Raw genomic sequence first — 114,716 nt, 5'->3', positions numbered from 1 at the left:
CAGGGGTGCTGGGTCCCCAGCGCGAGGGTGAGCTCCAGCACGCACTGCGGGTCGTCGAGACGCTTGCCGAAGAGCTCACGCAGCTGCTGCATCCGGTAGCGCACCGTCTGCGGGTGGACGAACAGCTCCGCGGCGATCTTCTCCCGCCGGCCGTGGTGCAGCAGCCAGGAGCGCAGCGTCTCGAGCAGCTTCTCCCGCGGCCCGGGGCCGAGGTCGTCGAGGGGGGCGAGGACCTGCGCCCGCAGGTCGGCCAGCGCCTCGCCGTCCGCCCGCAGGACCAGCTCGGCCAGCCGCTGCTCGGTGTCCACCGGGGCGTCGCAGTCCGGCCGCAGCCCCAGCTGCAGCGCCCGCAGGGCGCGGGAGTAGGAGGAGCGCGCCTCCTGCCAGGGCCGCGCCGGCCCGACGACGGCCTCCCGCCCGCGGAGGGCCTTGAGCAGCCCGGCGCGGGTGAACCCCTCGGCGTCCGGGACCAGGAGCACCGCACGCTCGGTCTCCGGCTCGGCACCGGGCAGGTCCTCGCCCGCCTGCAGGGTGCGCGCGTCGAGCACCGCCACCGCGCCGCGGGCGCGGGCCTCGGGGAGCAGCACCGCGGTGAGGGTCCGCGGCGGAGCCCAGTCGGCGCGCTCGGCCGCGACCACCAGGTCGTAGGGCGGGGCGCCGGTCAGCAGCAGCTCGGCCAGCCGCTCCAGGTGGCGGCGGCGGACCCGGCCGCTGGTGGCCAGGTGGTCGGCGTGGCCCGCGACGCTGGAGGCCGACAGCTGGTCGATGTAGGCGAAGACCAGCTCGGCGAAGCGGGCCAGCGAGTCCGACGGCATGCCCGCGGCCACCGCCGTCTCGCTCATGTGCCGCCACGCCACGCGGGCTCCTACTCGATAGGCGGCCAGCAGCGCGTCCATGGTGCGGCCGCTCTTCGCCTCCCCGCGGCCGAGCGCGTAGGCGCCCTCCAGGGCGGGGCCGATCGGCCGGCTGGGGTCCGCGCCGCCGTGCGCCGTCGCGAGCTCGAGGAACCCGCCGAGCGCCAGCTGGACCGCATTCTCGATCGCCCTGCCCATGTCGCCCTGGAACGCCTCGGCGTAGCTGGGCACCTCGACGACGATCGCGGCCACCGTCCGCTCGGCCACCGAGGGCAGTTCCGCACGCATGGCCGCGGCCACCTCGCGGGTGAAGGTCTCACTCTCTGCTGCCACGTCCACCTCGCTGCCCCCGCTCAGTTGTTCACAGGGGACAGTATCCGGTCCGATGTTCACGTCGTGAGCACAGGTAATTGCACGCATGGCTGGGAACGATCGGTTGCATGACCGCGACCGTCCCGCGCCCCACCCCGGCCCGGCCGGCCCTGGCCGCCCTGCGTGCCCGCGCCCTCCGTCTCGCCGAGCTGGTGACGACGCCGCTGTTGCCCGACGACTACCTCGACATGGTCAACCCGCTGCGGGCGGGCACCGACCTGCGCGGACGCATCGAGGCGGTGCAGCGCGAGACGCGCGACGCGGCCACCCTGGTCATCCGCCCGGGCGCGGACTGGCGCGGCCACGTGCCCGGTCAGTGGGTGCGGATCGGGGTCGACGTCGACGGCGTCCGCCAGTGGCGGGCCTACTCGCTGACCTCGCACCTGGGCCGCGCCGACGGCTGCATCAGCATCACCGTCAAGGCGATCCCCGACGGTCGGGTCAGCAACCACCTGGTGCGCCGGGTGACCCCGGGCACGATCGTGCAGCTCGACCAGGCCGCCGGCGAGTTCGTCGTCCCGCGGGAGCCGGAGAAGGTCCTGTTCGTCACCGCCGGTTCGGGCATCACCCCGGTCATGGGCATCCTGCGCAACCGCCCGGACCTCACCGACGTCGTCCTCGTGCACTCGGCCCCGACGCCGGACGACGTCGTCTTCGGGCCCGAGCTGCGCGCCATGGCCGCCGAGGGCCGGCTCCGGCTGGTGGAGCGGCACACGGACACCGAGGGCCTGCTCGACGCCGCCGGGATCGAGGCGCTGGTCCCCGACCTGGCCGAGCGGGCCACCTGGGCCTGTGGCCCCGTCGGGATGCTCGAGGCGTTGGAGGAGCACTGGACCGCTGCCGGCCTCGCCGCCCGGCTGTTCACCGAGCGCTTCCGGCCGGCCGTGGTCGTCGCCGGCGAGGGCGGCACGGTGTCCTTCACCAAGGCCGGCACGACCCTCGAGGCCGACGGCGCGACGCCGATCCTGGACGCCGCCGAGGAGGCCGGCGTCCTCATGCCCAGCGGCTGCCGCATGGGCATCTGCTTCGGCTGCGTGCTGCCCCTGCGCGAGGGCGCCGTCCGTGACCTGCGCACCGGCGAGGTCACCACGGCCGCCCCCGGGGACGGCGTCGTCGTCCAGACCTGCATCAGCGCCGCCGCCGGCGCCTGCTCCATCGACCACTGACCCCGTTCCCAAGAGCTCCCGGAGGACCCCGCATGACCGTCCTGCAGAAGAAGGCCGTCAACCCCATCGGCCACCTGACCGCCGACGACATCGAGCTGATCGGCAAGGAGCTCGACGAGATCCGCCAGGAGGTCATCGACTCCCGGGGCGAGGCCGACGCCGCCTACATCCGCAGGGTCATCGACGTCCACCGCAAGATCGAGCTGGGCAGCCGCGCCGTGCTGCTGGCCTCGGGGTTCCCGCCGGCCTGGATCATCGGGACGATCGGCCTCTCGGTGGCCAAGATCCTCGACAACATGGAGATCGGGCACAACATCCTGCACGGCCAGTGGGACTGGATGCGGGACCCGAAGATCCACTCCACGACGTGGGAGTGGGACATGGCCAGCCCGGCCGAGCAGTGGAAGCACTCGCACAACGAGCTGCACCACACGTACACGAACGTGATCGGCAAGGACAACGACCTCGGCTACGGCATCATGCGCGTCGACGAGGACCAGAAGTGGGTGCCGATGTACCTCGGGCAGCCGCTGTGGAGCTTCGTCAACGCCTGCTTCTTCGAGTACGGCATCGCGGCCTACGACCTCGAGCTCGGGGCCGTCATCGCGAAGAAGCAGACCAAGGACCCCGAGTTCCGCGCCCGGGCCAGGGCGGTGCTGCGCAAGATCGGCCGGCAGGCACGCAAGGACTACCTCGTGCACCCGCTCCTGTCCGGGCCCAACTTCCTGGCGACCCTGACGGCCAACTTCGTGGCCAACCTGGTGCGCAACCTGTGGTCGAACTCCGTCATCCTCTGCGGGCACTTCCCCGAGGGCGTGGAGACCTTCGAGAAGAGGTCCATCGACGGGGAGACCCGCGGCGAGTGGTACCTGCGGCAGATGCTCGGCTCGGCGAACATCTCCGGGTCCAAGGCCATGCACATCATGACCGGCAACCTGTCGCACCAGATCGAGCACCACCTCTTCCCCGACCTGCCGAGCAACCGGTACGCCGAGATCGCCCCGAAGGTGCGCGACCTGTTCGACCGCTACGGGCTCAACTACCACGCCGCGCCGCTGCCGAAGCAGGTCGCGTCGGCCTGGCACAAGATCATCCGGCTGTCGCTGCCGAACGGCTGGCTGGACCAGACCACCTGGCGGAACCTCTCGACGCAGCTGGCCAAGCTCTACAAGATGAGCACCGGCGGGCCGAAGACCCGCCGTCGCCTCCTGGCCGAGTGCGAGACGGCGGCGCGGGCGGCCGCCTGACCGGCGACACACCACCGCGGAGGGCGGGGGAGGCAGCAGCGGCTGCCCCCCGCCCTCCGTCGTCTCCGTCTGACACGCGGTCACCGGCACCGGGCGCCGGGCGCTCAGTGCCCCGCGCCGGGACTCCCGCCCCTGGCCGCCCGGTGGCACCACCGGTGGCATGTCCTCCTCACCACCGCACCGACGGGAGGACCACCATGGACGGCTACGTGCTGGAAGCCCGGTTGGCCGGCACGATCCCGATCGGCATCGTGCCCGAAGGACTGCGCCTGGACGTCGCGGTCGAGGGCACCATCACCGAGGGACCCATGGCCGGCGGCCGGGTGAGTGGTGTCGACCACCTGGTGATCCGCCGGGACGGCGTCGCCGTCCTGGACGTCCACGAGACGATCAGATTGCCCAGCGGCAGTGCGGTGTCCCTCCAGGTCCGCGGCTTCGCAACGCCGCCCTTCGCGATGCCACCGCTGGAGACGCTGGCAGCCCCCGACTTCGCGTGGCCTGACGTCGAGGTGCCCATCCACGGCGCAGTGACCATGCAAGCCGCTGAGCCGACGCTGGCCGCGGTCAACCACACGGTGTACGGCATGAACGGGACGGTGAACTTGGCCCGCGGCGAGGTCCGGGCCAGCGCCCGCAGCCTCGCCGCCGTGCCCGTGGGCTGACCCGACGTCGGCCGCGGGGCCGGTGTCCCCCGCCGTGCAGCGAGGGACACGCGAGAGGCCCGGAGCGGGACGCTCCGGGCCTCTCGGGGTGCTGGGGTCTGCCGTTCAGTTCGCCATGTCCACGAAGCGGCTGTAGTGGCCCTGGAAGGCGACGGTGACGTTCGCGGTCGGGCCGTTGCGGTGCTTGACCAGCATGATGTCGGCCTCGCCGGCCCGCGGGCTCTCCTTCTCGTACATGTCCTCGCGGTGGATCATCATGACCATGTCGGCGTCCTGCTCGATCGAGCCCGACTCGCGGAGATCGGACAGCATCGGCTTCTTGTCCTGACGCTGCTCGGAGCCACGGTTGAGCTGCGACATGGCGATGACCGGGACCTCGAGCTCCTTGGCCAGCAGCTTCAGCGCCCGGGAGAACTCCGAGACCTCCTGCTGGCGGCTCTCGACCTTCTTGCCCGACGTCATCAGCTGCAGGTAGTCGATGACGACGAGCTTGAGGTCGTTGCGCTGCTTGAGCCGCCGCGCCTTCGCCCGGATCTCCATCATCGTCATGTTCGGCGAGTCGTCGATGTAGAGCGGGGCGTCGGCGATCTCGCCCATCCGGCGGGCCAGCTTGGACCAGTCCTCGTCGGACAGCGTGCCGGCGCGCATGTGGTGCAACGGCACCTTCGCCTCCGCCGACAGCAGTCGCATGGTGATCTCGTGCTTGCTCATCTCGAGCGAGAATATGACCGCCGGCAGGTGGTGCTTCACCGTGGCCGACCGCGCGATGTCCAGTCCCAACGTCGACTTGCCCACACCAGGTCGAGCCGCGATGACCACCATCTGACCGGCCTGCAGACCGTTGGTGAGCTCGTCGAGGTCGCGGATGCCGGTGGGCACGCCGCGGGCGGTGCCTCCGCGGGAGGCGATGGCGTCCAGCTCGTCCATCGTCGGCTGCAGGACGTCCTCGAGGCGCGAGTAGTCCTCGCTCATCCGCTTCTCGGTGACCTCGTAGATCTCCTGCTGGGCCCGGTCGACGATGTCGTCCACGTCGCCCTTGCCGCCCGCGGCGCCGTAGCCCAGCTGGACCACGCGGGTGCCGGCCTCGACCAGCCGCCGCAGCGTCGCCTGCTCGGCCACGATCGCGGCGTAGTAGCCGGCGTTGGCGGCCGTCGGGGTCGACTGGATCAGCGTGTGCAGGTAGACCGCGCCGCCCATCTTCGACAGCTGGTCGGTGCGGTTGAGCTCGGCGGCGACCGTGATCGCGTCGGCCGGCTCACCCCGCCCGTACAGGTCGAGGATGCAGTCGTAGATCACCTGGTGCGCCGGCCGGTAGAAGTCGTTGCCGTGCAGCACCTCGACGACGTCGGCGATCGCGTCCTTGCTCAGCAGCATGCCGCCGAGCACCGACTGCTCCGCCGCGACGTCCTGGGGAGGCTGCCGGTCGTACTCCGGCGGCGTCGGGGACGGTCGGCTGAAGTCGTCGGCCACCGCCACGGTGGGTTCCTCCATCCACTCACCGGCGCACCCGCGAACAGACCCCGGCCGATCGACCGGGGCCTGGTGGGGGAAGCACCAGAAACGACGTACGCCTGACTCGAACGTGTGTTCGGGTCGTTGCTACCCCGGAGCACCGACAGTTCGGCCGTCCGGAGGCGCTGGAGAGGACGGTAGGAAGGGCGGACGGACCCGTCCAACACCGGTGTGCACCCCGTTCTGCACAACTTGTGGACAAGTCGGTGGACACAGACGTGTCGACATGTGGAGACAGCAGGGGACGGCCGTGGGGCTCGCCCCGTATCCCGCAGCTGACCTGCGCAGGGACGACCCACCGGGTGTGGACGGGAAAAACCCTGGTGAAATCCGGGTGTCGTCCCCCGGCGTGTCGCCGTCCCCGCTCAGGAACCCCACGAGTCACACGTCTGCGAGCACCCTCCGAGGCGGCCGGGAGGTCCACCATGGCGCGCGACACCGACCGTCGCGGCCCGCGCCGGCGGCCGTCGAGGGGAGGTCTCGTGGCAGTCACGCGCACACCCGTCAACCCCTGGCCCTGGTCGATCGCCTTCGGCTTCGACCAGGCCGCGCTCGTGGAGGGCGCGCGCCGCGTGCTCGTGTGCTCCGGTCAGGCCGCCGTGTCCGCCGACGGCGTGCCGCAGCACCCCGGGGACCTCGCTGCCCAGGTGGACCTGACCCTCGACAACATCGAGGCGGTGCTCCGGGACGGCGGCATGACGCTCGCCCACGTCCTCCGGATCAACGTCTTCACGACCGACGTCGACGGCATGATGGGTGCCTGGCCCGCCATCGCCGAGCGGTTCGCAGCAGCCGGCACGCGGCCGACGTCGACCCTCGTCGGGGTCACCCGGCTGGCCTTCCCGGAGCTGATGGTCGAGATCGAGGCCACCGCGGTCGACTGAGGCGGCCGACTGCGCCCCTGGAACGCCGCGAGGGGCGCCGGACCGGGGTCCGGCGCCCCTCGCGGGCTGCAGCGGCTGGGAGCCGCCCCCGTTCAGCCGGGGACGACCTCGATGGCCAGCTGGGTGGTCACCTCGGGGTGCACCCGCACGGTGACGGTGTGCTGACCCGTGGTCTTGATGCTGCTGGGCAGCTCCACCCGGCGACGGTCCAGCTCCGGGCCGCCGGCGGCGGTCACGGCGTTCACGACGTCGGCGGTGGTGACCCGGCCGAACAGCCGGCCGCCGTCACCGGCGCGGGCCGGCACGCGGACGGTCAGCCCGTTCAGGCGCCCGGCCACGGCCTGGGCCTCCTCGAGCGAGCGCACCTCGCGGACGGCGCGCGCCCGGCGGAGGGACTCGACCTGCTTCTCGGCACCGCGGGTGGCGACGATGGCCAGGCCGCGGGGCAGGAGGTAGTTGCGGGCGTACCCGCCCTTGACCTCCACGGTGTCACCGGAGGACCCGAGACCGGTGACCTCCTGCGTCAGGATCAGCTTCTGGGTGCTCATGGTCAGCGCGCCGTCGAGGTGTAGGGGAGCAGGGCCATCTCACGGCTGTTCTTGACGGCCGTGGCGACGTCCCGCTGGTGCTGGCTGCAGTTGCCGCTCACGCGGCGGGCACGGATCTTGCCGCGGTCGGAGATGAACTTCCGCAGCAGGGTCGTGTCCTTGTAGTCGATGTAGGTCGCCTTGTCCTTGCAGAACTGGCAGACCTTCTTCTTGGGCTTGCGAACGGGGGGCTTGGCCACCGGGGTTCTCCAGTTGCGAAGAGGTTCGGAGAGGGGGAACGGTGGGCCCCGTCCCGAGGCTCACCCCGAGCGTGCGAGGGGTGAGGAGGACGGGGCCCTCTTTCAGAAGGGCGGTTCGTCGGACGGCGGGGCCGGGGTCGACCACGGGTCGCTGGACCCGCCGCCGAAGCCGCCACCGCCACCACCGCCGCCGAAGCCGCCACCGCCCTCACCGCGGGAGGCCTTGGTGACCTTCGCGGTGGCGTAGCGGAGCGACGGGCCGACCTCGTCGACCTCGAGCTCGACGACGGTGCGCTTCTCGCCTTCCTTGGTCTCGAACGACCGCTGCTTGAGCCGGCCGGAGACGATCACCCGCGAACCGCGGGTCAGCGACTCGGCGACGTTCTCCGCCGCCTGCCGCCACACGTTGCAGCGCAGGAAGAGCGCCTCGCCGTCCTTCCACTCCTGCGACTGACGGTCGAAGGTCCGCGGCGTGGAGGCCACGGTGAAGTTGGCGACCGCGGCACCGGAGGGCGTGAAGCGCAGCTCCGGGTCCGACGTCAGGTTGCCGATGACGGTGATGACGGTCTCGCCGGCCATGGTCAGTGGACCTCGGGCCGCATCAGCTTGGTGCGCAGGACCGACTCGTTCAGGTTGAGCTGCCGGTCGAGCTCGGCGACCGCGGCGGGGTCGGCCTGGATGTCGATGACGGCGTAGATGCCCTCGATCTGCTTCTTGATCTCGTAGGCCAGCCGGCGGCGGCCCCAGATCTCGGTCTTGAAGGTGCCACCGGCGTTGGTGACGACGCTCAGGAACCGGTCGAGCGAGGGCGCGATGGTGCGCTCCTCGAGATCGGGGTCGAGGATGACCATCAGTTCGTAGTGACGCACGGAGAACCCCACCTCCTCTGGTCTGGGCGGCTGCAGTCGGTCTGCAGCAGGAGGGTCGTACACGCGTCGCGCGCCCCGACCGGTGACGGCCACCGGAGGAACGCGCTCCGCCCAGGCTACCAGTGCGGCGGCGAGGGCCGTCCGCGTCGTCCACAGGCCCGGGACCGTCGGCAGGGCGAACTAGGGTCGGCGGTGTGGGAGCTCACCCGATCGGCGTACACGTCGGCCCCGGCCTGACCGAGGACAACGAACTCGACGCCGGCGGCCCGCTGGCCCGGGCCGCGGAGATGGACGCCGACGGCGTACAGGTCTTCCTGGCCGACCCGCAGGGGTGGACCGCCCCCAAGCCGCGCCCCGATGCCGCCGACCTGCTCGCGAGCGACGTCGTTGTCGTCGTCCACGCGCCCTACGTGCTCAACGTGGCGACGACGAACAACCGCATCCGCATCCCCAGCCGCAAGCTGCTGGACAAGCACGCGCAGGCGGCCGCGGCGATCGGCGCGCTGGGGATGGTGGTGCACGGCGGACACGTGCGCGCCAAGGACGACCCGGCCGTCGGCGTCGACAACTGGCGCAAGACCTTCGCGCGGCAGGCCGAGGACGGCGGGTTCCCGCTCCCGCTGCTCATCGAGAACACGGCCGGCGGCGGCAACGCCATGGCCCGCGACCTCGACGCCATCGCCCGGCTGTGGGAGGCGGTCGGCGGGTTCGGCGCCGGCTTCGTCCTCGACACCTGCCACGCCTGGGCCGCCGGCTGGGACCTCGCGACGGCGGTGGACGACGTCCGGGCCATCACCGGCCGCATCGACCTGGTGCACCTGAACAACAGCCGGGACCCGGCTGGTTCCAGCCGCGACCGGCACGCGCCGCTGACCTCCGGCGAGATCCCGTTCGGGCTGCTGGCCGACGTCGCCCGCGCGGCCGACTGCCCGATCGTCCTCGAGACCCCGGGCGACGCCGCCGAGCACGCCGCCGAGATCAACGCCCTCAGGGCGGCCCTCGCCGGCTGATCGCCAAGGGCAGCAACCGGTGCACGCGTCCCGGCACCCCGAGACGCAGGGGCTGGTTCCTATGCCTCCCTGAGGCTCGAGGTCCGGCGCAGGCCACCGGCGGCCCACCGCACCCGGTCAGGGGCGTGGTCGAGCACGCCGCCGGCGGGGTCGTCGACGCCCGGCCAACCGGTCCGGACGACGTCCCCGTCGGGGTGCCGGACGTCGCGGACGACGAGCGCCATCAGGACGACGACGGCCGCGTCGCGGATGGTGACGGCGAGGAAGAACCACTCCACCTCGACGCCGCGGTTGTCGGTGCCGAGGTACCAGAGCATCCGCGGCACCCACAGCAGCGCCTCGGTGGACTGCCACAGCAGCAGCGCGCGCCACCGGGGCCGGGCCAGCACCGCCAGCGGCAGCAGCCACAGCGAGAACTGCGGGCTCCACACCTTGTTGAGCAGCAGGAAGCCGGCCAGCAGCAGGAAGGCCACCTGGCCCACGCGGGGCCGCACCGGTGCGGCGAGGGTCAACCAGGCCACGCCGGCCACGAACGCGAGGAGCGCGACGGCGACGACGGCGTTGAGCAGGCCCGGCGGGTCCCCCTCGGCCGGCACGCCGCCGAACAGCCGGCCGCCGGTGACGGTGATCGCGATGTTCCACAGCGTGTCCGGGTCGGCCGGCCGCTCGCTGTTGAGCCGGAAGAACCGTGACCAGTTCTCCGGCGCCAGGACGGCGACCGGCACGTCGACCAGCAGCCAGGCGGCGACGGCCGCGGCCGCGGTCCCCAGCCAGGTGCGCAGCCGGCCCGCGCGCAGGCAGAGCAGGAACAGCGCGCCGAGCAGCACGAGCGGGTAGAGCTTCGCCGCGACGCCGAGGCCGAGCAGTGCGCCGGCCAGCACCGGACGCCGCCGCGCCCACGCCCACAGCCCCAGGCTGGCCAGCGCCACGGCGAGCAGGTCCCAGTTGGTGAAGGCGTGCACGAACAGCAGCGGCGAGAGGCCGACCATGGCCGCGTCCCACGGCCGCCGTCCCGACGTACCGAGGACGGCGCGGGTCACCAGCAGCGCGCACAGCGAGAGCAGCAGGCAGGTGGCGACGTAGTACGACTGCACGGCCGGGACGTCGGGCAGCACGCCCACGGCGGCGGCCAGCGCGTCGTAGACCCGGCCCAGTCCGGCGGCGACGGCCATGAGGGCGCCGGTGAGCACCGGGTACTCGACGGCGGAGTCGAGATAGGGCACCTCGCCGCGGTCCAGCCCGTGCAGGCCGAACAGCGGGACGGTGTCCGAGTAGCAGAAGTGCGTGTACTGCACCGAACCGGCCCAGTTGCCGTCGGAGCAGGGGGCCTGCTTGACCCAGGCCAGCGCGAGCACGGCGGTGGTGAACAGCAGGCAGACCCGCAGCGGCGTCCAGAACAGCGCCCGGCCGGTGACCGCGTGGCGGCCCCACGGGCCGCCCACGGCCTCGCTGGCCTGGACCGCCACCGGGTCGGTCCAGGTCGGGACGACGCGGTCGGGGAGGCCCGGGTCGGTCGCCGCGACCCCCGGAGACGCCGAGGGCCCGCCCGCCGGCTGGGGAGCCGGATCGGACGGGCCCGTCGGTGTGCTGGTCACACGGTCAGTCTGCCCCGCGAGGGTCAGGCGGCCGGTTGCAGCGCCCCATCCGGCACGGCGGCCTGACCGCCCGCGGTGTCGCCGCCGGAGCCGTTCCCGCTGTCGGAGGTCTCCTCGCCGTCCCCGGCGTCCTCGTCGGGCGTGGTCTCGTCGGTGGGAGCCTCCTCGTCGGTGCTCTCGTCGCCGTTGCCGTTCCCGGCGTCCTCGTTCCCGTTGCCGTTCCCGTTCCCGTTGCCGTTGCCGTTCTCCTCGGCGTCGTCCTCGGTCTCGGTCGGCTCGGCCGGCTCGGACGACCGCGTCGGCGCCGAGGTGGTCCGCTGGGGGGTGGACTGGGTCGTCGGCGCGGGCACACCGACGCCGGTGTCGCCGCGGATGATCGCCCGGTCGGGCAGGTCCTCCTCCGGCGTGCCGTCCAGCACGGTGTTCATGAACTCCTGCCAGATCGCCCCGGGCAGGCCCGAGCCGTAGATGATCTGGCCGCTCGCGTTGACGATCGGGTCGCTGGGCGAGTCGTTGCCCATCCACACCGCGGTCGAGATGGACGGCGTGTACCCGACCATCCAGGCGTCGGAGTTGTCCTCGCCCTGGCCCTGCGTACCGGTCTTGCTGGCCACCTCGCGGCCGTCGTCGAGCGCGCGCCGCGAGTAGGAGGCCACGCCCTTGAGCGCGTAGCTGACGTCGTTGGCGATGTCGGCCGGGATGGCCTGGTCACCGGTGTCGCCGTTGTAGTCCAGCAGGACGGCGCCCTGGTTGTCGGTCACGCGGGTCACGAAGAACGGGTCGTGCTCGACGCCGCCGTTGGCGAAGGTGGCGAAGCCGTGCGCCTGGTCGATCGGGCGCAGCTCGTACTCGCCGATGCCGATCGCCGACCCGGTGAAGCCGTCGGCGTTGGCCAGCGTGGTGTTGTCCTTGAGCGGGCCGCCCTGCCACGTCTCGGGCAGCCCGGTCGCGGCCAGCGCGGTCTCCCGGACCTCGTCCGGGCCCACCTCGTAGGCCAGCCCGTAGAACGTGGTGTTCAGCGAGCGGGTCATGGCCTCGACCAGGGTGCAGGCCCCGCAGGAGGCGCCGCCGGAGTTGCGCACCAGCGCGTCGCGGTCGGGGAACTTCTGCGGCGAGCTGCCGTCGCGGCGGGCGTTGACGCTGATGCCCTGCTCGAGGGCGGTGGCCAGCGTGTAGGGCTTCATCGACGAGCCGGGCTGCCGCTGGGCCTGCGCGTAGTCGGTGCCCGTGCCGTTGCGCCCGCCGAAGTAGGCCTTCACCGCACCGGTGTGCGGGTCGACCGACACCAGCGCCTGGCGCAGCCCCTCGGGCTCCCCGGCCATCACGGTGTCGACGGCGCCGATCGCGGCGTCCTGGTAGCGCTTGTCGATCGTCGTGGTGATCCGCAGACCGCCGGCGCGGATCTGCTGCTCGGTGTAGCCCTTGGCCTCGAGCTCGGCCATCGCGCGCTGCACGACCAGGCCCTCGGGGCCCTCCGGGATGCCCAGGGACGAGCCACCCTTGGGCTGCACCGGCGGGTAGACCGAGGCGTCCCGCTCGGCCTGGGTCAGCCAGTCCTCGTCGACCATCGCGTCGAGCACCAGGCCCCAGCGGTCCTGCGCGACCTCGGGGTTCGTCTCGGGGTCGTAGTTGTTGGGGCTGCGGATCAGCACCGCGAGGACGGCGCCCTGCTGCGGGGTGAGCTCGGCGGCGGGCACCCCGAAGTAGGTGTTCGCGGCGGACTCGATGCCGTAGGCGCCGCGCCCGAAGTAGATGGTGTTCAGGTAGTTCTCGAGGATCTCGTCCTTGTCGTAGTTGTTGTCCAACTTGATGGCGAGGAAGAGCTCCTGGAACTTGCGGCTGAACGTCTGCTCCTGGGTCAGGAACGCGTTCTTGACGTACTGCTGGGTGATCGTCGACCCGCCCTGCGTCGAGCCGCCCGTGAGGTTGTTCCACGCGGCCCGGACGATGCCGGTGAACGAGATGCCTGGGTCGGAGTAGAAGCTGCGGTTCTCCGCGGCGAGGATCGCGTTGCGGGCCGGCTCGGAGACCTGGTCGAGGGCGACGTTGGTGCGGTTGCCGCCCTCGACGCCCAGCCGGGCCATCTCCGTGGTGCCGTCGGCGTAGTAGACAACGGTGGTCTGCGCGTTCTGCACCGAGCTCGGGTCGGGGACCTCGGTGGTGGCGTACACGACACCGACGAAGACGCCGAGCAGCACGAGCAGCCCGGCGATGGTGGCGGTGACGATCTTCAGCCAGCGGCGGCGCTTCTGCTTCTTGGTGCGCACCGCCTTGCCCTTGGCGGCCGGCCTCGCGCCACGGGCGGGGGCGCCGGCGGGCGACGCCGTCGTCCGGCCTCCGCGGCCGGCCGGCGGACGCCGGTTGCCGCCGTTGCCGCCGCCGGTGCGGCCGGGCGGCAGTCGGCGGTCGGCGCCGCCGGGCGGACCGACCGGGGAGGTCTCGTCGTGGGGAGGCACGAAGGGGCCCCTCTCTTGACTCGTCGGTGGACACGGGACACACGCGTCCCGCACCAGGGTGTCGTCTTCAGCTGTGGAATCGGGGGAGGACCCGCGACAGCGACGTCCCACAGCGCTCTGTTGAGACGGAAGGGTCCACCGGGGCGTCTTGTTCCCCGGCGCGGCGACTACTCCGTCGCCGCCCGCCGGCGGGTGCGGCGCGGCGAGCGCCCCGGCTCGGGCTCGGCGCCCAGCAGGTACGAGCAGTCCAGGTGGTTCCAGCCGCAGCTGCGGCACACCTGGACGGCGTAGACGCTGAACTCCTCCTGCGCGGCGTCCATGCGGGCGAGTTCGACCTGTGTCTTGGCCTGACCCGCAGTCGGCCCCAGGTGCTCGCCGTAGACGTAGCTGACCAGCGTGAGACGGTCCTTGCGGCACACGGGGCAGGGGACGTCGGTCGCCTCGCCGTGGTACCTGGCCGCGCGGGTGAGGTAGGGACTGGCGTCGCAGACCTCGAAGAGCCCCGTGCGTCCGGCGTACACGTCGGCGAGGACGGCTCGCCGCTGCAGCGAGTAGTCCACGACGGATCGACGTCCGGGCACGGCGCCAATGTACGCACCGGGGCCGACGTCCGACGTCCCCGCGCGCGCTGGCCGGCGGCCGGGGCGTGCTCTCCGGTTGTCGATCGCATCACGACCGGATGTATCGTCCCGATACATCGGAACGTGGGGCGAAGGGGAGGCGACGTGCTCGAGTTCGCCATCCTGGGCCTGTTGCACCAGCACCCCATGCACGGCTACGAGCTGCGCAAACAGCTCGCACAGGTGCTCGGGGGGCTGCGCAGCATCTCCTACGGGTCGTTGTACCCCGCGCTCAAGCGGCTGCACGCCGCCGGGTACGTCACCACCGAGGATCCGGAGCCCCGTGCACTGCTGCCGGCGGACGCACCGCCGCTCACCGGCCGGCGCGGGAAGGTCGTCTACACGATCACGGCGGAGGGGAAGGAGCGCTTCCACGAGCTGGTCAGCCAGTCCGGCCCGGAGGCGTACGACGACGGCGGGCTCTTCGGCGTCCGCCTGGCCTTCTTCCGGCACACCGCCGCGGACGTGCGGCTGCGGATCCTCGAGGGCCGCCGCCGCACGGTGGAGCGCCAGCGGGAGGGCCTGCGCTCGTCGCTGGCCCGGACCCGCGAGCGCCTCGACCGCTACACGCTCGAGCTCCAGCGCCACGGCCTGGAGTCGGTGGACAGAGAGGTCCGCTGGCTCGCCGAGCTGATCGACAAGGAGCGCACCGACGACGCCCGACGCCGAGCAGCCGGCGGCGACGACGGGGGCACCGATCCCCCGGACGGCCCGGTGCCTCCCCGGCCCGAATGACCCGGCGGGAGCTCCGGCCCCCGTCCCCCGTAGGGACCGCCTGCGGTCCGCCCATCCACGACCGCACCCCGGTCACAGAACGAGGAGAGCTCCATGGGATCTGTCAAGGTCGCCATCGTCGGCGTGGGCAACTGCGCCGCGTCGCTGGTGCAGGGCGTGCACTACTACCGCGACGCCGACGAGACCACGTCGGTGCCGGGCCTGATGCACGTGCGCTTCGGCGAGTACCACGTGTCCGACGTGGAGTTCGTCGCGGCGTTCGACGTCGACGCCAAGAAGGTCGGCCGCGACCTCTCCGAGGCCATCGTCGCCAGCGAGAACAACACCATCAAGATCTGCGACGTCCCGCCGCTGGGCGTCCCGGTGCAGCGCGGCACCACCCTCGACGGCCTCGGCCGGTACTACCGGGAGACCATCGAGGAGTCCGACGAGCAGCCGGTGGACGTCGTCGCGGCGCTGCGCGAGTCCGGCGCCGACGTGCTGGTCTGCTACCTGCCGGTCGGCTCGCAGCAGGCCGCCGAGTTCTACGCCCAGTGCGCCCTGGACGCCGGCGTGGCGTTCGTCAACGCGCTCCCGGTGTTCATCGCCGGCACGAAGGAGTGGGCGGACAAGTTCACCGCGGCGGGCGTGCCGATCGTCGGCGACGACATCAAGAGCCAGGTCGGCGCCACCATCACCCACCGCGTGCTGGCCAAGCTCTTCGAGGACCGCGGCGTGCAGCTCGACCGCACGATGCAGCTCAACGTCGGCGGCAACATGGACTTCAAGAACATGCTCGAGCGCGAGCGGCTGGAGTCCAAGAAGATCTCCAAGACCCAGTCGGTCACCAGCCAGGTCGACCGCGACATGGGTGCCGGCAACGTGCACATCGGCCCGTCGGACCACGTGCCGTGGCTGACCGACCGCAAGTGGGCCTACGTGCGCCTGGAGGGCCGCGCGTTCGGTGACGTCCCGCTGAACCTGGAGTACAAGCTCGAGGTCTGGGACTCCCCGAACTCGGCCGGCATCATCATCGACGCCGTCCGCGCCGCGAAGATCGCCAAGGACCGCGGCATCGGCGGCCCGATCCTCTCGGCGTCCTCGTACTTCATGAAGAGCCCGCCGGTGCAGTACAGCGACAGCGAGGCCCGTGACGCCGTCGAGGCGTTCATCCGGGGCGACGTGGAGCGCTGAGGAAGGACCCCCTGCCCCCGCCCCTCGCGAGCTCCCGGCGGGCCCTGCAGGGGCCGCCGACAGGGCCCGTCCCCGCTCCGGGGCGGGCCCTGTCGCGTTCCAGGGGCGGGCCTGTCGCGTTCCGCGTGGAACACCGGCGCGACCTGCGCCCCTGCCTACGCTGAGCCGCATGCCCCCGCGCCGCCGCCCGCTCGTCCCGGTGCTGGGGCTGGTGCTGGTGCTGGCGCTGGTCACCGGGTGCTCGACGGACGTCGCCGAGCGGCGGGCCGGCGACCCGGTGACGGCCGCGGAGGCCGACGTCCTGGCCGGGCTGCTCGCGCGCAACGGCGAGGAGGGCGGCGCGGACTTCGTGGTGACCGCCCCCTACGGCGAGGACACCGTCCTCACCCTCACCGGCGAGGTCGACTTCCCCGCGCAGGTGGGCCGGGCGCAGGCGGTCACCACGTACGGCGGCGGGCGGCCCGACACGGCCCGGACGCTGTTCTTCACGTCCGAGACGCTGTGGTTCGGGGACGTCCCCGGGCTCGCCGGGTACCTGAACCGAGCCGGGCTGCCGGACGCCTCCTACGTGAGCCGGCCGCTGGCGACGGGGGAGGAGTCCCCGCTCACCGACGTCCTGGTCCGGCTGGTGCTCAACCTCGCCGCCGAGGAGCCGGACGACGCCGGCGCCTTCCGCGGCGGGGACTACTCCTGGCAGGGGCAGCGCTCGGTCGACCGTGAGCTCACCGACGTCTACGCCTCGGACTCCGGCTGGTCGGTGGCGGTGGACAGCTCCAGCGAGCTGCTCGCGCAGTTCGTCACCCGGCTGCCGGGACACGACTTCGACGTGACGGTGACGCTGTCCGACCACGGCGAGCGGGCGATCACGCCGCCGGAGGAGTCGGAGACCGTCGACGGGGAGGAGCACCCGGAGGTCGCGGCGGCCGTCGGGCTCTGAGAGAGGACCCCGCTCTCCCCACCGCTCGCGAGCTCGCGGCGGTGCCCTGGACGGGGCCGCCGGCCCCTCGCCAGCTCGCGGCGAGCCCCTGGGCGGGGCCGACCTGGACGTGCGGGAGGGGCGGCCTCTTCCCCAGACCGCCCCTCCCGGTGCCTTTCCTACCAGATCGGCGAGGTCCGCGCTGCCCGGATCGACCGGATCGTGACCTTCAGTTGACCGACGGGTCGGCGGGCGCGGTGGACAGCACCGCCAGGCGCCCCGTCTGCCGGCCCATGACCCGGCGCCACAGCTCCGGACCGGCCAGCGGGCTCAGCACGTCGTCCGGACGGCCCGGGACACACGCCCAGGCGCCCTCGGCGATCTCCCCGGCCAACTGGCCCGGCGACCAGCCGGCGTAGCCGGCGAAGACGCGGAGCCCGTGGACCTGCCCGTCGAGCACGCCGGGGTCGGCGTCGAGGTCGACCAGGTGCACGTCCCCGGCGACCCGACGCAGCCCGCAGTCGTCACCCGGCGTCCGGCAGACGGCCAGGCACAGGGCGGTGTCGGTCTCGCAGGGCCCGCCCACGTGGAACACGCCGGGCTCGACGGCGAGGTCGCACCAGCCGGGGAGCACGTCGCGGATCTCGACCTGGCTCGGCCGGCCCAGGACCACGCCGAGCGTGCCGGTGGAGCCGTGGTCGAGCACGAAGACGACCGTGCCCGCGAAGGTCGGGTCGGTCAGGTTCGGCATCGCCACGAGCAGAGAGCCCGGGCGGACGTCCTCGAGGCTGCCGATGGACATGGCGGGCACCGCTTCCGGACGACGTCGCCCCGTCGCCGGGCGGCCGGGCGGCCCGGACTCGGGTTCGGACGGAGGCGGGGGACTCATCGCGTCCAGTGTGCCCCAGCCGACGGCCGTGCGGAGCACGGAGGGAACCCGCTGGGGAAGGGACGTTGGACCTCGGCCCGTCGTCCACCCTGAGGCAGGGGACGGCCACCGTAGGGTGACGGCGTGCGGCAGGCGGGGACGACCGTGCGCCACCTCCTGGGACGCGCCGACTTCCGCCGGCTCCTCGCCACGCGGCTCGCCTCGCAGGCCGGGGACGGCGTGCTGCAGGCCGCGCTCGCCGGTACGGTCCTGTTCAACCCGCAGCGGGCGGCCGATCCCCTCGACGTGGCGGCCGGGTTCGCCGTCCTGCTGCTGCCCTACTCCCTCGTCGGCCCGTTCGCCGGCGTCCTCCTCGACCGGTGGAGCCGCCGGCAGGTGCTGCTGTGGTGCGGCGTCCTGCGGGCCGGCCTGGTCGCCGTCCTGGCCGCGCTGGTGGCGGGCGGGGTGGCCGGGGGGCCGTACCTGCTGACCGGGCTGGTGGTGTTCTCCGTCAACCGGTTCGTCCTCTCCGCGCTGTCCGCGGCGCTGCCGCACACCACCGACCCGCCGTCGCTGGTGCCTGCCAACGCGCTGACGACGACGGCCGGGGCGGTGGCCACGGTCGTCGGCGGGGCGGTCGCGGTGGCGCTGCTCTCGCTCGGCACCGCCGGGAACGGGGCCTACGCGGTCATGACGGCCGGCGCAGCCGCCCCCTACCTGCTGTCGACCGTCGCGGTGGCCGGCGTCGGAGGCGGCTCCCTGGGGCCGGACGGCGGGCACCGGCTCACGCTCGGCGAGGTCGGTGCGGGGATGGTCGCCGGCGCCCGGCACGTGTGGGCGATCCGCCCGGCGGCCACCGCGCTCGCGGTCGTCACCGTGCACCGGCTGTGCCTGGGCCTGGTCACGCTGACCACGCTGCTGATGTTCCGCAACACCCTCGGCCCGTGGGGGCCGGTGCCGGGCGGGCTGGCCGGCCTCGGGGTGGTGGTGTCCGCGGGCGCGGGCGGCTCCCTGCTGGCCGCCGTCGTGACCCCGCCCGCGGTGCGTCGCCTGGGCCGAGCGCGCTGGGTGACCCTCGTGCTGGCCGTGCTCGGGCCGGCGACGGTCGCCCTCGGCCTGCCGTTCGCGACGCCGACGGTGGTCCTGACCGGCTTCGCCCTCGGGTTCGGCGGCCAGGCGGTGAAGATCTGCGTGGACAGCACGCTGCAGGAGACGGTCGAGGACGACGTCCGCGGCCGGGTGTTCTCGGTCTACGACATGCTGGTCAACGTCAGCTACGTGGTGGCGCTGCTGGTCGCGGCGTTCCTGCTGCCCGCGTCGGGGATGTCGCCGGCGCTGGTCCTCGCGATCGGCGCCCTCTACGCCCTGACCGCCGTCCTCGCCCACACCTCCCTCCAGCGGTAGCGGAGTGCCCCGAGCGAGGTTTCCTGCGTTCTCACCCTCCACTCAGCCCACGAGCGGGGCGAGCTCGAGGCCGCAGGCGAGTGGTTCGGCCCGGACTCGCCGGACCGGGAACCGGAACAGGGTGACCCTGACCGACTGCAGCGCGTTCTGCCGCCGCAGGTCGGCTCCCCAGTCCGCCGCGGACCGGTGGTAGGCCGCGCCGTCGGCCTCCGCTGCGACTCTCTGTCGACGCCAGTACGCGTCCACGAAGTCGGTCCCCTGGGGCGTCTCGATCGCGGCGCCCCACCACGAAGCCGCGCGACCGCAAGTGCCGGCCGCGGGGTGTGGTGACCTCGACCACTCCGCCCTCGGGCGGGCCGACGTAGTCCCCTCGCACGCCGGCCACCCGTCGGGCGGACGACGGTTCTCCGACGCGCGCCCCCCACGCCAGCAGTGCTGCGATGGGACAGGACGGCGTGATCACCGGCGAACAGGAGAGCGGCGTGCCACCGCTCCCTCCGCGTCAAACAAGGGCCCGGAGTGGCTCACGAACACGCCGGGCAGTGGCTCCTGCCATCGCCCCGAGGCCACCGCCGTCCGCAGCCGGTACGCGCTGGTGCCCTGGGTGAGAAGCAGGCGGCGAGGAGCCACCGGCTGACCGCGGTGGTCGATGGGCGGGAGATGCACCCGCGCAGGCTGACCCGAGAGGGGCCGCCCTCGCGGGCGCCGTCCACAGCGGAGGCCGACAGGCGAGGTTTCCTGCGCTCTCACACTCCGCTACGAGCGGGCGGCCCACCAGGCGCGGAGCTCGGCCTCGGCCTCCTCGGGGTCCAGCGGGCCGCGCTCCAGCCGCAGGTCCTTGAGGTACTTCCACGCCTCGCCGACCTCCCGGCCCGGCGGGATGCCCAGGATCGCCATGATCGCGTTGCCGTCGAGGTCGGGCCGCACCCGGGCGAGGTCCTCCGCCGCCGACAGCTCGGCGATCCGCTGCTCCAGCGAGTCGTAGGTGGCCGACAGCGCCCCGGCCCGGCGCTTGTTGCGGGTCGTGCAGTCCGAGCGGACGAGCTTGTGCAGCCGCGACAGCAGGTCCCCGGCGTCGGTGACGTACCGGCGGACGGCGGAGTCGGTCCACTCGCCGCGGCCGTAGCCGTGGAACCGCAGGTGCAGGAAGGTCAGCCGGCTGACCGCCTCCACCACGTCCTTCGGGTAGCGCAGCTTGGTCAGCCGCTTGCGCACCAGCTTCGCGCCGACCACCTCGTGGTGGTGGAAGGACACCCGGCCGCGCGGCTCGTGCCGCCGGGTGGCCGGCTTGCCGATGTCGTGCAGCAGCGCGGCCAGCCGGAGCACGAGGTCCGGCGACCCGGTGTCCGAGTCAGCCCTCTCCAGCGCGATCGCCCGGTCGAGCACGGCCAGCGAGTGGGCGTAGACGTCCTTGTGCTGGTGGTGCTCGTCGATCTCCATCCGCAGTGCGGACAGCTCGGGGAGGACGACGTCGGCCAGCCCGGTGGACACGAACAGCTCCAGCGCCGCCCGGGGACGGTCCTGCAGCAGGGTCTTGGACAGCTCCGCCTGCACCCGCTCCGGCGTGATCCGGGCCAGCTCGCCGGACATCGCCGTCATCGCCCGGACCACGTCGTCGGACGGCGTGAGCTCCAGCTGGGCGACGAAGCGGACCGCGCGCAGCATCCGCAGGGGGTCGTCGGCGAAGGAGTCAGCCGCGGTGCCGGGCGTGCGCAGCCGCTTGGCCAGCAGGTCGCCGAGGCCGCCGTAGGGGTCGGTGACGGTGCGGTCAGGGCCCAGCGAGACGGCCATCGCGTTGACGGTGAAGTCGCGACGGGCCAGGTCGTCGACGAGCGAGTCGCCCCAGGCCACCTCGGGGTTGCGCGACTCGCGGTCGTAGCGGTCGGCGCGGAAGGTGGTGATCTCCAGCCGGACGCCGCCGACCTCGGCCCCGACCGTGCCGAAGGCGATGCCGGTGTTCCACGTGGAACTGGCGAACCCGCGCAGCAGCCGCAGGACCTCGACCGGCCGGGCGTCGGTGGTCAGGTCCAGGTCGCCGGGCACGCGCGGCGCGCCCGCGCCGGCGGCCAGCAGCGCGTCCCGAACCGACCCGCCGACGAGGTGGATCTCGAACCCCGCCTCGGAGAAGCGCTCCCCGAGCCGGCTCAGGACGGGGGAGACGTCGACCAGCTCCCGCACGGTCTTCTGGACGGCGGGGGGAACGGCGTCGTCACCAGGACTCGAGCGCGGACCGGACACGACGATCCAGGGTAGTGGCGTGCCGAACCGAGCCCGGTGCGGCTCCGCGCTCCGGCCGAACCGACCCTGGTGCGGCTCCGCGCTCCGGCCGCTCCTCGCTCGTTCGCCGCTGCGATGCTCCCGGAGCTGTCGTCACTCGCGCGCTACCCTCCAGACATGGCTGGGACGGGCGGGCGTGGGCGACCCGGCCGCCGGTTGCGGCGGGTCGACGAGACCTCCGCCGGGGGCCTGGTCGTGGCAGACGACCCCATCACGGGGCCGCGCGCCGCCCTCATCGGCCGCACCGACCGGCGCGGACGGCTGTTGTGGTCGCTGCCCAAGGGGCACATCGAGGAGGGCGAGACCCCGGAGGACACCGCCGTCCGGGAGGTCGCCGAGGAGACCGGCATCATCGGTGAGGTCGTCGCCCCGCTGGGGATCATCGACTTCTGGTTCGTCGCCGACGGCCGCCGCGTGCACAAGACCGTCCACCACTTCCTGCTCCGCGCCATCGGAGGGGCCCTGTCCGACGCCGACATCGAGGTGACCGAGGTCGCCTGGGTGCCCCTCGACGAGCTGAGCGAGCGGCTCGCCTACGCCGACGAGCGGGCCCTGGTGGAACGGGCGCCCGCGCTCCTCGCCGACAGCGCGTGAGCGACCGGGGCGCCTCCCGCACGGGCCACGACACCGGATGGACGGACGCCGGCGGGGAGCTGTCGTGACCCGGACGGCTGCCGGGAGCGCCGGCGGCCGGTCCGGCGCCGACGGCCGTGCGCCGACCCGCGCCCGCCGCCGGACGACGGTGTGCGCGGCCCTCGCCGGCCTGCTCACCGCCCCGCTCCTCGGGTTGGCCGCCCCGACCGCCGCGGCCGACCCCGGCGACCCGGAGCCCGCGGCCGAGGACGACGTCAGCGACCCCGACCGCCCGGTGCAGGTGGAGGTCACCCGGTTCGAGCCGCGCACCCTCACGCCCGGGGCCACGGTCACCGTCGCGGGCACCCTCACCAACACCGGCACCGAGACGCTGACCGACCTCGACGTGCGGCTGCAGCGCGGCGAGCTGCTCGACACCCGGGCGGAGCTGCAGGCCATCGACACCGATGCCGACCCGACGTCCGCCGTCACCACGCCGTTCCAGGAGGTGCCGGGCGAGCTGGAGCCGGGGGAGTCCCTGTCGTTCGCGCTCACGACCGACACCGGCGAGCTGCGCATCGACCGCGACGGCGTCTACCCGGTGCTGCTCAACCTCAACGGCGCGACCGCCGACGGGGAGCGCCGCCGCGTCGGCGAGCTGTCGACCTTCCTCGTGCAGCCCCCCGCGCAGCCGGCCGCCCCGACCGGCGTCGCCTGGCTGTGGCCCCTGGTGGAGCGCACCCACCGCGACGCCGCCGGCGGGTTCACCGACGACGACCTGGCCGAGGAGGTGGCCTCCGGTGGCCGCCTGGACCGGGCACTGGCCGCCGTCGAGCGCCTGCCCGAGGCCCCCGCCGCCGAGGGCGGCGAGCCCGCGCCGGTGGTCCGGGTGACCCTCGCGATCGACCCCGCGCTGGTGGAGGAGCTCGAGCTCATGGCCGACGGCCCCTACGACGTCGCCGGGCAGGAGGACGCCGGGGAGGGCACGGAGGACGCCGCCGCGTTCCTCGACCGGCTGCGCGCGGTCGCCGCCGACCACCCGGTGGTCGCGCTGCCCTACGGGGACGTCGACGCCGACGCGCTCGCCTCGATCGGCCTGTCCGACGTCGTGACCCGCAGCCTCCCCGGCACGCCCGACGGGACGGCCCAGGACGATCCCGACGCGCCCACCCCCGTCGCGGAGGCCACCGCGCCCCCCGAGCCGGCCGACGAGGAGCCCACCGCCGGCGCCGGCGCGGAGATCCTCCGCGACGCCCTCGGGGTCGAACCGCGCACCGACCTGGCCTGGGCGGTCGGCGGCTCGCTGCGCGCCGACACCCTCGACACGCTCCGCGCCGGCGGTGTCGACGAGGTGGTGCTGGCCCCCGGAGGCCTGTCGGAGGGTTCCGCGGCCCTCGGCCTGGACGGCGACGCGGCCGCCGCCCGGACGACGGTGCCGACGGAGGACGGCGACCTCGACGCGCTGGTCGCCGACAGCTCGCTCGGCGGGCTGGTCGGCGCGGCGGCGAGCTCGCCGGACGGCACGCGCCTGGCCGAGCAGCGCTACCTCGCCGAGCTGGCCCTGCTGGCTCTCGGCAGCGGGGGAGCTCCGGCCGCGGGGGGTGCTCCGCCCGCGGGGCAGACCGTGCTGGTCGCGCCGCCCCGCGAGGTCGACGTCGACCCGGCGGGGATGAGCGCGATCATGGCCGCGGCGGCCCAGTACCCGTGGCTGCGCCCGGCGACGGTGGCCCAGCTGGACCAGGGGCCCACCGCATCGACCGGAGAGCTGGTCCCGCCGGCCGGGCCGGGCGGCCTGGCCGGAGGCGGGCTGGCCGACGTCACCGCCGCGGTCGGCGTGCGCGACGACCTCGCCGGCGCCGTCGTCGAGGACGCCGGCACGGCCCTGGCGCCGTACGACGCCGCGGTGTCCCGGACCACCTCCGCCGCCTGGCGGGACGACCCCGAGGCGTTCGCCGCGGCCGCCGCCGACCTGCGGGCGACCCTGTCCGGGCTGCGCGACCAGGTCACGCTGCTCTCCCCGGCCGACGGCACGTACAGCCTCGCCTCCAGCGACGCCCCGCTGGTGCTCACCGTGCGCAACGACCTGCCCTTCGCCGTCCGCGTCCTGTTGGACGTGCAGACCCGCGGCAGCGCGCTGAGCGTCAGCGACGTCGGGGCGCAGGTCCTCGCCCCGGAGCAGCGGACGACGCTGCAGGTGCCCACCGAGGTGCGGCAGTCCGGCCGGTTCGGCGTCGTCGCCACCCTCACCACCCCGGACGGCGGGTCGCTCGGCGAGCCGGTGGAGCTGCAGGTGAAGAGCACCGCCTACGGGTCGATCTCGCTGATCACCACGATCGGCGCGGCGACCCTGCTCGGGCTGCTCTTCCTGCGCCGCCTGGTGCTGTTCGTGCTGCGCCGCCGCCGCGGGGCGCCCGAGGAGGCGGGTGCGCCCGTGCCGCTGCCGCCGACGCGGAGCCCGGTGTGACCGGCGACCGCCCCGTCGACGAGCGGCAGCGCCGGATCCCCCTGCCGCCGGTGCCGCCGCCCGGCCGGCCCTCCTCCGCCCCTCCGGACGCCACCCCTCCGGACGTCGCCGCCCCTCCGGACGCCACCGCCCCGCCGCCTGCTGCTGCCCCGCCACCGGTGCCCGGTCCCGGGACGGCGTCCGGCCTGCCGCTGCCCCCACCGGCCTACCCGCGGGTGCCCGCGACACCGGACCGGGTGAACGGGGAGCGCGCGCGGGAGCACAGCCGGTCGGCGGCTCCGCTGCCGCCGGTGCCCCCCGCGGAGCGCACCCGGTCGCGGCCCGAGGAGCGCGTCCGGTCGCAGCCCGCGGAGCGAGGCCGGCCCCTGCCCCCGGTGCCGCCGCCGCGTCCCCGCGCCCGCTTCGTCCCCGGCCCCGACGACACCCAGCTCATCCCGGTGCTGCCGGCGGTGCCCCGCCGGGTCGACGAGACCGACGAGGAGGTCGAGGCCCGCGAGGGCGCGCCCGGCGCCAGCCGCGGCATCCTGCGCGCCGCCGGCACGATGGCGGTGGCGACGCTGGTCTCCCGCGTCACCGGCCTGCTGCGCACGATGGTCCTGGCCGCGGCGCTGGGCGTGGGCCTGGTCAACGACGCCTACAACACCGCCAACACGCTGCCCAACATCGTCTACGAGCTGCTGCTGGGCGGCGTCCTGACCTCGGTCGTCGTGCCGCTGCTGGTGCACGCCCAGGAGCGGGACTCCGACGACGGCGTCCGCTACGCGCAGCGGCTGTCGACCGTGGCGCTGGTCGGCCTGGTCGGGGTGACGGTGGTGGCGATCGCCGTCGCGCCGTGGCTGACCTCGCTCTACGGCATCCAGGGCGACCCCGACCAGGTCCGGCTGGCCACGTGGCTGGCGCGCATCCTGCTGCTGGAGATCGTCTTCTACGGCCTCGGCGCGCTCGCCCAGGCCATCCTCAACACCCGCGGGGTGTTCGGCCCGCCGGCGTGGGCCCCGGTGCTCAACAACGTGGTGGTGATCGCCACCGGCCTGCTGTTCATCGCCGTCAGCGGGCCCGGCGACCTCACCCCGGCCACCGTCACCGACGGCCAGGTGTGGCTGCTCGGCATCGGCACCACGCTCGGCATCGCGCTGCAGGCGATCGTGCTGCTGCCGCTACTGCGCCGGGCCGGCGTCCCGCTGCGCCCGCGGTGGAACCTGCGGCAGATCGGCCTGCGCGAGATGGGCGCCCTGGGGCTGTGGGTCCTCGCGTACGTGGCGGTCAGCCAGGTCGGCGTCGTCGTCGCCACCCGCATCGCCAACCAGGCGACCCGCGAGGGCGGCCTCGGCTCGAGCGCCTTCGCGATCGCCAGCCTGCTCTTCCAGATGCCCTACGGGATCATCGGCGTCGCCCTGCTCACCGCGCTGCTGCCGCGGATGAGCCGGGCCGCCGCCCGCGCCGACGTCCCCGGCGTGGTGCAGGACCTCTCCCTCGGCACCCGCCTCTCCGCCCTGGGGCTGCTGCCGGTGGCCGCCGCGCTCACCGTGCTGGGCCCCGCGCTGGCCACCGTGGCCTTCGCCCGGGGGAACACCAGCGTCGAGGACGCCCGCGCCATCGGCGTCGCCCTCGCCGTCGGCGCGTTCGGGCTGCTGCCGATGGCGGTGACCCTGCTGCAGCTGCGGGTGTTCTACGCGATGAAGGACGCGCGGACGCCGACGCTGCTGCAGCTCGGCATGGTCGCCGTCCGGGTGCCGCTGCTCCTGCTGGTCCCGGTCGTCTTGAGCCCGCAGCACGTGGTGGCCGGGCTGATGCTGGTCACCAGCGTCACCTACCTGGCCGGCTGGGTGCTCGGCCACGTGGTGCTCAGCCGGCGGCTGGGACGCCTGCGGGCGACCGGCACCCTGTCGACGGTCCTCCGGGTCGCCGCCGCGTCGGTGCTGGCGGCGCTGATCGGCTGGGGCGTCGTCCGCGTGACCGACGACGCTCTGGGGACGTCGGTCGGGGGCTCGCTCGGCACCCTGCTGATCGGTACCGTGGTGATCGGCGTCGCGGCTCTGGTTGGGATCGTGCTCGCCCGAGTTCCCGAGACCCGTGCGCCCCTGGCAGCCGTCAGGGCCCGGCTGGGGCGCGGGTGAACAGCGCGGCGACGCCTCCGCCGGGGCACCCGAGCCGCCGGCCCGGAGCGAACAGGGGGTCGGCCGCGTCGATGACGTCCACGGCCACCGGCCTCCCTGACCGCTACCGCCCCCTCGACGAGGTCGGCGCCCCCGAGAGCACCGCGACCGGTGTCATCCGCTGCTGGCGCGCCAAGGACCGCATCCTCAACCGCGACGTCGCCATCCGGGTGCACACCCCCGGCGGTGCGGCGGCCCGCGAGTGGATCACCCGGGCGCTGACCGCCGGTGGCCTGGCGACCCCCGCCCTGGCGATGGTCTACGACGCCGCCGAGGGCAGCGGGCAGGGCAACGACAGCACCGCCTACGTCGTCAACGAGTGGATCGAGGGCCAGACGATCGGGGAGCGGCTCGCCGAGGGCCCCATGCCCGACCGGGAGGTCCGCACCGTGCTGCGGCGGCTGGCCGAGGGGGTCGCCGAGGCGCACCGGGTCGGGCTGGCCGTCGGCGGGATCACCCCCGACACCGTCGTCCTGCGGCCCAACGGGCTGGTCGGCCTGCGGTCGGTGCCCGCCGCGAGCGGCACCATGCAGGGCGACATCGCCGCCCTCGGTGAGCTGCTCGAGTACTGCCTCACCGGGCGCCGCTCCGCCGACACCGTCGTCCCCGGCCGGACCCCGGCGATGGCCTCCGACCTCGCCGCGCTGGTCCGCCGCGCCCGGTCCAGCCAGCCCGGCGCCGGGCTGTCCAGCGTCGCGGCGATGGCCGCGCTCCTGGCCGAGCGGCCGCGCGGCACGCACCCGTCGGAGCCGGTACGCGGACCGGACGAGACCGACAGCGGCTGGCTGCGCCGGCTGCGCGAGCGCCGGGAGGACGACGTCGCCGTCGACCCGGCGCCGACGATGGACGCCTCCCGCTCCGGCGCCCGCCGGCTCGACCCCCAGGGCCGCCCGCCGGTGCCGGCCGCCCGTGCGGACGACGCCGACGAGGACCTGCTGCCGCTGTCGGCCGGCTTCGGGGTGGACGAGGACGAGCCCGCGGACGAGGACCTGGCCGACGACTACCCGGCCGAGGACGAGCCGCGCCCCGGGCGCCGCCGGCTGCTGATCGCCGGCCTGGTCGCCGCCACCCTCGCGATCGTGGTCGGGCTGGCCTGGTGGTTCGGCTCCAGCGTGCTCTCGGTCGCCGGCTCCGTGGGCGGGCCCGGCAGCCCCGCGGCGTCCTCCACCACCGCCGCTCCGCCCGCCGCGGCCGAGCCGCCGGCCGGGGACACCGCGGGGGCCACGATCACCGCGGCCACGGTCTTCGACCCGTTCGGGGACGGCGAGCCGGAGAACACCAACGAGATCCCGCTCTCCTACGACGACGACCCGGCCACCTCCTGGTCGACGCTGGAGTACCGGGGCTCGCCCGCCTTCGGCAACCTGAAGGACGGCGTCGGCGTCGTCTACGACCTCGGCTCGGACCAGGCGCTGGCCGGGGTCACGCTGACCACGAACACCCCCGGCGCGACGGTCGAGGTCCGCACCGGCGGCTCGCCCGACGGCTCGCTCGACGACTTCGCGGTGCAGGCCTCCGGGGAGCTGGAGGCCACCACCGACCTCACCTTCGACGAGCCCGCGACGGCCCGCTACGTGCTCGTCTGGATCACCGGCCTGGTGCCCTCCGGCGACGGCTTCTCCGCCGACGTCGCCGAGGTGGAGCTGCGCGCCGCGGGCTGAGCGCCCCCTTCCGCCCCAGGGAATGCGGGCCTGCTGGGCGGGGAATGCGGCCCCTACCATCCTCGTTGTGCCGCCCGTGACGACAGACCACCCGACCCCAGGACCCGCCGTGACCACCGAGGGGAACTCCGCGATCCCGCCGGCCGAGCACGACGGCATCCGCGACCTGATCATCATCGGGTCGGGGCCGGCGGGGTACACCGCCGCCATCTACGCCGCCCGCGCCAACCTCCACCCGCTGGTGTTCGAGGGCTCCCAGTTCGGCGGCGCGCTGATGACCACCACCGAGGTGGAGAACTTCCCCGGCTTCGCCGAGGGCATCCAGGGCCCCCAGCTCATGGACGACATGCGCACCCAGGCCGAGCGCTTCGGCGCGGAGCTGGTCGCCCGGGACGTCACCGAGGTCGACCTCACCGCCGAGCCGAAGATCGTCAAGGTCGGTGACGAGGTGCACCGCGCCCACGCGGTGATCGTCGCGACCGGGTCGAAGTACCGGTACCTGGGCCTGGACAACGAGGCCCGGCTGCTCGGCCGCGGCGTCTCGGCCTGCGCCACCTGCGACGGCTTCTTCTTCCGCGACCAGGACATCATCGTGGTCGGCGGCGGCGACTCGGCGATGGAGGAAGCCACCTTCCTCACCCGCTTCGCCAAGACCGTGACCGTCGTCCACCGCCGCAACGAGCTGCGCGCCTCCAAGATCATGCAGAAGCGCGCCCAGGACAACGACAAGATCCGCTGGCAGCTGGGCAAGACGGTCAGCGACGTGCTCGGCGAGAACACCGTCTCCGGCGTCCAGCTCACCGACGTCGAGACCGGCGCCACCGAGGAGGTGCCCGTCACCGGCGTGTTCGTCGCCATCGGCCACGACCCGCGCAGCGAGCTGTTCGCCGGCCAGCTGAAGCTGGACGACGAGGGCTACATCCAGGTGGAGCACCCGACCACCCGGACGAACATCGACGGCGTCTTCGCCTGCGGTGACGTGGTCGACCACATCTACCGCCAGGCGATCACCTCGGCCGGCACCGGCGCCTCGGCGGCCATCGACGCCGAGCGCTACCTGGCCGAGAGGTTCCACGAGCGCTGAGGAAGGCCCCGTGCAGGGGGGCCGCCCCGACTGGGCATAGACCAGGCATCGGGCCGGTTGTCCCTGCCGGGCCCAGTTCCGAGCCATGAAAGACGAGGAGAACGACCATGGCAGGCAACACCAAGACGGTCACCGACGCCAGCTTCGCCGACGACGTGCTGGGCAGCGACAAGCCCGTGCTCGTCGACTTCTGGGCGGAGTGGTGCGGCCCGTGCAAGATGGTCGCTCCGGTCCTCGAGGAGATCGCCGCGGAGCACGGCGACAAGCTGACGATCGCCAAGCTCAACATCGACGAGAACCCGCAGATCGCGCGTGACTACCAGGTCATGTCGATCCCGACGATGACGGTCTTCCAGGGCGGCAAGCCGGTGAAGAGCATCATCGGGGCGAAGCCCAAGGGCGCGATCCTCTCCGACCTCGCCGACTACCTCTGAGGGAGGACCCCCTGCCCCCACCGCTCGCCAGCTCGCGGTGGGCCCCTGCAGGGGGCCACTGAGCAGGGCCTCCCCGGCTGCACGCCGGGGAGGCCCTCGCGCGTTCGGAGGCCGCGCGCATCCGATGTGCGCCCCGGCTGGGCCGGGTCGGCGCGCGGGGACCACAATCGACCCACGATGGGAACCGACAGCCGCATGCACCCCCTGGGGCCGGGGGACCGCGGCCCCGCCGTGGCCGACGTGCACGCCGCCCTGCGCGCGCTGGGGCTGCTGCCCGCCGGCAACGGGGGCGCCGAGGAGGAGCCGCTGGAGCAGGCGGTCTACGACCCCTCCACCGAGCTCGCCGTCCGCCACTTCCAGCAGGTCCGCGGGCTCACCGTCGACGGCCGGGTGGGGGAGGAGACCTACCGGGCGCTGTCCGAGGCCCGCTGGTCCCTGGGCGACCGGCTGCTGCACCACGACCCCGAGCGGCCCATGCGTGGCGACGACGTCACCAACCTGCAGGACCGGCTGCACGAGCTCGGCTACGACGCCGGAGCGGTGGACGGCGTGTTCGGCGCCGAGACCGAGGCGGGGCTGCGCGCCTTCCAGCGGGACTACGGCCTGACCTCCGACGGCACCTGCGGGCCGGCCACCCTCCGGGCGCTGCGCCAGCTGGGCCGCAAGGTCACCGGCGGCCGACCCCAGCTGCTCCGGCAGAGTGCGAGCTTCGTGGAGAGCGGTCCGCACCTCATCGGGCGGCGGATCGTCGTCGACCCCGGCCACGGTGGGACCGATCCCGGCATCACCTCGGGGGAGACGACCGAGGCGGACCTGGTGCTCGACCTCGCCTCGCGGATCGAGGGGCAGCTTGCCGCCGCCGGCGCCACCGTGTACCTCACCCGCGGCCGCGAGCAGAACCCCAGCGACGCCGAGCGGACCGGTTTCGCCAACGACGCCCGCGCCGACCTCTTCCTCTCCCTGCACCTCGACGCGCACCCCTCCGAGCACGCCCGCGGGGTCGCCAGCTACCACTACGGCACCGGGTCGGGAGCGTCGTCCACGGTCGGCGAGCAGTTCGCCAACCTGGCCCGCCGGGAGATCGTCGCGCGCACGGGCATGCTCGACCTGGGCACGCACCCCAAGACCTGGGACCTGCTGCGCACGACCCGGATGCCGGCGGTGCGCATCGACTGCGGCTACCTCTCCCACCCGGTCGACCGGCTGCTGCTGCTCGACGCCCGGCTGCGCAGCACCGTCGCCAGCGCCGTGGTGGCCGCCGTCCAGCGGCTGTTCCTGCCCGCCGAGGCCGACCCGCCCACCGGCACCTTCGTGCTCCCCGGGCGGGTGTGAACAAGCCGCGGAGACACGGGAGCCGCCCTGCGAGGCGTCCTGACGAGCGGGGACCCGGAGGGTTCCCCGAGGAGGGACGGGAAGGGCTCAGCGCAGCAGGGGACGGCACTCGGCCGCGATGTCGTCCGGAGGACGACAGGGGGAATGGTCCGTCTCGCCGTGTCCCCGACAGCGGCGGCTCGAGGGCTCCCTACACTCGACAGGTGGCCTCCCTCACGCCCGGTACGTCCCCGGGCCCCGGTGTGAACCCCCACCCGGCGCCGCGCCACCCGCGGCTGGACCCGCTGGCGGACCGGTACGCAGCACGGACGCACGGGATGAAGACCTCCGAGATCCGTGCGCTGTTCTCCGTCGTCAGCCGGCCCGAGGTCGTGTCGCTGGCCGGCGGGATGCCCGCGGTCACCGCACTGCCGCTGGACGCCGTCGGCTCGATGATCGGCGAGCTCGTCTCGGGGATGGGCGCGCAGACGCTGCAGTACGGCTCCGGCCAGGGCGACCCGCGGCTGCGGGAGCGGATCTGCGACGTCATGGCGCTGGAGGGCATCACCGACGCCTCGCCCAGCGAGGTCGTGGTGACCGTGGGCTCCCAGCAGGGGCTGGACCTGGTCACCCGCGTGTTCTGCGACCCCGGCGACGTGGTCCTCGCCGAGGGCCCGTCCTACGTGGGTGCGCTGGGCGTCTTCGAGGCGTCCGAGGCGCGGGTCCGGCACGTCCCGATGGACGACGACGGGCTGATCCCCGAGGCGCTGGAGCAGGCGCTCATCGAGTGCCGGGCCAACGGCGATCGGGTGAAGTTCCTCTACACCGTGCCGAACTACCACAACCCGGCCGGGGTCACGCTCTCCGAGCCGCGCCGCCAGGCGGTCATCGACATCGCCGAGCGCTATGACCTGCTGGTCATCGAGGACAACCCCTACGGCCTGCTCGGCTTCGACCGCGACCCGATGCGGGCGCTGCGCGCGCGCAACGACCGCCGCGTCATCTACCTCGGCTCGTTCTCGAAGACGTTCTCGCCGGGCCTGCGGGTCGGCTGGGTGCTCGCCCCGCTCGCCGTCCGGGAGAAGCTGGTGCTGGCCACCGAGGCGCAGGTGCTCTGCCCGCCCTCGCTGACGCAGTACGCCGTCGCCCGGTACCTCGACACCCAGCCGTGGCGCGAGCAGATCAAGCACTTCGTCGAGCTCTACCGCGAGCGGCGGGACGCCACGCTGGAGTCCCTCGAGCAGCTCATGCCCGCGGGCACCACCTGGACGAAGCCGGACGGCGGGTTCTACGTGTGGCTGAAGCTGCCGCACGGCCTGGACGCCAAGCTCATGCAGCCGCGCGCGGTCAACGCGCACGTGGCCTACGTGCCCGGCATCGGGTTCTACGCCGACGGCTCGGGCCGGGAGTACATGCGGCTGTCCTACTGCTACCCCGAGCCCGACCAGATCCGGGAGGGGGTGCGCCGGCTGGCCCGGGTCGTCGAGGCCGAGCTGGACCTGCACTCCACCTTCTCCGGCGTGGACACCGGCTCGTTCACGGCGCTGGGCGGGCCACGGGTCCCCGGCGTCGACCCGTTCGTCGGCCCCGCCAACAGCGACCGTTACGAGGACCGTTCATGACGGAGACCGCACCCGCAGCCGCAGCCGAGTCCGCCGCGCCGAACCACCCGCTGCGCGCCGTCGTCCTCGCCGGCGGGCTCAACTTCGAGCGCGAGGTCAGCCTCTCCTCGGGCACCCAGGTGTGGGAGGAGCTCACCCGCGCCGGCGTCGACGCCGAGGTGCGCGACGCCGACGCCGACCTGCTGCCCGGCTTGGCGGCCGCGCCGGCCGACGCGGTGTTCATCGCGCTGCACGGGGCCACCGGTGAGGACGGCGCGCTGCGGGCCGTCCTCGACCTGGCCGGCGTCCCCTACGTCGGCTCCCCGGCGGCCGCCTGCCGGCTGGCGTGGGACAAGCCGGCGGCCAAGTCCGTCGTCCGCTCCGCGGGCGTCACGACGCCGGACTGGGTCGCGCTGCCGCACAGCACCTTCCGGGAGCTGGGCGCCGGCGCCGTCCTGGACCTCATCGTCGCCCGGCTCGGCCTGCCGCTCATGGTTAAGCCGGCCTCCGGCGGGTCCGCCCTGGGCGCCCAGAAGATCAGCCGGGTCGAGGAGCTGCCCGCCGCGATGGTCAGCTGCTTCGCCTACGGCGACACCGTGCTCGTGGAGCGGTTCGTCGAGGGCGTGGAGCTCGCGCTGTCCGTCGTCGACCTGGGCGAGGGTCCCGAGGCGCTGCCGGCGGTGGAGATCGCCCCGGAGTCCGGCGTGTTCGACTACACCTCCCGCTACACCCCGGGCCTCACCGAGTACCACTCCCCGGCGCGGGTGCCCGACGAGGTGGCGGCGAAGGCGGCGGCACTCGCCGTCCAGGTGCACCGCGTCCTCGGCCTGCGGGACCTCTCCCGCACCGACGCGATCGTCAGCCCGGACGGCGAGGTGCACTTCCTCGAGGTGAACGTCTCTCCGGGGCTCACCGAGACGTCGATGTTCCCGATGGCCGTCGAGGCGGCCGGGTACTCGCTGGGCGACGTCCTCGCCCGGCTGCTGGCCCGCCGGGCGACCAGCGAACGCTGAGCCGACGAAGGCCGGGTTCCGTCTGTGACGGAACCCGGCCTTCGTCGGCCGAGCTTGGCGCCCGGCCCCCTGCAGGGTCCCGCCGCGAGCCTGCGAGTGGTGGAGGGCAGGGGGTCCTTCGTCAGTCCTCGGATCGGCGACCGGTGATGTCCGGGGCCATCTGGCTGATGATCCGCTGGAGGTCGTCGACCGAGCCGAACTCGACGACGATGCGGCCCTTGGCCCGGCCGATCTGGATCTTCACCTTGGTCTCGAAGGCGTCCGACAGCCGGCCGGCGAGGTCCTCGACGCCGGGGGCGGAGATCCGCCGCGTGCGCCGCTTCGCGGTGGGCTGCTCGGCGGCGGCGAGAGCGACCGCCTCCTCGGTGGCCCGGACCGACATCCCCTCGGCGACGATCCGGGTGGCGAGGGCGTCCTGGGCATCGGCGTCGGCCAGGCCGAGCAGCGCGCGGGCGTGCCCGGCCGAGATGACCCCGGCGGCGACGCGGGTCTGCACCTTCACCGGCAGCTTGAGCAGCCGGATGGTGTTCGTGACCTGCGAGCGGCTGCGGCCGATCCGCTGGGCCAGCTCCTCGTGGGTGGCGCCGAACTCCTCCAGCAACTGCTGGTAGGCCGCCGCCTCCTCGAGCGGGTTCAGCTGGACGCGGTGGATGTTCTCCAGCAGGGCGTCGCGCAGCAGGGCGTCGTCCGTGGTGTCGCGGACGATGGCCGGGACGGTGTCGAGCTCGGCGGCGCGGGCGGCCCGCAGCCGCCGCTCGCCCATGATGAGCTCGTAGCTGCCCTCGCCGCGCTCGCGCACGACGATCGGCTGCAGCAGGCCGAACTCCCGCACCGAGTGGGTGAGCTCCTCCAGCGCCTCGTCGTCGAAGACCTGGCGGGGCTGCTTCGGGTTGGGGACGACGTCGCCGACGGCGACCTCCCGCAGCTGCGCGCCCGGGACGCCAACCGCGGCCTCCTCCACCTGCCGGGCGACCGAGGCGGCCGCCTCCGCCGCCGGGGGCAGCAGGTGCACCGGGGGAGGGGCCGGGGCCTCCACCGGTGCTGCCGGCGCGGTGGCACCCTCCGGCCGCTCCGCGCCGTCCCCGGTCTCCGGCAGCGTCGGCTGCTCGACCGGCGGGGCGGTGGGGATCAGCGCCGCGAGCCCCCGGCCGAGGCCACCACGCTTGGTCATGCTCGCTCCTCAGGGGACGGGGGGACGGGCACGGTGGCCGCGTCGGTGTCGGGGAAGGCCAGGGACGTCACCGGCGGGGGAGCGGCGGTCGTGCCCGGCCCCGTCCGCGAGGCCAGCGGCGGCAGGGACACGCCCCGCTCGGCGAGCTCGCGGGCGGCCTCGACGTAGCTGGTCGAGCCGCGCGAGCCGGGGTCGTAGGTGAGCACCGACTGCCCGTACCCCGGCGCCTCCGACACCCGCACGTTGCGGGGGATGACCGCGTCGAGCACCAGGTCGCCGAAGTGGTTGCGGACCTCCTCGGCCACCTGGTCGGCGAGCTTCGTACGGGCGTCGTACATCGTCAGCAGGATCGTCCGGACGGCGATGCTCGGGTTGAGGTGCTGGCGGACCAGGTCGATGTTGTTGAGCAGCTGGCCCAGCCCCTCCAGCGCGTAGTACTCGCACTGGATGGGGATGAGCACCTCGTCGCCGGCCACGAGGGCGTTGAGGGTGAGCAGCCCCAACGACGGCGGGCAGTCGATGAGCACGTACCACGGCCGCTGCTCGGGCGGGAGCGCCTGGAGGTGGGCCTCGATCGCCCGGCGCAGCCGGTACTCGCGGGCCACCACGGAGACCAGCTCGATCTCGGCGCCGGCCAGGTCGATGGTCGCCGGCACGCAGTGCAGCAGCGGGCTGGCCGTCGTCGGGTGGACGACCTCCGACAGCGAGCTGTCACTGACCAGGGCGTCGTAGACCGACGGCGTCCCCACCGTGTGCTCGACCCCGAGGGCGGTGCTCGTGTTGCCCTGCGGGTCCAGGTCGATGACCAGCGTCCGCAGGCCGTAGAGGGACAGGGCCACGCCGAGGTTCACCGCGCTGGTGGTCTTGCCGACGCCACCCTTCTGGTTGGCGATGGTGATGACCCGGATCCGACCCGGGACGGGGAACGGCTCCTGGTTGGCCGCGTGCAGCACCCGGGTGGCGCGCAGTGCCTCCATCGCGATCGGGCTGTCGAAGTCCGCTCCGGCGCCGGCCGCCTGGTCGGCGGCGAGACTGGAGCGCAGCCGCTGGCCGGGGTCGGTCATCGCAGGTCCTTCCTGCCGAGCCGTTTCACGTGGAACGGGTTCGGGAAGTGGTACGGGTTCCACGTGGAACAGGGCTCACCGTGCCCCACGCGTCATCACCACCACGGTAGTGGCAGCCTCACCGAGCTCTGCGCCGACAGCCCGGACGTGGACGTCGCGCATCCCCGCGGACTCGAGCTCGGGCACCAGCCCCGGCACCTCCTCGACCGCGCGGGCGCCCACGAGCGCGACGAGCTGGGCGCCGGGCCGCATCAGGCCGCGGCACCAGGCGACCAGCCGGGGCAGCGCAGCGACCGCCCGGGCGGTGACGACGTCGACCGGGCCGACGGCCGCCCGCACCGAGCGCTCCTCGGCCCGGCCGCGGACCACCCGCCACGGGACGCCGAGCTCGGCGACGACCTCCTCCAGGAACTCGACCCGCCGGGCCATCGGCTCGACGAGGGTCAGGGCGATGTCCGGCCGGGCGAGCGCCAGTGGCACCCCGGGCAGCCCGGCTCCGCTGCCGACGTCCACCACCCGGGCCCCCGCCGGAACGGCCTCGGCCACTGCCGCACTGTTGAGCACGTGCCGTTCCCACAGGCGGGCCACCTCGCGCGGCCCGATCAGGCCGCGCACGACGCCGTCGGTGGCCAGCCGGGCGACGTAGCGCTCGGCGTCGGGCAGCGCGTCCCCGAAGACGGTGCGCGCGGTCGGTGGGGCCGGCGGGACGGGAGGGGCTCCGGCGTCGGGAGTGACCGGCCCGCACGCGTGACCTCCTCGCCGGCGCTCGTCGGTCACGCGCGCGGCACTGCCGTGTTCTCGGGGTGAGCTCGCAAGCTCGCTCACCTGTCGGGGAGGACGACGACCCGGCGGTTGGGCTCCTCGCCCTCCGACTCGCTGCGCACCCCGGACATCCCGGCGACGACGTCGTGGACGACCTTGCGCTCGAACGGGTTCATCGCGACCAGCCGCTCCGGCTGCCGGCTCTGCGCCACCCGCCGGGCCGCTTCGGCCGCCAGCGAGGTGAGGTCGGCCCGGCGCTTGGCCCGGTAGCCGCCGATGTCGAGCATCAGCCGACTGCGGACCCCGGTGGACTGGGCCACCGCCAGGCGGGTCAGCTCCTGCAGGGCCTCCAGCACCGAGCCGTCCGACCCGACGAGGTCGCGCAGGTCGCCGCCGACGATGGCGACCGAGGCCCGGTCGCCCTCGACGTCGAGGTCGATGTCGCCGTCGACGTCCAGGATGTCGAGCAGCCGCTCGAGGTAGTCGCCGGCCACGTCGCCCTCGCGGACGAGCAGGTCGTCCTCGCCGTCCCCGTCCTCGTCCTCGGCGTCGTCGTCACCCTCGACGTCCTCGTCGTCCGCGGGCTCGACGACCGCGTCCGCGCCGTCGGCGTCCGGGTCCGGCAGGTCGGGCTGGGCCGGTCCGCCGGCCGCGTCGGGCACGGGGCTGAGGACGGCGCCGGAGGTGGCCTCCGCCGTGGCAGCGGTCTCGGCCGTGTCGGTGGGGTGCTGCGGGGCGCTCATCGCGTTTCCTCCCAGTCGGTGCGGGCGTCCGGGATTCCCCGGTGGTCGATGGCCGGCGGGCGTCCGCTGCGGACGCCGGCGGTGTCAGCGGCGCTTGCGCTTCCCCCGGTTGGCCGGGCCCTGGCTGCCGCCGCGCGCGCCACCGCCGCGGGGCCGGTTCCCGCCGGGGCCCTTGGCGCCCGGCGGCTGGCCGTTCGACCCGGCGGCGGTGGCTCCCGGGGGCTGCACGCCGTCGGCTGGGCCGGTGCCCCCGGCCGGGGTGGTGCCCCCAGCCGGGGTGGTGTCGCCGGTGGGGTTGGTCGCGTCGACGGTCGACTCGGGCGCCGCGGGGCGACCGGGCTTGGGCCGGACCGGCTTGGCGCCGGGCTTGGGCGCGAGGGTCTTCGGGTCGATCGCCGGCTTGTCGGCCGCGGCCTTGGCCTTGGCGGCCGCGGACCCGGGCGGGGGCATCTTGCGCAGGATGAAGAACTGCTGCCCCAGCGTCCACAGGTTGTTGGTGAACCAGTAGAGGAGGACGCCGATGGGGAAGAAGAAGCCGGTGACGAAGAGGCTGATCGGCATGCCGTAGAGCAGCAGCTTCTGCACGGTGGCGGCCTGGCCCTCCACCGGGCCCGAGCGCTTCATCGTCTGCTTCTGGGTGACGTACGTCGTCGTGCACATGATCACGATGAGCACGAAGGCGACGATCCGGATGCTCGTGTAGCTGACCCCCGGCAGCGCGAGGATCGCCTCCTCCTTGGCCCCGGTCATGTTGAACGAGGAGGAGATGGGCGCCCCGAAGAACGGCGCGCGCGCCGCCTCGTCGGTGAGCTCGTCGCTCCAGCCGTAGAGGCCGGGCGCATTGGGGGCCAGCCGGCGCAGCACGTGGAAGAGGGCGAGGAAGACCGGGATCTGCGGCAGGATCGGCAGGCAGCCGGCCAGCGGGTTGACCCCGCGCTCCTTCTGCAGCGCCATCATCGCCTGGCTGAAGCCCTGCTTGTCGCTGCCGTACTGCTTCCGCAGCCGCTGGATCTCCGGCTGGATGTCCTGCATCGCCCGCTGCGACTTGACCTGCTTGACGAACAGCGGGAACAGGATCAGCCGGACGGTGACGACCAGGAAGACGATCGACAGCGCCCAGGCCAGGCCGGACAGGCCCGTCCCGGCGGCCGGGTCACCGAGGACCCAGTCCCACAGCGAGTGCCACTGGGCCATGACCCAGGAGATGGCGGTGTACAGCCAGTCAAGCAACGCCAGCCTCCTGCTGCGCGGCCCGGCGGGGTGCCGGAGGGTGAGCTCGGTCGGTCTCGGGTGGTGTCCTGCGCGGCGGCACCGGGTCGAAGCCACCGGGGTGCCAGGGCGCGCACTTGAGCAGACGGCGCAGCGCCAGCCAGGATCCCCGGCCCGCGCCGTGCACCGCGATCGCCTCGGCGGCGTAGGCGCTGCAGGTCGGGGCGAAGCGGCAGCGCGGCGGCAGCGCCGGGCTGATCGCCCGCTGGTAGAAGCCCACCACGGCCAGCAGCGCACGCCCGACCCGCCCGCGCGCGGCGGGATCGGCGATGCCCGGAGCGGTGGTCACGAGGCGCGCGCCCGCACACCGAGCACGCGGTCCAGGCCCGCGGCCAGGTCGCGGCCCAGCTCCGCCGAGGTGGCGGTCGCGGCCTCGGGCCGGGCGCGCACGACCAGGTCGGCCGACGGCGGGAGCCGGTGCAGCTGGTCCATGACCACCGCTCGCAGCCGCCGGGTTACACGGTGCCGGACCACGGAGTTGCCCACGGCCTTGCCGACCACGAAGCCGGCCCGTGGACCGCCGTCCCTCCCGGTGTTGCCGGGGGTCGGGGTCACGGGCCGTTCGGGGAGGTAGTGGAGCACCATGGTCGGCCGTCCGGCGCGCCTGCCGGACCGGACGACCGCGGTGAACTCCGGACGCCGGCGCAGGCGTGCCTGCGCGGGCAGCACCTCAGGCGGAGAGCTTCTCGCGCCCCTTGCGCCGACGGCCGGCGATGATCGCCCGGCCCGCGCGGGTGCGCATCCGCAGCCGGAAGCCGTGGGTCTTGGACCGGCGGCGGTTGTTCGGCTGGAACGTGCGCTTGCTCACGAGGTACTCCCACTACACGACGTCGACGGTGCGCACCCACCGGTGGGCGGGCACGCGCGGAGGGACGGGTGGAACTCGGCGGTACCGGCTCCCCGTCCACAGACTCCCGCCAGCATAGCCGAGGATCCGTGCCCGCCGGAGGGTCCGGTCGGACGCCGATCGGCCAGGGTCCACCAGGACCGGCCGCGGAGGGCAGCGACGCGCCGGGACCGGGGGGCGCTCCGCGCGGCGGCGTCGTTGCCGGGCTGTGGACGAGGCTGTTAGCGTCGCCGTCGCTCCACACCGGACACCCGCGTCCGGCGCAGGGGCCGCCCCGCTCGGTCGACCGACCACCCCGCCCTCCGAACCACCCCCAGAACGACCTCCCGACCAGCGATGACGCCTCTGCCCCGTTCACCCGATCGGGTGTCGGGCCTGTGTGTCGCCGGTCGTGCACAGCCTGTGGACACTGGTGTGGACAGAGTGTGTCCGGATGTCCACAGCGGGGGACTGACCGGGGGACGACGGACCCCGGCAGCGGCGGTCCCGGGAGGGGCGAGGCACACACGGCTTGGGGAGGACACGGTCATGGCCGATGCCACGGTGGACCTGGCGACGGTCTGGGACCAGATCCGCGAGCGGCTGGCGACGAGCCTGTCCCCGCAGCAGAACGCGATGCTGAACCTCACCCGCCCCGTGGGTGTGTTCGAGGACACCGCGGTGCTGTCGGCGCCGAACGAGTTCACCCAGACCGTGCTCGAGTCCCGGATGCGCCGCGTGCTCGCCGAGGCGCTGTCCGAGCACCTGGGCCGCGACATCCGGGTCGCCGTCCAGGTGGAGGACAGCCCGGCCGAGCCCGAGCCGCCGCGCCCGGAGGTCCCGACGCGGCGTCCGTGGGCGGCGGTCGAGGCGCACCGCGCCGAGGAGGACCGCGAGACCCGGGACCGCGCCGACGACGGGCGCAGCGCGTTCGGCGTGCGCGCCGACGTCACCTCGCCGCTGACCTGGGAGCGCGACGCCGCCGAACGGCAGGCCGTCGCCGAGCCCCCGGCCGGAGGCGTCGAGGAGGAGTGGGCGCCCACCGACTGGAGTCCGCCGGCCCGCCGCGCGGCCGCCCGGGGCGGGCGCGCGCCGCGCGACTGGGGTGGCGACGACGGCGCCGCCGTCCTGCCCTTCGACCTGGACACCGGCGCACCGGAGGAGGAGCCGGGGGCGCCCTCCGGTCGCGGCCGCCGGGGGGAGAGCCGGACCCCGGCCGCGCGCGGAGGGGACGCGGTCCCGCTGTTCGGTGACCGGCGCGCGCCGACCGGCACCCAGGACCCGAGCCTGAACCCGAAGTACGTCTTCGACAGTTTCGTCATCGGCAACAGCAACCGGTTCGCCCACGCCGCGGCGGTCGCGGTGGCCGAGGCGCCGGCCCGCGCCTACAACCCGCTGTTCATCTACGGCGACTCGGGGCTGGGCAAGACCCACCTGCTGCACGCGATCGGCCACTACGCGGCGCGGATGTTCCCCAACGTGCGGGTGCGGTACGTGAGCACCGAGGAGTTCACCAACGAGTTCATCAACCTGGTGCACTCCGGTCGGGCCGAGGACTTCCGCCGGCGCTACCGGGACATCGACTTCCTGCTCATCGACGACATCCAGTTCCTGGAGCGCGCCGAGCGGACGCAGGAGGAGTTCTTCCACACCTTCAACACGCTGCACAACGCCAGCAAGCAGATCGTCATCACCTCCGACCGGGCGCCGAAGAAGCTGACGACGCTGGAGGACCGGCTGCGCACCCGCTTCGAGTGGGGGCTGATCACCGACGTCCAGGCGCCGGACCTGGAGACCCGCATCGCGATCCTGCGGAAGAAGGCCTACGGCGAGCGGCTGCAGGTACCCGACGCGGTGCTGGAGTTCATCGCCAGCAAGGTGCAGACCAACATCCGCGAGCTCGAGGGCGCGCTCATCCGGGTCACCGCGTTCGCGTCGCTGAACAAGCAGCAGGTGGACCTGCCGCTGGCCGAGCTGGTGCTCAAGGACCTGATCAGCGACGAGCAGGGCCCGCAGATCACCGCGGCGATCATCATGGCCGCCACCGCCGAGTACTTCTCCGTGACGATGGAGGAGCTGCAGGGCTCCAACCGCAGCCGCACGCTGGTCAACGCCCGGCAGATCGCGATGTACCTGTGCCGGGAGCTCACCGAGCTGTCCCTGCCGCGGATCGGTGCCTCCTTCGGCGGCAAGGACCACACCACGGTCATGCACGCGGTCAAGAAGATCACCAACCTGATGAGCGAGCGCCGGGCCACCTACACCCAGGTCACCGAGCTCACCGCCCGCATCAAGAGCCGCGCCCGGTCCTGACGCGGTGACGCTGCGGCCCTCCGGACCGCACCGCGGGGTCGTCGTCGTCCTCCGGACGCCACCGCTGCCAACGGCCGTCCTGCACTGGCTCCGAGCCGCTGCCCACGTCCCCGCCGCCTCGTCCCGCACCCTCCGCCAGGACGGCACGTCCCCACTCCTCATCCCCGTGGGGCGACTTGTCCACAGACCTGTGGGTCGTCGTGTGTGCGTCGTCCCCCCGGGAATGGTGACCTGCGGGTCCCCCGTACCGGTGACCTCGGTCGACTCGTCGACGAGTTGTCCCCAGGAATGTGCACAGGCTGGGGAGATCTCACGCCGTCCGCTCACACGGGGTCACGACCTGCGCAGTCGGAGGCCGGATCCCCGAGGCCGTGTGATTCGCGCCCTCAGCTCGCTGACCTGCAGTTTCCCTCGTCGTCGCAGGTGAGAGGCCGTCCCGTCGCCGGCCCCGGCCGCCGGGGCTGGGTACGGAGTGGGGACGGAGACGGGACGGACCGGGGGACAGGACGTGGACGGACGGCGACCGGTGTGCACGACCGTCGAGATGTCCACGTGTCGACAACAGCCGGCGCTCGCCCACCCACAGCGGGCCAACATGTCGACTTCGGGGCTGACCTGCGGAAAGGGCCTCGATCCCCAGGTTCCACACCAGTGATGACGAAGATGAGGGAGATAGATCGAGGCATTCTCGAACCACATTCGGGGTGGGGAAGTTGCGGCTCGAGGGGCGGGAGCGGTCCGTCGGAGGGACAGCGGTTACCCCTCTGTCCCCGGTAGAAGGCACGATGAGGGCCGCAGTAGGAGGAGTACGGAAGCTGGGGTGGATCAGGTCATGAAGTTCCGGGTGGCACGTGAGGTGCTCGCCGATGCCGTCGCCTGGACGGCGCGCAGCCTGCCGCCCCGGCCGTCGGTGCCGGTCCTGGCCGGGATCCTGCTGGAGGTGGACGGCAGTCAGCTGTCGGTCTCCGGCTTCGACTACGAGGTCTCCGCCCGGGCGGAGGTCGACGTGCAGGCCACCGAGAGCGGTCGCACGCTGGTGCCGGGCCGGCTGCTGGCGGAGATCACCCGCGCCCTGCCGCCGCACCCGGTCGACATCACCGCCGAGGGCCCGCGGCTGTCGATCACCTGCGGCAACGCGCGGTTCAGCCTGCCCACGCTGCCGGTGGAGGACTACCCGTCCCTGCCGGCCATGCCGTCGTCGGCGGGTGTGGTCGACAGCGACGTCTTCGCCGAGGCGGTCGGGCAGGTGGCGGTGGCCGCCGGCCGCGACGACACGCTGCCGATGCTCACCGGCGTCCGGCTGGAGATCGAGGACGACCTGGTCACCCTCGCCGCGACCGACCGCTACCGGCTGGCGGTGCGCGAGTTCGCCTGGCGGCCGGAGACCCCGGGCCTGTCGGCGGCGGTGCTGGTGCCCGCGCGCACGCTGGCCGACGCCGCCCGGACGCTGACCAGCGGCCCGGAGATCACGATCTCGCTCTCCTCCGGCGGCTCCGGCGAGGGCATCCTCGGCCTGTCGGGCAAGGACCGGCAGACCACGACCCGCCTGCTCGACGCGGAGTTCGTCAAGTACCGGGCGATCATGCCCAACGAGTCGCACGCCAACGCGACGCTGCCGGTCGGGTTGTTCACCGACGCCGCCAAGCGCGTGGCCCTGGTCGCCGAGCGCGGCACGCCGCTGCGCTGCGAGTTCACCCCGGGTCAGGTCACCCTGCGCGCCGGCGGCACCGACGACGAGGGGCAGGCCGAGGAGCGCTGCGACGTCGAGTTCGAGGGGGAGCCGCTGACCATCGGCTTCAACCCGACGTTCCTGCTCGACGGCCTGGCCTCGGTGCACACCACCCGGGCGCGGATGGACTTCACCAGCCCGCTCAAGCCCGCCGTCCTCTCCGGCGTCGAGGAGCCGGCGGCCGACGACGAGGGGGAGGCCCGCCCGGCCGAGCGGCCGGGGAGTTACCGCTACCTGATCATGCCGGTGCGCCTGCCGGGCTGAGACGGGGACCCTCCTGCCCCACCGCTCGTGAGCTCGCGGCGGGCCCCGCAGGAGGGCCACCGGGGTCGACGCGCGGCGGGTGCGCCGGACGACCACGATGGGACCGAGGACCCCCGAGGAGAGGACGTCGTCGTGCAGCTGGGGCTGATCGGGTTGGGCAAGATGGGCGGCAACATGCGGGAGCGGCTGCGCCGCGCCGGGCACGACGTCGTCGGTTTCGACCACCACCCGGAGCGGCGGGACGTCGACAGCCTGCCCGCGCTGGTCGAGACGCTGCAGGCGCCGCGGGTCGTGTGGGTCATGGTGCCGGCCGGCGAGCCCACGCGGGCGACGGTCAAGGAGCTCGCCGAGCTGCTCAGCCCCGGTGACGTGATCGTCGACGGTGGCAACTCGAAGTACACCGACGACCAGATCCACGACGTGATGTGCCGCGAGAAGGGCATCGGCTACATCGACGCCGGCGTCTCCGGCGGGGTCTGGGGCCTGGAGAACGGCTACGCGCTGATGGTCGGCGGCACGAAGGACGACGTCGCCAAGGTGCAGCCGGTCTTCGACGCGCTCAAGCCCCCGGCGCCCAAGGACGAGTCGGGCCAGGAGCTGCCCGGCGCCGGGTTCGTGCACGCCGGGCCGGTGGGCGCGGGCCACTTCTCGAAGATGGTCCACAACGGCATCGAGTACGCGATGATGCAGGCCTACGGCGAGGGCTACGAGCTGCTGGCCGCCGTCGACCTCATCGAGGACGTGCCCGGCGTCGTGAAGTCCTGGACGCAGGGCACGGTCATCCGCTCCTGGCTGCTGGACCTGCTGGTCCGCGCGCTGGAGGAGGACCCGGGGCTGGAGGAGATCACCGGCTACGCCGAGGACTCCGGCGAGGGCCGGTGGACCGTCGAGCAGGCCATCGAGAACGCCGTCCCCATGCCGGCGATCGCCGCCTCGCTGTTCGCCCGGTTCTCCTCCCGGCAGACCGACTCGCCGACGATGAAGGCCGTCGCCGCGCTGCGGCAGCAGTTCGGCGGCCACGCGGTCCACGCCGTCCGGGCGCAGGAGGCCGAGCGCCCCGCGTGATCACGCTCCTCTCGACCTCTCGGAGGGGCAGAAGTGGCCATTTCTGCCCCTCGGGGGCCTGACAGGTGTACGTCCGGCACCTGCAGCTCGGCTCGTTCCGCAACTGGGACCGGGTGGACCTGGCCCTCCGGCCGGGTCCGACGGTGTTCGTCGGCCGCAACGGCGAGGGCAAGACCAACCTGGTCGAGGCCGTCGGCTACCTCGCCACGATGAGCAGCCACCGCGTCACCGGCGACGCCGCCCTCGTGCGGCAGGGCGCGGCGCACGCGGTGGTCCGCGCGGCGCTCCGCCGGGACGACCGCGAGCTGCTCGTCGAGATCGAGGTCAACCCCGGCCGGTCGAACCGGGTGCGGGTCAACCGGGCACCGCTGCCCCGCCCCCGGGAACTCCTCGGCCTGGTGAAGAGCGTGCTCTTCGCCCCCGAGGACCTCGTCCTGGTCCGCGGCGACCCCGCCGAGCGGCGGCGGTTCCTCGACGACCTCCTGGTCAGCCGCACGCCGCGGCTGGCCGGGGTGCGCAGCGACTACGACCGGGTGCTCAGGCAGCGCAACGCCCTGCTCAAGACCGCCCGGCTGGCCCGTGGCGACGCGCTGGCCACCCTCGACGTCTGGGACGGCCACCTGGTCGACCTCGGCGGGCAGCTGCTCGCGGCCCGGCTGCGGCTGGTCGCCGATCTCGCCCCGCACGTCGCCCGCGCCTACGCGAGGGTCGCCGGCCCGGACGCTGCCGTCGCCGCGCTGGGCTACGCGAGCACGGTGCCGCTGGCCGGCGACGGGACCGCGCTCGCCCCGGAGGCCCGGCTCCCGGACGTCGCGGAGCTGAGCACGGCGCTGCGCGAACGCGTCGCCGAGCGCCGCGCCGAGGAGGTCGACCGGGGGATGACGCTGGTCGGTCCGCACCGCGACGACCTGGTGATCTCCCTCGGCGCGCTGCCGGCCAAGGGCTTCGCCAGTCACGGGGAGTCCTGGTCGTTGGCGCTGGCGCTCAAGCTGGGCTGCTTCGCGCTGCTCCGGGCCGACGGCGACGAGCCGATCCTCGTGCTGGACGACGTCTTCGCCACCCTGGACGCCGAGCGGCGCGCGGCACTGGCGACGGTGGCCCGGTCCGCGGAGCAGACGCTGATCACCGCGGCCGTGCTCGACGACGTTCCCGCCGAGCTGCGCCGCACCGTCGTCCAGGTCGCCGGCGGCCAAGCGGTTCCACTGGCGAGCCCGGGTGCCGAGGATGGGGGCGTGGACGGCGCGGTGCTCGAGGAGGGCGCGGTGACGTCGGACGGCGGTGCGGCATGACCCGGACCACGTCGGTGACGTCGGAGGAGCCGCCCCGGCGCTCGACTCCCGACGACCCGCCCGCCCGCCCGACGAGGCGGTGCCTCTCGGCGGCGGTCGCCGAGACGATCGTGGTGGCGGCCGTCGGCGGCGTGGCCTTCCTCCACGCGCGGACGGCGTTCCACTTCCTGAACGACGATCTCTGGCAGTTCGCCGTCGTCCGCGAGGAGGGACTCAGCTGGGAGCTGCTCGGCTTCAACCTGTTCGGCCACTTCGCCCCGGTGAACCGGTTCGCCCACCTGGCCCTGCTGGAGTGGGGTGACGCAGACCTGACCCTCGGGGCGGCGGTCGCGGCGGGCCTGGTGTCCCTGCTGGCGCTGACCGTGCTGTGGGTCTGCCACGAGCTGCGGCTGCCCCCTGTCCGGCGCGTCCTCGTCGTGGCCCTGACCGGCTTCTCCATCGCGGTGCTCGACTCGGCGATCTGGATGGACACCGCTGTGCACATCCTGCTGGCCCTGATCGCGACCTACGCCGTCCTCGCCGCGCACCTGCGCGCGCTGAACCGGCGGTCGGGCCGCTGGCACGCCGGGAGCGTGCTGCTGTTCGCGCTGGGACTCCTGGTCCAGGAGCGGCCCGCGTTCGCGTTGCCGCTCATCGTGCTGACCGACCTCCTGCTGGTCACAGCGGGCAGACCGTGGCGGCAGCGGCTGCGCGTCCTCGGTGAGGCCGCCGTGCCGCTCGCCGCCATGACCGCCATCGCCGCGGTCGCGGCCGTGCTGCTGCGCACCTTCTACGCGTGGGGGGACACGACGCCGTCCCTGACGACGGTCGGCCGGGTCCTGTCAGGGGTCGGCACCGGCGTCCTGTTCCCGGCGCTCGCCGGACACGCCCCGGAGCAGCTGCCTTCCGCCACAGCGCAGCTGGTCGTCGCCGGCCTGCTCGCCGCGGCCGCCGTCCTGCTCGTCGCGCGCCGCCGGACCAACGCGAGCCCGCTGCTGTACCTGGTGCTCGCCTTCCTCCTGTACTACGGCTTCCTGGTGTTCAGCCCCATCCTGTTCGACGCCAACGCCGAGTGGACCGCGCTCCGTCTGCACAACGTGGCCTACGTCGTCGTCCCCACGCTGCTGGCCATGGCGCACCTGCAGTTCGGTCGCACCCGACCGGCCGGCGAGGTGTCCGCGACGGGCCGGCCTGCGACTCCGCGGCGGGCGGTCGTCCCCGCGGTGCTCACCGTCGCCGCCGTCGTCGCCACCGGGGCTGTGCACGCCGACCGGAAGTGGGCCGGCCCACGCCAGGCGCACGCCTACCTGCAGGAGGTGCTCGACGGGCGAGGGCAGTGGACCCGCCCCGACGTCACCGTCCTGCCCCTGCGCGCCCCTGCGTCGGTGGCCACGGTCTGGGCCGCCGACCGCGGCCGGCACGAGGCCTTGTTGCCGTTGTTCGAGCCAGGCTGGGAGCCGCAACCGCCCCGCGGTCGGTTCGTCGTCCTCGACGACCGGGGCCGGGTGCGGCCGGTGTCACTCCGCGAGGAGGCCCGCGTCATCCGGCCGGACGGCGCGGCATGCCTGTCCACCTCGGCGGGGGCGGACTCCTTCACGTACTCGCTGCCCGCTCCGGTCGAGGGACCGACGCTGTTCGCACTCGTCCACTACGACCTCGTCGGCGGCGCGGCGACCACCATCGCCGCCGCCGGGGACGGGGACGACCACTGGACGCCCACGCCCTGGCCGGTGGAGCTGACCGCCGGCGAGTCGATCGCCGTGCTGCCGCTGGAGGGCCGGTCGGTCAGTGCTGTCGCCCTGTGGCACCTGTCGCACGACGTCGCCATCTGCGCCCGAGAACTGCGCGTCGTCCGGCCGGTCTACCGCGAGGGGACGGCGTGTGAGGCGATCGGCCAGTACGGCGCCCCGGCTGGACCAGTGTCCTGCCGGAGAGTCGAGCGCGTTCCCACCGGTGCGGACGCCGGTGCGACGGAAGGTGGGCCGTCCGGCGACGGGCGGACCGGCGGAGGTGGACGGTGAACGAGGAGAGGCCGGCGCGGCCCAGCGACATCGCGCGGGCGGCACTCGAGGCGGCCCGCGCGGCCTCGGCGGCCCGCCCCCGGCCCACCCGACGGCGGATCGCCGGGCCGCGCCGCAGCTGGACCGGCCCCCGGCCCGGGGACGACGACCCGCAGCCGCTGGGCCGGCTGGTCGACTCGCTGGTGCAGTCGCAGGACTGGACCGAGCACACCAGGGTCGGTGCGGTCTTCGGCCGCTGGTCGGCGCTCGTCGGGCCGGAGATCGCCGCGCACTGCACGCCGCAGACCCTCACCGAGGGCGAGCTGCTCGTCGTCGCCGAGTCGACGGCCTGGGCCACCCAGCTGCGGCTGCTCGCGCCGACGATCCTCGGCAAGCTGCGCGCCTCGGTCGGCGGGGACGTCGTGACCCGCCTGCGCGTTGTCGGACCGACGGCCCCCAGCTGGAAGAAGGGCCCGCGGTCGGTGCGCGGGGCGCGGGGGCCCCGGGACACGTACGGATAGGAGCCCCGCCACCGCCGGGCCGCTCCGGGAGGACGATGCAGCGATGACCAGCCCCCGTGACCGCGACCGCGACGGCTTCGAGGACCGCCCGGAGGAGGGCAGCGGCTGGCGCGAGCCCACCCACCTCGGCGGGGGCGACCCGGCCGGGTCCCAGCCGCCGCGCGAGGAGCCCGCGCCCTGGCAGCCCCCCGGCTGGGACCTGCCACCGGCGCAGCCCGAGCGGCCGACCCGGCCCGATTGGGACCACCCCGAGCACCCGGCGTCGCCGCAGGCGGAGCACCAGCCCACCCAGCCCCATCCGACCTGGCAGCCGCCGTCCGGGGAGCCCGCGGGCTGGCAGCCGCCGCCCGGTGCGCCGCCGGCCGAGGCACCGCCGGCCCGCGGCGGGCTGTTCGGCGGCCGCCGTCCCCGCACCCCCGGCGAGGTCGAGCGGGTCTTCGCCTACCAGGGAGACCCGGTCGGCGCGCAGGGCTGGGCCCTCCAGCACGGCTGGGACATCTCCGACGGCACCGGCCCCGAGGACGCCGTCCTCGCCGAGCTGGTGCGCACCGCGCCGGTCCGCGCCACGAAGGACCACCGGCCGGCCGGCGTCATGCGCGGGCGCTACGGCTCGCTCGAGCTGGTCGCCTTCGACGTCCTGTACGTGTCAGGGCGCACCGTCGTCCCCGAGTACGCGATCACCGCGGCGCCGGTGCTGGCCGCCGTCCCGGCGCTGCGGCTGTCCCCGGCCCGGTTCTGGAAGCACCGCACCGGCGGGCTGGTCCAGGTGCCCAGCGGCGACCCGGAGTTCGACGCCCGGTGGGTGCTGCTCGCCGCCGAGGACGGGCCGGCGACCCGGCGGCTGGTCGAGGACGCCACCGTGCGCGGCCTGCTGCTGAACACCGACGACGGCGACGAGTTCTGGACCGCCGCGGGGGCCAGCAGGGGTGGGATGGCGGGTGGCTACGTAGCGGCGATCCGGCCCGACGGCCAGCGCCCCGAGCTCATCGAGCACCACGCCCGCCTGCTCACCGCGATCGTCGGCGCCCTCGCCGTCGTCCTGTGAGCGCGCCGGCCGGCCCGCCCGCACCGGCGGTCGGCCTGCGCGAACTGCTCCCGCTGCTGCGCCCGCACCGCGGCCCGCTGGTCGGCGCCGCGGCGCTCTCCCTGGTCGCGGCGGCGGGCGCGCTGGCCCAGCCGGCCCTGGTCGCCGGCGTCATCGCGGCCGTCAGTGCGGGGCGGGCGCTGTGGCCGCCGGTGCTGGTGCTGCTCGCCGTGCTGGTGGCGGCCTCGGCGCTGAGCGCGTTCCAGCAGTTCCTGCTGCAGCGCACCGGGGAGGGCGTGGTGCTCTCCACCCGCCGGACGCTGGCCGACCGGCTGCTGCGGCTCCCCATCGCCGAGTACGACCGGCGGCGGACCGGCGACCTGATGTCCCGGATGGGCGCGGACACCACGCTGCTGCGGGCCACGGTGACCGCCGGCGTGGTCGACATCGCCGGTTCGGTCGTCGTCGGCGTGGGTGCCCTCGTGGCGATGGCGCTGGTCGACGGCTGGCTGCTGCTGGTCACGGTGGTCGCGGTCGCCCTCGGCGTCGCCGTCGTCGCCTCGGTCGCCCGCCGGGTGCGGCGGCTGTCGCAGCAGGCGCAGGAGGAGGTCGGCGCGATGTCCGCCGCCGTGGAGCGGGCGCTGTCGGCGGTCCGCACCATCCGCGCCAGCGGTGCCACCGAGCGCGAGGTCGAGGTCGTCGGCGCGAGCGCGGGCCGCGCCTACGCGGCCGGCGTGCGGGTGGCACGGCTCGAGGCGCTGGTCTCCCCGGCCGGGTCCATCGCCGTGCAGGGCGCGTTCCTCGCCGTCCTCGGCCTGGGCGGGTACCGCGTGGCCACCGGCTCGATCGCCGTCGCCGACCTCGTCGCCTTCATCCTGTACCTGTTCCTGCTGGTCATGCCGCTGGGTCAGGCCATCGGTGCGTGGACGCAGCTCCAGACCGGCCTCGGCGCGCTGGCCCGCATCCAGGAGGTGCTCGCCCTCCCGCCCGAGGTGGACGCCCGGCCCGAGCGCGCCGCCGCGACGCGCGCCGTCCCGGTGTCACCCCCGGGGCCCGGCGTCCCGCTGCTCGAGCTGGACGACGTGACCTTCGCCTACCCGGACGGCACCGAGGTGCTGCGCGGGGTGTCCCTGGCCGTGCCCGCCGGCTCGCGGGTCGCGCTGGTCGGCCCGTCCGGTGCGGGGAAGTCCACGGTGCTCGCGCTGGTCGAGGGGTTCTACCCGCTGACCGGCGGGGCGATCCGGTGGGCCGGCACCGACGTCCGGGACCTGCCGCGGGCCGGGCTGCGCAGGCGGCTGGGCTACGTCGAGCAGGAGGCGCCGGTGCTCGCGGGGTCCGTGCGCGACAACCTGCTGCTGGCCGCACCCGGGGCCACCGACCCGGAGCTGTGGGCCGTGCTGGCCGACGTCGGGCTGACCGACGTGGTGCAGCGCTCGTCGCGCGGGCTGGACGTGCCGGTCGGCGACGAGGGGGTGCTCCTCTCCGGCGGGGAGCGCCAGCGCCTGGCCATCGCCCGCTCGCTGCTGGCCCGCCCCGCGCTGCTGCTGCTCGACGAGCCCACCGCCAGCCTCGACGCCCGCAACGAGCAGCTGCTGCGGCGCACGCTGGGCGCGGCCGCGGCCGACCGGACGCTCCTGGTGGTCGCCCACCGGTTGTCGACGGTGCTCGACAGCGACCAGATCGTGGTGCTCGACGGCGGCCGGGCGGTCGCCCGCGGCACCCACGGCGAGCTCGTGGAGACCAGCCCGCTCTACCGCGAGCTCGCCGCCGCCCAGCTGTTGGTGTAGCCCACCTCCGGCGCTCGGGGTGAGCCGCCCTGCGGGGCGGTGCGAGGAGTGGGGGCCGGAGGCTCCCGCGATCGAGTGCCGGGCGGGGCTCCACGCCGCGAGGGACGGCACCTGGCCGCGAGTTCACCCGGGAGTCCGACGGTGTCATCGCGGGGTCGGCCGGGAGTCGGACGGATCAGGCCGCCCGGGTGCGTTGCTCGCCGGCTGCGGCCGCCGTCCCCTTCCCCGCGGCGCGGCAGATGTTGCGCACCATCCCCCCGAAGATCGGGCCGTGGAAGGGCACCAGCACCCGCCAGTACAGGTGGCCGAACAGCCCGTGCGGCCGGAACGTGGCCTTCTGCCGCAGCCGGGTCCGGCCGTCCTCCTGTTCCACGTGGAACTCCAGCCAGGCCAGCCCCGGCACCCGCATCTCAGCGCGCAGCCGCAGCAGCCGGCCCTCGTCGAGCTCCTCGACCCGCCAGAAGTCCAGGGCGTCGCCGACGTAGAGGTCCCGCGGGGACCGCCGGCCGCGCCGCAAGCCGACCCCGCCGACCGCCCGGTCCAGCCAGCCGCGCACCTCCCAGGCCAGCGGGAACGAGTACCAGCCGGTCTCCCCGCCGATGCCCTCGACCACCCGCCACAGGTCGGCCGGCGCGGCGTCGGTCCCGCGGGTCCGCTCGTCGACGTAGAGGCTGCCGCCGGCCCAGTCGGGGTCGGTGGGCAGCGGGTCGGACGGCGCCCCGGGCACCGACGCGGAGGCCCATCGGGTGGCGACGGCGGAGTCGCGGGTGCGCTGGATCGCCAGCCGCACCGCGTCGTCGAACCCGAGCAGCCCCTCCGGCGGGTCGGGCAGGTACCGGGCGATGTCGTGCTCGCCGCAGACGACGGTGTTGCGCAGCGACTCCACCAGCGGGCGGGCGATCCCGGCCGGCACCGGCGTGACCAGCCCGACCCAGTGGCTCGACAGCGAGGGCGTGAAGAACGGCACCGGCAGGATCCGGCGCCGGGGGAGACCGGCCACGACCGCGAAGCGCTGCATCATCTGCGCGTAGTCCATGACGTCGGGACCGCCGATGTCGAAGCAGCGGGAGACGTCGGGCGGCAGCGTCGCGCAGCCCACCAGGTAGCGCAGGACGTCGCGGATGGCGATCGGCTGGATGCGGCTGTGCACCCACCGCGGCGTCACCATGACCGGCAGCCGCTCGGTCAGGTACCGGAGCATCTCGAACGACGCCGACCCCGAGCCGAGGACGACGGCCGCCCGCAGGACGACGGTCGGGACGCCGGAGCCCAGCAGGATCTCCGCCACCTCCGCGCGGGAGCGCAGGTGCGGCGAGAGCTCCTCGTTGCGCGGCTCGAGCCCGCCGAGGTAGACCAGCCGGCCGACACCGGCCCCGCGCGCGGCGTCGGCCATCACCCGGGCGGTCCGCCGGTCGGTCTCCTCGAAGCGCGGGCCGCTGCCGAGGGCGTGGATCAGGTAGTAGACGACGTCGACGCCGGCACAGGCGGCCGCGACCGCCTCGGCGTCCCCGGCGTCGGCCCGGGCCATCTCCACCCGCCCGGCCCACGGGTGGTCGCGCAGCCGCTCCGGCGAGCGGGTCATCACCCGCACCCGGTGGCCGGCGGCGAGCAGCTCGGGCACCAGCCGGCCCCCGATGTAGCCGGTGGCACCGGTCACGAGACAGGTCTTCGGGACGGCGGCGGGTTCGGCCATGCCCCAGTCTCCGGCCGCCGGGGCCTGCCCGCTCGGGTCGCGCGCGTTCCGTGCAGCCAGCACGATCGGCGTGCAGGGGCAGTGCAGTCGTTCGTGGCCCTCCTGCAGGGGCCCGCCGCGAGCGTGCGCGCGGCGGGGGCAGGAGGGCCCTCCCAGTCGAGCAGGAGGCCCTCATGGCCGACGCCACCGAGGCACCGGAACGGACCGAGGACGGGCAGCCCACCCTCAGGCGGGTCATGGGCCCCGGGCTGCTGCTGCTGTTCATCGTCGGCGACATCCTCGGCACCGGCATCTACGCACTGACCGGGCAGGTCGCCGCGCAGGTCGGCGGGGTCGTGTGGCTGCCGTTCCTCGTCGCGTTCCTGGTCGCGCTGGTCACCGCCTTCAGCTACCTGGAGCTGGTCACCAAGTACCCGCAGGCCGCGGGGGCGGCGCTGTACACGCACAAGGCGTTCGGCATCCACTTCGTCACGTTCCTGGTCGCCTTCGCCGTGATGAGCTCCGGGATCACCTCGGCATCCACCGCCGCCCGGGCGTTCAGCGCCAACGCGGCGAGCGTCTTCGGGCTCGGCATCGAGGACGGCATCGGGATCACCCTGATCGGCCTCGGCTTCATGGCACTGGTCGCGCTGGTCAACCACCGGGGCGTGGGCGAGAGCGTCAAGGCCAACGTGGTGCTGACCTGCGTGGAGCTGTCCGGCCTGCTCATCGTCATCGGGGTCGGCGCCTGGGCGCTGGGCCTGGGGGAGGGGGACTTCTCCCGGGTGACCGAGTTCGACACCGGCGACCGTTCGGTCGTCGGCGGGGTGATCGCGGCGACCGGCCTGGCGTTCTTCGCGATGGTCGGGTTCGAGGACTCGGTCAACATGGCGGAGGAGTGCAAGCACCCGCGGCGGATCTTCCCGAAGGTGCTGCTCGCCGGCCTCTGCCTGACCGGGCTCATCTACGTGCTGGTGTCGATCTCGGCCATCGCGCTGGTGCCGGCCGGCGACCTCAGCGAGGGCGACACCCCGCTGCTGCAGGTGGTCCAGGCCGGCGCCCCCGGCTTCCCGATCGGCATCTTCGGCGTCATCACCATGTTCGCCGTCGCCAACTCGGCGCTGATCAACATGCTCATGGCCAGCCGGCTGGTCTACGGGATGAGCCGCCAGCACGTGCTGCCGCCGCTGCTGGGCAGGGTGCACGCCCGGCGCCGCACCCCCACCACCGCGATCCTGTTCACCACCGCGCTGGCCTTCGGCCTGATCACCTTCGTCGGCGCGGTGCCCGCCCTCGGCGGGACGACGGCGCTGCTGCTGCTGGTCGTCTTCACGGTCGTCAACGTCGCCGTCCTGGTCCTGCGCAAGGACCGGGTGGACGAAGACCACTTCCGCACCCCGACCGTGCTGCCCGTCATCGGTGCCCTGGCCTGCGGTTTCCTCGCCACGCCGTGGGCCGGCCGGCCTCCCGAGCAGTACCGGATCGCCGGGGTGCTGCTGGTCATCGGCGTCGTGCTGTGGGGCGTCACGGTGCTCATCAACCGCCGGACCGGCCCCGCCGTCCCGCCCCTGGACCCCGACCGGTTCACCAAGGGGGGCCCCGTCAACTGAAGGAGGACCCCGTCCTCCCCGCCCCTCGCGAGCTCGCGACGGTGCCTCGGACAGGCCGCCAGACGCGCGAGCGACGGCGTGTCGACCCGGGGGGCACCATCGGGGGTGGCGGAGGAGTCGCGAGTGGCGCAGATCCCTCCTCAGGGCGTGGACGGCGGCATTCCTGTCGTACCACCCGGTATCCTGGAGAGCAGGAACCCCCAGCAACCGGCTGAGTGCCTCTCCACGCCGTCCTGCCCCCCGCCGCTCGCGGGGGAGCCGTGCGCCGGTTGCGCGACAGAAGGGCCCCACGTGGTCGCTCGACCTCAGACTGACAACGCGTACTCCGGCAGCTCCATCACCGTCCTCGAGGGTCTCGAGGCCGTCCGCAAGCGTCCCGGCATGTACATCGGGTCGACCGGTGAGCGGGGCCTGCACCACATGGTGTGGGAGGTCGTCGACAACTCGGTCGACGAGGCCCTGGCCGGCCACTGCGACACCGTGAGGGTCACCCTGCTGGCCGACGGCGGCGTCCGGGTCGAGGACAACGGCCGCGGCATCCCGGTCGACGTGCACCCGGTGGAGAAGCGGCCCACCGTCGAGGTGGTCATGACCATCCTGCACGCGGGCGGCAAGTTCGACGGCAAGAGCTACGCGGTCTCCGGCGGTCTGCACGGCGTCGGCGTCACCGTCGTCAACGCGCTGTCCACCGCGCTCGACGTGCGCATCTGGCGGGACGGCACCGAGTGGCACCAGCGCTACGACATGGCCAAGCCCGGCCCGTTGGAGGAGGTCGGCCCGACCACCAAGCAGGGCACCCAGATCACCTTCTGGGCCGACGACTCCATCTTCGAGACGACGACCTACTCGTTCGACACGATCAGCCGCCGGCTGCAGGAGATGGCCTTCCTCAACAAGGGCCTGACCATCGTGCTGCGGGACGAGCGGCCCGGGCACGGCAAGGCCGAGACCGGCATGGGCGAGGAGGTCACCCTCGCCGAGGCCGCGCCGGAGCCTGGTGCCGAGGCGGCGGCGTTCGAGGCCACCGAGATCACCTACCGGTACGACGGCGGCCTCGAGGACTACGTCAAGCACATCAACGCCAAGAAGACGGCGATCCACCGCTCGATCATCAGCTTCGGTGCCGAGGGCGTCGGCAAGAACGAGATGCGGATGAGCGTCGACGTCGCGATGCAGTGGTCCGACGCCTACTCCGAGTCGGTCTACTCCTTCGCCAACACGATCAACACGCACGAGGGCGGCACCCACGAGGAGGGCTTCCGCACCGCGCTCACCTCGATCGTCAACCGGTACGCCGAGGAGAAGAAGCTCTTCAAGCCCAAGGACGAGAAGCTCACCGGCGAGGACATCCGCGAGGGCCTGGCCGCGATCGTCTCGGTGAAGATCGGCGACCCGCAGTTCGAGGGCCAGACGAAGACCAAGCTCGGCAACACCGAGGTCAAGGGCTTCGTCCAGAAGATCTGCAACGAGCAGATCGCGCACTGGTTCGAGGCGAACCCGACCGAGGCCAAGACGATCATCAACAAGGCCTCGTCGGCCGCCCGTGCCCGCCGTGCGGCGCAGGACGCCCGCAAGCTGGCCCGCAAGAACCTGCTGAGCAACAACTCGCTGCCGGGCAAGCTGGCCGACTGCCGCTCGACCGACCCGCGCAACTCCGAGATCTACATCGTCGAGGGTGACTCCGCCGGCGGTTCGGCCAAGTCCGGCCGCGACTCGATGTTCCAGGCGATCCTGCCGATCCGCGGCAAGATCATCAACGTCGAGAAGGCGCGCATCGACCGGGTCCTCAAGAACAACGAGGTCCAGTCGATGATCACCGCGTTCGGCACCGGCATCCACGACGAGTTCGACCTGTCGAAGCTGCGGTACCACAAGATCGTGCTGATGGCCGACGCCGACGTCGACGGCCAGCACATCCGCACGCTGCTGCTGACCCTGCTGTTCCGCTTCATGCGGCCGCTGGTCGAGGCCGGCCACGTGTACCTCGCGCAGCCGCCGCTGTACAAGATCAAGTGGGGCGGCAAGCACGGCGACGAGTACGCCTACTCCGACCGCGAGCGGGACGCGCTGGTCGCGGCCGGCAAGCAGGAGGGCCGGAAGGTCCGCGAGGAGATGATCCAGCGGTTCAAGGGGCTCGGCGAGATGAACGCCACCGAGCTGTGGGAGACCACCATGAACCCGGAGACCCGCATCCTGCTGCAGGTCACCCTCGAGGACGCCGCCACCGCCGACGAGCTGTTCAGCGTGCTGATGGGCGAGGACGTCGAGGCCCGCCGCAGCTTCATCACCCGCAACGCCAAGGACGTCCGCTTCCTCGATGTGTGAGAGAGGCCCCGTGCAGAGGCTCACCGCGAGCGAGCGGTGAGCCTCTGCACGGGGTCACCCCTTCGCCGTCGCCACCTCCGCACCAAGCCATGAGGACCTGAACCGTGACCGAGACCCCTGCCCGCGACCGCGTCGAGCCGGTCGACCTCCAGCAGGAGATGCAGCGCAGCTACATCGACTACGCGATGTCGGTGATCGTCGGCCGCGCGCTCCCCGAGGTCCGTGACGGCCTCAAGCCCGTGCACCGCCGCGTGCTGTTCGCCATGTACGACCAGGGCTTCCGCCCCGACCGCGGGTACGTCAAGTGCGCCCGCGTCGTCGGCGAGGTCATGGGTAACTACCACCCGCACGGCGACTCGGCGATCTACGACGCCCTCGTGCGGCTGGCCCAGCCGTGGTCGATGCGCTACCCGCTCATCGACGGCCAGGGCAACTTCGGCTCCCCGGGCAACGACCCGGCCGCGGCCATGCGCTACACCGAGGCCCGGCTGACCCCGCTGGCCATGGAGATGATGGCGGGGATCGACGAGGAGACCGTCGACTTCCAGCCCAACTACGACGGCCGCAACCAGGAGCCGCTGGTCCTGCCGTCGCGCATCCCCAACCTGCTGATCAACGGCTCGGCCGGCATCGCCGTCGGCATGGCCACCAACATGCCGCCGCACAACCTCCGTGAGGTCGCCGACGCGGTGTTCTGGATGCTCGAGCACCCGGACGCCGAGCACGAGGAGGCCCTCAACGCCTGCATGGAGCGGATCAAGGGCCCCGACTTCCCGACCCACGGCCTGATCGTCGGCCGCGAGGGCATCGAGGAGGCCTACCGCACCGGCCGCGGTTCGGTGCGCATGCGCGCGGTCGTCACCGTCGAGGAGGACGCCAGGGGCCGGGTGCAGCTCGTCGTCACCGAGCTGCCCTACCAGGTCAACCCCGACAACCTGGCCGAGGCGATCGCCGAGGCGGTCAAGGACGGCCGGCTCCAGGGCATCAGCGAGATCGCCGACGAGTCCAGCGACCGCGTCGGCCGCCGCCTGGTCATCACCCTGCGCCGCGACGCCGTCGCCAAGGTCGTGCTGAACAACCTCTACAAGCACACCCAGCTGCAGACGTCGTTCGGCTGCAACATGCTCTCGATCGTCGACGGCGTCCCGCGGACGCTGCGGCTCGACGAGCTGGTCCGGCTGTGGGTCACCCACCAGGTCGACGTCATCCAGCGGCGCACCCGCTACCGGCTGCGCAAGGCCGAGGAGCGCGCGCACATCCTGCGCGGCTACGCCAAGGCCCTCGACCAGCTCGACGCGGTCATCGCGCTCATCCGCAACAGCCCCTCGGCCGACACCGCGCGCACCGGCCTCATGGAGCTGCTGGACGTCGACGAGATCCAGGCGACGGCGATCCTCGACCTGCAGCTGCGCCGGCTGGCCGCCCTCGAGCGCCAGCGGATCATGGACGAGCTGGCCGAGATCGAGGCCCGCATCGCCGACCTGCAGGCCATCCTCGACTCGCCCGAGCGGCAGCGGCAGATCATCCACGACGAGCTCACCGAGATCGTGGAGAAGTACGGCGACGACCGGCGCACGAAGTTCGTGGCCAACGACGGCGACGTCTCCATGGAGGACCTCATCGCCGAGGAGGAGGTCGTCGTCACCATCACCCGCACCGGCTACGCCAAGCGGACCAAGAGCGACCTCTACCGGTCGCAGCGCCGCGGCGGCAAGGGCGTCATGGGCGCGGCGCTGAAGCAAGACGACATCGTCGACCACTTCTTCGTGGGCTCCACCCACGACTGGATCCTGTTCTTCACCAACAAGGGCCGGGTCTACCGGGCCAAGGCCTACGAGCTGCCCGAGGCCAACCGCACCGCCCGCGGCGCGCACGTCGCCAACATCCTGGCCTTCCAGCCGGACGAGCGGATCGCCCAGGTCATGCAGATCAAGGACTACGGCGTCGCGCCGTACCTGGTGCTGGCCACCTCGCGCGGCCAGGTGAAGAAGACCCGGCTGACCGACTTCGACTCGCCGCGCAGCGGCGGCGTCATCGCGATCAACCTCCGCGAGAGCGACGAGCTGGTCGGCGCCGCGCTGATCGACCCGGAGCAGGACCTGCTGCTGGTCACCCGCAAGGCGATGTCGATCCGGTTCAAGGCGGACGACGCGACGCTGCGGCCGATGGGGCGCGCCACCGAGGGTGTGCGCGGCATCTCCCTCGCCGACGACGACGCCCTGCTGTCGATGATCGTCGTCGAGGAGGGACTCGACGTCCTCGTCGCCACCGAGCGGGGCTTCGCCAAGCGCACCGGGATCGAGAACTACCCGCCGCAGGGCCGGGGCGGCAAGGGCGTCCTCACCGCCGACCCGAAGGCCCGCAAGGGGTCGCTGGTGGGTGCCCTGTCGGTGCGGCTCGGCGACGAGCTGTACGCGATCACCTCCGGCGGTGGCGTCATCCGCACGCCGGTCAACGGCGTCCGGCACAACAAGGACCGCGCCACCATGGGTGTCAAGCTCATGAACTTGCCGGAAGACGTCTCGATCGTGGCGATCGCGCGTACGACGGACAACGACGAGCCCTCCGCCTAGTCTGGGAGCGATGACGGAGGAGGCGCGGCGGCCGGACCCCCGGGAACGGGCGCCGCGCCCCGTCCGGTGTCACCACCACACATCAGATCGGCGCCCGGGCGCCCCCGGCGGCGTGCCGGGCCACCCGGGTACGAGGCAGCGGCGAGGGCCGCTGGGGGACGGGAGACTCGCATGAGCGACCGGACGCAGGGTTCGGTGCGCACCGGGTCCCGGCCCGGGGACACCTCCTCGGCCAAGGGGACGGCGACCGGTCCGCAGGCCGACGCGCAGGCGCCGGTGACGGCGACTCAGGCCATCCCCGACACGGCTCCCCCGCCGGCGCCGCCAGCCACGACCGACGACGGGACGGCGCCGGTCGCGCCGGGCCCGTTGTCGAGCGGCGCGGGCGCCTCGGCGGTGACCTCGGCACCGGCCGCGAGCACCGCGGTCGTCCCCGCTCCGGAGAGCACCCCGGCGGGAGTGGGCGCCGGCCCGGCCGAGGCCGCCCCCGCGGCCAAGAGCAGCAGCAAGCAGAAGGGCAACCGCGGTCCGCGCCGGGCCCGCCTGCAGCTTCGGCACGTCGACACCTGGTCGGCCCTGAAGATCTCGCTGGTGCTGTCCATCGCGATGTTCTTCATCTGGATGGTGGCCGTCGGCGTCCTCTACGGCGTGCTGTCCGGCCTCGGCGTCTTCGAGACCCTCAACGACCTCTTCGGCCAGCTCGGCACCGCCTCCGGCGGCGAGGGCGGCGGCGAGGTCATCACGCCGGGCATCGTGTTCGGCGGCGCGGCGGTCATCGGCGCGATCAACATCGTGCTGATGACGGCGCTGTGCACCGTCGCCACGTTCATCTACAACATGTGCTCGGACCTGGTCGGTGGCCTCGAGGTCACCCTCTCCGAACGGGACTAGGACCCCCCGAGAACAGCCTCGGGCAGCTCAGGTAAGCTGTTCGAGTCCACGGGCCTGTAGCTCAGGCGGTTAGAGCGCATCCCTGATAAGGATGAGGCCGGAGGTTCAAGTCCTCCCAGGCCCACCCGTGTGCCGGCGCCCCGGGCGCCGTCGGAACGGCCCTCCGGGGCCGCTCCGCCCCCTCCTCCCCGGAGGCGGGAACCCCCCTCGAGGAGGTACACCGCGTGCTGAAGAAGCTGGCGCTGGCCGCCGCCGCGGCCGGGGCGGTCGCCCTGGTCCGCAAGCGCTCGGCCGGCCGGGCCGAGGCCGACCTCTGGGCCGAGGCCACCCGCGGGGCCCGGTCGGGGAGCGCACCCGCCGGCTGACCCCGCCGGGGTCCGCCCCGGGATCCGGGGACGTAGCTCAATTGGCAGAGCACCGCCTTTGCAAGGCGGGGGTTAGGGGTTCGATTCCCCTCGTCTCCACTCCGCGTACGCGATCTCGGCCGCTGTCGAGCGGCCGCGACACCAGACTGGCCCGGTGCGCAGCGCGGGCGGCCTCCTGCCTCCCCTCCCGGGCGTGCGGACCCGCGTGCCCGTCGGCACGATCAGCGCCCTCGTCGGATGGACCGTCGGCACCGTCGCGTACCGGTCCGGGGACGCACGCCTGTGGCTCGCCGTCCGGCGGGACCCCGAGGCGCTGGCGGCCGGCCAGTGGTGGCGGCTGATCTCCCCGGTCCTCGTGCAGCCGGACCCTGGCCGGTGGTCCTCGGCGTCGGCCTGCTGACCGCCGTCGTCGGCACGGTGGCCGAGCGCGTCTCCGGCACGCGCCGGTGGGTGCTGCCGTGGGTGGCCGGCGCGCTGGCGGGCCACCTGGCCGGCGAGGCCTGGCAGCCCTACGACGGCGGCATCTCGGTCGCTTCCGCGGTCCGCTCGGCGGCCTGGCGGTCTGGGCGGCGGTGTGCCGGTGGCGCGCCCGGGGCCGGTGCCCCCGCCGTTGGTGGTGCTGCCCGTCGCCGTCGGAGCCGGTGGTGTGCTGCTGACGGTGCTCGGGGACATCCACGGCCCCGCTGTCCTGGCCGGGGTCGGCGCGATGGTGGTGTGGCGGTCCGCCGCCCGGCCCGGGTCGACCCGCTGACGCGTCCAGGGACCTCGGTCCCTGGACGGTCCCCGCCCTCAGGGCCACTGTCGGCGCCGCTCGTGGCCCACCGGCCGGGCGGGCCAGGGTTCGCGACGAGGAGCAGCAGCCATGGCGCGGAAGACGATCGACTGCCGGACGGTGCCCAGCGACGCCAACTGCACCGTCCAGATCTCCGGCGAGGAGGACGAGGTCCTCGAGCTCGCCGTCGCCCACGCGGTCAGCGCGCACGCCCACACCGACGACGCCGAGCTGCGGGAGGGGATCCGCGCGGCCATGCGCGACGAGGAGGCCGTGCTGGTGGAGGAGGGCTCCTTCGTCCAGCTCATCGAGTTCCGCGCCGGAGACCTGGACGAGTTCCGCAGACTCGGCCAGGAGTGGCGGGAACGGATGGGCCGGGAGACGACCGCCCGGTGGATCGTGGTCACGCAGGACCGGGACCGGCTCGACACCTACGTCCAGATGGTCGGCTTCCCCGACCACGCGTCGGCGATGCGCAACTCCGAGCACCCCGTGACGGCCGAGATCTCGAAGCGGATGCAGGAGATCACCGAGGGGGACGCGTCCTTCCGCAACCTGGACGTCGTCGAGCGCATGCGCATGTAGGAGGACCCCCTCGCCCCGCCACCCGCACGCCCGCGGCGGGACCCTGCACGGGGGCCGCGGTCCGCTCCCGTTCCTCGCAGGGAGCGGACCAGTGGGAGAGTGGACGGCGTGACCGAAGCGACCCCCGCACGCCGTGCCGTGCTGCACACCAACCACGGCGACATCACCGTCGACCTGTTCCCCGACCACGCGCCCAAGACGGTCGCGAACTTCGCCGACCTGGCCGAGGGCCGCCGGGAGTGGACCCACCCGCAGACCCGCGAGAAGACCACCGACCGGCTCTACGACGGCACGGTCTTCCACCGGATCATCGACGGCTTCATGATCCAGGGCGGCGACCCGCTGGGTCAGGGCATCGGCGGCCCCGGCTACCAGTTCGGCGACGAGATCCACCCCGAGCTGGCGTTCACCAAGCCCTACCTGCTCGCCATGGCCAACGCCGGCCCCGGGACCAACGGCTCGCAGTTCTTCATCACCGTCGCCCCCACCACCTGGCTGACCGGCAAGCACACGATCTTCGGCGAGGTGGCGGACCAGTCCAGCCGCGACGTCGTGGACCGGATCGCCAAGGTGCGCACCGCCCGCGGTGACCGGCCGGTGGAGGACGTCGTCCTGCAGTCGGTCGAGGTGCAGCGCAGCTGACCACCAGCCCCGACGACGGGGGCGCCGGTCCCGGCCAGCCGCAGCCGGCGCCCCCGACGACCACGTGCTACCGGCACCCGGACCGGCCCACCCGCATCACCTGCACCCGCTGTGAGCGGCCGATCTGTCCGGAGTGCATGACCCCCGCCTCGGTGGGGTTCCAGTGCCCCGAGTGCGTCCGCGCGGGCAACGCCACGGTGCGCCGTCCCCGCCAGGCGCCGCTGCTGCGCCGGGCCGGCCGCCGGTTCGGCGCAGTCACGGTGGCCCTCATCGCGCTCAACGTCGCGATGTTCGTCGTCACCGCGGTGTCCGCGGGGCTCGCCGGGGCCAACCCGCTGGACAACCAGCTCTCGCCGCTGTTCGTCCAGCTGGCGCAGATCCCCGTCCTCGTCGAGCTCGGTGAGGACTGGCGGTTGATCACCGCGGCGTTCCTGCACATCGGCATCGCGCACCTGGCGCTCAACATGCTCGCGTTGCTGGTCTTCGGCTCCGAGCTCGAGCGCCAGCTGGGCCGCTGGCGCTACCTGGCCGTCTACCTCGTCTCGCTGCTCGGCGGCGCGGTGGCGCTGCAGCTGTTCGGCGAGCCCGGGCGTCCGGTCGCGGGCGCGTCCGCGGCCATCTACGGCCTGCTGGGCGGTCTGGCGGTCCTGATGATCGCCCGCCGGGAGGACCTGCGCGGCCTGCTCACGCTCCTGGCGATCAACGTCGTCATCAGCTTCCTGCCCGGCGTCTCGCTGCTCGGGCACCTCGGCGGCCTGGTGGCCGGGTTCGTCGCCACCGGGATCGTCGTGCTGGCCCGCCGCCGCACCGAGCTCCAGGTGCTGGGGCTGATGCTGCTGGTCGCCGCCCTGGTCGTGGTCGCGCTCACCGTGCCGACGCTCGTCGTCCTGGGTTAGTCACAGGGCCCCGTCCTCCTCACCGCTCGCAGGCTCGCGGCGAGCCTCCGGACGGGGCCGCAGCGCGGTCAGGGCCCGGGCGACCTGCTCAGGGTCGGTCCCCAGGTCGCGGCGGCCGAGCAGGATCAGGACGCCGTCGTCGGCCGGTCCGGGGGCCGTGTCGAGCTCGAGCAGCCGCGAGCGGACGCCCAGCCGCCGCGTCTCGCGCACTCGCACCCGCAGCCTGCTCCACGGCAGCTGCCGCCGGCCGCTCAGCGTCCGGACGGCGACGCCCGACGGCCCGGCGGTCACCCGGGGCCGCAGCAGCAGGTCGCGCGCGGCCAGGGCGAGCAGCAGCAGCGCGGCGCCGCCGACCAGGACCCGGCCCGGGGCGTCGAGCACGGCGGTGACCAGGGCCAGGACGACGCTCCCGGCGGCGAGCGCGGCCGTCTCCCCCCGTCGCGCCGACCACTCCACGCCGCCAGCCTCCCAGTAGAAGGACCCGACAAGGACCTCGCTGCCCCCACCACTCGCGAGCTCGCGGTGGGACCCTGCACCGAGGCCTTGAGACGCCTCGCCCGCTCGGCGCGAGCCTCGGGACGGGGCCTGGGGACGGATAGGTGGACGTCCTACCATCGCCGGTGGGCGTGACGCCGCCCACGTCGACGAGGAGGACCCATGCGAGATGCCGTCATCTGTGCCGCGGTGCGCACGCCGGTGGGCAAGCGGGGCGGAGGGCTGTCGGGCGTGCACGCCGTCGACCTCTCCGCCCACGTGCTCGAGGCCCTGGTGGAGCGGGCCGGGATCGAGCCGGCCGCGGTGGACGACGTCTTCTGGGGCTGTGTGAGCCAGATCGGCGAGCAGACCTACAACGTCGCCCGCAACGCCGTCCTGGCCGCGGGCTGGCCCGAGACGGTGCCCGGCACGACGGTCGACCGGCAGTGCGGCTCCTCGCAGCAGGCCGTCGCGTTCGCGGCCGCCACCGTCGTGAGCGGGCAGGCCGACGTCGTGGTCGCCGGCGGGGTGGAGTCGATGAGCCGGGTGCCGATGGGCTCCTCGGTGGGGGACGGCTCGACCGGCCGCCCGCTCGGCCCGCGGTTCATGGAGCGCTACGGCGTGGCCCCCAACCAGGGCATCGGCGCCGAGATGATCGCCGAGCGGTGGGGCTTCTCCCGCACCCGGCTCGACGAGTACTCGCTGTCGTCCCACGAGCGGGCGGCCAAGGCGCAGGCCGACGGCGCGTTCGACGAGGAGGTCGTCCCCGTGACGACCCCCGACGGCACCGTGGTGCGCGCCGACGAGGGCGTGCGGCCCGGCGGCACGCTGGAGAAGCTGGCCTCGCTGAAGACGCCGTTCAAGGCCGACGGCGTCATCAGTGCCGGCAACGCCAGCCAGATCTCCGACGGGTCGGCGGCGCTGCTGGTCACCACCTCCGAGAAGGCCCGCGAGCTGGGCCTGCGCCCCCTCGTGCGCATCCACACCACGGTCATGGCCGCGGACGACCCGGTGATCATGCTGACCGCGCCGATCCCGGCGACGCAGAAGGTGCTGCAGCGCTCGGGGCTGTCGGTGGGGGACATCGGCGTCTTCGAGGTCAACGAGGCGTTCGCCCCCGTGCCGCTGGCCTGGCAGGCGGAGATCGGGGCGCCGGCCGAGCAGCTCAACCCCCGCGGCGGTGCCATCGCCCTCGGCCACCCGCTGGGCGCCTCGGGCGCCCGCATCATGACCACGCTCGTCCACACCATGCTGAGCACCGGTGCGCGCTACGGCCTGCAGACCATGTGCGAGGGCGGCGGGATGGCGAACGCGACGATCCTGGAGCTGCTCACGGACTGAGTTCTCCACAGTCCCCAGCCGACGGCCCCCGGTCCCCTGCGGACCGGGGGCCGTCGGCGTCTGGGGACGAACGGTCCGGCACGGACGTCTGCCGTGGTCAGATCGCGTGTTCCCGGCCGTCGTCCCGGGTACCGGACGGTCCGGTCGCCGTCCTGGCGGTGCCGCCAAGTCGACTCATCCACAGGTGTGTGCACAGCTGGGGATGGAGTCACAGAGGTGTAGTTACTCGACTGCCCTTCTCGTCACACGAGTCCCACGGCGGACGAAACCGCAGGTCAGCGGCGTCCGGTCGAACACCCGTTCTCCACACTCGGTGGACAAACCTGGGGAGTTCGCGCTTTGTCGACCTGTGGACGGCGCCGGCCGGGTTGTGCACAGCGGCTCCTGTGCACAACACGGTGGGTGTCCGGCCCGTGACAACGGAAGAGGCCCCCGTCCCGGTGGGGACGAGGGCCTCGGCGAGTGACGTGTGGCCCCTCCAGGGCACCGCCCCGAGCGTGCGAGGGGTGGGGAGGAGGGAGCCCTCGCTCAGCGCCAGCGCATCGACATGACCAGGCCGGCCACCATGAGGCCGAACCCGATGGCGAAGTTCCACGCCGCCAGCGAGACCATGAACGGGATCTGGTCGCCGGCCACGTAGTAGACGACGATCCACAGCAGCCCGATGACCATGAGGGTCACCATCAGCGGCGCGTACCAGCGCGGGCTGGGCTGGACGGCCCGGGCGGCCGTCCTCCCCGACTGCAGGGTGCCCTGCGGCGGCGTGTAGACCGACTTCTTGCGCACCTTGGACTTGGGCACCGTGCGAACTCCCTCCGGGGCCGGATCGTCGCGCCCGGCCGTGACCGCCCTCCAGCCTAAGCTGCGGACGTGGCCGGAGCCCGCACCCTGCCCCTTCGGGGTACCCGCCGCCCCTCGGGGTGGGCGGTGCTGGTGCCGGTGGTGGCGCTCGCGGCGGGCCTGCTGTTCGCCACGTCCAGCCAGACGGCCCTGGGGACCGACCTGCGGGGCGGCGAGGTCACCGAGCTCTCCAGCCTCATCGCCGCGCGGGAGGACGCGCTCGGCGCCATGCAGCAGGAGCTGGCCGGGCTGCGCGCGCAGGCGCAGGCGCTGACCGACGAGGCCGCGTCCCGGGACGGCGCAGTCGCCGCCGCCCAGGAGGAGGGCTCGGGGGGCGAGCTGTCGGCCGGGCTGGTCGCCCTCAGCGGTCGCGGCGTGGAGATCACCCTGGACGACGCCCCCCGGCGCCCGGACGGCTCGCTGCCGATCGGTGCGCGCCCCGACGACGTGGTGATCCACCAGTCCGACGTCCAGGCGGTGGTCAACGCGGTGTGGGCGGCCGGTGCCGACGCGGTCGCGATCATGGACCAGCGGCTGATCGCCACCAGCGCGGTCCGCTGCGTGGGCAACGTGCTGCTCCTGCAGGGGCGCACCTACTCGCCACCGTTCGTGGTCACCGCCATCGGTGACGCCGCCGCGATCCGGGCCGAGCTCGCCGCCTCCCCGCAGGTGGCGGTGTTCCGGCAGGCGGCGGAGGACTTCGGGCTCGGCTTCGCCGTCCGCGAGCGCGCCGCGGTCCCGGTGCCCGCCTACGAGGGTTCGCTGGACATGCAGCACGCCACAGCGGCCGACGGCTGACCACTGGGGCCCCGCGCAGGGCCCGCCTGCGAGCGTGTGGGGGGCCGGGCGCCCTCCTGGTACACAGGGACCGTGAGCCGGCCCGTCCTCGTCGTCGACAACTTCGACAGCTTCGTCTACAACCTGGTCCAGTACCTGGGCCAGTTGGGCGTGCGGTGCATCGTCCGCCGCAACGACGCCGTCGCGGTCGACGAGCTCGCCGACCTGGACGTCGCCGGGGTGCTGCTCTCCCCGGGACCGGGCACGCCGGCCGACGCCGGGGTGACGGTGCCCATGGTGCGCGCCGCCGCCGAGGCCGGGACGCCGGTGTTCGGCGTCTGCCTCGGTCACCAGGCGATCGCCGAGGCGTTCGGCGCGGAGGTCGTGCGGGCGCCGGAGCTGCTGCACGGCAAGACCAGCCAGGTCGTGCACGACGGGGTGGGCGTCCTGGCCGGCCTGCCGTCGCCGTTCACCGCGACCCGCTACCACTCCCTCGCCGTGGACCGCGACACCGTGCCCGACGAGCTGGTGGTGACCGGGACGACGCCCTCGGGGATCGTCATGGCGCTCCGGCATCGCGAGCTGCCCATCGAGGGCGTGCAGTTCCACCCGGAGTCGGTGCTCACCGAGGGCGGGCACCGGATGCTGGCCACCTGGCTGGAGACCTGCGGCATGGCTCCCGACCCCGCGGTCGTCGAGGCCGCCTCCGCCGCCGCCCACCGGCTCACGACGGTCGCCACGCCCGGCTGAGCCGCCGCGACCCCTGCAGACGCACGAAGGCCCCCCCGCGCGGGAGGGGCCCTTCGTGCGTCGCGTCAGTTGTCGTCGGGGCCGCCGGCCCCGCCGGGACCGGAGTCGTCGTCGTCCTCCCCGGTCCCGCCGGCCGGCTCCTCGCCGACGGTCAGGGTGACCGTCCCGTCGGGGGCCACGGAGCCGCCCGCGCGGGGCGAGACGGCGAGCACGACGCCGACGTCACCGGGGTCGGCGGCATCCCGCGTCTCCACCGTGACGGTCCCGGTGAACCCGGCCTGCTGCAGGGCCGCGCGGGCCTCGGCCTCGGTGGAGCCGACCACGTCGGGCACCTCGACCTCGCCGGGCCCGCTGGACACCTGCAGCGTGATCGCGTCGCCCGCGGCCGCCTGGCTGTTCGCAGTGGGGTCCATGGCGATGACGGTGCCCTCGGGCTGGTCGGACTCGACCTGCTCGGGGGTGACGTTGGTGAAGCCCGCGTCCCGCAGCGCCTGGGTGGCCGCCGCCTGCTGCTGGTCGACCACGTCGGGGAGCGGGGCGTCACCGTCGGAGACCGACAGGGTCACCGCCGTGCTCGGGTCGACCGCGCTGCCCTCCCCTGGGGTCACGTCGACGACGGTGCCCTCGGCCTGCAGGGAGTCCACGTCGTCGGAGTCGACCCGCTGGAAGCCGGCGTTCTCCAGGGTGGTCTGCGCCCGGTCGACGTCCAGACCGATGACGGCCGGCACCTCGACGGTGTCGACCCCGCCGCCGATGACCAACGCGACCTGGGTGTCCGGGGGGACCTGCGCGCCGCCGGCCGGGTCGGAGCTGATGACCAGCCCCTCCTGCTCCTCCGAGCTCGGCGCGGTGGTCACGGTGCCGACGCGCAGGCCGGCGGTCTCGAGCGCCTGCGTGGCCGTGGCCTCGTCCTTCCCGACCAGGTCGGAGGGCACCGCCACCTGGGCGACGGCCGGCGTCTCGTCGTCGCCCCCGGAGTCCAGGACGACGGCCAGGGTGACCACGCCGCCGATGAGCAGCACGGCCGCGACGACGGCGGCGATGACCCGGTTGCGCTTGCGCTTGCGGGCGGCGGCGTCCTCGTCGTCCCAGTCCCCCTGGCCGTAGCCGGCGGGGGCGCCGATGATCGCCGTCTTCTCCGCGTCACCCATGACCGGCGTGGCCTCGACCTGCTGGCCGGCCAGTGCCCGGAGCAGGTCGTTGCGCATCTCCGCGGCCGACTGGTAGCGGTTGGCCGGGTTCTTGCTCATCGCCTTGAGCAGGATCGCGTCGAGCTCCGGCGGGATCGCCGGGTTGATCGACGACGGCAGCCGCGGGTCCTCCCGCACGTGCTGGTAGGCCACCGAGACCGGCGAGTCGCCGGTGAACGGCGGCGCCCCGGTCACGAGCTCGTAGAGCAGACACCCGACCGAGTAGACGTCGGAGCGGGCGTCGACGCCCTCACCGCGTGCCTGCTCGGGGGAGAGGTACTGCGCGGTGCCGATGACGGCGGCGGTGGAGGTCATCGTCGCGGCGGAGTCCGAGACCGCCCGGGCGATGCCGAAGTCCATGACCTTGACCGAGCCCTGGGGCGTGATCATCACGTTCCCGGGCTTCACGTCGCGGTGGACGATGCCGTTGCGGTGGCTGAAGTCGAGGGCGCCGCAGATGTCGGCGGACAGGCTCATCGCCCGCTCCGGGGACAGCACGCCCTCCCGGCGGAGCACGTCGCGCAGCGTCTGCCCCTCGACGTACTCCATGACGATGTAGGGGGTGGCGCCGTTGGCGGTGCGGTCCTCGCCGGTGTCGTACACCGCGACGATCGCCGGGTGGTTCAGCGACGCGGCCGCCTGCGCCTCGCGCCGGAAGCGGACCTGGAAGGACGGGTCGCGGGCCAGGTCGCTGCGCAGCACCTTGACCGCCACCTCGCGGCCCAGCCGCAGGTCCCGGCCGCGGTGCACCTCGGCCATGCCGCCGCGGCCGAGCACCCCGCCGATCTCGTAGCGCTCACCGAGCACCTGCGGCGTGGTCATCAGGGGTCCTCTCGGGCGGTGCGGTCCTGCGTCCAGGGGGAGGGCGGAGCGCTGTGGACGGATGGGCCGCCGGGGAGCCTAACCGCTCCGGCGGCCCGGACCCGGGCGGCGCGGGGGAGTGCGATCACGCCGTCTCGTCCGCCGCACCCGCACCCAGCACCGTGCCCCCCTCGCCACCTGCGGGTGCGCCGGGGAGCTGCTCGGCGTCGGTCGCCGACGTGGGAGCGGGCGTGCCGGGCGCGTTGCCCTCCTCGTCCTGGTCCTGCTCCTCCTCGTCCTGGTTCTGCTGCTGCTCGTCCTGGTCCGGCTCGTTCTCCTCCGCCGGGGGAGGCGTCGTCGTCCGCCGGGTCGTGGGGGCCGGCGCCTCGGAGGTCTCCTCCTCGTCGGTCGGCTCGGCCGTGGTGGTGGGGGCCTGGGTGGTCTCGGGCGCCTGCGAGGGCTGCTCCTCACCGCTGTCGGGGGTGAAGTCCTGGGGCGCGTAGAACAGCGTCATCGTGTCGCCCTGGCCGACCGTGCCGCTGCTCGGGTCGACGGCGGCGACGTCGCCGCGGTCGAGGGCGATGCCGGCCGCGGTCAGCCGGGCGGCGTCGGCCGGCTCCTGCCGCACGACCAGCCCCAGGCCCAGCCCCTCCAGCTCGGCCTGGACCTCGTCCGCCGGCCGGCCGACGAGCTGCGCCGGGTCGATCGTGTAGACGCCGGCGGAGGTCGTGACCGGGGGGACCGAGGAGGTCGTGGCGTTCGGCGTGCCCGCGCCGGGGTCGTCGCGGCCCGCGAGCAGGAACCAGGTGCCGCCGCCGAGCAGCGCCAGCAGCACCAGGCCGGCGACCAGCCAGGCCCAGCGGTTGCGGGACGGCCGCGCGTGCGAGTGCCGACCGCCGGCGTAGCGCTCCGCGCGGTCCTCGTCGTCGTCCTCCGGACGGCGCAGCGGGGGCATGGTCCCCGGCGCCGTCCCCGGTCCGCCTGTGCCGCCGGCCGACGCGGCGCCGAGCACCTGGGTGCGGTCCTCGGCCATGTCGGGGACCAGCTCGGTGCGGTCGTCGTCGAGGTCGGAGACGAGCTGGGTGCGGTCGGTGACCGGGGGGACCGGGACGGCGGCCAGCCCGGCGCCCGAGGCGGCCCCGTTGCCCGAGGCCGTCCCGTTGCCCGCGGCCACCGAGCGGACCGCGGCGGCGAACGCCGCGCCGTCGGGGAAGCGGTCGGCGGGGTCCTTGGCCAGGGCGCGCTCGATGAGCAGCCGCACCGCGGGCGGCACGTTGGCCGGCAACGGCGGCGGTGGCCGGTTGATGTGCGCCAGCGCGACGGCGACCTGGGACGTGCCGTCGAAGGGCCGGCCGCCGGTGAGGCACTCGTAGCCCACGACGCCGAGGGAGTAGACGTCGGAGGCGGCGGTGACGTCGAAGCCCTGCGCCTGCTCCGGGGAGAGGTACTGGGCGGTGCCGACGACCATGCCGGTGCGGGTGAGGGGTGTGGCGTCGCGCGCGCGGGCGATGCCGAAGTCGGTCAGCTTCACCACGCCGTCCGGGCGCACGATCAGGTTGCCCGGCTTGATGTCGCGGTGGACCACGCCGGCCCGGTGCGCCGCCGAGAGCCCGTCGGCGGCCTGGCCCAGGACGTGCAGCGTCCAGTCGACGGGGAGCTTGCCCTCCTCGTGGAGGATCGTCACGAGGGGCTTGCCCTCGACCAGCTCCATGACGAGGAAGGCGAGCTGGGCGCCGCGCTCGTCCTGGGTCTCCCCGTAGTCGTACACCGAGGCGATGTTGGGGTGGCTGAGCGCCGCGGTGTGCCGGGCCTCGTTGCGGAACCGCGCGACGAAGCTCGGGTCGCCGGTGAACTCGCTGCGCAGCACCTTGGCGGCGACGACGCGGTCGAGCACGCGGTCCCGGGCCCGCCAGACCTCGCCCATGCCGCCGGTGGCGATCGGGGCGGTGATCTCGTAGCGGCCGGCGAGGATCGTGCCGGTGGAGAGTGCCATCAGCCGCCCTGTCCCTCGAGGTACGCCTGCATGACCTGACGGGCGATCGGTGCGGACACGTCCCCACCCGTACCCCCGCCGTTCGCGACGAAGACCGCGATGGCGATCTGCGGGTCGTCGGCCGGGGCGAACCCGATGAACCAGTTGTGGTCCGGTCCGGCGTTCTCCGCCGTCCCGGTCTTGCCCGCGACGGTGACGCCGGGGAGGCGGGCGGCCCGCCCCGAGCCGTTGGTGACGACGCTCTCCATCATCTCGGTCAGCTGGTCGGCCACCTCGGGGGTGACCGGCTCGCTCAGCTCCTCGGGGTCGGTCTCGTCGATGACGGACAGGTCGGGCGCGCGCAGCTGGTCGACCAGGTACGGCTGCATGAGCGTGCCGTCGTTGGCGACCGCGGCGGCGACCATCGCGGCCTGCAGCGGGGTCATCCGGACGTCCTGCTGGCCGATCGAGCTCACGCCGAGCTGCGCGTCGTTCTCCGGGTCGCCCGTGCTGCTGGGCTCCACCGTCAGCGGGATCTGCCGCTGCTCGCCGTCCATCCCGAACGCCTCGGCCATGTCGCGCACCGCGTCCTCGCCGAGGTCGATGCCCAGCTGGGCGAACGCGGTGTTGCAGGAGATGGTCAGCGCGTCGATCAGCGACTGCTCGCCGGTGCTGCTGCAGCTCGAGCCGCCGAAGTTCTCCAGCTCCGTGTTCGTCCCCGGCAGGGTCAGGGTGTCCGGCGCCGGGATGACGGTGTCCGGGGTGTACTCCCCGGAGGCCAGCGCGGCCGCGGAGACGACCACCTTGAACACCGATCCCGGCGGGTAGTTGTCGCTGATCGCCCGGTTCAGCCTCGGGTCGCGGTCGGCCTCGTTGAGCTGCGCCCAGTAGTCCCGGATCGCCTGCGGATCGTGGCTGGACAGCAGGTTCGGGTCGTAGGTGGGCTGGCTGGCCATGCCCAGCACCGCGCCGGTCGACGGGTCGAGCGCGACCACCGCGCCGGTGACGCCGTCGAGGGCGGACATCGCCGCCTCCTGGGTGGCCGGGTCCAGGGTGAGGACGACGTCGCCGCCGCTGGGGTCGCGCCCCGTGAACAGGTCCGCGATGCGCCGGGCGAACAGCCGCGCGTCGTTGCCGGAGAGCACGTCGTTCTCCGCCCGCTCGGTCTGCGCGTTGCCGTAGACCAGCGAGTAGTAGCCGGTGACCGGCGCGTACACCGGCCCCTGCGCGTACTGCCGCAGGTAGGTGAGCCGGTCGTCGGTGGCCACCGACGTCGCGACCTCGGTGCCGGCCACCACGATCGAGCCGCGCTCGCGGTCGTACTCCTCGGTGAGCACCCGGGTGTTGCCGGAGTCGTTGCGCAGCTCGTCGGAGCGCACGACCTGGATGTAGTTGACGTTGACGATCAGCAGCGTGAACAGGACGAGCACGCTGATCGCCACGCGGCGCAGGGGGGCGTTCACGGCGTCACGATCTCGGTCGGGGCGTCGCCGAGCGCCGGCTTCGGCGGCCCGGCCGGAGCAGCTGGACGGCGGGCGGCGTCACTGATCCGCACCAGGATGGCGACCAGCACGAAGTTGGCCACCAGCGAGGACCCGCCGTAGGCGACGAACGGGGTGGTCAGGCCGGTGAGCGGCAGCAGCCCGGTGACGCCGCCCAGGACGACGAACACCTGCCAGGCGATGGCGAAGGCCAGGCCCGCGGCGAGCAACTTGCCGAAGGCGTCGCGGACGATCAGCGACGTCCGCAGGCCGCGCTCGACGAGGATCAGGTAGACGATGATCACCGCGACCAGGCCGAAGAGCCCCAGCTCCTCGCCGAGCGCCGCGGCGATGAAGTCGCTCTTGGCCACCGGCACCTGGTCCGGGCGGCCGCCGCCCAGGCCGGCGCCGAACAGCCCGCCGGTGCCCAGCCCGAACAGCGACTGGACCAGCTGGTAGCCGCCCTCGTCGCGGTAGGCGAAGGGGTCCAGCCAGGTGTCGACGCGGACGCGGACGTGGCCGAACAGCTGGTAGGCCAGGAAGGCACCGGCGGCGAACAGGCCGACGCCGATGAGCAGCCAGCTGGCCCGCTCCGTGGCCACGTAGAGCATCACGATGAAGATGCCGAACAACAGCAGCGAGCTGCCCAGGTCACGCTCGAAGACCAGCACGAGGATCGACATCGCCCACGCGACGAGCACCGGCCCCAGGTCCCGGGCGCGCGGCACCTCCAGGCCCATCACCCGCCGGCTGGCCAGCGCGAGCACGTCCCGCTTGTCGACCAGGTAGGCGGCGAAGAAGACGACCAGGCAGATCTTGGCGAACTCACCGGGCTGGATGCTGAAGCCGGCCACGCGGATCCAGATCTTGGCGCCGTACACCTCGGAGATGGAGGCGGGCAGCACCGCAGGCAGGGCCAGCAGCACCAGGCCGACCAGGGCCAGCGTGTAGGCGAAGCGGGACAGCAGCCGGTGGTCCCTCAGCACGACCAGCACGGCCACGAACAGCGCCGCCCCGAGCGTGGCCCAGACCAGCTGGACCGGCGCGTCCTCCCGGGTGACGGTGGCGTCGACCTGCTCGGCGGCCAGGTCGAGCCGGTGGATCATGGTCAGCCCGAGCCCCATCAGCAGCGCCACGGCGGGCAGCAGCAGCGGGTCGGCGTACGGGGCGAACCGCCGGACGACGACGTGCATCACGGCCCACAGCGCGGTGAACCAGCCGCCGAAGGTGGCCAGCTCCGCGCGCAGCGACCCGGTGATCGTCAGGTCGACGATGCACTGCGCGGCCAGCGTGATGACGACGGCGAAGCCGAGCAGCGCCAGCTCCGTGTTGCGCCGCGTGGGGGTGCCGCCCGCCGCGGCCGCGCGCGGGTCGGTGGAGGGGGCCGCGGTCACACGACCACCTCGTCGGCCTCGCCGTCTCCTCGGTGCCGGCTCACTGCGCCTCCCGGCAGTCCACTCCGGGCTCGGGCGTCTTCGTCCGCTGCGCCGTGGTCCGCTCGGCCGACTCGCTGGGCGCGGCACCCTCGGACGGCGTGGCCTCGCCGTCGGGTGCCTGCGTGGGGCTGGGGGACGTCGACAGCGACCGCTCGCTCTCCTCCGCGTCGGGGCAGACCGGCAGGCGGGAGTCGCGCAGCATCGCGACGATCCGGTCGGCGTGGTCGCCGTCGGTGGCCTCGATGCCCCGCCGGACCTTGGTGGCGTCGGCCTGGGTGAGGTCGCCGACCGCGAGGTCGGTGAGGTCGGCGACCTGGTTGAGGTCGAGACCGAGCAGCGAGGTGTCGATCCCGCGGAAGACGGCGACCTGCTCGCCGTCGGAGGTGGCCTGCACGCCGACGAACCAGTTGGACAGCAGCCACACGTAGGCGCCGACGGCGGCCACGGCCACCAGCAGCAGCGCGCCCAGGGCCCAGAGCAGCCGGCGGCGGCGCCGGCGCGCCGGCGGCGCGGTGGCGGTCGAGGACGGGGTCACCGGTGGGGGCGGCGGCGGGTCGGCCAGGGCGGCGCGGCCGGCGGCCGACCGCGGGTCGACCTCTCGCTGGCCGATGTTGTCGCCGGCCGCGCCGTCGACGACCGGGTCCAGCGGGTAGTCGTGCCCGCCGTCCTCCACGACGTCGGCGACGATCACGGTGATGTTGTCCGGGCCGCCGCTGCGCAGCGCGAGCTCGATCAGCCGGTCCGCGGTCGCCTGCGGGTCGGGGTCCTTGAGCGCGTCGGCGAGGGTCTCCTCGCTGACCACGCCGGAGAGCCCGTCGGAGCACAGCAGGTAGCGGTCACCGGCGCGGGCCTCGCGCATCGACAGGTCGGGGTCGACCTCCTGCCCGTTCAGCGCGCGCAGCAGCAGCGAGCGCTGGGGGTGGTGGTTGGCCTCCTCCGGCGTGATCCGGCCGTCGTCGATGAGGGTCTGCACGAACGTGTCGTCGTGGGTGATCTGGGCGAGGACGCCGTCGCGCAGCAGGTAGGCGCGGGAGTCGCCGATGTGGCACAGCGCCAGCCGTCCGCCGGCGAAGAGGACGGCGGTCAGCGTCGTCCCCATGCCCTCCAGCTGCGGCGACTCGCGGATGACCTCGCGCAGGTGCTCGCTGCCGTCGAACACGGCCTCGCGCAGCGCCTGCAGCATGTCGCCGGAGGGCGCGTCGTCGTCCAGGTGCTCGAGCGCGGCGATGACCACCTTGCTCGCGACGTCGCCGGCCGCGTGGCCGCCCATGCCGTCGGCCACGGCGAGCAGCCGGGGCCCGGCGTACACCGAGTCCTGGTTGTTGCCGCGGACCAGGCCACGGTCGGACCGGGCCGCATAGCGCAGCGCGAGGCTCATCGGACGGTGCTCCCGGAGGTGCCGGCGCGCCGCGGGGTGCACGTGCGGGCGGGGGTCATGTACGCAGCTCCAGGGCCGTCTGGCCGATGCGGATCGGCTGGCCCGGGGAGACCAGCAGCGGCCCCTGGACGCGCTGCTGGTCCAGGTAGGTGCCGTTGGTGGACCCGAGGTCCTCGACGTACCACTGGCCGCCGCGGTTGGTCAGCCGGGCGTGCCGCGAGCTGGCGAAGTCGTCGGTCAGCACCAGCGTGGAGTCGTCGGCGCGGCCGATGAGGATCGGCTGGTCACCGAGGGTGATCTTGGTCCCGCTCAGGGGGCCGGCGGTGACCACGAGGGTCTTCGGGCCGCGGGACTTCCGCTTGCCCGCCGCGGCCGCGCGCGGCGGCACCGACGCCACCCGGCCGGCCCGGCCGCCGAACAGGTCCGCCCGGACCACGCGGAAGGCCGCGAAGATGAACAGCCACAACAGCAGCAGGAAGCCGAAGCGGAAGATCTGCAGGACGATCTCGGCCGTCACGGAGCGCCCTCACCGGCGCTCGTGCGCCCCGCGCCCGGCCGTGCCGTGTTCCCCCGTGACCTCGCGAACTCGGTCACGTCCCGTCCTCTCGGGGGCTCACGCGCCGTCCTGCCGGTAGACCAGGACGGAGTGGCCGATGCGGATGACGTCGCCGTCGCTCAGCGGCTGGCGGGTGATCCGGCGGCCGTTGACCAGGGTGCCGTTGGTGGAGCCGAGGTCCTCGGCGATCGCGGTGCCGTTGTCGAGGACGACGTCGACGTGCTTGCGGCTGACCCCGGTGTCGGGCAGCCGGATGTCGGCGTCGGTGCCGCGGCCGATGACGTTGCGCCCCGTGGTCAGCTCGTGGCGCGTGCCGGGGCCGTCGACCAGCAGCACGTGGGTGACGCCGGGCTTGGACCCTGCCCGGCCCACGACCGACGACGGCACCTGCCGGCCGGTGTCGGTGGCCATGCGGCCGCGCAGCGGGGGCAGCGGTGGGAGCGCGTCGCCCTCGGTCGCCGGGGAGACGGCCTCGTCGGCGCGGGTGCCGGGGCGGGCCGGGTCGGCGACGTGCGAGCTGACCTCGAACACGCCGGTGGGCAGGGCGTCGTCCCGCTGGAGCCGGACCTGCACCGCGTCGAAGACCTGGTAGCCCTCGCCCTCGATGTGCTCGCTGACCATGTCGGCCAGCTGGCCGGCCAGCTGCTCGGACCACTCGGCCAGGTGCTCGTAGTCGGTCGGGCCCAGCCGGACGTCGTAGACGTTGGGGGCCAGCACGCGGCCCTCGCCCAGCACCGAGCGTTGCTCGTCGGCCTCGCGGGTCAGCGCCTTGGCGATCTCGGCGGGGTGGACCTTGCCCTTGAAGATGCGGGCGAAGGCCAGCCCGACCATCCCCTCCAGCCGTCGCTCGAAGCGCTGCAGCACACCCACAGTCGCTCCTTTGCGCTCGCCCGGTGGTCTCGATCCGCCACGGTTGATCGTAGCCGGGTGCACGGCGGCTGACCGTCGCGCAACGCCCCGGGCGCCCCAGGCGCCCCAGCCGTGCGGAGCGGCCCGCCCCCCTGCCAGGCGTTCCTCGTCGGGCTGCTACTGTTCTCTCCGCCAGGGCAAGTGGCGGAATGGCAGACGCGCACGGTTCAGGTCCGTGTGTCCGGAAGGACGTGGGGGTTCAACTCCCCCCTTGCCCACCAGCTCCTGGGGGATCCCCCAGGAGCTACAGGCGGCCGTGGCCGTCACCCGCACGCCGGGCAGCTCGGATTCATCAGGGTCCGACGCCTCCCTGGATGTGCACGGATCCTCGGCTGGCGCTCCCACCCCTGCCGCGGCTGCCGCGGTGTCGGTGGAGGGGACTGCGCCCGCCGGGCAGCTCGACACCGGTGCGCTCATGCCGCACGGACTCGACACCCGCTACCGCACCGCCGCCCGCATCGCCGGGATCCGGGCGCCCTACCCCGGGGTCGACACGTTCACCCACGTCGGAAGGGGCGCCGGCGTATCCGACGCCGACCGCACCGACAGCCCCGGCGCCGGTGAACCGCTCGCCCCGGTCGTGCACCTCGCGGACCGCGCTCCCCGGGCCGGCCCGCGACGGCGGTACCCGGCACGGGCAGGCCGCTCCGATCGACGCCCAGAACCGCGTGAGCCTGGGCAAGGCGCTCAGCGCCCTGGGCTGGGATCAGCGGACCCTCCTGGTGGGCGCGCGTGAGAACGGCCACTACGTGGTCCGTGCGGGGGACGACAGCCCGCTTCTCACCCGGGTGCCCGTCGACGCCCAGCGGCGCCTCACCCTGCCGCCCGCCGTGCTGGGTGGGCTCGACGTCCGCCCCGGCGACCATCCAGGCCGCGGTCGTCATCGACACCGCCGAGCTGCACCTGTTCGCCGCCGCCGACGCGCTCCAGCTGCTCCCCGGTGCCCTGCTCGCTGGTGCCCCGGCTGAGGCCGCCGCGGAGCCGGTACCGGCGCGGCCCGCTGCTGGCGGCAGCCGCATCAGGAGCCGCTGGCGGGCAGCGGACCGTGGCGCCCAGCGCCCGGCCGACACCTGTTGATCGTCTGGGGCCGCGATTTGCGGCGTACGGAGCGGGTGCCGTACTGCAGGGAATGCGTAGGAATGGGGGCCGACGGTGGTGCAGGCGGCGCGCTGCACAACCGTCCGGCGAAGGACACTGCGTTCCGCCGACGGACACTCACAGCGAGCTGCCAGGTCGGCCTGATCTCAGCCGGCGCTAGCTGGACGCGGTGGTGTCCTGCTCCGCCGCGGCGGGGTGGCGGAAGGCCACGCGTGCCCAGACCGTCTTGCCGCCGTCGACGTCCACGCGCCAGCCATGGTTGACGGACATCTCGGCGACCAGGCCCAGACCGAGCCCGCCCCGGCCGGGGTCGCGGTCGACGGCGGCGGGTGGCCGGTCGCCGGCAGCGTCGCTGACCTGCAGCAGCCAGGAGCGGTCGTCGGCGGTCACGCTCACGGTCACCGGCGGTCGGCCGTGCCGCAGCGCGTTGGAGACCAGCTCTTCGAACACCAGGACGAGCTCCTGGACCGCCGTCTCGTCGGCGCGGGCGGGCCGGCTCCCGTCGTGGAGCGCGGCGCCGAGCTGCAGTCGGCCGGCGGTGAGCTGGGCGATGCTGGCCGGACTCCAGCGGCCGAGGGTGGTCACGCCGGGGCCGAGGTCGGGTGGTGGCTGCTGCTGCCACGGCGCGGCGCGCACGAGTGTCCTCCGGTTGCGATGGGCGGCGTCGGGCCGTGTGACCCGGGAGCACGTTGTGAGGCGGGTCGCGCGGTGGACGCGCCGATGGTGCGGGACTGCTCAGCGGACGGTTCCTGTGCACCGACGATGCTGCGGAGAACGGGGCGCGTGCCGGGCATGACCCGACCGGCAGGTGCGCCCCGGACTCGGATGGTCCTCTATCGCCTGCCGGTGGCGGCCTCGGTACCCCGGCGTCTGCGGTCCAACCTCCGGTCCGCCGGCGCCACCAGCGTCATCGAGCTGCAGGGCGGATGCGAGGGGGAGACCAGATGAGACCGTGCTGGCGGGCGCAGTCCACGAGGGCGCACGCCCGGTGACCGACAGCCGGTGCTCGAGGCGGCGGATGCAGGTGCGGACGGTGTTCGTCGTGATCGACATGGCCGCCGCGATTCGGGCGGTGGACAGCCCGTCGGCGAGGTGCCGGAGCAGCTCGAGGTCGCGTGTGGTGACCCACGGCGCGCGACCGCGCGCGCCTGCGGTGGAGGTGACGGGCGGGATGGGGTGCACGGTGGCTTCTTCCACCCGGGCGAGCGCCCCGTTCGCCAGACCGAACGCTCACGAGTCGGGTAGGTCTCGATCGACGTCGGCCTCGGCGCGGTGCCGCGCGGCGCGCCCACAGCATCGTCCACGCGCCCTGGCCAGAACACCAAGACTTGGCGGAGGACCGGCCGGGATGCCGTCGCCTCCGGCTCGGTCGGGACGGTCCGACCATCACCGGAGCGGCATCGGCGCCGGGGTTGCGGACGGATGTGTTCCATGAAAGATGACGTGCAACCCCGCCTGGTGAGAGACAGAGGCCCCTCATCGGTCCGCGGCGCTCCACCGGGCGGGGCCTCAGAGCCACCAGCCTGTCGCCCAACGCCGACCTGCTGTCGACCCACGGCGAGGTCGGCGAACATCAACCGGTCGGCTGCTCGCAGCAGCGACCGCTTGCGCTAGGGGTCCGGTGGGCGGGCCGACGGTGCTGATTGCGGCAGGATGCGAGCACGGGCCGGTCGGCCAGGTCACTGCACCGGCGGGCGGCCGGCCAGCGCGGCATCGACCTCGACGATCCTCCGCTGGAGCGTGGGCGTAGCGGCGATGAGGTCGGCGACCGGGCCAGGGACGCCGCCGGCGACGTCCACGCCGGCCCACCGGATGCCCCGCCCAGCACGCGGCTGCCGTCGGCGGCGACGAGCGCTCACGCTGCCGGGCCCGGCAGGGCCTGGTGCCGCTGCGGTCCGCAAGGCCGCGGCCGGTGGCGAGCCCGCGCTCGACCCGCGCAGCGGCCGTCACCTCGCGGTTCGAGATCATCTCCGAGGTGCTGCTCTGCCACGTCGGCCGGGACCCCACCAGCGCGCACTTGCTGGCGATGCCCGAAGAACTCATCCCGCCCGTGCCACCGCACCAGCTACTGCGACGCGGTGCTCAAGGTCGTCAACGCCAACGTGGTCAACGGCCTGCGGCTGGGCCAGCGGGTGCTGCCTGAGCAGTGCAGAGGTGATCATCCACCGTGGAGGAGGTTGCCGCGCCAGAATGCCGCGACTCTACGGGGGAACGCTGCCGGCTTGTGCCTGGCACCGTCCGGTGACGACGCGGAGCGAAAGGGGCGGGCGTGGCGGCAGCGACCATCCCGGCCGGAGCCGTCAGCAGGAGCGTCACACGGCTCTCCGGCGCACCCCGACTACCGGCCCGGCTGGCATGGCCGGCGGGCCGACCCGTGACCTCCTTCCACGGCCGGTGAGCAGCTCCTTGCCGGCGCCGTCGCCGCGGCGCGTCGCCTGCTGGCCCAGGTGACGGCCATGACCTCCCGTCGACGGACGCCCCAGCTCTGCGCGGGCAGCGCGCCGGTATTCGCGGTGCACCTGGACCTCAGCCAGGGGCGTGTGACTCTCACCGGACGCCTGGACGGGCGCACCGCCCACCTGCTGCACGACGCGGTTTCCGCGCTGCTGGGCAGTGGGCAGCCGCACTGGACGGTCGAGGTCACCGAGCTGGTCGTCGACCACGTCGGCCTGCGCGCCATCGGGCGCGCCTACCGCCGGGCGCTGCGGCACGACCGCCGGATCACTCTGCGCGGTGCCTCGCCGGCCCTGCGCGGCGCCCTGAGCCCGTTGCCATCGGACCACCACGTCCTGGCAGGCGGCGGCGACCCGACCCCGGACGAGCCCGCGATGTCCTGACCCGACCGACCGTTGTGCCGGCCGTCAGCCCGGCACCCCGGCGGTCCCACGGTCGACGGCTCCGCAGCGGGGGTACTACGAGTCGATCGCCGGTGTCAGTTCTGGGGCGAGGCCTGGGCGGTTCGGGGTGATCCGCCGTCCGATGGTGAGCACGGCCACGGCGGCGAGGGAGACGACCGGCACGAGCCGCAGCGCGGTCGGCAGGCCGAACCGGTCGGCGAGCGCTCCGGTGACCACCGGGCCGGCGGTCAGGCCGATGAGGTTGTTGGCCAGGGCCAGCATGCCCAGCGCGCTGGCCCGGATCGACGCGGGTGTCAGCTCCGCGACCAGGGCACCGGCCGGGCCGGAGGTGCCGGCGGCGAAGAGGACTCCGGCGCCGATGAGGGCCAGTTGCGCCGGCCCGGCGGGCAGGGAGAAGCCGGCGCCGAGCAGGGCCAGCGAGGCCATTGCGTAGCCGATCGCGGTGGTCCAGCGGCGCAGCGGCCGGGTGCGGGCGAGCCGGTCGGTGAGCGCTCCGCAGCCGATCATCCCGACGCCCAGGAGTAGCAGCAGGCCGGCGGCGAGCATGGCGGCGGTCCCCGCGGGGAGCGCGTAGCTGCGGTTGAGATAGCTGGGCAGCCAGGCCAGCAGGGAGCCGGCGACGAACAGTTGCAGGCCGTTGCCGAGGTAGGTGCACAGCACCGCGGGCGGGGACAGCACCGCCGACAGCGGCGCACGCGGCCGGTCCCCGGGCGGACCGTCGCCGGCGTCGGGCACGGTGTGGCGGGCGAGCTTGTCGTCGGTGACCAGCATCCGGAACAGGACGAGGAGCACGAGGCCGAGCACGGCCATCGCCGCGACGGCCCACCGCCAGCCGAACCGGGAGGCCAGGGCGCCTCCGAGGGCGATGCCGAGCACTGCCCCGAACGCGGCGCCGGCGGTGAACGCCCCGGACAGCGTCGCGCGGCGGTGGGCGGGGAAGACCCCGAGCACGACGGCGAGGCCGACGCTGCCGTATGCCGCCTCGCCGACGCCGACGAGTACCCGGGCGGCGAGCAGCTGCCCGTAGTCGGCGGCGAGCGCCGAGCCCAGGGTGGCCAGGCTCCACAGCCCGGCCATCGCCAGGATGGCGCGGCGGCGGCCGAGTCGGTCGCCGAGCACCGACAGCGGAACCGTGAGCACCGCGACGGTGAGCGCGACGACGCTGCTGAGCGCGCCGAGCTGGGTGTCGGTCAGCGCCCATTCGGCCTTGAGGAACGGGAACACCGCGGCCAGCACCTGCCGGCACATGAAGTCCGACAGCAGCAGCGCGAAGGCCAGCGCGAAGACCACCCAGGGGTAGTGGGCCCGGATCGCCCCGGGGACCGGCGGGTCGGCGGCGGCGTCAGGCACGGTCGCCGCTCCCGTGCTGCAGCCGCAGGGTCGATGCGGGCCCGGCGCGGCCGCGCTGGCGCCACTCGGTCGCGGTGGTGCCGAAGTGGCCGCGGAACCACACGGAGAACGCACTGGGCGCGGCGAAGCCCAGTAGATGCGCGATCTCGGTCAGCGAGTAGGCGTCGGTGGCCAGGTACCGCTCGGCCCACCGGGCGCGGATGTCGGTCACGATCGCCGAGAAGCTCTCTCCCTCTTCGGCCAGGTGCCGGTGCAGGGTGCGGGGTGGGACGTGCAAGGCGCGGCTGACGTGCGCCAGAGAGCACCGCCCCGCCGGAAGCAGGACTTCCACCATCGAGCGGACCTGAGCGGTCGCGGTCGCCGGAGGTGGTGGGAGCACGGTGTCCAGCAGCCGGCGGGCGTAGGGCCGCAGCGCCGGATCAGCGGTCACCGTCGGGAGGTCCAGATCGCGGGCCGAGAAGACCACGCCAGTGAACGCCTGGTCGAAGCGCAGGCCCGGGCCGAACACCTGCCGGAACAGACCGAGGTCGGTCGGCGGGCGGTGCGCGATGAGTACGGACAGCGGTTGCCAGTCGGCGCGCACCAGGGAGCGCAGCACGCCGAGCAGGTTGGCCACGGTCAGGTCCATGCTCTGGCGGACCGGTACCGGCGCCCCGAACTCCAGCCAGACCTGCACCGTGGCCAGCCCGTCGGCCTCCAGCAGCCGTAGGTCGAGGATGCCGTTGTAGGCCTGCTCGTAGCGGATCAGCAGGTCCAGGGCGCTGCGGAGATCAGGCTCCTCGCGCAGCACCACGCTGAGCGGGCCCAGCGCTGAGAGTCGCCGGCGGCCGGAGAGCCGGACGGCGAAGTCCTCGACGCCGGACTCCGCAGCCGAGCGCTCCAGCAGCAGGGCGACCGGGACGGCGGGGATCCACTTGTCCTGTTCGGCCAGGTCGGCGATGTCCAGCCCCGCGTCGGTCATCAGCCGTGCCGGGTCCAGGCCGACGGAGCGGGCGAGCTCCGGGTAGCCGGTCAGCGCGGCGTAGCGCACGAAGCGGTCCACGTGAGCTCCTTCCGCTGCGCCCGGTGGCCAGGATGCGGAAGAGGCCGACCACATCCGTGAAGCGTCCTCGACTGCGGATTCCTAGCGTGACGGCACCCGGAGCCGCGGCGACCGTACCGGTCGCCCGGCCCCGCGGGGTGCTGCAGAAGTCCGTCGCAGCGGACCGGGAGCGGCCGGGTGCGGTGCGACCGTGGGGAACGGAGCGCCGCCATGCCCGACCCGCCCGCTGCCGAATCCGACGGCACCCGCCACGACGGAAGGCCGGTCCTGTCTGCCCGGGAGCTCGACGCGCTGCGCCTGCTCGCCGCCGGCCGATCGACCGCGCAGATCGCCGTGGCCATGTCGATCTCCACGAACACGGTCCGCGCCCGCATCCACCACCTCCGCGCCAAGCTGGACGTCACCAACCGGCAGCAGGTGGTGCCGCGAGCCCGAGACCTCGGGCTGCTCTGACCGAGCCCACCCGAGGACCGGGGCACCGGCCACCGACCGAGGGTGCCCGCTCCGAGGACCAACGGCCCTGTGTCGAAACAGATTGGTTGTGGTCAAGATGACGGCGCACCGCCTGGCAGGCGAGTCACCCGAGAAGCGGCCGGTCGCATCGCCCGTCCGGCCCGACCGGCAGTGGAGCAGACCGATGTTCCAGGCGACTGCGGGGACCCTCCAGGCACGCCGCCCCCGGCCCGAGCACAGCGCCCCGGACTGGACCGGGACGGTGCTGCTGGGCAAGCTGAGCCCACCACCGCTGGGCTTTCCGCCGCTGCCTCGGCCACGGCTGCTGCAGGCGCTGACCCGCGGGGTGGCCACCACGCCGGTGACGCTGCTGTCCGGCCCCGCCGGTTCGGCAAAGACGGTGCTCGCGGCCACGTGGATGCGCGCGCAGCGGGGCCGCCGCGTGGCCTGGCTGTCGCTCGACGCCGGCGACGACGACCCGACCGTCTTCCCGCCCCATCTCCTGGCGGCGCTCCGGCAGGCCGGGCTGGACCTGCCGGACCGCCCGGCGCGGGGCTCCGGCGACCCCGCCGCGGGGGCCTGGCCGACGGGCCTGGCCGCGGCGCTGGCCGCGCAGCCGGAGCCGATGGTCCTCATCCTCGACAACGCCGACAACGTCACCGCCCGCGAGCTCACCGGCGCCCTGGACCTGCTCGTGCGGCACGCCGGTGCGCGGCTGCGGCTGGTGCTGTGCGCCCGCGCCGATCCGCTGCTGCCGCTGCACCGCTACCGGCTCGACGACCGGCTCACCGAGATCCGCACCAACGACCTCGCCTTCACCGCCGAGGAGACCGGTGAGCTGCTGGCCTCTCTACTCGCCCCGGTGGCCGCTGACGTGGCCACGGCGCTGCAGCGGGGGACCGAGGGCTGGGCGGCCGCGCTGAAGCTGGCCGCCGCCCCCCTCACCCAGGGCATGGACCCCGATCGGCTGCTCGCCTCGCTCGCCGCCGACGACGGCAGTGTCGCCCAGTACCTGGTCGCCGAGGTGCTCGAGCACCAGCCGACCCCGGTGCGCCGGTTCCTGCTGCGGGTCAGCGCCACCCGGGAGTTGTGGCCCGAACTGGTCGACTCCCTCGCCGGCCGGCCCGGCGGCGGCCGCATCCTCGCCGGGCTGGCCGTGGGAAACGCCTTCGTCGAGCGCGCCGCCGGCGACCCCGGCGGCTACCGCATCCACGCCCTGTTCCGCGAGCTGCTGCAGGCGCAGCTGGCCTACGAGGACCCGGGCGCGTTCGCCACCGGCCATCGCCTCTGCGCGGACTGGTACGCCGCCGCGGGGCGCTTGCCGGTCGCGGTCGAGCACGCCCGCGCCGCCGGCGACCAGAAGTTGGCCGCCCGGCTGCTCATCGACGACCTCGCGCTCGGCCACCTGCTGGCCCGCGGCTCCGTCCGCGGAGCTCCGCCGGTGAGCACGGGCGGGCCGGATGCTGCGGTGCTGCGGGCCGCGGCCGCGCTCGCCGCGGATCACCCGGCGGCGCTCCCCGATCTCACCGCCGCCGCGGCGGTCGCCGGCGATTCGGATGCCCGCCCCGCCCTGCGCATCGGCGCGGCCGTCGTCTGCGCCGCCGCCGCGGCCGCCGGCCCGGTCACCGATCGCGTGCGTGCGGCCGCCGTGACCGCTGAGCCCCTGATCGCGGCGCTGCCCGACGGACAGGCGCAGCGGCGAGCCGAGCTGACCGCCGTGCTCGCCCGCAGCCAGGCCACCGCGCTGCTGTCCAGCGAGCTTCTCGAACGGGCGCTGCGGGAAGCCTTCTCGCGTGCTCTGGCCGCCGGCCGCGCCGGCGACGCACCCCGGCTGGTCGCTTGCTGCCTGGCCGACCTGGCGCTGCTCGAGGCGTTGGTCGGACGGCTGCGGCGCGCGACGAAGCTGGCCGCCGACTACGAGGCCCTCGCCGACGAAGGCCGCCTGCCGGAGCCGGACCGGGCCCCCGCCGCGGCCATGACCGCAGCCTGGGCCGCCGTGGACCGCCACGAACTCGCCACCGCGCGCCGCCGGCTGGCCCGCGCCGCGCAACGGCGCCCGGACCCGCAGATCAGCGGCCCGTTGCTCGCCGTGCTGAACAGTCGGCTGCGTCGGGCCCGCGGCGAGCTCGACCCCGCTGAGCAGGCCCTCCAGCCGGCCCTGGACATCGTGGAGACCCCGGGCTGGGTGCGCGAGCACGTCCTCACCGAGGCCATCCGCATCCGCCTCGCCCGCCACGACGGTCCCGGCGCGCGGGGGCTGCTCGACCGCCTGCCGCCCGGCTCGCCGCGGCGCCGAGTGCTGCGCGCCACCGCCACGGCCCTCGGGCTGTCCGCCGTCGGCGAAGTCCTTCCGGCTCCCGGCGCGGCCGACGCCGGCGGCCCGCTGCCGCTGGGGCTCGCCGTCGAGGACGCGGTCGTCCGGGCCTGCCTGCTCGCCACCGCCGGCGACACCGCCACCTCTCTCGCCACGCTGGAGAACGCCCTGCAGCTGGCCGAACCCGAGCGGCTGCGCCGGCCCTTCCTCGATGCGCCGCCGCGGCTGCGACCGCTGCTGCGCGGCCATCCACCCCTTGCCACCGCCGGCGCCTGGCTCAACCCCACCGCACCGGCCATCCCCGCACCCCGCCACCCGGCCGAGGCGACCACCGGATCACCTGCCCCGGAGCCGCCATCGGCGATCATCGGCGAGCTCAGCCCGCGCGAGCTGGAGGTGCTGCAGCTGCTCGCCGGGCTGCTCTCCACCGCCGAGATCGCCGCCGCACTCTTCATCTCCATCAACACCGTGCGCACCCACGTCCGCAGCATCCTGCGCAAGCTCGGCGCGACCCGCCGCAACGAGGCCGTCCGACGGGCCCGCGAACTGCACCTGCTCGCACGCACCGGCGCGCCCCCTGGGCACGGCTCCGTCGGCGACCGCCGCGCAGAAGGGACGGCGACGTAGGAGACCCCGCCCCGCTCGGTCAGCCGATGTCGACGGGGATGTCCTGGAGCTTCGGTCCGCGCGAAGGACGTGGCTACGGCCGCGCCGAGGCACGAGTGGAGAAAGAGGCAGCGGTACGGCGGTGTCGTGCCGGACAGCTCGTTCCATCGAGTCGTCGATGACGGCGCGTTGAGCCGGACGCGGCACGGGAGCGGTCCGGCCTCAAGCCGTACGCCGTCGCGGTCGCCACCGGCACGCTGCTGCTGACGATCGCCCTCGGTGCCGTGCTGCTCGCCCACGACCACCGGGCGGCCCTGCCCTCGCTCGTCCTACCGCTCCTGGTCAGCGCGGTGGCACTTGTGGGCTGATGGACAATCTCCGACGCGTGGGTGAGGCCCGTCGCCGAGGCCTACGCCGACCGCCTGCTGGACACGGTGGAGACGCTGTGCGCCGACGCCCCCAACGGGCAGGACGCACCGTGATCGCCTCGACCACGTCTGCGGGCGCCGGAGCCCCGTGCGCGGCCGTCGTAGATCGGCACTGTCCCAGCGCGACCGTAGCCTGCAGCCATGATCCCGGGGGCCTCAGATGGTGACCGCGACACCAGGCGAACGCCGTGGCCTGGTCGGCCGGTGTCGAACGTGCCGGGAGTAGCGAACGGCTCCGCTGGGGAATCGCCCAATGACGCACCGTCAACTCCTCCCGTGCCCCCCACGACGACGAGCCGGTCCGCTCGGGGCCGGCCCGTCCTCGTTCCCGGGTGGGTCAGGGCAGCTGCCGCCGCCCGCCGTCGTCCCCCCGACCGGTGATCGACTGCGCCAGCAGCACCGCCCCCCACGGGCCGATCACCCACAGCGGCCACGGGTAGAGCAGGTCCCCGGCCGCGATCGACGTGACCAGCCAGATGGTGAGCACGATCACGGCGGTGCCCAGCCAGCTCGCCCAGGCCGCGCGTCGGCCGGCACCGCCGGCCCAGCCGCCCCAGGCCGCGCCGGCGCCGCAGATCCCCGTCGCGCCGACGTGCCCGGCAGGGGCCGCGGCCGCAGGCTGGACCGGGGGGACCGGCTTCGGCCTCGGCAGGTCGGCGGTGATCTCCGCCAGCTCGCCGTAGGTGCGGGCGGCGTAGGTCCGGGCCAGGCGCTCGTCGTACTCGGCGACGGTCAGCCGGCCGGCGGACATGTGCTCGCCCAGCTGGTCGGCGACGGCTGCGCGGTCGGTGTCGGCGGCACGCAGGTGCGGCTCGGGCATCGGGACCCTCCTGGAACGGGGAACCCAGTCTCGTCCGTCGCGGGAGGCCCGGTCCACTGACGTTCGTCATGGGTTGCCCGTGGGAGCCGTCAGGTGCGCTCCGTGCGCGTCAGGCCCCTCCCCGGCCGCCACGAGGAGATGACCAGCGCCGTCTTCTCCTCGTTGAGCGCGGTCAGCACGACCTGCTCGACGTCGATGCGGAAGAGGTCGTAGTCGACCGACTCCGCCGGGACCCCTGCCGCCTCCGCGTACCGCCGTCGCTCGTCGGGGTCGGTCACCTCGGTCGCCCGCCCGGAGAGCTTGGCGTCGGCGGTGAACGTGTCGGGCTCGTCGCTGCCGCAGTGGAGGGCGAACCGCGGGTCGCGGCGCAGGTCGGCGAACTTCACCGAGTCGGGCATGCCGGCCAGCCACGGCTCGCCGGCCACGAACTGCACCTCCAGGCCGCTCACCCGCGGCGAGCCGTCGGCGCGCAGCGTGGCGAGGACCTTGTGCCGGTGCGCGTCGAAGGCCGCCCGAACCCGGGCGGCGAACTCCGGCTCGGCTGCTTCCACGTCCGAGAACGAGGCCATGCGCGCGATCGTGCACCCGGCCACCGACGGATCCGACCCCCCGGACGACGGGGAACGCGCGCGGGCGGCGTCAGTGGGCGGGAGGTGCGGTCTCCTGGGCGAGGTGCCGGCCGATGACCATCCGCTGGATCTGGTTGGTGCCCTCGAAGATCTGCATGACCTTCGCCTCGCGCATGAACCGCTCGGCCGGGTGGTCCCGGGTGTAGCCGGCCCCGCCGAGGACCTGGACGGCGTCGGTGGTCACCTTCATCGCCGCGTCGGTCGCCACGAGCTTGGCGATGCTGGCCTGCCGGGAGTACGGCTTGCCGGCGTCCCTGCGGCGGGCGGCGACGAGGTAGGTGGCGCGGGCGGACTCGACCGCGGCGGCCATGTCGGCCAGCAGGAAGGCCACGCCCTGGTGCTCCAGGATCGGCCGGCCGAAGGTCTCGCGCTCCCGGGCGTAGGCGATCGCGACGTCCAGCGCCGACTGCGTCAGGCCGACGGCGACCGCGCTGACGCCCAGGCGGCCGGAGTCGAGGGCGGCCAGCGCGATGCCCAGCCCGCGGCCGGGCTCGCCGACCAGCCGGTCGGCCGGGATCGCGACGTCGTCCAGCCGGACCGCGGCCGTGGTCGACGCGGTCAGTCCCATCTTCTCCTCGGGCCTGGCGGCCGACAGCCCGGCGAGGTCGGGGGTCAGGTGGAAGCAGGAGATGCCCCGGGGGCCGTCGTCCGGCGTCCGCAGGAACGTCGAGTAGAAGTCCGCGTGCCCGCCGTGGGTGACCCAGGCCTTCTCGCCGTTGGCCAGCCAGCCCGCGTCGGTGGCCTTGGCGCTCGCCCGCATGGCGCGCGGGTCGGAGCCGGCCTGGGCCTCCGACAGGCAGTACGCGCCGAGCAGCTCGCCGCCGACCATCGCCGGCAGCAGATCGCGCCGTTGGGCGTCGGTGCCGAACCGGTCGATCGGGAAGCAGGCGAGGGTGTGCACGCTCACGCCGAGCGCGACGCTCGCCCAGCGGGCGGCCAGCTCCTCCACGACCTGCAGGTAGACGGCGTAGGGCTGGTCGCCGCCCCCCACGTCCTCCCCGAACGGCAGGCCAAGCAGGCCGGCCTCGCCCAGCAGGCGGAAGACCTCGCGGGGGAACCGCTCCTCGCGCTCGTACTGCGCGGCCTTCGGCGCCAGCTCCGCGTCGGCGATCTCGCGGGTGAGGGCGAGGAGGTCGGCGGCCTCCTCGGTGGGCAGTTCACGGTCGACCGGCACGGCATCTCCTCGTCGAGACAGTACTGACGACGGTACCGCAGTACAGTTCTCGGTCCAGGGGGATGCTGGGCCGCCGGAGGTGCCATGACGAGTACCGTCCCGCCGTCGGACGCCGAGGACGTCCGGCTGACCCGGCGCCGAGCGGAGCTGCTCGACCAGCTGGAGGTGCTGTTCCTCGCCGAGGGCTTCAGCCGGTTCACCCTCGAGGACCTCGCCGTCCGGCTGCACTGCTCCAAGAGCACGCTCTACGCCCTCGCGGAGAGCAAGGAGCAGCTCGCCGCGCGTGTCATCCGGCACTTCTTCCGCAAGGCCACCGTCGAGGTCGAGGCCCGGACGGCGACGGAGGGCGACCCCGCGCTGCGGGTGACCGCGTACCTGACCGCCGTCGCGCGGGCGCTGTCCCCGGCCGGGCCGACGTTCTACCGGGACCTGGACTCCTTCGCCCCCGGCCGCGCGGTCTACGAGCAGAACACCGCCCGGGCCGCCGAGCGGGTGCGGGAGCTGATCGCCGAGGGCGTGGCCCGGGGCCGCTTCCGGGAGGTGCACCCGGCCCTGGTGGCCGACACGGTCAGCACGCTGGTCTTCCGGATCGGCCGCGGCGACACCGCCCGTGCGACCGGCCTGGACGACGCCGCCGCCTACCGCGAGCTGGCCGCGCTGCTGCTGCACGGGATCAGCCTGTGAGGATGCGGGAGTGACCAGCTGGACCTGCTCCGTGACCGCCGCCGCCTGGGACGACCCCGAGGTGCGGGCACTCACCACGGCGCAGCAGGTCGAGCTGCGGGCCCGCTACGACGGGGCCGGCGAGCCGGGGACGCCGCCCTCGGCCGCGGACGTCAGCGTGGTCCTCGTGGCCCGCGACCCTGACGGGACGGCGATCGGCTGCGGCGCGCTGCGGGCGCTCGAGCCCGGGGTCGCCGAGATCAAGCGGATGTACGTGGTGCCGTCGGCGCGCGGCCGCGGGGTGTCCCGCCGGGTGCTCGCCGCCCTGGAGGCCGTGGCGCGGGAGCGCGGCTGGACGACCCTGCGGCTGGAGACCGGCCCCCGGCAGCCCGAGGCCGTCGGGCTGTACGAGAGCGCCGGGTACCGGCCGATCGCGGCGTTCGGCGGCTACGTCGACGCGCCCGACGCCGACTGCTCCCTGTACTACGAGCGCGTCCTCGACTGAGGCCTCCGGGTGCCCCGCTCGTGGTGGGGTGGGGCCATGAGCAGTGCATGGCCGGCGACCGAGCCGGCGGACGTCGAGCTGGCCTCTGGGAGCGCCCGGCTGGCGGTGGACCCGCGCGGCGGCGGGCTGCGGGCCCTGTCCGCGGGCGGCTGGGAGGTCCTCGACGGCTACCCGGCCGGCGTCGTGCCGGCCGGTCGCCGCGGCGGGGTGCTGCTGCCCTGGCCCAACCGGCTGCGCGACGGCCGCTGGACCTGGGCCGGCCGGGAGCTGCAGCTCGACGTCGCCGCGCCGGGGAAGCCGGCGGTGCACGGGCTGGTCTCCTGGCAACCGTGGGCGGTCCTCGAGCGGGCCGGTGACGCGGTCACGGTCGGCACGGTCGTCGAGCCGCGGCCGGGCTACCCGTTCCGGCTGGCCGCCGCCGTCGACCACGAGCTGGGGCCGGACCGGCTCACGGTGACCGTGCGGGTCCGCAACGCCGGGGAGGACCCGGCGCCCTTCGGCGTCGGCATGCACCCCTACCTCGCGGTCGGCGCCACCGCGGACGGCGGGATCGCCGACGCCGAGCTGACCGTGCCGGCGCGGACCGCGCTGGTCACCGACGGCGGCCTGCCGACGGGGGAGCGGCTGCCCTTCGACGGGGCCGTCGGCCGGATCGGGGACCGCGCGATCGACACCCCGCTCACCGACCTGGTCCGGGACGACGACGGCTGGGCGCGCGTGCGGCTCGCCGGCCCGGCCGGGCGACTCGAGCTCGCCGTCGACGGGTCGTGGCCGTGGCTGCAGGTCTACACCGGCGACACGCTGCCGGAGGGCCAGCGGCGGCGCAGCGTCGCCGTGGAACCGATGACCTGCCCGCCCAACGCCCTGGCCGACGGCGTCGACCTCGTCGTCCTCGACCCCGGAGCGGCGTGGGCGGGCACCTGGACGCTCGCCTGGGACGCCTGACGTGCGCGTCGCGGAGCTGTGGCGGTACCCGGTCAAGTCGCTGCAGGGGGAACGGCTGGACGGCGCCGACGTCGGCCCGGAGGGGTGACCGGTGACCGGCAGTGGGCGTTGTCCGACATCGACAGCGGCTCCGGCCTCACCGCCCGCCGGGTGCCCGACCTGCTGTTCGCCCGCGTCTCGTTGGTCTCCACCGGCACGCTGGGCACCTGGGACCGGCGCCGGTTCCGCGCCGACGTCGTCCTCTCCGGCGAGGGTGAGGACGCGCTGGTCGGCGGCCGGGTCCGGCTGGGCGGGGCCGAGCTGGACGTCGTCAAGCCCATCGACCGGTGCGTGATGGTCACCCGACCGCAGCCCGGTGGGATCGGCCGGGACACGGGCGTACTCCGGACGGTGCACCGCGAGCGCGGCGGCACGCTGGCGGTCGGTGCGCTGGTGGCGCGGCCGGGGCGGGTGGCCGTGGGGGACGAGCACCCGGGAGCCGGGGCAGGATGGCCGCGTGCGCACCGTCGACCTGCGTCCCGGCGAGGACTCGATCCGGCTCGGTCAGCTGCTCAAGCTGGTCGACGCCGTCCCGACCGGCGCCCAGGTGAAGGACGTCCTGCTCACCGGCGCGGTGCGGGTCAACGGCGAGCCGGAGGAGCGGCGGGGACGGCAGGTCCGTCGCGGCGACGTGGTGAGCATCGAGGGCATGGAGGACGTGCGCGTCGCGTAGGACGCGTTCCACGTGGAACGTCGTCTGCCAGGCTGGGGGCATGACCCGCGCGCCGTACCTGTCGGCCCGCCTGCAGGGCTTCGGGACGACGATCTTCGCCGAGATGAGCGCGCTCGCCGTCGCCAGCGGCGCGATCAACCTCGGCCAGGGGTTCCCCGACTACCCCGGCCCGCCCGAGGTGCTCGACGTCGCCCGCGCCGCGATCGGCACCCCGCACGACCAGTACCCGCCCGGGTCGGGCATCCCGGTGCTGCGCGAGGCGATCGCCGAGCACGGCAAGCGTTTCGGCGGGCACGCGTACGACCCGGCCGACGAGGTGCTGGTCACCGCGGGCGCCACGGAGGCGCTCACCGCGGCGTTGCTCGCCCTGCTCGAGCCCGGCGACGAGGTGGTCCTGTTCGAGCCGATGTACGACTGCTACGCCGCGGGCATCGCGATGGCCGGCGGCGTGGCGAGGCCGGTGCCGCTGCGGCCCCCGGCGTCGGGCGCCGGCCCGTGGACCTTCGACGTCCCCGAGCTGCGGGCCGCCGTGACGCCGCGGGCGCGGCTGCTGCTGCTCAACACCCCGCACAACCCGACCGGCAAGGTCTTCATCCGCACCGAGCTGGCCACGCTGGCCGCCCTGGCGATGGAGCACGAGCTGCTCGTCCTCACCGACGAGGTCTACGAGCACCTGGTCTTCTCCGGGAGCCGGCACGCGTCCATCGCCACGTTCCCGGGCATGCGCGAGCGCACCCTGGTGGTGGGCAGCGCGGGCAAGACGTTCAACGTCACCGGCTGGAAGGTCGGGTGGATCTGCGGCCCGGCGGAGCTGGTGGCCGCCGTCCGCACGGCCAAGCAGTTCCTCACGTACGTCAACGGCGGGCCGTTCCAGCCGGCCGTCGCCGCGGGGCTGCGGCTGCCCGACGAGTACTTCACCGGGATCGCCCGCGACCTGGAGTACCGCCGCGACGTGCTGGTGCAGGGCCTGACGGCTGCCGGGCTGCCGGTGGTGTGCCCGGAGGCGACGTACTTCGCCACGGTCGACGTCCGGCCGGTGCAGCCCGACGGGGACGGCGTGGCGTTCTGCCGCTCGCTGCCGCGGCGGGCCGGTGTCGTCGCCATCCCGACCGTGGTGTTCTACGACCCCGCGCACGCGCACCTGGGCCGGCACCTGGTGCGGTTCGCCTTCTGCAAGGGCGACGACGTGCTCGGCGAGGCGGTCGAGCGACTCGGGAGGATGCAGCGATGAGGATCGCGGCGGTCCAGCACGACATCGTCTGGGAGGACCGGGCGGCCAACTTCGCCCGGCTGGCCCCGCAGGTGTCCCGCGCGGTCGGCGCCGGGGCGGAGTTCGTGCTGCTCAGCGAGACGTTCTCCACCGGCTTCACCATGACGCCGGGCATCGGGGAGCCCGAGGGCGGCCCGTCGTCGCGGTTCCTGCAGGAGCAGGCGGCCGAGCACGGCGTGTGGGTGGCCGGCAGCTGCCCGGAGGTCTCGTCGGACACCGGTGGGGCGGGCGGGGGAGTCACGGCCCTGCCGCACAACTCGCTGGTGCTCGCCGGTCCCGACGGCACGGTGTACCGCTACCGCAAGCTGCACCCGTTCACCCACGGCGGTGAGCACGAGCGGTTCCGCGCCGGCGAGAAGCCGCTGACCGTGGAGATCGGCGGGCTGCGGGTGACCCCGTTCATCTGCTACGACCTGCGCTTCGCCGACGTCTTCTGGGCGGCGGCGCAGGACACCGACGTCTACCTGGTGACGGCGAACTGGCCGGCTGCGCGCCGCCACCACTGGCAGACGCTGCTGCAGGCGCGGGCGATCGAGAACCAGGCCTACGTCGTGGGCTGCAACCGGGTCGGCGTCGCCGGCGACGGCACCGAGCACGCCGGCGACAGCCGCATCGTCAGCCCGATGGGGGAGCTGCTGGCCGCGGCCGCCGGGGTGGAGACGCTGGTGGTCGCCGACGTCGACCCCGCGGAGGTCGCCGCCGTCCGCGCGCGGCTGCCCTTCCTGGCCGACCGCCGCAGCTGAGCAAGGACCCCCTGCCCCCCGCTCGCACGCTCGCGGCGGGACCCTGCAGGGGCCACGCGCTCACGCGCCGGGGCGGCGGTCCTGGTCGACGACGATCTGCTCCCGCCGCACCTGCTCGGTCACCTGCTCCTGGTCGGTGACCACGTCGGTGCGCAGCCGCACCCGCTCCACGGGCACGACTTCGACCGAGACCACCGGCCGCTCGGCGTGCAGCACGATCTCCTCGGGCAGCCCGGACGCCGTGCCGCCGTCGCCCGGGCCCCGGTCGGGTGCCAGGGACTCGCCAGGGACCGGGTCGGGGGCGTCCACCGGCACCTGCTCCACCCGGATCTCCTCGCGGCGGATCGGGACGGTGAGCGTCACCTCCTCGGTCACCACGTACTTGACCAGCCGGGCGCGGGTCGTGGCGACCCGCTCGGTGCCGACGCGCAGCTGCTCCTCGCTGCGGGTCATCGCGCCGCCGGCTCCGGCTACGGCCCCACCGGCCGCAGCACCTCCCAGCGCCGCCTCGGCCACGCTCACGGTGTCGCCGGCGCGCCCGCTCTCCTCGACGCGGACGGTGTCCCCGCCGCGGGCGGTGGATCCCACCCGCGCGGTCTCCTCGTCCGGCCCGGCGCCACCGGCCGGCCCGGCGCCGACGGCCGGCCCCGCGCCCGGAGTCGGGCCCGGGACCGAGGTGCCGGTCGGAGCGGGAGCCGGGGCGGCGTCCGCAGCCGGGGCTGCCGTCCCGACAACCGCGCTCCCGGTACCCGCGCTCCCGGCATCCGAGCCCCCCACCTCCGGCGCCCCGTCCTCCCCGGCTCCGCTCTCCCCGGAGTAGTGCCGGCGCAGCAGCTCCTCGGCGTCGGGGTCGAGGTGCTCGTCGGAGACGTGCGGCGCGCTGCGGACGGCGTCCCGCGTCACGGGCAGCCGCAGCTCCCCGTCGTCGAAGGTGGCCTCGGCGGCCGGGACGACGGAGCGGCGGGTCCCGAACAGGCCGGTGGACACCGCGACCCAGGTCGGCGCACCCGTGCGGTCGTCGGTGAAGAAGTGCTCGACCGTGCCGATCTTGTGTCCGTCCGGCCCGTACGCCGTCACACCGATCGCCGCCGACAGCTCCCGCTCGCTCAACATCTCTGGCCGGCTCCCTCCGGGCAGGAGGCCCCGACGGGGCGCTCTCCTCCGCGGGGAGCGTGCCCAGCCCGGCCCTCCGGCGAACATGGACCCGTGGTCGGCAGGAGTGCTGACCAGCCCGGACCTGCCTTACCGTGAGCAGTCGTGACCACCGAGCACCTGGAGATCGAGCGCAAGTTCGAGGCCGACGACGCCTTCAGGCTGCCGAGCCTCGAGGTGGACGGCGTGGCCGCGGTCGGTGCGCCCGACGAGCACGAGCTCGAGGCCACCTACTTCGACACCCCCGACCTGCGGCTGCTGCGCTCCCGCGTCACCCTGCGGCGGCGTACCGGTGGCTCGGACGCCGGCTGGCACGTGAAGCTGCCCGCCTCCGCCGGCGCCCGTCGCGAGCTGCACCAGCCCCTCGGGCGGGCCGGCCGCACGGTGCCCAAGGCGGTCGTCGCACCCGTCCTCGGCCTCCTGGGGACGGCGTCCCCCGGCCCGGTCGCCACCCTCCGCACCCGCCGCGTCGTGCACCGCCTGCTCGACGGTGAGCAGCGGGTGCTCGCCGAGGTCGCCGACGACAGCGTCGTCGGCACCGCACTGGCGGCGAACGACGGTGAGCCGGCGACGATCACCACCTGGCGGGAGGTCGAGGTCGAGCTGGTCGACGGCGACGAGGCCCTGCTGGAGGCGGTCACCGAACGGCTGGTCGCGGCCGGCGCCCGGGTCTCGGACGTGCCGTCGAAGGTCGGCCGGGTGCTCGACGGCCGGGTCCAGGCGGAGGGGGTCCGCACGGCGGCGCCCGCCGCCACGACGAGCACGAAGGGCAAGAAGGGCAAGAAGGGCAAGAAGAAGGGGCCCTCCGCCGGGGACGTCGTCCTGGCCGCCCTGGCCGCCCAGCTGACCGCGCTGCGCGAGGCCGACCTCGCCGTCCGTACCGAACAGCCCGAGGGCGTGCACGACGTGCGGGTCGCCTGCCGCCGGCTGCGCAGCATCACGGCCGCCTTCCGGCCGGTGCTGGACCGCGAGCAGACGGACCCGCTGCGCGAGGAGCTGCGCTGGGTGGGCGAGCAGTTGTCCGCCGCCCGGGACGGCGAGGTCGCCCTCCAGCACCTGCGCGAGCTGGCCCAGGCCCAGCCGGGAGAGCTGGTGCTCGGGCCGGTCGTCGCCCGCATCCAGCAGACCACCGTCAAGGACCACGAGGCCGGCTCGCGGAAGGTCATCCGCGCCCTCAGCGACTCCCGCTACCTGCGCCTGCTCGACGCCCTCGACGCCCTGCTGGCCGATCCTCGGCTCGCCGACGCCGCGGCGGCCCCGGCCCCGGCGGTGCTCGCCGACGCCGTCCGGCGGACCGGCAAGCGCCTGCGCCGGGCGGTCGACAGGGCCCGGGACCTCGAGGGTGCCGACCGGGAGCACGCGCTGCACGACGCCCGCAAGGCAGCCAAGCGCGTCCGCTACACCGCCGAGGTGGCCTCCGACGTGCTCGGCGCCCCCGCCGCGGAGCTGGTCGACGTGATGAAGACGGTCCAGGACGTACTGGGTGCCTCGCAGGACACCGTCGTCACCCGGGAGTACTGCACCCGCCTGGGTAACGCCGCCTTCGCCGCGGGCGAGAACGCCTGGACCTACGGCCGGCTGCACGGCCTGGAGGAGGCCCGCGCCGCGGCCGCCCAGGCGGAGTTCTGGACGATCGAGCCGTCCCTGCGCCGCGCCGTCCGCGCCGCCGGCCGGGCCTGACGCCCGCCGGTTCCGCGAGAGACCGAGAAACGAGGCCCCCCTGTCCCTCATCGGCCTGCTCGGCTTCGGCACGGTCGTGCTGCTGGCCCTCGTCCTGTTGCACGGCTTCCTGTGGTGGCGGCTGGTCCGCAGCACCACGCGACCGGGACCGGTCCGCCGCCGGCTCACCCTGGCCACCGTCGTCCTCGCCCTGTTGCCGGCCGGGGCGGTGCTCCTGCGCCGCGAGGACTCCGCCGCCGCCACGGTGCTCGCCTGGATCGGCTTCAGCTGGCTGGGCATCGCCTTCTACCTGTTCCTGGCGCTGCTGGTGCTCGAGCCGGTCCGCCTGGTGCTGGGGAGGCGGATCCGCCGGCCGCAGCCCGAACCCGTCGCCGCCGGGACGTCGGCACCGACGCTCCCCGAGGCCGCGGCGGACGACGACGTCCCCGACCCGTCCCGGCGGCTGCTGCTGGCCCGCGGGCTGGCCGTCACCGCCGGGGTGGTCGCCCTCGGGACGGCGGGCACCGGCGCCTACCTGGCCAACTCGACGCCCGTCGTCCGCCGCGTGCCGGTGACGCTGGCCGGGCTGGACCCGGCGCTGGACGGCCTGCGGATCGTCACCTTCTCCGACGGCCACCTGTCGTCGACCTACGGCGGGCGGCGGTTCGAGCGGCTGGTGGAGGTGGTCAACGCCCAGCGCCCGGACGTCGTGGCGATCGTCGGCGACCTCGTCGACGGGGACGTCGCCGAGCTGCGCGAGGACGTCGCCCCGCTGGCCGACCTGGTCAGCGAGCAGGGGGTCTACTTCGTCACCGGCAACCACGAGTACTTCGTCGACACCACCGCCTGGCTGGACCACCTGCCGAGCCTGGGCGTGCAGGTCCTGCGCAACGAGCGGGTCGCCATCCGCCGCGGCGGCGCCGCCTTCGACCTGGCCGGCATCGACGACCGGACGGCCGCGCGCTCCGGCGTCCCCGGCCACCGGGCCGACCTCGACGCCGCGCTGGACGGCCGGGACGACGCCGTCCCGCTGGTGCTGATGGCCCACCAGCCGTGGATGGTCGACCAGGCCGCCGCCGCGGGCGTCGACCTGCAGCTGTCCGGCCACACCCACGGCGGGCAGCTGTGGCCGTTCGACTACGCCATCCGGCTCGACCAGCCGGCGGTCGAGGGGCTGTCCCGGGTCGGGGACACCCAGCTCTACGTGACCACCGGCGCCGGCTACTGGGGCCCGCCGATGCGGATCGGCGCGCGGCCGGAGGTCGCCGTCGTGGAGCTGCGGGTGCCCTGAGCGGCTCTGCGTCCGGCCGGCTCCGCCGGGCGGGAGCGGACGAGACGACCTGGTCCTACAGCTCGCGCAGGGCGGCGAGCACCTGCTCCGCGACCTGCTCGAGCGGCACCCGGCCGTCGGCCTCGGCCCAGCGGAGCAGGATCTGGGTGTAGGCGGACAGGCTCGCCGCCACCACGACGTCCGGGAGGCAGGTGGTCGCCTCCTCGTCGGTCACCAGTTCGAGCACCATCTCGGCGGTGGCCCGCTCGAAGGTCGCCGCACGGGTGCGCAGGCCCGGGTTCCGGACGACGATCCGCCACCGGTCGAGGAGTTCCTCGCGCTCCTGCCCCTCGTAGCTGGCCAGCCAGCCGAGGATCCCCTGGCGCAGCCGCTCGGCGATGGACAGTCGCGGGTCCTGCGCGAGGAGCACCTTCTCGATGTCGCTGGGCTGCGGCATCGGCAGGACGATGTGCTCCTTGCTGGGGTAGTGGTCGTAGAAGGTCGGGACCGAGACCCCCGCGGCGGCGACGATGTGGGCGACGGTGACCTCGTCGAAGCCGCGCTCCTGGAACAGCCGCATGGCACAGGCGTAGATCCGCCGATGGGTCTCCCGGCGGCGCCGGGCACGGGCGTCCTGCGACACGCTCACAACTTGCCATCCCCTGGGCATCCCGCGCCGGGGATGCGACGCCCCATGGTGCTTTCGGCTCAACCATCTCATCCCGTCGGGTGCACGGGACACTGGCGGGGTGCGCGTGACGATCCGGGTGCGCCCCGGAGCGGGCCGGACGGCGGTCGGCGGGGCCCACGACGGTGCGCTCGTCGTCCGGGTGGCGGCGCGGCCGGTGGAGGGGCAGGCCACCGAGGCGGCTCTGGCCGCCGTGGCGGCGGCTCTCGGCGTGCGGCGGCGGCAGGTCGCCCTGGTCACCGGGGCCACCAGCCGGACCAAGGTGGTGGAGGTGGAGGGCGCGGACCCCGCCCGGCTGGCCGCTCTGCTGGGGGAAGACCCGACCGGTTGAGACAGACGTCTCAGACGACCAGACGTCTACTCGTCCAGTACCTTTGCTGCCGTGACCAGTGCCGTGTCGGGACCGAAGTACCTGTCGGTCCGCGAGCACCTGCGCCGCCGGGTGTCCGCGCTCCCCGAGCACACGCTGCTGCCCCCTGAACCGGTCCTCTGCGCCGAGTACGGGGTCAGCCGGATCACGCTGCGCCGCGCCGTCGACGGCCTGGTCGCCGACGGCCACCTCGTGCGCGAGCAGGGCCGCGGCACCTACGTGACCCGCCCCGCCATCCGGCACGAGTACCGCGAGAGCTTCGTGCACCGCATCGCCGGGTTCAGCTCGGTGATGACCGAGCAGGGCGCCCAGGTGGGCACCACGGTGCTCACCCAGCGGATCGTGCCGGTGCAGCCGCCGGTCGCGGCCGAGCTGGGCCTGGAGCCCGCGACCGACGTCGTGGAACTGGTCCGGCTGCGCAGCCTCGACGGCGTGCCCAACCACGTGGCGCACAGCTTCATGGCCGCCTCGACCTACCCGCGGGCCGCCGACGCGGACTTCAGCGAGGGGTCGCTCTACGACTTCCTGCGGCGCGAGTACTCCGCCGACCTGGCTCACGCGCGGATCGTCGTCGACGTCGGGACGGCGGCGCCGGACGAGGCCGACGTCCTCGGCGTGGTGGCGGGGTCGCCGCTGCTCGTCGTCCGGACGACGGTGCGCGACAGCTCCGGCCAGCCGCAGGTGCACAGCTTCTCGCGGCTGCGCCCGGACGTCAGCCAGGTGGAGTTCGAGGTCTCCGTCGGCGGCCGGTGAACGCGTGCCCGGGCGCCGACTACCGTCGTCGGGGATGACCACCGCCAGCGGCAGCCGCGAGGTGCCCTTCGACCGCGCCCGGGTGTGGCGCGCCCTCGCCGTCCTCGCCCCGTACTGCACCGTCTGCGACGTCTCCTACGTCGTCGACGGCACGGGCGCCCCGGGCGTGGGGACGACGTTCGTCTGCGTGCCGGGCCGGCTGCAGGCCGATGCGCAGCCGCCGGCCGGGGCGCCACGGGGCGAGATCGTGGAGTGGGAGCCCGAGCGGGCGGTCGCCACCCGGTTGGAGCTCACCCCGGAGACCTGGACGACCCGCGTCGAGCTGGCCGACGTCGGCGCCGGCGCGACCCGCGTCACCATCACGATCACCCACGAGCCCCGGGAGGGCGGCCGGCTGATCCGGCGGCTGCAGCGCGGCGCGGTCCGGCAGATGGTGCAGCGGACCGTCGACGGCGAGCTGGAGAAGCTGTCCGCGCACGTGGACGTGTTGTCCCCAACTGAGTGAAGGTCACGATCGGGTGACCTGCAGGTGTGCCGCGGTGATCTTGGGGTAGCCACCTGGTCGACCGGGTGCGCCGTCTGGGGCGCGCCCGAGGACGCAAGGAGGAAGACGTGCAGATCCTCGGTCTCATCGTGGTCGGCCTGATCATCGGGGCGCTGGCCCGCCTCATCAAGCCGGGCAAGCAGCGGCTGAGCATCCTCATGACCCTGGTCCTGGGCGTCGTCGGCGCGCTGATCGGGGGCGTCGTCGCGAGCCTGCTGGGAACCGGTGACATCTTCGAGCTGAACGTGCTCGGATTCATCGTCGCGGTGATCGCCGCGGTGCTGCTCATCGGCGTCGCCGAGGGCCTGTCGGGCGGTCGCAACCGCGCCGTCCGGTGACCCGTGCGCCGGGGGGCCCGGCCGACCCTCAGAGGTCGACCGAGTCCCCCGGGGCCAGGCGGCCGTAGGGGGTGGGCGTGCCGGGGCCGCGCTCGCCCAGCATCCCGCCGTAGACACCCAGCCCCGCCTCGCTGAGCAACCCGTCGTGCACGGCGTACGCCTGGTCGGCGTCCACGGCACGGACGTAGTCGATGACCTCGGAGACCTTCGACCAGGGCGCGTGCACCGGCAGCAGCAGCGTGGGGACCGGCACCTCCGGCACCGTGAGCGCGTCACCGGGGTGGAAGACCTGGCCGTCGACCAGGAACCCGACGTTGGGGATCCGCGGGATGTCGGGGTGGATGACCGCGTGCAGCTCCCCGTGCACGGTCACGTCGAAGCCGGCCACGGTGACCGCGTCGCCGTGGCCGACCACGTGCACCCGCCCGCCCAGCCCGTCGAGCTGACCGGCGACGGAGCGGTTGGTCCACACCTCCAGCCCCGGATCGGCGTCCATCGCCGCACGCAGCGTGTCGGGCGCGAAGTGGTCGAAGTGCTCGTGGGTCACCAGCACGGCACTGGCACCCTCGAGGACGGCCGGGTCGGTGAAGGCGCCGGGGTCGATGACCAGCCGGCGGTCACCCTCGCTGAGGACGACGCAGGCGTGGCCCTGCTTGGTCAGCTCCATGCCCGCATCCTGCCGCGTCGCCGTCGGACCGGCGATCGGGCGTCTCTCTCACCCCTGTGAGGGAGGAGGACCGGCGCAGCCGTGTCCCCGGGGAGTCGCCGTGCCGACCGTGTCCGCATGCGCTCCTCCACCCTCGCTCCCGCCCCCACCGTCGTGCCGGCCCGCAGCCGCGCGCACGGCCCCACCGCCGCCCTGTGGCACGCGGTCGAGCTGCACCGCCCCACCGCCGAGCTCGACGGCGCCTGCGAGCTGACCCTGTGCGGGTCGCTCGCCCGCGTCACCGTCGACGAGCCGTGGCCGACCGCCGCCCGCGACGTCTGCCCTGCCTGCGTCGTCCTCTCCCGCTGAACTCACCCGGCAGATCGGCCCCCTGAAGGGGGCGCAGGCAGGTCCTTCACGCCTCCGCCAGCTCGGCACGCAGGCGCGCCAGCAGGTCCGACCGGTTGCTCGCGCCCAGCCGCTGCCGCATCCGCGACACGTGGTGCTCCACGGTCTTCGCGGAGATGTAGAGCCGGCCGCCGATCTCCCGGTAGGTCTGCCCGGCCACGACCAGCCGGGCCACCTCCCGCTCGCGCTCGCTGAGCGCACCGGTGGGGACCGGCGCCGGCGCGCCCTCCTCGGCCGGACGGGGAGCGGGCGCCGCGGGTGCGGTCTCGCACCCGGCGCTGTCGGCCAGTGACCGGGCGCAGCCCAGCAGCAGCGCCCGGGCCTTCTGGTCGGTCGCCCGCGCCGCGGCCTGGCCGGCCAGGCGGGACCCGTCCCACCCCAGCCCCACCGCGGTGAGCTCCTCCGCCGCCGCCACCACGCCGGCCGCGTCGACGTCCCCGGCCAGCACCCGCATCCAGGCCCGCCCCGCCCGGGCCAGGGTGGCCGCGTGGGGACTGGTCCGCGCCGCCGCGACCAGGGCGGCCGCGTGCGGCCGCAGCCGCTCCGGGTCGTCGGCCAGGATCGCCGCCTGCGCGCCGCTCCAGTGCAGCGACGTCGCCCACAGCTGCGGATCGCCCAACCGCCCCAGCAGCGCCTGCGCCTCGGCGAGGTGCGGGCGGAGCCGGTCGTCGTCCTGCAGCTTGGTCGCGGCGACGACGAGCTCGCCCAGCGGCAGCAGCGTGAACAGGTCCACCGGGTGGCGGACCACCGCCTCCCGCGCGCGCACCCACGCCCGGACCAGCGCCGGCACGTCGCTGCTGCGGCGGGCCAGCCCCACCTCCAGGGCCTGCAGGAACACGTCGTCGCGCGGCTCCAGGGCCGCCGTCCCCTCCCGGGCCGTCGCCATGTGCTCGCGGGCGCGGGTCATGCGGCCGCCCAGCATCGCGATCCAGGCCAGCAGCAACCGGTGCCGGGGCCGGCACGGCGGGCCGCCGAGGTCGGCGTCCACCGCCCGCTGCAGCACCGACTCGGCCACCGCCAGCTCGCCACTGTGCAGCGCGACCAGGGCGGCCAGGGCAGCGGGGGTGTCCACCAGCAGCGCGGTGCGCCCGACCGGCTCCAGCAGCGCCGCGGCCCGCGTGAGGGTGGACAGCGCCGCGCCGGTGTCGTCGGCGGCGTTCTCGCCGGTCCGCAGCGACTGGGTCAGGCCCTGGGCGGTCAGTTCCTCGCTGACCGACAGCATCGTGGGCACCCCGCGGACCGACCGGGCCTCCGCGAGGACGGCGTCGGCCTCCTCCGGCGCCCCGGTCGCCAGCAGGGCCAGCGCCGCCGCACCGGCCCGTTCGGGGCCGGCCAGGCGGCACAGGTCGGCCGCCCGGGCGAGCAGTCCCCGCTGGGCCAGCACGGCCGCGGTGACGCCCGCCGCCCGTGCCCGGTCCGGAGCGGCCGGGTCGGCGAGGGCGGTGTCGGCCCACTGCAGCGCGGCGTCCAGGTCCCCGGCGAGCGCGGCTGCCTGGGCGCGGCGTGCGGCCAGCCCGGCCACCGGCGCGCCGGTCCGCGCGGCCTCGCCCAGCAGCTGCCCGGCCAGCGCGGGGTCGGTGGCCAGCGCCGCCTCCCCGTGCCGCTCCAGCAGCCGCGCCGCGCGCGGGTCGCGCACCCGCTCGGCGGCCAGCCGCCGGGCCAGCTCCACCGGTTCCTCCCCGCGCTCGAGCAGCAGCGCCAGCAGCTGCCGGCGGATCCGGCGGGTGATGTCGGGCGGGGTGGTCGAGAGCAGCACCTGCGCGACGACCGGCACCACCGCACCGCCGCCCAGCAGCAGGCCGCTCGCCCGCGCGGCGCTGATCAGCTCGGCCGCGTCCAGCGGCGGGACGCCCAGGAGATCGCCGAGCACCTCGTCGTCCAGAGGAGCGCCGGCGGCGACGGCGTGCAGCAGCGCGCGGGTCCCCTCGTCGACCGACGCGAGGCCGGCGCGGGCCCGGTCGCCGACCTCCTCCGGCACTCCCAGCCGGGCCGGCTGCCCCGCCGCGGCCGGCCCGCGCCGGGTCAGCGACCGCAGCAGCGGGTGGACCAGCGCGGGGAGCCCGCCGGTCTGCGCCAGGACGGCGTCGACCAGCCCCGGGGACGCCTCCTGCCCCAGGTGCTCCCGGGCCCAGGTGCGGACCTGGGCCCGGTCGGCGTGCCCCAGCGCGACGGCGCGCCGGCCGGGACCGAGCTCGGCCAGCACCGCGGTCAGCGGCCGCGGGCGCGGCCAGGGGCGGTAGGCGATCGAGATCCGGGCCCCGGGGTGGCGCAGCAGGTCGATCAGCCCGGCCGCGGCCGCCTCGGTCAGCCGGTGGGCGTCGTCGACCACGACGGCGAAGGCGTCCGGGAGATCGGCGGGGCCGGCCGGTGCCCTGTCGAGGACCGGCAGCCCCGCCCGCCGGTGGGCCGCAGCCAGCTCGGTGAGCAGCCGCGTCTTCCCCGTCCCCCCGGGACCCTGCACGGTCAGGGGGACGGCGGGGCGGCCGGCGGGACCGGCCAGCTCGCGCGCGACGTCCGCCCCGCAGTCGGCCAGGAGCGTCCCGCCGGCGCCGATGTCGGCGATCACAGCGCCTCGACCACGGAGCCGGCCGCGTCGACGGGCGACGGCGCCGGGTCGGGAACGGGCTCCGGCTCGGGCGCGGGGTCTGGCTCCGGCTCGGGGTCGGGAACCGGGTCGGGCACGGGGTCCGGCTCGGTGACCGGAGCCGGGTCGGTCGGCGGGGTCGTGGTCGGGGGGTCGCTGGGCGGGGTGGACGTCGGGGGGTCGCTCGGGGGCGTCGTGGGCGGCGGGTCGGTGGTGGGCGGCGTGGTCGTCGGCGGGGGCTCGGTGGTGCCCTGGCCGGTCGTCGGCGGCGGCGTCGAGCCTCGAGCCGGCGGTCGCGTCGTCCCGCCGCCGGGGGAGGGGGTGGAGCCGGTCGTGCGGGGGGTGTCGGCCGCGCTGGTGCCCGTGGCCGCCCGGGTGCCCTGCGTCGCCGTGGTGACCGCGGCGCCGAGCCCGGCGCCGGGCAGCACGCTGCCGGGGTCGACCGCCGGTGCGGGGCCCGAGCCCGCGCCCTGGCCGCGCCCCTCGGCCTCGGGGGTGGGTGAGGTGCCGTCAACGGTCGCGCTGCCCGAGGCGACGACGTCGCCGTCCTGCGCCTCGGCGGCCGTCCCGTCTGTGGGGACGCTCGTCAGGTCCACGCCGATCACGCCGGCGAGGGCCGGGGGCAGCACGACCAGGCCGAGGAAGCCCCCCGCCACGACGGCTCCGCGCCGGAGGCGAGCGCTGCGACGGGTCCGGCCGGGGCGCGGTGCGCCGCCCGGACGCCGGGTCGCGGGGCGCCGCTCGGGGGCGTCGCCGGTCGCGTCCTCGGGCGAGTCCCCGGTCGCGTCCCCGGGCCGGACGGCGGACTCGGGCGGGCCGGCCGGGGCGGCGACGGTCCCCGCAGGGTCCCCGCTCGCGGCGGCGAGCAGCTGCACCGCCAGGAGCGCGTCGGCGGCCAGGACGGCCGCGCCCAGGGCGGGGGTGAGGGCCGGGTCGGGCGCGACGACGAGCGGCCGGCCCAGCTCGCCGGAGAGCACCTCGGCGACCAGCGGGACGCGGACCGCGCCGCCGGCCAGCACGACCGCGTCCAGCTCGGCCGGCTCGACCCCGGCGGTCGCGAGGGCCTCGTCGACGGCCGCCACCGACGCCCGCACGGGGCGGTCGAGGACCTCGTCGAGCTCCTCGCGGGTGAGCCGGACCGGTCCGTCCGGGCCGTCGACCGCCACCAGGACGGTCGTCTCGGTCGACAGTGCCTCCTTGGCCGCGGTGCACGCCGCGCGCAGGGCGCGGGCTGCCGCGGCGTCGGCCGGCGTCCCCACGTACCGGACGACGTGCGCGACGACGGCGTCGTCCACGTCCCCCCCGCCCCAGGGCCGCGGGGCCGGGGGGACCCCCAGGTGCCCCAGCGGCTCGTCTGGGGTGGGGCCGACCACCGCGGTGTCCAGCGTGCCGGCCCCCAGGTCGTAGACGGCGACGGTGGCGTCGGGCGGCAGGTCCCCGCAGGTCACGTGGTGGTGAGCCGCCGCCACCGCGCTGGAGACGAGGGAGAACCGCGGCACGCCGGCGGCCTCGAGCGCCCGGGCGAGCACCGAGCGGCGGTGCCCGCCCCACGACGGCGGCACCGTGACGACGGTCCAGGAGTCCGGCCGCCCCGCGTGCCGGGCGGCCGCCTCGCGGGTGCGCTGCACCGCGCCGGCCGCGAGCTCGGCGGCCCCCACCGGGCGGTCACCCACGTAGACCGGAGCGGGGTCACCCACGCGGGCGAGGACGTGCCCCACCGGGGCCGCCCCCTCGCCGTCCCCGAACGCCACCCGGCCGTCCTCGTCGACGGCCAGCGCGGCCGACCCCTCGACGACCAGCGCCTCTGCGGTCGCCGCACCTCCCTCGTCACTGCCGGACACCGCGGCGGAGATGCCTCCGTCGCCGATGTCGATGCCCAACCCGTACTCGCCGTCGCGCACAGGTGCCCCCTGATCCGCCTTGCACACACCCCGGGGCCCCGTGTGTTCGACCCGCCGGGTCCCGCGAACGTATGACCCGTGCGCACCCTCTGTCCCGCTCGGCACACCCGTCGGACGGGTGCGGACCGTAAGTGGGGGGCGACACCCCGCAGCCCCTAACGGGCTGTCATCGGGCACCCCCTATCGGGGTGATGAGGATGGGGGGATGGGACCCGATGCCGGGGGTGCGCCCCGGTGGGTGGACTGCACTCGCCAGCCGGCCGATGGCGGACCGGCTCCCAGACCCAGGAGTGCCAGCCATGTCGACTCTCGCCAGCTCGTTGCTCGACTTCATCCTCGACCTGTTCCGCGACCCGGAGAAGGCCGCGGCCTACGAGGAGGACCCGCAGGGCGCGCTCGACGCGGCCGGGCTGACCGACGTCAGCCCGGAGGACGTCGACGACCTCATGCCGATGGTCTCGGACTACTCCACGGTCGGTGGCTGGGGTGGGGGCGGTGGCGACTCCTGCGACGGCGACGACGGGCGCCCCTCCGGGGTCTCCTCCGGCCGCGACCGTAACGAGGACGAGGGCGGGCGCCCCTCCGGCGTCTCCTCCGGCCGCGACGAGGACGAGGACGACGACGAGGGCGACGACGAGGGCGAGGACTCGGGCGACAACGGCCACTCCGGCGGCGGTCACGAGACGGTCGTGATCACCCACCTCAAGGAGATCCAGTACACGAACCACGAGACCCACGTCTCGGTCGACGCCTCGCACAGCATCTGGGTGAGCGGCGACGCGCAGGCGATCTTCGGGGACGTCGACGGTGACGTGACCCAGATCGACAACGAGGGCGGCATCGTGGCCGGCGACGACCTGGAGATCGAGGACGCCGAGGTCGAGATCGACAACAGCGACAACTCGGTGAACGACTCGTACAACGAAGACTACGACGTGTCCGGCGACGGCAACGCCGTGGGCCGCGACAACGACGTCGACACCGAGATCGACACCGACATCGACGTGGAGAACTCCGGGAACACGCAGCACGGCGACGGCAACGTCTCGGGCAACGGGAACGACACGGACAACTCCACCGACGTGGACGTCGAGGTCGAGGACTCGTTCAACGAGGACAAGTCCGACAACTCGGTGAACGACTCGTACAACGACAACTCCACCAACAACGACGTGGAGGTCGAGGACTCGTTCAACGACAACTCCACCAACAACGACGTGGAGGTCGAGGACTCCTTCCAGGACAACTCCGACAACTCCACGAACACCGACATCGAGGTCGAGGACTCCTTCCAGGACAACTCCGACAACTCGATCAACGACTCCTTCCAGGCCGACCTCCAGGACTCCTTCACCTCCGAGGACAACGACTTCAACAACAACGACGAGAACGCGTTCGCGGCGGACGAGGCGCTGGCCAACACCGGCCCGGTCGACGTCACCGTCGACTGACCCCGACACACCGACGCACCCGGTCCCGGCTGCCCACGGGGGGCAACCGGGGCCGGGTGCACGGCTGTCGTCCTCACGGGTGGTAAGACCGGGCTCTCAGGAGGTGACCGTGGCCACGTCAGCACAGGTGATCGACCGGGCGCTGGCGCTCGCGGAGGTCTGCGAGCGGCCGGACCTGCACCGGCGGCTGCTGCAGGCGCGGGCGCGCTCGCAGACCCCCGGGGTGCGCGTCCTGGTGGTGGGCGAGCCCAAGCAGGGAAAGAGCTCGCTGGTCAACGCGCTCGTGGGCGCGCCGGTCTGCCCGGTGGCCGACGACGTCGCGACCGTCGTCCCGACGGTGGTCCGGAACGGAGAAGCACCCCGCGCCACTCTCGTGCTGGCCACCGGACCGGCCGGCGAGGCCGGGGACGACGTCCCCACCGAGCGGGTGCCGGTGCCGATCGAGCAGGTCGCCGCCCGGGTGACCGGCCCCGAGGAGCGGCTGGTGCAGGCGGAGGTGGAGCTGCCGCGGCGGCTGCTGGACGGCGGACTGGAGCTCGTCGACACCGCCGGCGTGGGCGGCGTGGGCACGGTGCGGGCGCTCCGGACGGTCGACCTGCTGCCCACCGCGGACGCCGTGCTGCTGGTGTCCGACGCGAGTCAGGAGTTCACCGCCCCGGAGATGGCCTTCCTGGAGCAGGCCCGCGCGCTGTGCCCGACGGTGATCTGCGTCCTCACCAAGACCGACGCCTGCCCGCAGTGGCGCACGATCGTCGAGCTCGACCGCGCCCACCTGGCCGGCCGGGGGGTCGAGGCGCCGCTGTTCGCCGTCTCCTCCGCGCTGGCCCAGCTGGCGGTGCAGCACCGGGACCGCGGGCTCCACGAGGAGTCCGGCATCGGGGCGCTGGTGACCCACCTGCGCCGCGAGGTCGTCGACCGGGCGGAGGTCCTCGCGCGGCGCTCCCTGGTCCACGATCTGGGCGCGGTCACCGACCACCTCGCCCTCGCGGTCCGCTCGGAGCTGGCCGGCCTCGAGGACCCGGCCGGCCGGGAGGAGCTGCTGCGCGGGCTGGAGGAGGCCAAGGCCGCCGCCGACGACCTGCGCCGCCGCTCCTCCCGCTGGCAGCAGGTGCTCGCCGACGGCGTCACCGACCTGATGAGCGACATCGACTTCGACCTGCGCGACCGCTCGCGGGTGGTGACCCGGGAGGCGGAGGAGGCGATCGACGCCCAGGACCCCGGGCCGGCCTGGCCCGAGCTCGCCGAGTGGCTGGACCGGCGGATCGCCGCCGCCGTCGCCGACAGCTACGTCTGGGCCGAGCAGCGGTCGGAGTGGCTGGCCGAGCGGGTGATCGAGCAGTTCGCCCGGGACGGCGGCGCGGCGGTCCCGGCGCTGTCGGTGGGCGCGGCCGGCGACGCCCTGGAGAGCCTGGTCGACCTGCCGGAGATCGACGACGGCGCGATGACCCTGCGGGAGCGGACGCTGATCGGCCTGCGCGGCTCCTACACCGGCGTCCTGATGACCGGGCTGGTGACCAGCCTGGCCGGGATGGCGATCATCAACCCGATCTCGCTGGCCGCCGGCGTCCTGCTCGGCCGCAAGGCGTACAACGACGACAAGAAGCAGCGGGTGCAGCGCCGGCAGTCGGAGGCGAAGGCCGTCGTCCGCCGGCACCTCGACGAGGTGGTGTTCCAGGTCGGCAAGCAGCTCAAGGACCGGCTGCGCACCGTCCAGCGCACCCTGCGCGACCTGATCACCGACACCGCGGAGGAGGTGTCGCGCTCGCTGGCCGACGCCGTCGCCGCCGCCCAGCGGTCGACGAAGGAGGCCACCGCCGAGCGCGACGCCCGCGTCCGCTCGCTGCGGCTGCGGCTGGACCAGCTCGAGCGGCTCGCCGCCGAGGTGCGTCAGCTGGACCGGGCGGCGGTGGCGGTCCCGTGACGCTCTCCGCGCGGCCGACCGTCCTGGACGACGTACGCGGCCTGCTCGACGAGGCGCTCGAGCGGTACGCCGACCGGCCCGACGTCGCCGAGGTGCTCCGGGCGCAGCGGCTGCGGCTGGACGAGCCGCTGCGGCTGGCGCTGGTCGGGCGGGTCAAGTCCGGGAAGTCCACCCTGCTCAACGCGCTCGTCGGTGCCCGGATCGCGCCCACCGACGCCGGCGAGTGCACCCGCGTGGTGACCCTCTACCGGCACGGGGCGACCCCGCGGGTGGTCCTGCACGGCACCGACGGGGAGCGCCGCCCCCTGCCGGTGCGGCGGGCCGACGGCGGCCTGCGCCTGGAGCTCGAGGGCACCCCGCCCGAGGAGGTGGACCGGCTCGTCGTGGAGTGGCCGGCCCCCGACCTGCAGCCGGCCACCGTGGTCGACACGCCCGGCATCTCCTCGCTGTCGACGGACACCAGCGCCCGCACTCGCTCCTTCCTCGACGCCGACCAGGGCCTCTCCGGCGCCGACGCGGTCGTGTTCCTCACCCGCCAGCCCCAGCCCGAGGACCTCGCCGTCCTCGGCGCGTTCCAGGCCGGCACGGCCGCCGGCGCGCACACCACCACGATCACCGTGCTCTCGCGCGCCGACGAGGTCGGTGCCGGGCGCCTGGACGCGCTGCACGCCGCCGGCGCGGTGGCCCGGCGGATGACCGAGGACCCCGCGGTCCGGGCGGTGAGCGCGGCCGTGGTGCCCGTCGCCGGGCTGCTGGCGCTGGCCGCCCGCACCCTGCGGCACGGGGACCACGTCGCGCTGCGCGCCCTCGCCGGCGCCGACCAGGCCTCGGTCGCGGCGATGCTGCTCACGCCCGACCGGTTCTGCCGCCCCGAGGCGCCCGTGCCCGTCGCACCCGACGTCCGCGCCTCGCTGCTGGAGCGGCTGGGGCTGTTCGGCATCCGGCTGTCCCTCACCCTGATCCGGGCCGGCGTGCCCGACGCCTCCGGTCTCGCCGAGGAGCTGCTGCGGCGCAGCGGCCTGGCCGAGCTGCAGCGGCTGATACGGGTCCACCTCACCGACCGCGGGGCCCAGGTGAAGGCCGGGACGGCGCTGCGCCTGCTCCAGGCCGTGCTCGACGAGCACCCGGTGGACGGCGTCGACACGCTGCGCGCCGGGGTGGAGCGGGTCCGCCTGGCCGCACCCGATCTGACCGAGCTGGAGCTGCTCGCGCGCGTGCGATCGGCCGACAGCCCGCTGCCCGAGGAGCGGAGGTCCGACGCCGAGCGCCTGCTGGGGGCCGAGGGGACCGGGCCCGCCGCCCGCCTCGGGCTGCCGGGGGGCACCCCGCACGCCGAGCTGCGGACCGCGGCGCGGGCGGCGCTGGACCGCTGGCGCGCGGTCGCCGGCGACCCGCTGGCCGGCCGCAGCAGCGCCGACGCCGCCGAGGTCGTCGTCCGCTCGTGCGAGGCGCTGCTCGCCGGGCTGGACGGCTGGCGGGGGTCAGCGACGGGCGTCCCGGGCGAAGGCGCGGGCGGAGCGGCCGAGCAGCGGGACGAGGGCGACGACGAACAGGCCGGCGGCGACCACCAGCGCTAGCCGGTCGGTGTCGGCGTCGCCGGCGACCACGCTCTGCGCGACGTCGAGGGCCAGGAGGGTGGGCACCGCGGTCACCACGAGCGCCCAGCGGGCCCACGACCGGGCGCGCAGGAGCAGCCCCACCCACACCAGGGAGACGGCGACCAGGGCGGCGACGCCGGCCAGCACCAGGGCCATCGTGGCGCGCACCCCGTCGGCGACGAGGTCGGCCGACGCCGCGGGGTCCGCGGCGGTGGCCGTCTCGGTCAGCCGGGCCCGCAGCGCCTCGGAGTCCAGCAGCGCGGCGCCCAGGCCGGTCAGCGCCGCCACGCAGCCGGCCCACCACAGAGCGGCGGTGGCGCGCACCGTACCGGGCACCTCCGGCCGGGTACGGCCGATCGGCGGGGCGATGTCACTGGTCGTCGCCGGGCGCGGAGGCGGCGGCGGGAGCTGTGCGGGCGGGAGCTGCGCGGCGACGTTGCCGGTGAGGACGACCCGCCGCGGCTGCGGCCGCCCCGTCTCCGCCGTCCGCGGTGCCGGTGCGGTGCGCGGGGACGGCGACCGGCCTTCCGCACCCCCCGCTGCTGCGCTCCGCGCCCCCCGCGACCCCGCGAGCTCCGTCACGTCTCCCCCTCCCGACGACCTGGGCGGAGCCTGTCATCGCCAACCGGCGGTGACCGAACCCCTACGGCGCGCGGCGGAACGGGTCGGACGTGTCGACACCCTCAGTGACCGGTGAACCGCGGGGTGCGCTTCTCCAGGAACGCCTCGACGGCCTCCTGGTGGTCGGCGGTCTGCCCGAGCTCCTTCTGCAGCCGGGCCTCCAGGGCCAGGGTGTCCTCGAGCGAGTCGGTGGCGGCGGTGGCCAGCACGGTCTTGAGCGCCCGGTAGGCGGCCGTGGGGCCGGCGGCGAGCCGGGCGGCCAGCGCCTGCGCCTCGGGCAGCACCTGTTCGGGCTCGACGACCCGGTGCACCAGGCCCCACATGGCGGCGGTCTCAGCCGGGAAGGGGTCGGGCAGCAGCAGGATCTCGGCGGCCCGGGAGCCGCCGACGCAGTGCACCAGGCGGGAGGCCAGACCCGAGTCGCTGGACAGGCCGATCCCGGCGAACGCGGTGGTGAACTTCGCGCCGGCCGCGGCGATCCGCAGGTCGCCGGCGAGCGCGAGGCCCAGGCCGGCGCCGGCGCAGGCCCCGTTGACGGCCACGACCACGGGCACGCGCAGCGCGGCCAGCGCCAGGACCAGCGGGTTGTACTCGTCCTCGACCACCGACAGCGAGCCCGCCGCGTCGCTCCGGAGCGCCTCGACGTGCTGGGCGAGGTCCTGGCCCACGCAGAACGCCCGGCCGGTGCCGGTCAGCACGACCGCCCGCACCGATCCGTCGGCGGCGACCTCGCGGACGACGTCGAGCAGCTCGCGCCGCGACCGGTGGGTGAGCCCGGCCCGCAGCATGGTGATCGTGGCGACGCCGCCGCCGTCCTCGCGGGTCACGGTCTCGGGCACTGTCGCGTCGGGCATCGTCGCCCTCCCTCGTCTCTCGTCGTCCGTGCACGGCGAGATCGCGCGACCTCGCCGGCTCCCGGGGCGGGAGCGTACGAGATCGCGCGATCTCGACCGGGCGGGTCAGCCGGCCGGCGGCCGGTCCCGCAACTCGCGGCGGAGGATCTTGCCGGTCGTCGTCTTCGGCAGCTCGTCGACCAGTTCCACCGACCGCGGGTACTTGTAGGCGGCCATGCGCTCCTTGGCGAAGGCGATGACCTCCTCGGGGGTCGCGGTCATGCCGGGCTTGAGCGACACGAAGGCCTTCACCGACTCGCCGCGGTAGGCGTCCGGGACGCCGACCACCGCCGCCTCGCGCACCGCGGGGTGCCCGTACAGGACGTCCTCGACCTCGCGGGGCCACACCTTGTAGCCGGCCGCGTTGATCATGTCCTTCTTGCGGTCGACGATGTAGAACCAGCCCTGCTCGTCCATGAACCCGACGTCGCCGGTGCGCAGCTCGCCGCCGGGCAGGGACTCCGCCGTCGCCTCGGGCTTGTTCCAGTACCCCGGCACGACCTGCGGCCCGGACGTGGCCAGCTCCCCGATCTCGCGGGGCGGCAGCTCCTTGCCGTCCTCGT

Annotated in this window: 104 protein-coding genes, 3 tRNA genes and 1 pseudogene (2 of these 108 only partly in view); 63 read left to right on the top strand and 45 right to left on the bottom strand. The window is 74.4% G+C overall.

All coding sequences use genetic code 11. The features are described 5' to 3' along the window. Positions 1-1,187: the 5' portion of a PucR family transcriptional regulator gene (locus ACI782_RS04580; protein ID WP_456906547.1), read on the bottom strand. Its footprint begins 1 nt before the window's first position; only the first 1,187 of its 1,188 coding nucleotides appear in the window; it begins with the start codon at positions 1,185-1,187; the stop codon is cut by the window's left edge — 2 of its three bases fall inside, at positions 1-2. Between the two features lie 107 nt (positions 1,188-1,294). Between ACI782_RS04580 and ACI782_RS04575 the strand changes: the two genes are divergently transcribed. From ACI782_RS04575 to ACI782_RS04565, 3 genes are all read left to right on the top strand, one after another. Next, positions 1,295-2,392 carry a ferredoxin reductase gene (locus tag ACI782_RS04575; protein ID WP_456906545.1) on the top strand — a complete coding sequence of 366 codons (1,098 nt, stop codon included), beginning with the start codon at positions 1,295-1,297 and terminating at the stop codon, positions 2,390-2,392. A 32-nt stretch (positions 2,393-2,424) separates the two neighbouring features. Continuing rightward, a complete protein-coding gene (locus ACI782_RS04570; protein WP_456906543.1) occupies positions 2,425-3,639 on the top strand; it encodes a fatty acid desaturase family protein in 1,215 nt (404 codons plus the stop codon). A 197-nt stretch (positions 3,640-3,836) separates the two neighbouring features. Continuing rightward, positions 3,837-4,301 (top strand): DUF3237 family protein, encoded by a 465-nt coding sequence (locus ACI782_RS04565; RefSeq protein WP_456906541.1) that lies wholly within the window; start codon positions 3,837-3,839, stop codon positions 4,299-4,301. 105 nt (positions 4,302-4,406) lie between these two features. On the opposite strand, the gene dnaB is transcribed toward ACI782_RS04565, so the two are convergent. Next, the gene (dnaB, locus tag ACI782_RS04560; protein ID WP_456906539.1) at positions 4,407-5,792 is read right to left on the bottom strand and encodes a replicative DNA helicase; all 1,386 of its coding nucleotides are present in this window, start codon (positions 5,790-5,792) and stop codon (positions 4,407-4,409) included. Positions 5,793-6,295: 503 nt separating this feature from the next. Between dnaB and ACI782_RS04555 the strand changes: the two genes are divergently transcribed. Beyond that, positions 6,296-6,697: a RidA family protein gene (locus tag ACI782_RS04555; RefSeq protein ID WP_456906537.1), complete on the top strand. Its 402-nt coding sequence runs from the start codon at positions 6,296-6,298 to the stop codon at positions 6,695-6,697. A gap of 92 nt (positions 6,698-6,789) precedes the next feature. On the opposite strand, the gene rplI is transcribed toward ACI782_RS04555, so the two are convergent. The 4 genes from rplI to rpsF form a co-directional block, all read right to left on the bottom strand. Then, the gene (gene rplI, locus ACI782_RS04550) at positions 6,790-7,245 is read right to left on the bottom strand and encodes a 50S ribosomal protein L9 (RefSeq protein ID WP_456906535.1); all 456 of its coding nucleotides are present in this window, start codon (positions 7,243-7,245) and stop codon (positions 6,790-6,792) included. Between the two features lie 2 nt (positions 7,246-7,247). Further along, positions 7,248-7,484 (bottom strand): 30S ribosomal protein S18, encoded by a 237-nt coding sequence (rpsR, locus tag ACI782_RS04545; protein WP_012951016.1) that lies wholly within the window; start codon positions 7,482-7,484, stop codon positions 7,248-7,250. A gap of 102 nt (positions 7,485-7,586) precedes the next feature. Next, on the bottom strand, positions 7,587-8,063 hold the full coding sequence (locus ACI782_RS04540; RefSeq protein WP_456906533.1) for a single-stranded DNA-binding protein: 477 nt from the start codon (positions 8,061-8,063) through the stop codon (positions 7,587-7,589). Positions 8,064-8,065: 2 nt separating this feature from the next. Then, positions 8,066-8,353 (bottom strand): 30S ribosomal protein S6, encoded by a 288-nt coding sequence (gene rpsF, locus ACI782_RS04535; protein ID WP_456906531.1) that lies wholly within the window; start codon positions 8,351-8,353, stop codon positions 8,066-8,068. 194 nt (positions 8,354-8,547) lie between these two features. On the opposite strand from rpsF, the gene ACI782_RS04530 reads away from it, so the two are divergent. Then, positions 8,548-9,363, top strand: coding sequence for a deoxyribonuclease IV (locus ACI782_RS04530; protein WP_456906529.1), 816 nt, complete (start codon positions 8,548-8,550; stop codon positions 9,361-9,363). 59 nt (positions 9,364-9,422) lie between these two features. On the opposite strand, the gene ACI782_RS04525 is transcribed toward ACI782_RS04530, so the two are convergent. The 3 genes from ACI782_RS04525 to ACI782_RS04515 all read right to left on the bottom strand — a co-directional run bounded on the left by ACI782_RS04525 (position 9,423) and on the right by ACI782_RS04515 (position 13,995). Next, positions 9,423-10,958, bottom strand: a complete 1,536-nt coding sequence (locus tag ACI782_RS04525; RefSeq protein WP_456906527.1) for a glycosyltransferase family 87 protein — start codon at positions 10,956-10,958, stop codon at positions 9,423-9,425. A 23-nt stretch (positions 10,959-10,981) separates the two neighbouring features. After that, complete coding sequence (locus ACI782_RS04520; protein ID WP_456906525.1) at positions 10,982-13,414, bottom strand: transglycosylase domain-containing protein; 2,433 nt, start codon at positions 13,412-13,414, stop codon at positions 10,982-10,984. A gap of 167 nt (positions 13,415-13,581) precedes the next feature. Further along, positions 13,582-13,995: a DUF5318 family protein gene (locus ACI782_RS04515; protein ID WP_456906523.1), complete on the bottom strand. Its 414-nt coding sequence runs from the start codon at positions 13,993-13,995 to the stop codon at positions 13,582-13,584. Between the two features lie 144 nt (positions 13,996-14,139). Here ACI782_RS04515 and ACI782_RS04510 point away from each other — a divergent pair, with 144 nt between their 5' ends. The 3 genes from ACI782_RS04510 to ACI782_RS04500 all read left to right on the top strand — a co-directional run bounded on the left by ACI782_RS04510 (position 14,140) and on the right by ACI782_RS04500 (position 16,879). Continuing rightward, entirely contained in the window at positions 14,140-14,769 is a 630-nt protein-coding gene (locus tag ACI782_RS04510; protein WP_456906521.1) for a helix-turn-helix transcriptional regulator, read from the top strand. Between the two features lie 93 nt (positions 14,770-14,862). Then, the gene (locus ACI782_RS04505) at positions 14,863-15,942 is read left to right on the top strand and encodes an inositol-3-phosphate synthase (RefSeq protein ID WP_456906519.1); all 1,080 of its coding nucleotides are present in this window, start codon (positions 14,863-14,865) and stop codon (positions 15,940-15,942) included. 169 nt (positions 15,943-16,111) lie between these two features. Beyond that, a complete protein-coding gene (locus tag ACI782_RS04500; protein ID WP_456906517.1) occupies positions 16,112-16,879 on the top strand; it encodes a hypothetical protein in 768 nt (255 codons plus the stop codon). A 208-nt stretch (positions 16,880-17,087) separates the two neighbouring features. Here the strand turns inward: ACI782_RS04500 and ACI782_RS04495 are convergent, their stop codons facing one another. Continuing rightward, a complete protein-coding gene (locus ACI782_RS04495) occupies positions 17,088-17,660 on the bottom strand; it encodes a YqgE/AlgH family protein (protein ID WP_456906515.1) in 573 nt (190 codons plus the stop codon). A 210-nt stretch (positions 17,661-17,870) separates the two neighbouring features. Between ACI782_RS04495 and ACI782_RS04490 the strand changes: the two genes are divergently transcribed. After that, positions 17,871-19,130: an MFS transporter gene (locus tag ACI782_RS04490; protein ID WP_456906513.1), complete on the top strand. Its 1,260-nt coding sequence runs from the start codon at positions 17,871-17,873 to the stop codon at positions 19,128-19,130. A gap of 42 nt (positions 19,131-19,172) precedes the next feature. Here ACI782_RS04490 and ACI782_RS04485 read toward each other — a convergent pair whose 3' ends face one another. Together ACI782_RS04485 and ACI782_RS04480 are read right to left on the bottom strand one after the other, a co-directional pair. Then, a complete protein-coding gene (locus ACI782_RS04485; RefSeq protein ID WP_456906511.1) occupies positions 19,173-19,376 on the bottom strand; it encodes a hypothetical protein in 204 nt (67 codons plus the stop codon). Between the two features lie 510 nt (positions 19,377-19,886). Continuing rightward, positions 19,887-21,368, bottom strand: coding sequence for a CCA tRNA nucleotidyltransferase (locus tag ACI782_RS04480; RefSeq protein WP_456906509.1), 1,482 nt, complete (start codon positions 21,366-21,368; stop codon positions 19,887-19,889). Between the two features lie 156 nt (positions 21,369-21,524). On the opposite strand from ACI782_RS04480, the gene ACI782_RS04475 reads away from it, so the two are divergent. From ACI782_RS04475 to ACI782_RS04435, 9 genes are all read left to right on the top strand, one after another. Next, entirely contained in the window at positions 21,525-22,001 is a 477-nt protein-coding gene (locus ACI782_RS04475) for an NUDIX hydrolase (RefSeq protein WP_456906508.1), read from the top strand. Positions 22,002-22,065: 64 nt separating this feature from the next. Continuing rightward, positions 22,066-24,444 carry a DUF6049 family protein gene (locus tag ACI782_RS04470; protein ID WP_456906507.1) on the top strand — a complete coding sequence of 793 codons (2,379 nt, stop codon included), beginning with the start codon at positions 22,066-22,068 and terminating at the stop codon, positions 24,442-24,444. After that, on the top strand, positions 24,441-26,561 hold the full coding sequence (gene murJ / locus ACI782_RS04465; protein WP_456906505.1) for a murein biosynthesis integral membrane protein MurJ: 2,121 nt from the start codon (positions 24,441-24,443) through the stop codon (positions 26,559-26,561). Before ACI782_RS04470 ends, murJ begins: the two co-directional genes overlap by 4 nt. A 71-nt stretch (positions 26,562-26,632) precedes the next feature. Further along, the gene (locus ACI782_RS04460; protein WP_456906503.1) at positions 26,633-28,261 is read left to right on the top strand and encodes a hypothetical protein; all 1,629 of its coding nucleotides are present in this window, start codon (positions 26,633-26,635) and stop codon (positions 28,259-28,261) included. A gap of 109 nt (positions 28,262-28,370) precedes the next feature. After that, complete coding sequence (gene trxB, locus ACI782_RS04455) at positions 28,371-29,345, top strand: thioredoxin-disulfide reductase (protein ID WP_456906502.1); 975 nt, start codon at positions 28,371-28,373, stop codon at positions 29,343-29,345. A 107-nt stretch (positions 29,346-29,452) separates the two neighbouring features. Further along, positions 29,453-29,779 carry a thioredoxin gene (gene trxA, locus ACI782_RS04450; protein WP_456906499.1) on the top strand — a complete coding sequence of 109 codons (327 nt, stop codon included), beginning with the start codon at positions 29,453-29,455 and terminating at the stop codon, positions 29,777-29,779. A 177-nt stretch (positions 29,780-29,956) separates the two neighbouring features. Next, positions 29,957-31,111: an N-acetylmuramoyl-L-alanine amidase gene (locus ACI782_RS04445; protein WP_456906497.1), complete on the top strand. Its 1,155-nt coding sequence runs from the start codon at positions 29,957-29,959 to the stop codon at positions 31,109-31,111. A gap of 317 nt (positions 31,112-31,428) precedes the next feature. Continuing rightward, entirely contained in the window at positions 31,429-32,712 is a 1,284-nt protein-coding gene (locus ACI782_RS04440) for an aminotransferase-like domain-containing protein (RefSeq protein WP_456906495.1), read from the top strand. Continuing rightward, entirely contained in the window at positions 32,709-33,704 is a 996-nt protein-coding gene (locus ACI782_RS04435) for a D-alanine--D-alanine ligase family protein (protein ID WP_456906493.1), read from the top strand. The genes ACI782_RS04440 and ACI782_RS04435 overlap by 4 nt, the downstream gene beginning before the upstream one ends. Positions 33,705-33,825: 121 nt before the next feature. Here ACI782_RS04435 and ACI782_RS04430 read toward each other — a convergent pair whose 3' ends face one another. The 8 genes from ACI782_RS04430 to rpmH all read right to left on the bottom strand — a co-directional run bounded on the left by ACI782_RS04430 (position 33,826) and on the right by rpmH (position 39,521). Beyond that, positions 33,826-34,875 carry a ParB/RepB/Spo0J family partition protein gene (locus ACI782_RS04430; RefSeq protein WP_456906491.1) on the bottom strand — a complete coding sequence of 350 codons (1,050 nt, stop codon included), beginning with the start codon at positions 34,873-34,875 and terminating at the stop codon, positions 33,826-33,828. Further along, on the bottom strand, positions 34,872-35,939 hold the full coding sequence (locus ACI782_RS04425) for a ParA family protein (RefSeq protein WP_456906489.1): 1,068 nt from the start codon (positions 35,937-35,939) through the stop codon (positions 34,872-34,874). The genes ACI782_RS04430 and ACI782_RS04425 overlap by 4 nt, the downstream gene beginning before the upstream one ends. Before the next feature lie 75 nt (positions 35,940-36,014). Continuing rightward, positions 36,015-36,716 (bottom strand): 16S rRNA (guanine(527)-N(7))-methyltransferase RsmG, encoded by a 702-nt coding sequence (gene rsmG, locus ACI782_RS04420; protein WP_456906487.1) that lies wholly within the window; start codon positions 36,714-36,716, stop codon positions 36,015-36,017. Positions 36,717-36,760: 44 nt separating this feature from the next. Then, a complete protein-coding gene (locus ACI782_RS04415; protein WP_456906485.1) occupies positions 36,761-37,444 on the bottom strand; it encodes a Jag family protein in 684 nt (227 codons plus the stop codon). 84 nt (positions 37,445-37,528) lie between these two features. Beyond that, positions 37,529-38,674 carry a membrane protein insertase YidC gene (yidC, locus tag ACI782_RS04410; protein ID WP_456906483.1) on the bottom strand — a complete coding sequence of 382 codons (1,146 nt, stop codon included), beginning with the start codon at positions 38,672-38,674 and terminating at the stop codon, positions 37,529-37,531. After that, the gene (gene yidD, locus ACI782_RS04405; protein WP_456906481.1) at positions 38,667-39,002 is read right to left on the bottom strand and encodes a membrane protein insertion efficiency factor YidD; all 336 of its coding nucleotides are present in this window, start codon (positions 39,000-39,002) and stop codon (positions 38,667-38,669) included. Before yidD ends, yidC begins: the two co-directional genes overlap by 8 nt. Beyond that, the gene (gene rnpA, locus ACI782_RS04400) at positions 38,999-39,382 is read right to left on the bottom strand and encodes a ribonuclease P protein component (RefSeq protein WP_456906479.1); all 384 of its coding nucleotides are present in this window, start codon (positions 39,380-39,382) and stop codon (positions 38,999-39,001) included. Before rnpA ends, yidD begins: the two co-directional genes overlap by 4 nt. 1 nt (position 39,383) lies before the next feature. Continuing rightward, positions 39,384-39,521, bottom strand: coding sequence for a 50S ribosomal protein L34 (gene rpmH / locus ACI782_RS04395; protein WP_089305879.1), 138 nt, complete (start codon positions 39,519-39,521; stop codon positions 39,384-39,386). 567 nt (positions 39,522-40,088) lie between these two features. On the opposite strand from rpmH, the gene dnaA reads away from it, so the two are divergent. The 8 genes from dnaA (at position 40,089) to ACI782_RS04355 (ending at position 51,510) form a co-directional block, all read left to right on the top strand. Continuing rightward, a complete protein-coding gene (gene dnaA / locus ACI782_RS04390; protein ID WP_456906477.1) occupies positions 40,089-41,852 on the top strand; it encodes a chromosomal replication initiator protein DnaA in 1,764 nt (587 codons plus the stop codon). 832 nt (positions 41,853-42,684) lie between these two features. Further along, entirely contained in the window at positions 42,685-43,845 is a 1,161-nt protein-coding gene (gene dnaN, locus ACI782_RS04385) for a DNA polymerase III subunit beta (RefSeq protein ID WP_456906475.1), read from the top strand. A gap of 132 nt (positions 43,846-43,977) precedes the next feature. Next, a complete protein-coding gene (gene gnd, locus ACI782_RS04380) occupies positions 43,978-44,910 on the top strand; it encodes a phosphogluconate dehydrogenase (NAD(+)-dependent, decarboxylating) (protein ID WP_456906473.1) in 933 nt (310 codons plus the stop codon). 65 nt (positions 44,911-44,975) lie between these two features. After that, positions 44,976-46,199: a DNA replication/repair protein RecF gene (recF, locus tag ACI782_RS04375; RefSeq protein WP_456906471.1), complete on the top strand. Its 1,224-nt coding sequence runs from the start codon at positions 44,976-44,978 to the stop codon at positions 46,197-46,199. Further along, positions 46,196-48,199 carry a hypothetical protein gene (locus tag ACI782_RS04370; RefSeq protein WP_456906468.1) on the top strand — a complete coding sequence of 668 codons (2,004 nt, stop codon included), beginning with the start codon at positions 46,196-46,198 and terminating at the stop codon, positions 48,197-48,199. The genes recF and ACI782_RS04370 overlap by 4 nt, the downstream gene beginning before the upstream one ends. Beyond that, positions 48,196-48,699, top strand: a complete 504-nt coding sequence (locus ACI782_RS04365; RefSeq protein ID WP_456906466.1) for a DUF721 domain-containing protein — start codon at positions 48,196-48,198, stop codon at positions 48,697-48,699. Before ACI782_RS04370 ends, ACI782_RS04365 begins: the two co-directional genes overlap by 4 nt. A 43-nt stretch (positions 48,700-48,742) precedes the next feature. Further along, positions 48,743-49,744, top strand: coding sequence for a hypothetical protein (locus ACI782_RS04360; protein ID WP_456906464.1), 1,002 nt, complete (start codon positions 48,743-48,745; stop codon positions 49,742-49,744). Beyond that, positions 49,741-51,510 (top strand): ABC transporter ATP-binding protein, encoded by a 1,770-nt coding sequence (locus ACI782_RS04355; RefSeq protein ID WP_456906462.1) that lies wholly within the window; start codon positions 49,741-49,743, stop codon positions 51,508-51,510. The genes ACI782_RS04360 and ACI782_RS04355 overlap by 4 nt, the downstream gene beginning before the upstream one ends. A gap of 175 nt (positions 51,511-51,685) precedes the next feature. Here ACI782_RS04355 and ACI782_RS04350 read toward each other — a convergent pair whose 3' ends face one another. Beyond that, positions 51,686-53,203, bottom strand: a complete 1,518-nt coding sequence (locus tag ACI782_RS04350; RefSeq protein WP_456906460.1) for an SDR family oxidoreductase — start codon at positions 53,201-53,203, stop codon at positions 51,686-51,688. Positions 53,204-53,376: 173 nt separating this feature from the next. Between ACI782_RS04350 and ACI782_RS04345 the strand changes: the two genes are divergently transcribed. The 12 genes from ACI782_RS04345 to ACI782_RS04290 all read left to right on the top strand — a co-directional run bounded on the left by ACI782_RS04345 (position 53,377) and on the right by ACI782_RS04290 (position 63,841). After that, on the top strand, positions 53,377-54,792 hold the full coding sequence (locus tag ACI782_RS04345; RefSeq protein WP_456906458.1) for an APC family permease: 1,416 nt from the start codon (positions 53,377-53,379) through the stop codon (positions 54,790-54,792). Positions 54,793-55,083: 291 nt separating this feature from the next. Next, positions 55,084-57,117, top strand: coding sequence for a DNA topoisomerase (ATP-hydrolyzing) subunit B (gene gyrB / locus ACI782_RS04340; RefSeq protein ID WP_456906456.1), 2,034 nt, complete (start codon positions 55,084-55,086; stop codon positions 57,115-57,117). A gap of 104 nt (positions 57,118-57,221) precedes the next feature. Beyond that, entirely contained in the window at positions 57,222-59,690 is a 2,469-nt protein-coding gene (gene gyrA / locus ACI782_RS04335; RefSeq protein ID WP_456906454.1) for a DNA gyrase subunit A, read from the top strand. 171 nt (positions 59,691-59,861) lie between these two features. Further along, on the top strand, positions 59,862-60,581 hold the full coding sequence (locus ACI782_RS04330) for a DUF3566 domain-containing protein (protein ID WP_456906452.1): 720 nt from the start codon (positions 59,862-59,864) through the stop codon (positions 60,579-60,581). Between the two features lie 50 nt (positions 60,582-60,631). Beyond that, positions 60,632-60,705: transfer RNA gene (locus ACI782_RS04325), tRNA-Ile, on the top strand. 100 nt (positions 60,706-60,805) lie between these two features. Next, positions 60,806-60,946 carry a DLW-39 family protein gene (locus ACI782_RS04320; RefSeq protein WP_456906450.1) on the top strand — a complete coding sequence of 47 codons (141 nt, stop codon included), beginning with the start codon at positions 60,806-60,808 and terminating at the stop codon, positions 60,944-60,946. Positions 60,947-60,972: 26 nt separating this feature from the next. Beyond that, positions 60,973-61,045, top strand: a tRNA-Ala gene (locus ACI782_RS04315). Between the two features lie 94 nt (positions 61,046-61,139). Then, a complete protein-coding gene (locus ACI782_RS04310; protein WP_456906448.1) occupies positions 61,140-61,346 on the top strand; it encodes a hypothetical protein in 207 nt (68 codons plus the stop codon). A 180-nt stretch (positions 61,347-61,526) separates the two neighbouring features. Next, a complete protein-coding gene (locus ACI782_RS04305) occupies positions 61,527-61,697 on the top strand; it encodes a hypothetical protein (protein ID WP_456906446.1) in 171 nt (56 codons plus the stop codon). A 111-nt stretch (positions 61,698-61,808) separates the two neighbouring features. Further along, complete coding sequence (locus tag ACI782_RS04300) at positions 61,809-62,303, top strand: DUF1059 domain-containing protein (RefSeq protein WP_456906444.1); 495 nt, start codon at positions 61,809-61,811, stop codon at positions 62,301-62,303. Positions 62,304-62,411: 108 nt separating this feature from the next. Further along, entirely contained in the window at positions 62,412-62,945 is a 534-nt protein-coding gene (locus ACI782_RS04295) for a peptidylprolyl isomerase (RefSeq protein WP_456906442.1), read from the top strand. Between the two features lie 137 nt (positions 62,946-63,082). Then, positions 63,083-63,841: a rhomboid family intramembrane serine protease gene (locus tag ACI782_RS04290; RefSeq protein ID WP_456906440.1), complete on the top strand. Its 759-nt coding sequence runs from the start codon at positions 63,083-63,085 to the stop codon at positions 63,839-63,841. On the opposite strand, the gene ACI782_RS04285 is transcribed toward ACI782_RS04290, so the two are convergent. Continuing rightward, positions 63,842-64,297, bottom strand: a complete 456-nt coding sequence (locus ACI782_RS04285; RefSeq protein WP_456906438.1) for a PH domain-containing protein — start codon at positions 64,295-64,297, stop codon at positions 63,842-63,844. It abuts the gene before it with no gap. Between the two features lie 201 nt (positions 64,298-64,498). Between ACI782_RS04285 and ACI782_RS04280 the strand changes: the two genes are divergently transcribed. Further along, the gene (locus tag ACI782_RS04280; protein WP_456906436.1) at positions 64,499-65,656 is read left to right on the top strand and encodes a thiolase family protein; all 1,158 of its coding nucleotides are present in this window, start codon (positions 64,499-64,501) and stop codon (positions 65,654-65,656) included. A 528-nt stretch (positions 65,657-66,184) separates the two neighbouring features. On the opposite strand, the gene crgA is transcribed toward ACI782_RS04280, so the two are convergent. Then, positions 66,185-66,457 carry a cell division protein CrgA gene (crgA, locus tag ACI782_RS04275; RefSeq protein ID WP_456906433.1) on the bottom strand — a complete coding sequence of 91 codons (273 nt, stop codon included), beginning with the start codon at positions 66,455-66,457 and terminating at the stop codon, positions 66,185-66,187. Positions 66,458-66,526: 69 nt separating this feature from the next. Between crgA and ACI782_RS04270 the strand changes: the two genes are divergently transcribed. Continuing rightward, positions 66,527-67,294, top strand: a complete 768-nt coding sequence (locus ACI782_RS04270; RefSeq protein ID WP_456906431.1) for a DUF881 domain-containing protein — start codon at positions 66,527-66,529, stop codon at positions 67,292-67,294. A 72-nt stretch (positions 67,295-67,366) separates the two neighbouring features. Further along, entirely contained in the window at positions 67,367-68,023 is a 657-nt protein-coding gene (locus ACI782_RS04265) for an aminodeoxychorismate/anthranilate synthase component II (RefSeq protein ID WP_456906429.1), read from the top strand. 65 nt (positions 68,024-68,088) lie between these two features. On the opposite strand, the gene pknB is transcribed toward ACI782_RS04265, so the two are convergent. From pknB to ACI782_RS04230, 7 genes are all read right to left on the bottom strand, one after another. Continuing rightward, a complete protein-coding gene (pknB, locus tag ACI782_RS04260; RefSeq protein WP_456906427.1) occupies positions 68,089-70,035 on the bottom strand; it encodes a Stk1 family PASTA domain-containing Ser/Thr kinase in 1,947 nt (648 codons plus the stop codon). A 124-nt stretch (positions 70,036-70,159) separates the two neighbouring features. Then, complete coding sequence (locus ACI782_RS04255; RefSeq protein ID WP_456906425.1) at positions 70,160-72,007, bottom strand: protein kinase domain-containing protein; 1,848 nt, start codon at positions 72,005-72,007, stop codon at positions 70,160-70,162. Then, entirely contained in the window at positions 72,007-73,449 is a 1,443-nt protein-coding gene (locus ACI782_RS04250; RefSeq protein WP_456906423.1) for a peptidoglycan D,D-transpeptidase FtsI family protein, read from the bottom strand. Before ACI782_RS04250 ends, ACI782_RS04255 begins: the two co-directional genes overlap by 1 nt. Then, positions 73,446-74,861 carry an FtsW/RodA/SpoVE family cell cycle protein gene (locus ACI782_RS04245; RefSeq protein ID WP_456906421.1) on the bottom strand — a complete coding sequence of 472 codons (1,416 nt, stop codon included), beginning with the start codon at positions 74,859-74,861 and terminating at the stop codon, positions 73,446-73,448. Before ACI782_RS04245 ends, ACI782_RS04250 begins: the two co-directional genes overlap by 4 nt. Positions 74,862-74,901: 40 nt before the next feature. Continuing rightward, positions 74,902-76,281: a PP2C family protein-serine/threonine phosphatase gene (locus ACI782_RS04240; protein ID WP_456906419.1), complete on the bottom strand. Its 1,380-nt coding sequence runs from the start codon at positions 76,279-76,281 to the stop codon at positions 74,902-74,904. A 55-nt stretch (positions 76,282-76,336) separates the two neighbouring features. After that, a complete protein-coding gene (locus ACI782_RS04235; protein ID WP_456906417.1) occupies positions 76,337-76,798 on the bottom strand; it encodes an FHA domain-containing protein FhaB/FipA in 462 nt (153 codons plus the stop codon). Positions 76,799-76,894: 96 nt separating this feature from the next. Beyond that, positions 76,895-77,707, bottom strand: a complete 813-nt coding sequence (locus ACI782_RS04230; protein WP_456906415.1) for an FhaA domain-containing protein — start codon at positions 77,705-77,707, stop codon at positions 76,895-76,897. A gap of 174 nt (positions 77,708-77,881) precedes the next feature. On the opposite strand from ACI782_RS04230, the gene ACI782_RS04225 reads away from it, so the two are divergent. Both ACI782_RS04225 and ACI782_RS04220 read left to right on the top strand, forming a co-directional pair. Next, positions 77,882-77,967, top strand: a tRNA-Leu gene (locus ACI782_RS04225). 616 nt (positions 77,968-78,583) lie between these two features. Continuing rightward, a complete protein-coding gene (locus tag ACI782_RS04220; RefSeq protein WP_456906413.1) occupies positions 78,584-78,823 on the top strand; it encodes a hypothetical protein in 240 nt (79 codons plus the stop codon). Positions 78,824-79,000: 177 nt separating this feature from the next. Here the strand turns inward: ACI782_RS04220 and ACI782_RS04215 are convergent, their stop codons facing one another. Beyond that, entirely contained in the window at positions 79,001-79,480 is a 480-nt protein-coding gene (locus ACI782_RS04215) for an ATP-binding protein (RefSeq protein ID WP_456906411.1), read from the bottom strand. A gap of 99 nt (positions 79,481-79,579) precedes the next feature. Continuing rightward, positions 79,580-80,026, bottom strand: a complete 447-nt coding sequence (locus ACI782_RS04210) for a helix-turn-helix domain-containing protein (RefSeq protein WP_456906780.1) — start codon at positions 80,024-80,026, stop codon at positions 79,580-79,582. Positions 80,027-81,384: 1,358 nt separating this feature from the next. Here ACI782_RS04210 and ACI782_RS04205 point away from each other — a divergent pair. Beyond that, positions 81,385-81,681, top strand: coding sequence for an STAS domain-containing protein (locus ACI782_RS04205; protein WP_456906408.1), 297 nt, complete (start codon positions 81,385-81,387; stop codon positions 81,679-81,681). Between the two features lie 75 nt (positions 81,682-81,756). Here ACI782_RS04205 and ACI782_RS04200 read toward each other — a convergent pair whose 3' ends face one another. Together ACI782_RS04200 and ACI782_RS04195 are read right to left on the bottom strand one after the other, a co-directional pair. Beyond that, complete coding sequence (locus tag ACI782_RS04200) at positions 81,757-83,052, bottom strand: MFS transporter (protein WP_456906406.1); 1,296 nt, start codon at positions 83,050-83,052, stop codon at positions 81,757-81,759. Further along, positions 83,045-84,094: an AraC family transcriptional regulator gene (locus tag ACI782_RS04195; protein WP_456906404.1), complete on the bottom strand. Its 1,050-nt coding sequence runs from the start codon at positions 84,092-84,094 to the stop codon at positions 83,045-83,047. Before ACI782_RS04195 ends, ACI782_RS04200 begins: the two co-directional genes overlap by 8 nt. Before the next feature lie 210 nt (positions 84,095-84,304). On the opposite strand from ACI782_RS04195, the gene ACI782_RS04190 reads away from it, so the two are divergent. Both ACI782_RS04190 and ACI782_RS04185 read left to right on the top strand, forming a co-directional pair. After that, positions 84,305-84,547 (top strand): response regulator transcription factor, encoded by a 243-nt coding sequence (locus ACI782_RS04190; RefSeq protein WP_456906401.1) that lies wholly within the window; start codon positions 84,305-84,307, stop codon positions 84,545-84,547. 184 nt (positions 84,548-84,731) lie between these two features. Then, a complete protein-coding gene (locus tag ACI782_RS04185) occupies positions 84,732-87,488 on the top strand; it encodes a LuxR C-terminal-related transcriptional regulator (protein ID WP_456906399.1) in 2,757 nt (918 codons plus the stop codon). Between the two features lie 744 nt (positions 87,489-88,232). On the opposite strand, the gene ACI782_RS04180 is transcribed toward ACI782_RS04185, so the two are convergent. The 3 genes from ACI782_RS04180 to ACI782_RS04170 all read right to left on the bottom strand — a co-directional run bounded on the left by ACI782_RS04180 (position 88,233) and on the right by ACI782_RS04170 (position 90,518). Continuing rightward, positions 88,233-88,715, bottom strand: coding sequence for a DUF1707 SHOCT-like domain-containing protein (locus ACI782_RS04180; RefSeq protein WP_456906397.1), 483 nt, complete (start codon positions 88,713-88,715; stop codon positions 88,233-88,235). An 89-nt stretch (positions 88,716-88,804) separates the two neighbouring features. Next, positions 88,805-89,284 (bottom strand): pyridoxamine 5'-phosphate oxidase family protein, encoded by a 480-nt coding sequence (locus tag ACI782_RS04175; protein ID WP_456906395.1) that lies wholly within the window; start codon positions 89,282-89,284, stop codon positions 88,805-88,807. A gap of 70 nt (positions 89,285-89,354) precedes the next feature. Continuing rightward, the gene (locus ACI782_RS04170) at positions 89,355-90,518 is read right to left on the bottom strand and encodes an acyl-CoA dehydrogenase family protein (protein WP_456906393.1); all 1,164 of its coding nucleotides are present in this window, start codon (positions 90,516-90,518) and stop codon (positions 89,355-89,357) included. Between the two features lie 84 nt (positions 90,519-90,602). On the opposite strand from ACI782_RS04170, the gene ACI782_RS04165 reads away from it, so the two are divergent. From ACI782_RS04165 to ACI782_RS04135, 7 genes and pseudogenes are all read left to right on the top strand, one after another. Continuing rightward, the gene (locus tag ACI782_RS04165; RefSeq protein ID WP_456906391.1) at positions 90,603-91,202 is read left to right on the top strand and encodes a TetR/AcrR family transcriptional regulator; all 600 of its coding nucleotides are present in this window, start codon (positions 90,603-90,605) and stop codon (positions 91,200-91,202) included. Between the two features lie 10 nt (positions 91,203-91,212). Further along, complete coding sequence (locus ACI782_RS04160; protein ID WP_456906389.1) at positions 91,213-91,686, top strand: GNAT family N-acetyltransferase; 474 nt, start codon at positions 91,213-91,215, stop codon at positions 91,684-91,686. A gap of 36 nt (positions 91,687-91,722) precedes the next feature. Then, entirely contained in the window at positions 91,723-92,631 is a 909-nt protein-coding gene (locus ACI782_RS04155; RefSeq protein ID WP_456906387.1) for an aldose 1-epimerase family protein, read from the top strand. 18 nt (positions 92,632-92,649) lie between these two features. Further along, a pseudogene (locus ACI782_RS04150) lies at positions 92,650-93,039 on the top strand (MOSC domain-containing protein); the annotation flags it as partial. A gap of 88 nt (positions 93,040-93,127) precedes the next feature. Continuing rightward, the gene (locus ACI782_RS04145; protein ID WP_456906385.1) at positions 93,128-93,343 is read left to right on the top strand and encodes an RNA-binding S4 domain-containing protein; all 216 of its coding nucleotides are present in this window, start codon (positions 93,128-93,130) and stop codon (positions 93,341-93,343) included. Between the two features lie 40 nt (positions 93,344-93,383). After that, positions 93,384-94,574: a pyridoxal phosphate-dependent aminotransferase gene (locus ACI782_RS04140; protein ID WP_456906383.1), complete on the top strand. Its 1,191-nt coding sequence runs from the start codon at positions 93,384-93,386 to the stop codon at positions 94,572-94,574. Continuing rightward, complete coding sequence (locus tag ACI782_RS04135) at positions 94,571-95,356, top strand: carbon-nitrogen family hydrolase (protein ID WP_456906381.1); 786 nt, start codon at positions 94,571-94,573, stop codon at positions 95,354-95,356. Before ACI782_RS04140 ends, ACI782_RS04135 begins: the two co-directional genes overlap by 4 nt. Positions 95,357-95,416: 60 nt before the next feature. Here the strand turns inward: ACI782_RS04135 and ACI782_RS04130 are convergent, their stop codons facing one another. Continuing rightward, on the bottom strand, positions 95,417-96,469 hold the full coding sequence (locus ACI782_RS04130) for a YsnF/AvaK domain-containing protein (RefSeq protein ID WP_456906379.1): 1,053 nt from the start codon (positions 96,467-96,469) through the stop codon (positions 95,417-95,419). A 144-nt stretch (positions 96,470-96,613) separates the two neighbouring features. On the opposite strand from ACI782_RS04130, the gene ACI782_RS04125 reads away from it, so the two are divergent. Next, the gene (locus ACI782_RS04125; protein WP_456906377.1) at positions 96,614-98,188 is read left to right on the top strand and encodes a CYTH and CHAD domain-containing protein; all 1,575 of its coding nucleotides are present in this window, start codon (positions 96,614-96,616) and stop codon (positions 98,186-98,188) included. A gap of 76 nt (positions 98,189-98,264) precedes the next feature. Further along, positions 98,265-99,458, top strand: coding sequence for a metallophosphoesterase (locus ACI782_RS04120; protein WP_456906375.1), 1,194 nt, complete (start codon positions 98,265-98,267; stop codon positions 99,456-99,458). Between the two features lie 55 nt (positions 99,459-99,513). On the opposite strand, the gene ACI782_RS04115 is transcribed toward ACI782_RS04120, so the two are convergent. Next, a complete protein-coding gene (locus tag ACI782_RS04115) occupies positions 99,514-100,086 on the bottom strand; it encodes a helix-turn-helix domain-containing protein (RefSeq protein ID WP_456906373.1) in 573 nt (190 codons plus the stop codon). 100 nt (positions 100,087-100,186) lie between these two features. On the opposite strand from ACI782_RS04115, the gene ACI782_RS04110 reads away from it, so the two are divergent. The 4 genes from ACI782_RS04110 (at position 100,187) to ACI782_RS04095 (ending at position 102,130) form a co-directional block, all read left to right on the top strand. Beyond that, the gene (locus ACI782_RS04110; protein WP_456906371.1) at positions 100,187-100,456 is read left to right on the top strand and encodes a DUF167 domain-containing protein; all 270 of its coding nucleotides are present in this window, start codon (positions 100,187-100,189) and stop codon (positions 100,454-100,456) included. A gap of 51 nt (positions 100,457-100,507) precedes the next feature. After that, positions 100,508-101,248: a GntR family transcriptional regulator gene (locus tag ACI782_RS04105; protein ID WP_456906369.1), complete on the top strand. Its 741-nt coding sequence runs from the start codon at positions 100,508-100,510 to the stop codon at positions 101,246-101,248. Positions 101,249-101,282: 34 nt separating this feature from the next. Then, positions 101,283-101,753, top strand: a complete 471-nt coding sequence (locus tag ACI782_RS04100) for an SRPBCC family protein (protein WP_456906367.1) — start codon at positions 101,283-101,285, stop codon at positions 101,751-101,753. Positions 101,754-101,860: 107 nt separating this feature from the next. Continuing rightward, a complete protein-coding gene (locus ACI782_RS04095) occupies positions 101,861-102,130 on the top strand; it encodes a GlsB/YeaQ/YmgE family stress response membrane protein (protein WP_456906365.1) in 270 nt (89 codons plus the stop codon). A gap of 28 nt (positions 102,131-102,158) precedes the next feature. On the opposite strand, the gene ACI782_RS04090 is transcribed toward ACI782_RS04095, so the two are convergent. After that, complete coding sequence (locus ACI782_RS04090) at positions 102,159-102,797, bottom strand: MBL fold metallo-hydrolase (RefSeq protein WP_456906363.1); 639 nt, start codon at positions 102,795-102,797, stop codon at positions 102,159-102,161. Positions 102,798-102,914: 117 nt separating this feature from the next. Between ACI782_RS04090 and ACI782_RS04085 the strand changes: the two genes are divergently transcribed. Further along, positions 102,915-103,145 (top strand): hypothetical protein, encoded by a 231-nt coding sequence (locus tag ACI782_RS04085; RefSeq protein ID WP_456906361.1) that lies wholly within the window; start codon positions 102,915-102,917, stop codon positions 103,143-103,145. A 46-nt stretch (positions 103,146-103,191) separates the two neighbouring features. Here ACI782_RS04085 and ACI782_RS04080 read toward each other — a convergent pair whose 3' ends face one another. Then, positions 103,192-105,750 (bottom strand): LuxR C-terminal-related transcriptional regulator, encoded by a 2,559-nt coding sequence (locus ACI782_RS04080; RefSeq protein ID WP_456906359.1) that lies wholly within the window; start codon positions 105,748-105,750, stop codon positions 103,192-103,194. Further along, positions 105,747-107,669: an Hsp70 family protein gene (locus tag ACI782_RS04075; RefSeq protein WP_456906357.1), complete on the bottom strand. Its 1,923-nt coding sequence runs from the start codon at positions 107,667-107,669 to the stop codon at positions 105,747-105,749. Before ACI782_RS04075 ends, ACI782_RS04080 begins: the two co-directional genes overlap by 4 nt. 299 nt (positions 107,670-107,968) lie before the next feature. Here ACI782_RS04075 and ACI782_RS04070 point away from each other — a divergent pair, with 299 nt between their 5' ends. The 3 genes from ACI782_RS04070 to ACI782_RS04060 all read left to right on the top strand — a co-directional run bounded on the left by ACI782_RS04070 (position 107,969) and on the right by ACI782_RS04060 (position 112,618). After that, positions 107,969-109,120, top strand: coding sequence for an IniB N-terminal domain-containing protein (locus ACI782_RS04070; RefSeq protein ID WP_456906355.1), 1,152 nt, complete (start codon positions 107,969-107,971; stop codon positions 109,118-109,120). A 109-nt stretch (positions 109,121-109,229) separates the two neighbouring features. Then, entirely contained in the window at positions 109,230-111,041 is a 1,812-nt protein-coding gene (locus ACI782_RS04065) for a dynamin family protein (RefSeq protein WP_456906353.1), read from the top strand. Next, positions 111,038-112,618 carry a dynamin family protein gene (locus tag ACI782_RS04060; RefSeq protein WP_456906351.1) on the top strand — a complete coding sequence of 527 codons (1,581 nt, stop codon included), beginning with the start codon at positions 111,038-111,040 and terminating at the stop codon, positions 112,616-112,618. The genes ACI782_RS04065 and ACI782_RS04060 overlap by 4 nt, the downstream gene beginning before the upstream one ends. Here ACI782_RS04060 and ACI782_RS04055 read toward each other — a convergent pair. The 3 genes from ACI782_RS04055 to ACI782_RS04045 form a co-directional block, all read right to left on the bottom strand. Further along, complete coding sequence (locus tag ACI782_RS04055; protein WP_456906349.1) at positions 112,523-112,963, bottom strand: hypothetical protein; 441 nt, start codon at positions 112,961-112,963, stop codon at positions 112,523-112,525. The two genes, ACI782_RS04060 and ACI782_RS04055, sit on opposite strands and share 96 nt — an antisense overlap. A gap of 359 nt (positions 112,964-113,322) precedes the next feature. Next, a complete protein-coding gene (locus ACI782_RS04050; RefSeq protein WP_456906347.1) occupies positions 113,323-114,114 on the bottom strand; it encodes an enoyl-CoA hydratase-related protein in 792 nt (263 codons plus the stop codon). Between the two features lie 105 nt (positions 114,115-114,219). Continuing rightward, positions 114,220-114,716, bottom strand: the end of a protein-coding gene (locus ACI782_RS04045) for an AMP-binding protein (protein ID WP_456906345.1). Its footprint extends 1,168 nt past the window's final position; the window shows 497 of its 1,665 coding nt (coding positions 1,169-1,665); its start codon lies off the right edge, out of view; the stop codon is at positions 114,220-114,222.

It is taken from the genome of Geodermatophilus sp. SYSU D00703, assembly GCF_054050155.1.
This window is presented reverse-complemented; position numbering and strand designations above follow the sequence as displayed.

What these genes read in the sequence shown, in the direction of transcription:
- ACI782_RS04570 (WP_456906543.1), top strand. Translation starts at nt 2,425, where the DNA reads ATGACCGTCCTGCAGAAGAAGGCCGTCAACCCCATCGGCCACCTGACC.
- dnaA (WP_456906477.1), top strand. Translation starts at nt 40,089, where the DNA reads ATGGCCGATGCCACGGTGGACCTGGCGACGGTCTGGGACCAGATCCGC.
- ACI782_RS04350 (WP_456906460.1), bottom strand. Translation starts at nt 53,203, where the DNA reads ATGGCCGAACCCGCCGCCGTCCCGAAGACCTGTCTCGTGACCGGTGCC.
- ACI782_RS04290 (WP_456906440.1), top strand. Translation starts at nt 63,083, where the DNA reads ATGACCCCCGCCTCGGTGGGGTTCCAGTGCCCCGAGTGCGTCCGCGCG.
- ACI782_RS04140 (WP_456906383.1), top strand. Translation starts at nt 93,384, where the DNA reads ATGACCCGCGCGCCGTACCTGTCGGCCCGCCTGCAGGGCTTCGGGACG.
- ACI782_RS04050 (WP_456906347.1), bottom strand. Translation starts at nt 114,114, where the DNA reads ATGCCCGACGCGACAGTGCCCGAGACCGTGACCCGCGAGGACGGCGGC.
- ACI782_RS04360 (WP_456906464.1), top strand. Translation starts at nt 48,743, where the DNA reads ATGACCAGCCCCCGTGACCGCGACCGCGACGGCTTCGAGGACCGCCCG.
- pknB (WP_456906427.1), bottom strand. Translation starts at nt 70,035, where the DNA reads ATGACCACGCCGCAGGTGCTCGGTGAGCGCTACGAGATCGGCGGGGTG.
- ACI782_RS04565 (WP_456906541.1), top strand. Translation starts at nt 3,837, where the DNA reads ATGGACGGCTACGTGCTGGAAGCCCGGTTGGCCGGCACGATCCCGATC.
- ACI782_RS04175 (WP_456906395.1), bottom strand. Translation starts at nt 89,284, where the DNA reads ATGGCCTCGTTCTCGGACGTGGAAGCAGCCGAGCCGGAGTTCGCCGCC.
- ACI782_RS04435 (WP_456906493.1), top strand. Translation starts at nt 32,709, where the DNA reads ATGACGGAGACCGCACCCGCAGCCGCAGCCGAGTCCGCCGCGCCGAAC.
- ACI782_RS04165 (WP_456906391.1), top strand. Translation starts at nt 90,603, where the DNA reads ATGACGAGTACCGTCCCGCCGTCGGACGCCGAGGACGTCCGGCTGACC.
- ACI782_RS04330 (WP_456906452.1), top strand. Translation starts at nt 59,862, where the DNA reads ATGAGCGACCGGACGCAGGGTTCGGTGCGCACCGGGTCCCGGCCCGGG.
- ACI782_RS04575 (WP_456906545.1), top strand. Translation starts at nt 1,295, where the DNA reads ATGACCGCGACCGTCCCGCGCCCCACCCCGGCCCGGCCGGCCCTGGCC.
- ACI782_RS04130 (WP_456906379.1), bottom strand. Translation starts at nt 96,469, where the DNA reads ATGTTGAGCGAGCGGGAGCTGTCGGCGGCGATCGGTGTGACGGCGTAC.
- ACI782_RS04155 (WP_456906387.1), top strand. Translation starts at nt 91,723, where the DNA reads ATGAGCAGTGCATGGCCGGCGACCGAGCCGGCGGACGTCGAGCTGGCC.
- trxA (WP_456906499.1), top strand. Translation starts at nt 29,453, where the DNA reads ATGGCAGGCAACACCAAGACGGTCACCGACGCCAGCTTCGCCGACGAC.
- ACI782_RS04445 (WP_456906497.1), top strand. Translation starts at nt 29,957, where the DNA reads ATGGGAACCGACAGCCGCATGCACCCCCTGGGGCCGGGGGACCGCGGC.
- ACI782_RS04500 (WP_456906517.1), top strand. Translation starts at nt 16,112, where the DNA reads ATGCCCCCGCGCCGCCGCCCGCTCGTCCCGGTGCTGGGGCTGGTGCTG.
- ACI782_RS04090 (WP_456906363.1), bottom strand. Translation starts at nt 102,797, where the DNA reads ATGGAGCTGACCAAGCAGGGCCACGCCTGCGTCGTCCTCAGCGAGGGT.
- ACI782_RS04475 (WP_456906508.1), top strand. Translation starts at nt 21,525, where the DNA reads ATGGCTGGGACGGGCGGGCGTGGGCGACCCGGCCGCCGGTTGCGGCGG.
- ACI782_RS04255 (WP_456906425.1), bottom strand. Translation starts at nt 72,007, where the DNA reads ATGGCACTCTCCACCGGCACGATCCTCGCCGGCCGCTACGAGATCACC.
- ACI782_RS04185 (WP_456906399.1), top strand. Translation starts at nt 84,732, where the DNA reads ATGTTCCAGGCGACTGCGGGGACCCTCCAGGCACGCCGCCCCCGGCCC.
- ACI782_RS04280 (WP_456906436.1), top strand. Translation starts at nt 64,499, where the DNA reads ATGCGAGATGCCGTCATCTGTGCCGCGGTGCGCACGCCGGTGGGCAAG.
- ACI782_RS04495 (WP_456906515.1), bottom strand. Translation starts at nt 17,660, where the DNA reads ATGTCCATCGGCAGCCTCGAGGACGTCCGCCCGGGCTCTCTGCTCGTG.
- ACI782_RS04240 (WP_456906419.1), bottom strand. Translation starts at nt 76,281, where the DNA reads ATGAGCCTCGCGCTGCGCTATGCGGCCCGGTCCGACCGTGGCCTGGTC.
- dnaB (WP_456906539.1), bottom strand. Translation starts at nt 5,792, where the DNA reads ATGGAGGAACCCACCGTGGCGGTGGCCGACGACTTCAGCCGACCGTCC.
- ACI782_RS04345 (WP_456906458.1), top strand. Translation starts at nt 53,377, where the DNA reads ATGGCCGACGCCACCGAGGCACCGGAACGGACCGAGGACGGGCAGCCC.
- ACI782_RS04135 (WP_456906381.1), top strand. Translation starts at nt 94,571, where the DNA reads ATGAGGATCGCGGCGGTCCAGCACGACATCGTCTGGGAGGACCGGGCG.
- ACI782_RS04440 (WP_456906495.1), top strand. Translation starts at nt 31,429, where the DNA reads ATGAAGACCTCCGAGATCCGTGCGCTGTTCTCCGTCGTCAGCCGGCCC.
- ACI782_RS04180 (WP_456906397.1), bottom strand. Translation starts at nt 88,715, where the DNA reads ATGCCCGAGCCGCACCTGCGTGCCGCCGACACCGACCGCGCAGCCGTC.
- dnaN (WP_456906475.1), top strand. Translation starts at nt 42,685, where the DNA reads ATGAAGTTCCGGGTGGCACGTGAGGTGCTCGCCGATGCCGTCGCCTGG.
- ACI782_RS04370 (WP_456906468.1), top strand. Translation starts at nt 46,196, where the DNA reads ATGACCCGGACCACGTCGGTGACGTCGGAGGAGCCGCCCCGGCGCTCG.
- ACI782_RS04415 (WP_456906485.1), bottom strand. Translation starts at nt 37,444, where the DNA reads ATGAGCGCCCCGCAGCACCCCACCGACACGGCCGAGACCGCTGCCACG.
- ACI782_RS04085 (WP_456906361.1), top strand. Translation starts at nt 102,915, where the DNA reads ATGCGCTCCTCCACCCTCGCTCCCGCCCCCACCGTCGTGCCGGCCCGC.
- ACI782_RS04430 (WP_456906491.1), bottom strand. Translation starts at nt 34,875, where the DNA reads ATGACCAAGCGTGGTGGCCTCGGCCGGGGGCTCGCGGCGCTGATCCCC.
- rplI (WP_456906535.1), bottom strand. Translation starts at nt 7,245, where the DNA reads ATGAGCACCCAGAAGCTGATCCTGACGCAGGAGGTCACCGGTCTCGGG.
- ACI782_RS04100 (WP_456906367.1), top strand. Translation starts at nt 101,283, where the DNA reads ATGACCACCGCCAGCGGCAGCCGCGAGGTGCCCTTCGACCGCGCCCGG.
- ACI782_RS04070 (WP_456906355.1), top strand. Translation starts at nt 107,969, where the DNA reads ATGTCGACTCTCGCCAGCTCGTTGCTCGACTTCATCCTCGACCTGTTC.
- ACI782_RS04190 (WP_456906401.1), top strand. Translation starts at nt 84,305, where the DNA reads ATGCCCGACCCGCCCGCTGCCGAATCCGACGGCACCCGCCACGACGGA.
- ACI782_RS04505 (WP_456906519.1), top strand. Translation starts at nt 14,863, where the DNA reads ATGGGATCTGTCAAGGTCGCCATCGTCGGCGTGGGCAACTGCGCCGCG.
- ACI782_RS04425 (WP_456906489.1), bottom strand. Translation starts at nt 35,939, where the DNA reads ATGACCGACCCCGGCCAGCGGCTGCGCTCCAGTCTCGCCGCCGACCAG.
- ACI782_RS04540 (WP_456906533.1), bottom strand. Translation starts at nt 8,063, where the DNA reads ATGGCCGGCGAGACCGTCATCACCGTCATCGGCAACCTGACGTCGGAC.
- ACI782_RS04300 (WP_456906444.1), top strand. Translation starts at nt 61,809, where the DNA reads ATGGCGCGGAAGACGATCGACTGCCGGACGGTGCCCAGCGACGCCAAC.
- ACI782_RS04460 (WP_456906503.1), top strand. Translation starts at nt 26,633, where the DNA reads ATGACGTCCACGGCCACCGGCCTCCCTGACCGCTACCGCCCCCTCGAC.